Raw genomic sequence first — 115,343 nt, 5'->3', positions numbered from 1 at the left:
GGTTTCTTCCCGGTACAACTGTTCGATTTTTGCGAAAACACTTTTGTTATACCATTCCTTAAGAATGGGGTTGGCTATCATACCTTCCAAATTAAGCGCCATCATCTGCCGTATTACTGCCAGTGGGCTTTGGCTCATATCGAGCGATTGCATACAGCTTTTTTTGAGCTTTTCATTTTCCTCTAAAAAAATATCCATAAAAAGCTTTTCCTTAGAGGGATAATAGTTGTAAAAACTTCCTACAGCTATTCCAGCCATTTTAGTAATGCCAGAAACATTAGTATCTTTAAAGCCTTTATTGCTAAATAGCTCTTTCGCGCATTCGTATATCTTTGTTTTTTTGTCTTCCACTTTTCGCCTCTCCGTGAATGAATAATTATTTTTTCATTCATATCATAGTGTTAACAGCTTGGTATGTCAATGCAAAAATAGATCACCAAAAGCATTAACATCTATAGCATCACCCAAATTAGGTTGGAGTGCCCTCTTATTGCGCAAGAATTAGAAAAATTCTGACTAATCATTCTAATCTTTGCCAAAATGCTTAATTACAACATTATTAAAAATCGCGGTGCCACCTTCAGAAAACAAGGTAATGCCTTGATCATTTATTTCCGGGAAAATTTCATTAGAAAATACAATTTCACCATCATCTATAAAAACTTCAATACTTGTTCTATCCACAAGGATCTTCAGATGCACTTTTTTCTTGTTCACATCAAAGGGGGCCTTGCTTTCAAGATATCTGTCACTCTTATCAGGTTGTCCAGTAAAGGCTCTGTTAACATAAGAATATTGTCCTTCAACAAACACTCCTACATCCACATGGCGCGTCTTATCTGCGGATTCACGAAGTCTTAAGCCTACATTGGTAATCTCTGACCAAGATAGATCTGCATCGAGCTGGTAATTTTCACCTGTGATATCAAGTGTTGACGAGCCGTTCACTTTTATTTTTTGCAAGGAATCCGTTGAAGTTACCATTTGATCTAATGCTTCGATGGGCTGTGATACTAACTGATACGATTGCTCTTCATCTCGTGTTAATTTTATTTGACGCACGATTGAATCCATTCCGTTAAAACCTTCGTTAAGATTGGGGGTAACATGAGGGTAATCCCAATTATTCATCCAGGCCAAAGCATATCGATGATTGTATTGATCCTTATCCTTTCCCTCTTCAAACGTTACAGCGCCATACCAATCAAATCCATAATCTAGCCACTGTGGTTCATGATAATCCGTGATAAATTCATTCCCATTAAAATCTCCAGTCCAGTAGGCATACGTGTTGGGTTTACCTATCGACTTACCATTTGCACTGACCCCAAGAACCCATTTATAAGTGCCATCATTCGCCCGCATCATATAGAAGTCAGGACACTCCACAATTCCGATATTTTCTGTTTCGAAGCCGCTTGTGTAGTGCCAATCCTTTAAATTGTCAGACTCGTAAAAGCCTACTTTCGTACCTTCGGCTAGTGTCATCACCCATTTATGAGAATGTTGATCCCATATTATCTTCGGATCTCTGAAATCTTCTGTGCCCGGATTTGGCAAAATAGGATCATCACTATAAGATTTAAACGTCAGCCCACGATCCGTACTGAACCATAAATATTGTTCTTGCTTCCCCGCCTCTGCAGAGGGCTGTGTTAAAATCGCCACAATTGCCCCTTCGCCAAAACCTGCTGTATTGCTATCGTCAACAACAACAGATCCTGACCAGGGATCACCATTGGGTGTTGTATATTTTGGAATCGCAACGCCTTCATCTGTCCAGCTCACCAAATCCGTTGATGTGGCATGTCTCCATTCTGTACCATTTCCATCCGGGTAATCAGCATTATAGAGATAATAGTAATGATATTTACCATCAAAATAAATGGGTTTTTGCGGATCGTTTTTCCAATGCTCAGGTACAGTGAAATGATAGCTAGCCCGAGTGGTAGGTTTATGATCAGGAACGTCGGTCCCCGGCTTATTCTTCTCTCCAGCGCCATAAGTTACTAATACTATTGTCACAATACAAATTAAACAAAGGATTAATATAGTGATTCCTATCATTTTTTTCTTATTCAAAATATACCTCGCTTTTTTCACATTGCTAATCTTAGCTTATAAAAAGAAAAGTAAACGCCAACTACATTGGCATTTACTTTGTAAATAATTAATACGGTTTGTTACCTTTAAGTGTCAATTGCCCTTGTTCCAAAATGCTGTTCGGTACAACTGAAGTCTTGGAGCCTTTAATATTCAGCACAAAGCTTGGAGCAAAAGTGGAATGATGATCCCCAAAGTACCCTCTATTCGTCATGTAACTTGTGATGACTACATTATTCCCTTTCACTTGCGGAATCGCAAAGTGAGCATAAGTCCAGGTAATATCATAAGGATTAAGATCTTGATGGAGGACAAGTCCTGTACCATTTAATGGTTTATACGGTCCGTTTAAAGAATTAGATACGTACCCGAGCATGTAGATGTCTTCATCATCAATGCCATCAATGAACATTTTAGAACCTCTTGAGCTTGTGAACAGATACCACTTGCCATTCAATTTAAATATGTTCGCACGTTCAATTTCATCTGTCACGGTATTGGAGGCAAGTAGCGGCTTCATTTCTTTTTTGAATGTATAATCATTATTTAATTCAATGATACCGAGCGCACCATTCGCGGTTTCCGCAGATGTTTTGTCAGCACTGCTTAGTAATTTCTTTTTCTCCGCTTGGAAGAAGGCATTGCTATTACCATAATAAGCTTTGTTAAAGAGAGATTCTTCACCCTGGTAACCCGTAGTTGTCCCTGTATTTGCTTCAAACACAAGATACTTGTGGCCTTTATCCTCCACATAGTGAGGATCTCTTAAGGTATGATTATCGTCGTAATCGCCTTTGCTGAAACCGGTGATATCAAGACTTTGATAAATTTCACCTTGATTACCGTCATAGATGGATTTCATATCTTCTACGCCATCAATCTTAAGGGTATCCCCATCCGGGGCAGAGACATTAATTTGAGCTGTAGTTAAAGTTTGTTTCCCGTAAAATCCGCGATCTGGATCCCAAGGATGACGATTGGTGTAGAACAAGCGAACTTTGCCATCAGATGTCATGGTTGCTGAACCGGACCATTCTTCGGCTTGATTGTTTAAAACATAATCATCAGGTACAAGTTTGTCACTATCCTTAAACACCCGGCCGGCATTCTTCCAGCTGCTGATAGAGTTGTCTCCTTCTTTCTTATAGAACAAATAAATAAATGTGTCTGATCCATTATTAGGGTCGCCCGCCAGACCAAAAACAATTTGATACCCCTTATAACTTGCTACAGTTCCATCTGCATTTTGCAGCGGCCAAGTATCCCAAACATCCATTTCAATTTTGTTTCCATTCTCATCGAACTTAACGGCTGCAGGAATGTTCTTAATCGTTGAAGCATCAAATTTTGGGACTTGGAATTGATTACTATTTTGTTGTTTGGGTAATTTCAACATGTCAGCGCGAGTGATATGAGAGAAACCGTAGTCATTGTACTCCGGCTTGTTCGGCTTGTTATTTCCTTTCGCAAAGGTTTGAGTAGCTCCACCTAACATTAAAGCAGCTGTAAAGGTTAGGATTGTTGTTTGTTTAATCATTTTCTTGAAATTCATCATCTAACTCCTCTTATACTTTAAATTTGGGTTTCGATCTTCCTTTGTGCTGTTCCCCTTTTAAATTCTAATGAAGAGTAGACGTTATGAGTATGTCGTGAATTGATGCATTTACAGGGCTATATTGATTTGGTTTTATTGCTTCACATAGGTATCCCACGATTTTTGAAGCTCCTGAAGCAATTGATCCCGATTGATTTGCTCTCCTACATATGCTTGCATAAGATAGCCAAACTCCTCTCTTGCTCTGGAAGGGAATTTGAACCAATTCCAAGATAAAGTTTTCTGTTCATCGACGTATCGCATAAGATCTTTTACTAGCGCTCCCGAACGGTCCGTCTCTATATTTTTAAAAGCTGAAATAAAATGAAAGCGATCCTTCATGAACTTTTTCCCTGTTTCCGAGGAAACCATCCAGTTCAAAAACTTTTTGGCTTCCTTTTTCTTTTCTGGCGAAGATTCTTTATTAACAGCCCAATTATTAGATATCCCTACTGGCAACGCATTGTTTTCGGCACCATCATTAATAGGCATGGGTAAAAAACCGATATTCATATTCGGCGATATTTGATCAATTTTAGACTGAACCCAATTCCCTTGTTTAAGAATCGCCGTTCTCCCTGTTGCAAATAACTCAACTTCCGAATTATAATCTGTTGTCAAAAAATTTTCGTTACCATATTGTACGGTCAAATCCAGCATCCGAATGACATCTTTAACTTCCTTATTCTCTCGAAAAGATTGTGTTCCGTTGTTTAACCCTTGAATAAAAGCATCCGGCTCCTCCTGTTGGGCAATAGCAATATTCAACAGGAGTACAAAAAACCAATGATCTGAATACCCAACAGAAAAAGGAGTCACACCTATAGCCTTCAGCTTTTTCGCCGCCTCTTTTAATTCCGTAAACGTTGTCGGGAGAGGAGTAACCCCAGCCTTTGCGAATAAATCCTTATTATAAATAAAACCGTAGCCTTCAAAATTGATCGGCATCCCGTATATTTTCCCGTCCATCTTCATCGGTTCTAGCGCCTCGTCATAAGCCTGTTCCACCCAGGGTTGATCCGATAAATCTTCAAGATATCTACTCCATGCCCTCGCTTCTTCATAACCGCCATTTGGAAAAATATCCGGACCAACATTGGCCGCAAACCTCGCCTTTAGCTCATCAAGGTAGTTAGCTCCTCCGCCAAAGGTTAGAATTTCTACGTTAATATTCGGGTTTTCCTTTTCATATTCCTTAACCATCTGCTCGAATTCTATAGAAATTTCCACTTTAGGATTCAGTACCTCCAAAGTGACTGTCTTATCCGCTACCTTCAAATCCGCTTCCTTCAGTGGACGTGTATGCGCACCACATGAAGAAAGCGTTAGCGTAATCAACCCCACGATAATCATTTGAACCCTTTTTATTTTCATAATTCCCCCAGATGCATTCAACAATGAACTTATGTATTGGCTATCCTGACTTCCGCGTCTATTTCTCTTGCTCCCTGTGAATTACGATATTCAGCAGGCGTCATACCGACGTTTTTTTTGAACAGCTTAGAGAAATAAATCTCATCTTGATACCCTAGCTTTAAGGCAATCGAGTACATCTTTTCATCCGATTCCAGTAACCACTGTTTCGCTTGATTTATTCGTAAATGAATGACGTAGTTAGTAAGAGTCATCCCTACTTCTTGCTTAAATCTCCGCGAGATATGTTCTCGGCTCAGAAAAAAACGGGTGGATAATTTGTCCAAACTTAACTCTTCCATATAATGCTCATCAACAAATGCGACAATATCATTCATACGCCTAACATCATCTAAATCCGCCAAACGATGGATTGCTCTAAAATTTTGTTCAGCCATAGACCTTTGTGCAGATTGAAAAGATAAGGATATCTCTGCGAGCGATTGAATGGAAGGGCCGCTAACCAAACGAACAGGTATATCAAAATGCTGGGTAATCCATTCCTCTATCGGGAAAAACTGTCCATGAAGGGACAGAATCACACAGACATTAGGATCATTTTGAAGCGTAAATGCATTTCCCCACTCCCGTGTAGCCAGTTCTTCGGTCAAAAGCTGAATGTATGGCTCCGAATAGTGAGATTGGTAAAAATACATCATGGTGAAGTCGTATACGTCTGCCTGTGGGAGAGCTGAGGCAATTTCGCCTGCATCAAAAGCTTCACCGTTACAAGCAGCAGTAATCTCCCTGTTTAAGCGAAACATTTTTACCTCTTCATAAAATCCGGACTCCATATTGCGACGGTCTCCCTCTTCTTGTTCCCAGGCTCTCAACGCCCCTTCTATAGTTTCATTCAGCATTTTCTCTTCAATTGGCTTCATCAAATAATCAAAGCATCCCAGCTTAAACGCTTTACGCATGAAACAATAATCGTCAAACCCTGAAATCATAATCACTTTTCCCGGATAGTCTTTAGCAGCCAACCACTCGATTAACTCCATCCCGCTATTTTTGGGCATTTTGACATCTGTCATTATGATCTCTGGAGATTTCTGCTCAATCAACGCCTTAGCCTCGAGACCATTTCTGGCTTCCAGCACTTCGGTAATCCCGTATTGTTCCCACCGTCCCAAAAAACGGATGATTTTTCTAACATTAGACTCATCATCTACAATAAGAGCTTTCATAAACGTTACTTCTCCTTTAGGTAGAGTGGAATTACTAGCCGTACAGTGAACCCTTGTCCCTGCATCGAATCCAGTTTGATTCCCGCTGTGTGATCGAAATGAAGAACCAAGCGATCATGAATGTTTTTTAACCCGATATGTGCAAAAGAAGGATTGCCTTCGTTAACCGGTGTGTAGAGATTATTTTTTAATGCCTCAAGTTCATCATCCGTCACGCTGTTTCCGTTATTTTCTACGACTAGATTCAAATATTCACCTTGTATTTCACCATAAATATGGATGTAAGCTTGTTCATAGCCCTCGTCATAACAGTGCTTAAAAAAGTTCTCAACGAGCGGCTGCAGGATCATACTAGGAACCGGAATATCAAAAATATCTTTAGGTATATCAATGGAATAGCTAAAATCAGTCTGAAAACGTTCCGCTTGAAGATTCAAATAAGCCTGTACATAATCCACTTCGCTTTGAACCGTCGCCTTCTGATCCACACGAATCGAGTACCGCATCATTTTGGATAAAGAGGTAATCAGTTGATATACTTTTGGAGATTCAGAGAGTAGGGCAACAGCTGCAATGGATTGTAAAGAATTAAATAAAAAGTGCGGATTGATCTGCGACTTTAGCGCCCTATGCTGATTTTTCCTGTTCTCTATCTCAAGCTTATACTCCCGGTCAATGTGACGGTTGATCCGATTCATCATCTCCTTGATATGTCTTTCTAGAATACCGATTTCGTCCTCCCGCATATCGTCGAATGGGGCATTCATATTCCTCCCCTCGATGCGCTGGACTTTTTGACTAAGCAATTTTATCGGCCGTGTAAATCCATATGAAATGATTGTTATCATTATCAAGCCCAGTCCACCTACAACCACACCTACAATGATGTTTGTATAGGCGGTTTTCCTTACATCTTCAAATAAAAAAGAGCTCGGGGTTACCTTAGCAAAATGCCACTCTTTTATCGGTTCCTGCAATGTTCTAGTAAACACAATATCTCCTTCTGGAGATTTAGTATCTGCCTGTGCCGGACTTATTTTCCTTTGCAGTTCATCAGGAACGGTTTTGCCTATCCATGTTTCATCACTGGCGTAAATGACATGATCCTCCGCATCGGAAAGCCACACGCTCTCTTTATTTTTCTGTAGAAAATGATTAGCGATATGAGCAATCTTGTCCAAATCAATATCTATAGTGATGACGCCCAGAAATTCCTGCGTTAGGACATCCACAATTTTGTGATGAACCGTCAAGACCATCGTTTTATCCGAAGGAGGCATAATGGAGGTATCGTTATAGTTCTCAATCAGATGCGGAGCTTCAATAAGATAATTGCTATTAGAGCTCATCAGCTTCTGAATGGAAGCTTGCTGTAATAAATCCGGATTCCTTTTACGGGAACTTAACATGGCATTATAAACTGTAAATGAGCTTTTCCCTTCGTTTATGAATAAACGGATCTGACGAATTTCACTCCTCATGAGATAGAAGTTAGTCATACCCTTATTAATTTCAAGCTGCTTAAAATAAAAATCTTCTTCTAACCCTTCTTCAAACACCCTGAATAAGTCTGGATTTCGGTATAAAATATATGGAAGATTAATGATTTCATCAAAATATTGCTCTAGATCGGCTGACGCCTGCTGAATTTGCTCTTGGCTGTTCTCAAGTTCATGTCGTTCCACATTCTCTTTCGTCTGCCGATAGATCAACAACACGGATAAAAAATACGGTAGAATTATAAACACAAGCAGCAAGAATAATAAGCGCTTATGAATGCTTTTCAAATAAATACTCCTCTGTAAAAATTTCGGTTTTCAGCAAAAAATCTAATATCAGGTTTTATATTTTCACAAATATCCAACACAAAATCAAAATACTTGTTGCTGAGCAACAAGTATTTTTGCCGGATCCATATATGACAAACGCCAATCGTTTATTACCCAAATTATATCCATATGAAACAACCGTTAAGAAATTTCCGCAAATTAATCAGCTATTTGAAGATTGAAATAATTCCCTGCACAATGGGCTTCCAAAGATGTGGATATTCTTGCTGAATTAACTTTCTTACCTCCTCCCCCTTGATGTCGTTGAAATTATTATCTTGAGTAATAAAGGTATAAGCACCTTTTACGGTATCCCCTATAGCTATATGCCCGCTTGCATATCCACCCATTGCAATATGGGAAGCGATAGAGAGACCACCCAAGGAGAACATACCTACAGCTAAACCTCCAACAGCAAATATCCCCAATGCTATTCCACCAACGGCCATTGTACCCGCCGCAATGCCCCCAACGGCTAACAAAAGCCCTAGAGCCAGACCTGCAAAACTGATGAGTCCTAAAGCAAGCGCACCTAAACATAATCCGCCCAAAGCAACAATACCAATAGATACAGCACCAATCGCAATATTACCTATGGCAATAACCCCTTTGGCAACGTATAGCCCCCGTCCGATATGGATATGAACCAGAGGAATTCCAAAGCATGTTCTCTTACTTTTGTACTCATAATGAAACAAGGAATTCAGATCTACATATACGGGGCTTGCGACATGCTCTGCTTTGGTATCGCTTGAAGCATCCTTCACCAGATGATCCAAACTTACGTGAAATAATTCACTTAAACTAATCATCTTATCCATTTCGGGATAGGATTGACCTGATTCCCACTTAGACACGGCTTGCCGCGAAACACCAATCACCTCCGCCAAGTTCTCCTGGGACATTCCTCTCTGTTTCCTATAGCTTTGCAATTTATTTGCAAAGTCCATTCGCCATCACCTCATGCTCATCATATTATAACGTTCTGTAATTGACTACCTATCTACCCTTACATACTGTCAACCACTGGTTGCACAGCTGATTTTGCGGGCTTTTATCCTCATTAAACGTTCTTGATTCCCCATTCTCCCTATTTCCGGGCAAGATGATAGCGTATAATATACGATATAGAATATTCATCAGAGGAGACTATAAAACCATGAAATTGAGTATGAATTGGATTACGCTTCGGGTCCGCGATCTGGAGGCTTCCCTTCATTTTTATAACCGGATACTGGGGCTACCCATTGAGCGTAGATTTGAAAGCAGTGGAAAACAGATCGTCATGTTAGGTCTGGAGGGGCAACCCAAGATCGAGCTTATTCAGGGAAGTGACCCGGCTTTGAAACCGGAATGTGGCGTTTCTGTGGGTTTCGAAGTGGAGTCACTTGATGAAGCGATGGAGAGTTTAAAGAGCCAAGGTATCCCAGTAGCGCGCGGACCAATCGCCCCCAATCCCCACCTGCGGTTCTTTTATATCCTGGACCCGGACGGGTTTGAGGTGCAGTTAGCGGAGCATAACTAACGTTTATCAAGCGCGTTATTACCTCAAAAAGAAATAGACCGCCCTAACCAAAGGTAGCGGTCTATTCTGCCGTTTAAAACCTAACCCCCACTCTTAAAGCAAGGCTTTATTCAACAGCTTTAGTTGATCTTTTTTCAGTGAAAAAGTAAACCAAAGCCAATAGCGGCAGGATCACTCCGATGAGTGAGGCGAAGGTCCATCCCCCATAGGCATAAGCCCAACCACCCAAAGATGATCCAACGGCTCCGCCCACGAAGAAAATCGCCATAAAGATCCCATTAAGACGCCCCCTCGCTTCACTACCCAATGAATAAATCACACGCTGTCCGAGTACAAGATTTCCGGATACGGCCATATCCAATGTAATCGCGGAAATAAAGAGCAGAATGAGAGCAAAAGTTGAGTGGCTATGGAAAAGATGAATTAGTAAAAAAGACAAGGTGGCAATGATCATGGCCAGCCCGGTTAACCATTTGCTCCAACCTTTATCTGCCAGTCTTCCAGCAATCGGCGCGGCTACAGCCCCACCAACACCTACTAAAGCAAACCATGCGATACCTTGCTGCGACATTCCAAAATCATCCGCCAACCGCAACGGAACCACCGTCCAAAAGAGACTAAAAGCTCCAAATAAACAGGCTTGATATAAGGCACGTCGGCGCAATATAGGCGTTTGTTTTAAAAGGGTGCCTAAAGAGACAATTAATTTACCATAGCTTACCGAAGGTGCAGGTTTACGTTCAGGAAGAAATCGCGACAGAAGAATGGCTAACAACGTGATGACGACCGCTGAAAAAATAAAAACGGCTTGCCATCCCCAGATGCTGGTGATAAAGCTTGCCACGGGCCGGGCAAACATAATACCTAGTAAGAGTCCACTCATAACATTACCAACCACACGCCCACGCTGCTCTTCAGACGCTAAATAGGTGGCATAAGGTACCAGGATTTGGGCTACCACTGAACCGGTTCCTATAAACAAAGATGCTGTCAGGAACAAAGGCGCATTAGCTGCGAAAGCTGCAACCAGCAATGCACCCACTGCAACCATTAACGTGATTATCGTGAGGCGCCGATTCTCAACAATGTCACTCAGCGGCACGATAAATAACAAACCTACAACATAACCGATTTGAGTTAAAGTGACGATCAAGCCTGCGGCTGTAGAAGAAAGTCCTGTCGAGACACTGATAGGTCCAACAAGGGTTTGAGCATAATAAAGATTGGCTACGATAAGCCCGCATGCGGCTGCTAACATAAACATCATCCAACTTGAAATGTGGTTCTCTTTCACCGCTTGTTCTTTTTGCATGTGAATCCTCCTCAGATTATCTTAATAATTTAAATACTGTACGTTCAGTTCACTAATTCATGTTTAAATAATATACTGAACGTATCGTTTTGTAAATAGGTGATAGTCATTTATTTTTTTAGGTTTTTTTAGTATACTGAACGTATAGTTTATATTTTGATTGGAAACAGATTAATGAAAGGGTGATTTCAGATGGAGAGTAAACGAGGGCGTCCGCGTAATGTTGAGACGGAGAAGTCTATTCTTACCGCATCCTATGATTTGTTATTGGAAAATGGTTTTGGAGCAGTTACGGTGGAAAAAATAGCGGATCGTGCCAAGGTCAGCAAAGCTACGATATATAAATGGTGGCCTAACAAGGCTGCCGTGGTGATGGATGGATTCCTATCCTCCGCTGCGGACAGACTGCCCGTACCTGACACAGGTTCAGTATTTGATGATATTCTCATGCATGCAACGAACTTATCCCGGTTCCTGATTAGTCGAGAGGGTAAAATCATTACGGAGATCATTGGCGAAGGACAGATGGATTCAGGCTTGGCGGAAGCTTATCGGACCCGATATTTCCAGCCTCGTCGGCTTGAGGCACGGCTGCTTATGGAACGGGGTGTTCAGCGCGGGGAATTGAAGGATAATCTCGATATTGAAGTAGTTACCGATCTTATTTACGGGCCGATATTCTACCGCTTGCTGGTGACCGGCCAACCCATAGACGATGCTTATGTGCAGCAGTTGGTGAGGTACGCTTTTCAAGGAATACGTAACTAACGGGAACGGTAATGGAAAAATAGACCGCCCTCTCTCACCAGAGATGCGGTCTATTTCTGCTCGTAGTACTATAAAAGGTCGGCCTGGCGGAAGGTTGAGATACAAAGGACCAAGGTGCTCTTATTTTCTCATTATGGGGCGTTTTCCCAAGCTATCGGACTCCTACGCACTTATCTAGTCTTTTCAAAACAAAATACTGCTACTGGAGAGGAAATAAGTGCGCTACGGTCCGATCACTCGACTAATTGCACCGAATAAAGAAAATAAGAGCCATACAGTCCGCAGGATCAAAAGTAGGTGATTCGAACGGAAATGAGGTCAGTTTCACTAATCACATCAGTTTCCAACGAAACCTTTCTGCTGCACAATGTCTCTCGTATCGTTCCATAATTTATTTTCCATTACCTTATCTCCTCCCGGTTGTACGGGTACAATGGGATTGCCTGTCCCAACGTTAAAATATCCCCCGGTGCTCACTTGATACTTAGGATCGGTCATTAAACGAATAATGATCTCAGCTCCTTTACGAGGATCGCCAATACGAGAGAAATTCAATAAGTGCTTAAGCATCGAAGAAAACCAAAGTTCACGCCCGAGACCTGTAACGTTAAAACCCGGATTCAATGCATGAACGCTAATTCCCGTTTCCGCCCATCGACGTGCAAGCTCACTGGTAAACATAATATTTAACAGTTTGGTTTTCCCATAAATCTCAGATGATCCTCTGGAAGTAAAAGAAGCTGTATTGAGCAAATCTTCTGGCAACTTTAGCACTCCATGCCGGCGTGAAGCTTCCGAAGCAACATTTATAATTTTTGCATTTCCTGCTGCTCTCAAAGAACGTTCTAAAGTATGCGTCAATAACCAAGGTGCAAAATAGTTCACAGCCATCATTTCTGAGAATCCATCTGCAGTTATCCGCTGTTCAAACCCATGAAGCCCTGCGTTATTTATTAACACGTCGATCTTCGGAAAAACATTAGATATTTCTTGTCCTAACCTAGTGACATCCTTCATTGAGGATAAGTCTCCGTAAAAAAAACTAATTTCGACTGCTGGTACGCTCTCCTTTATCATTTTTTCAGTTGCTTCCGAACGGGTTTTACTCCTTGCTGTCAGAACAAGATGGTCACCCTGCTTTGCCATTTCAAGTGCAACGAGTTGTCCCAAACCGCTTGTAGCTCCAGTAATTACAATAATCGGCTTTGTCATCCTCTACATTCTCCTTTATATCAGGAATTCATCAGGAGCAATTTCATTTTGACAGCGTATACTCCAAAATATATAGTTGATATATATCAACTATATGATGATGGTTGATATATGTCAACTATATAGATGTATAATGACTTTTAAAAATACTAGGTTAGGTGGTTAAAATAATATGAATGCCGAGCGTAAAGACACGTTGAGAGGGCAATTAGAACTGAAGCTAGGTGGACAAATTAGCGCCCTCATTAGCGCTTCGCATGCCCTAAATGTCAGAACTGCTGCCGCTTTCGATTCATCTATACAGCCTGCTGCTTTCCATATAGTCCGTTGGTTGTACTCTTATGGACCAACAAGCGCCTCTGTGTTGGCAGAATCAACGGCTATGGATCGTAGTTCAGTCAGCCGTCTCATCAAGCAACTCGAGAATTTGGGTTATATCAAAAGGGAAGACTCCCCTAACGATCGTCGAGCGATCCTTCTTACTCTCACTGATCTTGGGCGGCAAAAAACCTTTGACGCGTTACAGGATAAGGAGTTCATATTTTATGAGCGCATAGCCCAATGGGATAATCAACAGCTTGAGACATTTATCGAAATGCTTCAGGAGTTTAATGGATTTAATGATAATTAATAAATGGAAATCGAGTAGGAGGGGGCGGCTAGCCCCCGACCTCTCACACCACCGTACGTACCGTTCGATATACGGCGGTTCATGAAATATTCCGTAAGGAGTTGTATCTGTCCAATACACTCTTTAATCCATTGGCTTCCCAATATTGGTTATTCAATACATGTTGTAGAATTGGACTCCCTGCAATTCGCCAATACCCTTTTCGGGTATTTCCCCACTCATAGGCTTTATCCTTAGGTACCCCTAAGGATATAAGTCTTTTGACTTTGGTTCTAGGGGTCTTCCACTGCTTCCAGAGGCACATTCGTAGCCTTCTTCGTATCCATTTATCCATATCTCGAAAGGTACTTGGGGTATCCGCCAGCGAGAAATAACCGCACCATCCCATGAGGTAGTGGTTTAGTTCCTTGATTCGCTCTTCCATCTTCATCGATCTCTTTCGAGAGGATATCTCCTGTATTCGAACCTTGACTCTCTGTAAGGATTGCTTCGCAATTCTCACCTTTGGTTCTTTGTCCACACTAAAACTAAATCCTAGAAACTTTCGTTTCCAGGGACGGTCTACCGCGCTCTTTACTTGGTTCACCTTCAGCTTTAGCCTCGTCTCGATGAATCGGGTGACCGTTGTCTTGACTCTCTCTCCTGCTCTTAGCGTTTTCACGTAAATATTGCAATCATCCGCATAACGAACGAAGCGGTGCCCACGTTTCTCGAGTTCTTTGTCGAGCTCATCCAAGACAATGTTAGATAATAACGGACTCAGTGGACCGCCTTGCGGGGCACCTTCCGTTGTCGGGGTTACTAACCCGTTCTCCATCACACCTGACTGAAGATATTTGCGGATAAGCAGGAGAACTTTCTTGTCCTCCACTTTCTCCGAAATCTTCATCATCAGTCGGTCATGGTTGACGCGATCAAAGAATTTCTCCAAGTCTAGGTCGACTACGAATCGATAGCCTTCTTTCATAAAGGTTCGAGCTTTCCTCACCGCATCATGCCCTCGTCTTTTCGGACGGAATCCATAGCTATGGTCGGAAAACTCTGGATCAAACAATGGAGTTAACACCTGCGCGATTGCTTGTTGGATCATTCGATCTGTCACGGTAGGTATTCCTAGTAACCTAACACCTCCGCCACCGGGTTTCGGGATTTCGACTCGGCGCACGGGGCTCGGTTCATAGGTTCCTTCTTCTATGGCATGCCGCAAGGTCTGCCAGTTTTGTACGATGTGTTCTCGTAAGGATTTTACGGACATCCCATCTACGCCATGACTTCCTTTATTCGCTTCAACACGCTTTAAGGCTTGCAGAAGATTTTCCCGTGATAGCAGTTGCTCCAACATTTTTTTTAACCTCTCTTTACGTGATTTATACCTTCCATTTGTGCCAAAGATGAACTCCGCCCTGCTGAAGTCCCCCACGGGATTCACCGTTTCCTTCTTCAGTCAGGTCCTTTCGGATTTTTTTCTGCATTCATCGCTCATCTTGAACGCCTGGATGTATAAATCCTATTCCATGTTCAGCCCTTCCGCAGCTGTTGCAACAGCTTGCGTACTATGGCGTCTGCTGACTTCTGTGCACTCAGCCTACTCTCACAAGTAGGGTTACGAAGTATACTCGCCTATCACACAGATCTCCCCAGGTAAGAACGCTATCTTCCCCTCCATCTATCTGCTTCATTTACTCTCGTACGCCTTTGGCAGTATGGACTTTGGTTTGTTGTGCAACCTCATCCAGCCTACGTTAGCCTTGTATGAAGTTCGTATTCCTCAGACCGGAGATTTGCCGCTGGCTTCCTTCAGATTCCACCTCGCGGTGGACACCCTTGCCTTAAGCTAATGGCTACTACTGCCTTCGCCATTCGGGACTTCAACCCTATAGATAGCGCCCATGCTGGGCGCACACAAAAAAAGAAACAGCATCTTGCTGTTTCTTTAGATATGGATTGTCTTTAATTAGAGCCAACAATTGTCACTGATGTTCATCTTCGGCATGTTCATTATTGCATTGCTCAACTACCTCAAAAAGAAATAGACCGCCCTCTCGCAAAGGAATGCGGTCTATTTCCTGACTAAACTTCCGAAGCCGCCGCCCTTAAAAGCGGCTATTGCACTGGGAGTCGTGTTTCCGCACGACTCTCTTTGCATTGTACGTTTTATCTACCCAAACTATACCACGATCAAAACCAAATAAAAAGTCACTCTTCCCCAAACAACAAAAAAACGGCATTTCTGCCGTTTCTTTAGGATGGACTCTCAGGGGCTCGAACCCTGGACAAATAGATTAAGAGTCTACTGCTCTACCAACTGAGCTAAGAGTCCATGATATAAAGTTTTGGTGGAGCCAAGGGGGATCGAACCCCTGACCTCATCGCTGCCAGCGATGCGCTCTCCCAGCTGAGCTATGGCCCCAAACTGAAATTTCAGATGTATGTAATCACACATTTTTAAATTTTAGTTTGGTCGTAATTGAGTTGTTCCGATAAACTCAAGCGTCGTAGGCGACTTCTATATAATATAAAAAATCGCCCTCTATGTCAACACTTTTTTTAAAATTCATTTTTCCACTCAAATTCCCCGCTGAGAACTTAGAGGAAACAAACCAGTAGAAGCACTCCTAGCAGACCCTAGGACTGGCTGTAACGCCCTAACTGGGCAAAACCCTATAATCCCTCTAATTCTCCCGTACTCTTGGACAGCAGCCCCTTGAGTTCCTTCATGAACATGTTAATATCCTTGAACTGGCGATATACGGACGCAAAACGAACGTAAGCCACTTCATCTACTGGGTAGAGCTGCTCCATTACGAATTCACCAATCTGTTGGCTTTCCACTTCAGCCACGGCGATGCCGCGCAAAGATTTCTCAACCTCGGACACGATCTTTTCTAGACGTTCCACAGAAACCGGCCGTTTCTCACAAGCACGGATAAGACCGCGGAGTATTTTATCACGACTGAATTCCTCACGGCTGCCGTCTTTTTTAATTACAATCAGTGGCGTCTCTTCAATCATTTCAAAAGTAGTGAAACGTTTGCTGCAACGCTCACATTCACGCCTACGACGGATTGACTTATTTTCATTCGCTGGTCGCGAGTCCAGCACTTTAGTATTTGTGTGATCGCAGTAAGGGCATTTCATAAGCTTCATCACTTCCTATTACATAATGGTATTGGTCCCGGAATGTTATAAATCCGGCTTTTGAACGGCTTTTTTATTATTTCCAGAAATCACCGTTTTTTTCTTGTAATGATAATGGCAAGTCCGGCACATAATACAGTTACCAACAGAGGAGGTGAACAGCAATGAGCCAAAGCAACAACTCCAATAACCTTGTAGCTCCAAATTCCCGCGGTGCCTTGGAACAACTTAAATACGAAGTTGCCCAAGAACTAGGAATCACGCTTTCCCCAGATGGTTACCAAGGCAATAAAACTTCTTATGAAAATGGTTCGATCGGTGGTTACATCACTAAACGTCTTGTAACCCTGGCAGAACAACAACTGGCAGGTCAATACAAATAACCTGACCAACATAAGCTTTTTGAAGAAGTATTAAACGACCTACAAGTCGTTTAATACTTCTTTTTATACATAACACGGCAGAAATTAAAATTCTTTGTAAATGTCCGTGTACTGATCATAGTAATAATTAACGCGCTGTACATAATGCCTGGTTTCACCAATGGGAATATCTTTAATGGTTGCATCTGTCCCATCCCAGATCCCTTCGTCCAACCAGCGTTGAACTTTTCCGGGTCCAGCATTATAAGCTGCGATAATTGCTGTACGTTTACCTTCGAACTGACGGGATAAAGTTGAAAGATACCATGTACCCAGTTCAATATTAGCCGAAGGCTCATGCTTGAGTTCTTCCATAGATACGTTTGGAAGCTTGGCCTTTTCCAGCGCCCACTTCGCGGTATCCGGCATAAGCTGCATCAGCCCTAGTGCGCCTTTTTTGGATTCTCGTCCAGTTTTAAAGTTCGTTTCTACACGAATAATCGCGGTTACAAGAAACGGGTCTATCTCATAAGTGATGCTGTGCTTGCGAATCTCGTCTTTAAAATGGATGGGATAAAACCACGACATCCAGTTTGTACTCAGAAACAATATTGCCGTAAAACCAACAAATAGCAGAAGCAGTACTCTTTTTTTACGTAACCATTTCATGATAAACCCAGCCTGTCCCAAAAAACAGCAACCTGTTGCTCAGTGTACGCAAGATCGCCACTGTTGTCGATGATGTAGTCCGCTTTATTACGTTTCTGTTCAATATCCATCTGTGCATTCAATCGCGCTTCTGCTTCTTCTAAAGAGAGCCTGTTACGTTCCATTAATCGAGTAATTTGCACTTCACGGGGAACGTAGACTACTACAATCTCATGGAACAGGGTCTCAAGCCCTGATTCAAAAAGAAGCGGAATATCCACAATAATAAGCCGCTTCGGCTCTTCCTGCTCCATGCTGTACATACGATTTTTGATTTCCTGCCGGATGGCAGGATGCGTCAAATTGTTCAAGGTTTGCAGGGCCACCGGATCTTGAAAGACGATTTCACCTAATTTGGCCCTATTCAGTGTTCCATCCGAAAAAAGGATCTCTTTTCCAAATTGCTTAGCAGCAGCAGCCAACACTTTATGCCCGGGAAGCATAACTTCTCTGGCGATCACATCGGCATCAACCAGCCTCGCTCCCTTGTTCACAAGCAGTGCAGACACTGTGCTTTTTCCGGATGCGATTCCTCCGGTTAAGCCTATAATCATGTACTCACCTCATAATAGCTTCAGTATTCCCATTGCAATTAATAATAACGCTGGTAATGCGGCAGCATGCTTCATCCAGTAGTTCCCGGCAAATCTAAGTCCAGTCTTCATACCCAGTAATAGAAATGTACCACTAAATAAAGCTATTGTAAGTGATGTCCATATCGGATTGAAGCCAAGCAGCGCTGCGCCAAGTCCAGCCCCAAAAGCATCCAGAGAGAGCGCAATCCCAAGTATCATCGCCTCCATCGAAGAGATGCTTCCTGAGGCATCCATATCCGCAGAAGACGGGGTACGCAAGATCTGCACTACAATCCCCAAACGGCGTAGCTCAAGCGAAAAAACAGCTGATTTCAACGGTTCATCATTCATAACAGGTTCTGTACCCGCTTCAGAATCAGCAGCTACCTCTGCCCAAGCCTGCTCGGAAAATGAGCCCTCATCTACCGTTTCAGCTTTACGTCCGCCATCTGCATCTTTCTCTTTTTGCATCAGCATCTGAACAAGTGACCAGCACCCCATTAGCACAAGTATAACCGCACCAACCATAGAAGCTGCATTCGGAGACACTACCTTGGCAAGCAAAACCCCAACCTGCATAGATACACAGATAACTACCCCCGAACAGAGCGAGATAATCAGAACGGAGAGCAGTGGTATTTTCATTTTACGCAGCCCATATGTAATTCCTACACCAAAACCGTCCAAACTCAAGGCAAACGCTAGCAATAGCAGTGAAAATAATGGGCTGAGCACCCGCAATCCCTCCTGTGAAGAACCGGCAAACTGAAAAGTTTATCGTTTCAGCTTCCGTTCTCTATTAAGCATTCTTCACACAGTATATGGGCGGGACAAGTAGTGGGTGCCAACCTTATTATTTCAACAAATTCAGTTAACAGTCGGGCGCTGGCAATTTGGACAATAATGCGTGCCACGACCGCCTACAACCGTCTTCTCAATCATCGTTCCACAGTTACTACACGGCTGATCCTTACGACCGTAAATCAATAGCTGCTGCTGATACGTACCGCTCTCACCTTGGCCATTAACATATGACTTAACAGATGAACCTCCGGCGTTAACCGCTTCGGCCAGCGTGCTTACAATGGCATGATGCAGCTTGTCCAATTGATTGTCCGTGAGCGATTTGGCGCTGTCTTCAGGATGGATGCCCGCACGGTGCAACGACTCATCTACATAAATATTGCCGATGCCGACGATATATTCCTGATTAAGCAGCAGCGATTTAATTTTGGTGCTTTTACCTGACACGATCTGCTTAAACCTCTCCGGTGTAAAAGAAGGCTCCAGCGGCTCCTGCCCCAGCTTGTTTAAAGGCGGCAGCTGAAGATCTTCTCCCATCTGAAAAAGATGCATCGTACCGAACTGGCGAACATCCGTGTAACGCAGCTCAGTTCCATCCGTAAAATGAAAAATCACATGTGTATGCTTGTCCAGTGGGTCATCATTTGAAAAAAGTCCGTAACGGCCTTCCATCCGCAAATGTGACACAAGCACCAGACCATCCAGCACAATACGCAAAAACTTTCCTCTTCGTTCAACTTTAACAATGCTATGACCTGCCAGCAGGTGGGCAAAAGCCTGAATATCATCCGGACGCTGAATAATCCGCGCCAACCGGACGGTTACATTCTCTATCTGCTTTCCATTAACTAACTCATTAAGTGTTCTCTTGACTGTCTCTACTTCCGGTAATTCCGGCATGATGTCTTCACCTCAACTACATTATAGCTGATATGCACACCTTAAAGGGAGTCTATTTCGCCTCGTACCAGTTACTTCCAAAGCTGACCTCTGCCTTAAGTGGCACAGATAACTTCAGGGCTCCACCCATTACTTCCGGCAAAAGCGTCTTCATAAGCTCCATTTCATCCTCTGGCACCTCGAATACAAGCTCATCGTGTACTTGAAGCAGCATACGGCTCTTAAGCCCACGATCAAATAATGCCTTGTCCATATGCACCATCGCCAGCTTGATAATATCCGCTGCTGTTCCCTGTATAGGTGTATTCATTGCTGTCCGCTCCGCAAAAGAGCGCAGATTAAAGTTTTTCGCATTAATCTCCGGCAGATAACGGCGACGTTCGAGCAACGTGGTCACATAACCATACTTCCGCGCCTCTACTACGATATCGTCCATATAGCGGCGCACACCCTGATATACCTCGAAATACTGCTCAATAAATTGAGCGGCTTCCTTACGCGGAATATTCAAATTCTGCGAGAGGCCGTAATCACTGATCCCGTAGACGATCCCGAAGTTTACGGCTTTTGCGGCACGGCGCATATTGCTGTCCACCTGTTCCGCGGTCACACCGAACACATCCATCGCTGTCTTCGTGTGAATATCCATATCATGCAGAAAAGCTTCCTTCATCCGCTCATCACCTGAAATATGCGCAAGCACACGCAGTTCGATCTGCGAATAGTCGGCTGCCAGGATGGACCAGCCCGGTTCGGACGGAACGAATACCTTGCGGATTTTGCGTCCTTCCTCTAGACGAATCGGGATATTCTGCAAGTTCGGGAATTGGCTGCTAAGCCGTCCTGTAGCGGCAATCGTCTGCCGGTAGAATGTATGCACCTTCCCTGTGTTCGGGGAAATTTCTTTAAGCAGCCCCTCTACGTAGGTAGATTGAAGCTTCGCAATTGTGCGATATTGCAAAATCAAACGCACCACATCGTGGTATGGCGCAAGTTTCTCAAGCACTTCGGCATCCGTGGAATAACCCGTCTTCGTCTTCTTGACGACAGGCAGACCTAGCTTTACAAACAAGATTTCACCCAGCTGCTTTGGTGAGTTCAAATTAAACTCAGTGCCACAAATCTCGTATATTTCACTGACCAATTTGGAAATTTGCGCCTCGAATTCTTTTCCAAGCTCTTTAAGATCACCAGCATTGACTGCAATCCCCTGTTTCTCCATATCCGCCAAAATCCGTGACAAAGGCATTTCCAGATCCTCGAATAGCCCTGTCATCGCGGTCTCCACCAGCTCCTGCTGTTGCTTCTGTGCGATTCCAAGAACCGTTGCACTCTTTCGTGCAACGTGATTTCCTAAGACTTCAAGCTCAGGGATTTTGTATTTGGCACCTTTACCAAATACCTCTTCATCAGGAGAGAGCCGCGGCAAGCCGTATTTAGCAGTGAGATCGTTTAGATTCTGATTAGCCTCCGTAGGATCAAGCAAATAAGCCGCCAGCTGCACATCATGGGCTGCACCTGCAAAAGCAATTCCCTGCCAGTGTAGAGCCAAATCAGCGCGGTGAAGATCATATCCACTTTTCGGAGCCTTTTCATCTCCTAGCCAATCACGCAGCTTCGCAGCAGCCGGTTTATGCAGTAATTCAAACGGCACATAGTAATGCCGCTCCAGAGAGGACAATCCTATTCCGATTACCTCGGCACGATGCGGATTATCTCCATTCGATTCCACATGCAGCGCCGAAATGCCAGCCAGGGCTTCACTTAGCCCCTTAAGTTCTTCTTCACTTACGATCGTAATATCAAGTGCAGCTGCTTCTACTTCAGCAGCACTTTCCTCTCCCTCGGCAACAGGAGCATAAGCACTAAGAGACAAACGTTCCAACAGTGATTTAAATTCCAGCTTGGCAAGCGCTGGGCCGGCTGTATCCGCTAAAATTCCATTAAAGACCATGTCTTCCCACGAATGCTCAAGCGGCACTTCGCGATAGATGGTCGCTAATTTTTTACTCATTACCGCATCTTCCGCATGGGTTTCCAGTTTTTCTTTCATTTTACCCTTTAGCTCACCGGTTCCAGCTAAGACACCTTCCACCGATCCAAATTGATGCAGCAGCTTCAAAGCTGTCTTCTCACCTACGCCGGGTACTCCCGGGATGTTGTCACTCGCATCGCCCATCAGCCCTTTAAGATCAATGATCTGCTCTGGGGTTAGGTCATATTTCTCCCGGATTTGTTCCGGCCCATAAAGCTCAACTTCAGTGACCCCTTTGCGGATTAAAGCAACGGTCGTATGCTCAGAGGCCAGCTGCAACATATCCTTGTCTCCCGACACGATCATAACCTGCCGTCCCGCTTCATCCGCCTGGCGCGAAATGGTGCCAATAATATCATCAGCCTCATAATTGCCAATTTCAAACTGCGGTACACCTAAATTAGTCAGCAATTCCTTCAGCAATGGGAACTGCTCGGAGAGCTCGGGCGGTGTTTTTTGCCGGCCGCCCTTATAATCCTGATAACCTTCATGCCGAAAAGTAACTTTCCCTGCATCGAAAGCGACAATCATATGTGTCGGTTTATGTTCTTCGATTAAACGAAGCAGCATCGTTGTAAATCCGTACACCGCATTTGTCTGTTGCCCTGCTGTATTCGTCAGCGGGGGCATCGCAAAAAAAGCACGGTAAATAATATTGTTTCCATCTATAAGTATCAACTTGTCCATAGTGCACCTCGCCTTTTTCATGCTTACTCCTTACATCTTACCATATGCCCTGTACAAGTAGAAACGGCTTTACCAACCTAAACAGTGGGATAAGCTGATATGTTAAGGATATACAACAAGTAGCCGCCCTTTTAAAAGGGCGGCTACTTAGTTTAACTAAAGATATAACAAAAGATGTGTGAGTACAAATTACTGATTCAAGTCCGGACGGCTGCCTGTGACCAGATAAACAACACTCTCACCAATGTTAGTCGCATGATCGGCAATCCGTTCAATATAACGGCCTACCAGCGTTAATAACATAGCTTGGGACACAGAATCCGGTTTTGCCACCATATAACTATATAGCTCATTGATCATCGAACCATATAATTGATCGACCTGATCATCATCTTGTGCCATTCTATAAGCCAGATCAGTGTTCTCATCCAGATAAGACTGGATAGCCTCATCAATCATGGTCGTCACAATTTCCGCCATACGCGGAATGTCTACAAGCGGCTTGATCAGCTGCTGTCCATGGATGCGCATAGTTGCTTTCGCAACATCAATAGCCAAGTCACCCATACGTTCCAAATCGCTAGATATTTTGAAAGCAACGATAATGCGGCGCAAATCTTTTGCTACAGGCTGCTGCGTAATAATTAGCCGTGAGCCAATTTCCATGATTTTATCTTCCATGGCATTCAGCTGCAAATCTGCTTTAATGATTTCCTGAGCGCGTACAGTATCAAGATTCTGTAAAGCAACAATTGCTCCACCAAGAGCATCTATTACATGTTCACCCATCTGCTGCAGCAGACTGCGCAGCTCTTCCAAATCTTTATCAAATTCTTTTCTGCGAATCATAGTAAGAGCGATCCTCCTCATTAATGTATGGTCAGCTTGCCATTTCCAAGGACGAGCGCCCTTGTAGCCCGTATCAGCCGAAACGTCCAGAAATATAATCTTCGGTGCGGGAATCCTTAGGAGTCGAGAACAACACCTCTGTATCCGCCGCCTCTACAATTACACCATTCAAGAAAAACACGGTTCGACCAGATACACGTGCCGCCTGATGCATGTTATGAGTAACCATAACGATTGTATACTTACTTCTTAATTCCTGTACAAGCTCCTCTATCTTGAGCGTAGACACAGGATCCAGTGCAGACGTTGCTTCATCCATGAGCAGGATATCCGGCTGAACTGCCAAAGCTCGGGCAATACACAGCCGTTGCTGCTGTCCGCCGGACAAGCTAAGGGCAGATTTTTTCAGAAAATCTTTAACTTCCTCCCACAGCGCGGAATGACGCAGACTTTGCTCTACAATCTCATCCAGTTCGCTCTTTGAACGAATGCCATGCAGGCGAGGACCGTAAGCTACATTGTCGTAAATCGACTTTGGAAAAGGATTTGGCTGTTGGAATACCATGCCGACCTGTTTACGCAGGCTTTCTACCTCTACCTCGTCACTATAAATATTTTTGCCACCGATGTTTACAGTTCCTTCAATACGTGTACCAGGAATCATATCATTCATACGATTCAGCGTGCGCAACAGAGTGGATTTTCCGCAACCGGAAGGTCCGATAAAAGCAGTAACCTGTTTCTCCGGAATTTGCAGATTCACATTCTTCAGTGCGTGAAATGACTCATAGTAGAGATCAAGTTTCTCTATGTCAATGATGGATTTCATTAGTATTTACGTCTCCTTCTCATCATCTTCGTTCTCCATAATAAGCTTTTAATGTAAATACAGTTGGAGAGAAATGTTAACGCAATGTAAAATTGGTGAAGATGAATTAGTCCACGTGATAGTATTCCCTACAATTCGGCGTGTAATCTCACCTGAATCTTGTTTATGAACGGGATAAAGAAGAAAACTCCAGTCATGCTAAATGACCGGAGCTCTCTTTTTGTTAACAACTAATTTATAACCTACACCTCGAATGGAATCGATATGAACGGATTCTGGATCTAGCTCAAGCTTTTTACGGAGTGAACTTACATGCACATCAACTGTACGCTGTCCACCAATATAATCAAAGCCCCAAACAGCGTTCATAAGATCATCTCTTGTCAGCACTACCCCGGGTTTACGGGCCAAATATAACAATACCTCGAACTCTTTAGGTCGAAGGTTGATGCTATGTCCTCCTAAGGAAACTTCATACCGCTCAGGATAGATTTCTAGTTGTCCTAGAATGATCGTTGAAGCAGATATAGGTGTCTCTTGTGGAGCCTCCTCAGCAAGGCCGGAAATCCGCCGTAATACAGCGCTCACTCTTGCAAGCAATTCGGATACTCCAAAAGGTTTGGTTATATAATCATCAGCACCGGATTTCAGCCCTCTAACCACATCTTCTTCAGCATTTTTAGCAGTCAATACGATAATAGGTGTGCGGATACCTTGTCCACGCAATTTATCAAGGATGTCAATGCCATTCATTCCTGGCAGCATCAGATCCAATACGATCAAGTCAAAAGGTTCCCTCGTCGCACGATCATATCCTGCCGTTCCATGATCCTCTACCGTCACCTCGTAACCTTCCTGCGTTAAGTTATAGGACAGCAGCCGGGCTAGTGTCGGTTCGTCTTCAATGACAAGCAATCGTTGAGCCATAGGTTCCCCCGTCTTCCATATAGTTTGATTTTTACAAAACAGCAACAAAACCATCATATCACCGTAATGTTAACTTAGTGTAAAATTGAAAAAGTGAATTTACAAAAATCTAATCGGTCTTTTCTTCCTGCAGCAAAGGCAATTCAATCACAAAGGAACTGCCGATTCCCAGATCACTTTCAACTGAAATCACTCCATGGTGCATATCTACCAAATGCTTCACAATAGACAGCCCCAATCCCGTTCCACCGGAGCTTCTGGATCTTGCCTTATCCACACGGTAAAAACGTTCAAAAATACGCGGCAGATCTTTTTTAGGAATCCCCATACCCGTATCGCTAACAGTAAATTGAACATTTTCGGAGCCATCTGGTTTCAGTAGACTCTTAACGTAGACCTTTACGTTTCCGCCTTCATGTGTGTAATTAATCGCATTAGAGAAAAGATTCATAAAGATTTGACGCAGCTTATCCTCATCCGCCTCAATGAATAGCTCCTCAGGAACCTCTACATTAAGACTAATGTTTTTCTTCTCAGCGACTTTACTGATGGTTCCCAGCACGGAATCAAAGAATTCAATGATATGAACCGGTGAGCAATCGAGCTGCACCCGTTTAGATTCGATTTTAGATAATTCCAGAATATCTCCAATCAAGCGATTTAAACGCTCATTCTCATCATATATAATTTGCAGGAAGGATCTCGCCGTCTTCTCATCTTTAACTCCGCCTCCCAGTAAGGTCTCGGCAAACCCTTTGACCGCTGCAACCGGAGTCTTTAGTTCATGCGATACGTTAGCGACAAATTCACTGCGCATCCGCTCCAAACGGCGAATTTCCGTAACCTCTTGCAATAGGAAAAGCATACCTCTGTACGTACCATCCTGGATCATCGGAACCGCGTCCATCCGTACAATTCGCTCTCTTGGGTTATAAATACTTCGCTCTTCATGAATCGGCTCCCGGCTTAATACCCCTTCTTCAAGCAGACGGGTTAGCTCATAATGCCGTTTTAACTCTTTGTACGAATGACCCGCCATTTCACTGTTGCTGACATCAAGCATTCGCTCTGAAGCCCGATTGAGCAGCGCAATCTCTTCTTCCGCATTGATCATTATGATGCCGCCAGTCATATTATCCAGCACGCTTTGCAGCAGATCCTCATTATCACGAATCGTCTTGAGCTGGTCTTGAAGACTGTCTGCCATCGCATTAATCGCTGTAGCCAGCTGTCCAACTTCATCTTTACGCTTCAAATGAACTCTGGCATCATAATCCAGATCGGTAATCCGCCGGGCGACTCTTGTGATTTGCTCCAACGGGGAAGTCATGCTTGAAGCTACTTTATAGCTCACAATCGTTGCTGACAAGAACAAGATAATAAGACCTGCAGCCATGATCATCCAAGCATGCTTAAGACCTTGAGTAACAGCATCAAGTCCCATTGAGACCCGAATATAGCCGTCAAACCCCTGATCTGAAGTTACCTTTCCAGCCACATATAACATCTCATGCTTTAGAGTTTCGCTGTAACGGATTGCCCGTCCAGTTCCCTCTTTCGCAGCCCCTATCTCTTCTTCACGATTGGAGTGGTTGTCCATTTCCAAGGGGTTTTTCTCAGAATCGCCAATTACTTTACCCGACTTTGTAATAAACGTTATCCGAGAATCTAAAAGTTTAGAAATATGCTCCGCCTGTTCAGTGTAATACGGGATCGCATTTGAAGAATTCATATCTACAAATTCCAGTGTGCCTGAGAGCAAGCTTATTTCCCGGGACATATTCTCTTCCAGAGCAGTTATATGGGAGCTCTTAAACAGATGAGCCATCGTAAATCCAGTACCAATCATGGAAATACCGATTAAGGCCATAAGTATAAACGTAAGACGAGCGCGAAACGGTTTCATCTGAAATGTGCCTCTCCCTTTATCATTGTATCTTTTATCCTAACTTCATTTTCTCCAAAATACCAGTACGACTATGACCGTGACATAAGCCCCCCAGAGTAGATTATATAAAAATAACAGCCCGAGTTGATTAACTCTGGACTGTTACTTTGTATTACTTTTGTAAAAACACATGAGTTTATTCTGTACGGGTGGCAAGAAACCACTGATTACCCTGACGGTCTCTAACCCCTGCTCCTCTTTCTCCATAGGACTTATCCAGTGGTTCTTCAATAATAGAGGCCCCGGCATTCAGGCACTTGCGGTAGGTCTCATCAACATTTCTTACATAAAGATGAATGGCAAGCTGTACCGGTAAATACTTTTCATTCGCTTCGGAAACCTCAATGATGGAATCACCGATTCTGACCTCGGCATGCCTAATCCTACCCTCATCGTTTCGCAGCATATCAATAATTTTGGCATCAAAGCAGTGCACAACAAAATCTATCAATTGCTCTGCATCTTCCGCAATAAAATACGGCGTAACGTTAAGAAACCCATTTCTAATATAATGTGGTGCCATTCGTTGTCCTCCTTTAGACAGGCAAAAACGCCTTCGGCGTTCCTTAAGGATAATTTATAGTCTGGACATATAAATCCTTATAATTTGATTAAAACCCATGGAAAAGCCATTCAGAGAATAATCTGCCCTCCTCATGACTTATCCACCGGTTGTAACCCCATTTATTTAAACACTGGCTCCTTGAATTGAGTCAATTTAGCTGCAGAATCTTTTTCCACATCCGCATGCAGACTGTTGCCGTGAGCATCCATCGTCACAATCGCTGCAAAACCCTCCACATCGAGATGCCACATCGCCTCAGGAATACCAAATTCCATAAAATCAACAGCGTTGACCTTCTTGATGCACTCTGCATAATACTGGGCGGCTCCACCAATCGCATTGAGGTATACCCCGCCGTGCTCCTGTAAGGCTTTTAACGTTTTTGGACCCATACCACCTTTTCCGATGACTGCACGGATTCCAAATTTTTTGATGATATCGCCTTGATAAGGCTCTTCACGAATGCTCGTAGTTGGGCCCGCAGCTTTTACATGCCAGCCTTCCTCATCTTTCATCATCACAGGACCGCAATGATAAATCACAGCCCCTTCCAGATCTACCGGAGACTCATGATCCATTAAATATTTGTGCAGAGCATCACGGCCTGTATGCATTTCACCGGATAAAATAACCACGTCTCCAACACGCAGACTACGGATATCCTCTTCACTTACCGGCGTTGTAAGACGTACTTCCCGCGACTCAGAGGCTGGGCTGTTAGCTCCCTCAGCAATTACCGCTTCAGATTCATGTGCTCCTTCATCATCTACAGATATCCCTGTGCCGCTCTCATATAACCAATCCTCTATATTGCCAGTTGATGGATCAACCAGCACCCCTTGGCGGCGGAAGGCCCAACAGTTATAAGCAACGGATACGAAAAAGCTAGCTGGCAGACGATTCATAACGCCAACCTTACAGCCCAGCAGCGATACCTCACCACCAAAACCCATCGTGCCAATTCCAAGCTTGTTAGCATTCTCCATAATATAGTCTTCCAGCTTGCTAAGGTCTTCTATCGGATTAACATCCTCCACTTTGCGGAACAACTGCTTCTTAGCCAGCTCGTAGCCAGTCGTACGGTCACCGCCGATACCCACGCCAATAAAACCGGCACTACAGCCTTGTCCCTGCGCCTGATATACCGCGTGTAAAATACATTTACGGATTCCGTCCAGATCCCGACCCGCTTTGCCGAGTCCTTCTAATTCTGCCGGGAGACTGTATTGAATATTTTTATTCTCGCAGCCTCCACCCTTCAGAATAAGTCTAACGTCTATTTTATCCTCTTCCCATTGTTCGAAATGAATGACTGGTGTGCCTGCACCCAAGTTATCTCCGCTATTCTCACCTGTTAATGAATCTACAGAATTGGGACGAAGTTTACCATTCTTGGTCGCTCGTACAATGGCATTATGAATATCTTTTTTCATCTCAATCTGATTGATTCCCACAGGGGTGTGAATGATAAATGTAGGCATTCCCGTATCCTGACAGATCGGAGACACTTGCTGCTCAGCCATTCCGATATTTTGCGCAATCGTGGTTAAAGCAAGACCGGACCGGGTAGCCCTGTCTTCCAGCGCACGACCTTTTGCAACTGCCCGGCGTACATCTCCCGGCAAATTCGTGGAAGTTTCTACGATAAGGTTATAAATACTGTCTTCAAAATGCTGCATCTTCATTCAAGCTCCTCTCGGCAGTTCCAGGTTATCTAAAGTTTGATACAATTAGTATAATAATATCATACCTAGCACCGCATGAAAGGGGTTACTTTAAAATTGAGCTACCATTTTTCTGCCTATCTATATCGTCTTCAGTATATTCAGCGCTGGAGCTTGATGCGCAGCACCGCACCGGAGAACGTCGCTGAGCATTCTTTTCATGTTGCATTGCTCACACATATGCTCTGTTCCATTGGTAATGTACATTTCGGGCGTTCATTAAACGCGGAACGAGCAGCAACCATAGCTCTTTTCCATGATGCCAGCGAAGTATTCACAGGCGACATTGCCACGCCGGTAAAATACAACAATCCTCGCTTGCTCACTAGCTTCCGCGAAATGGAAAAGGTTGCGGCTGATCGCTTAACTGGAATGATTCCATCAGAGCTAAAAAGCATCTACACTCAGCTCATACGACCGGAAGACAGCCCTCCCGATTCGGAGGACATTCTGCTGCACAGCTATGTGAAAGCCGCTGATCGGCTGGATGCTTATTTGAAATGCGTATGGGAGGTTGCTGCAGGCAACCGAGAATTTGCCGCCGCGAAGGAGCAGACAGCAGCAAAACTTCGTGGGCTTGGCCTGCAGGAAGTGGATTATTTTCTGACTCATATGGCACCGAGCTTCGAAATGTCTCTCGATGAGCTCTCTGCCGGAAACTAAACACCATCTACACAATAGAAAAAAGGACCTCCGCATGAATCTCGCAGGGGTCCCTTTAGTGATTAATAATAAAAATACAAGCGTTACGTTACTGATTCAGTCAGGATATCCCAGTCTTTAAAAATCGGCTGCAAACCCTTCGTATATAGCATTTCCGTAATCTCCTGCACACTGCGGCTATCGGATATTTCGAATTGCGGAGTTCCCCCTGCATTAGTGTGACCGCCCACCTCAGTTGTGACCCCGGCTGACATCTTAGTTATTCCTAGATGAATTAAATGATCGCGTAGAGAGGCAGGCTCTCTTGTAGATAAAGTAATGCCCGAACGGGGTAAAAATAACCGGTATGCCAAAATAATCTGCACTAGTGATCGATCGGTAACATCGCACTCTGGGTTAAATTCCCCTAAATAAGGCCGAAACCGTGGGGGTGACAGGCTGATCTCGCAATCTGGATACCGATCCTGTAGATAGCGGGCATGCATGGCACTTTGGAATGCCTCTTGCCGCCAATCGTACATCCCGAGCAACGTACCAATATTCACAGAACGAAAACCTGCCTGACAGCCGCGTTCAGGTGCATCCAGGCGATTCCGGTAGTTTCTTTTAGGCCCTTTAACATGCAGCTTTTTGTAAGTCTCCTGGTGGTAAACCTCTTGGTATAGTGTTAATCCATCCACGCCTGCTTGAAGAAGCTCTTTATATTCGGCAGTCGATAGAGGATTTATCTCAATACTGACGGAGGAAAAAAATTCTCTAAGTACAACTACACAATCCTTAATATATGAGACAGGATTCTCCCGGCGCGATTCACCAGTCAAAATGAGGATATGCCGCAGACCTGTAGCTGCAATCTTCTCAGCCTCCCTGCGAACCTCCTCCAAGGACAGCTTTTTACGCGGAAAATCATAAATGGAGCTGAAGCTGCAGTAGGTACAATGATTCACACAAAAATCGGCAAGATACATCGGTGTGAACAGCTGCATCGAATAACCAAAATGTGCACGGGTCAGTCGCTGAGCAGCTTGCGCCATCTCCTCTAGCAGCGGCGTTGCTGCCGGAGAGAGCAATGCCAGCAAATCATTTTCGTTCAGCTTGTCTTTTCCAAGCGCCCGCTTAACGTCATCCTCCCGGAACTCCTTCCACAGCTGCTCATATGGATACTGCTCCAAGCGGGCCAGTGTGTCAAAAAAGCTCATGCTAATCCTCCCTCCTTTGGTGAACCTATCAAATTCAGTTCAGAAATCCAGTCAACGGTGACGAAGCAAAAGCAACTTCTTCTACAGGACCGAGTCCTGCCAAATAAGCTTTGCGGCCAGCGGATATCGCCTCGCGGAACGCTTCCGCCATGACGAGCGGATTACGTGCCGTTGCGACAGCCGTATTAAGCAGAACAGCAGCGGCCCCCATCTCCATTGCTTCCGCCGCTTCCGAGGGCTTGCCAATTCCGGCATCTACAATAATCGGCAAATTCACTTCTTCAATAAGAATACGCACAAGCTCCTTGGTGCGCAGGCCGCGATTCGTCCCGATCGGCGCACCAAGCGGCATCACAGCAGCAGCACCGGCATCTCTCAGACGTAAAGCAGCCGAAAGGTCCGGACTCATATATGGCAGTACTACAAAACCCTCCGCCGCTAGAATCTCTGTAGCTCGTATGGTCTCCAGATTATCTGGAAGCAGGTATTTCTGATCATTGATCACTTCGATCTTCACCCAGTTCCCCAGTCCCGCAGCTCTTGCTAATCTCGCAATACGGACTGCCTCCTCCGCTGTACGCGCTCCTGAGGTATTAGGCAGAAGAGTCATGTGGCCGGGAATGTGGTTCATGATATTTTCTGCTCCACCTTCCGGGTCCACTCGGCGAAGCGCTACAGTAATCACCTGAGAACCAGAGCTTGCGATCACTTCGGGGATCAGAGCATTCCGGCTATATTTTCCGGTTCCGATAAATAATCTACTAGTTAATTCGATGCCTCCAATATGTAACGGGTCATGCATGAAATTACCTCCCTTTGGTTCTTATAAATTTCTCAAAATTCTATACCGCTCCATCTCAACCCCCACCAACAAAGTGCACCAGTTCCAAACGATCATCCTCGCTCAGAGCAGTACTTTCATAATTCTCCTTACTGACAATTTCTCCATTCAGCTCAATGATCATCAGACGACCCGACCACTCAGGAAGACTGATCAAATCAGCTATAGTTTGAATACCACCAGAACACTCTGCGGATTTCCCGTTAATCAACAGTCTCATTCTGAATCACCCCCTTCGCCTATGCTTTTACCTCCCGGCTATGAATGAACCGCCTTATGAATAGCTTTGGCGGCCTCATAAGGATCATCCGCTCCGCAAATTCCGGACATCACAGCAATTCCTGCCGCGCCTTGCCTAATGATCTGCGCCGCATTAGCGGGACCAATTCCGCCAATCGCAATTACAGGAATAGAGCTAGTCTTCACCGTTTCTGCAAGCAGCTCTAACCCACGTGCGGGCAGCCCTAGCTTGCTCGCCGAGGGAAATACATGGCCAAACAAGCAATAATCAGCTCCCTGCTCTGAAGCATTCGCCGCTTCTTCCGGAGAATGAACCGATCTCCCCAGCCAAAGCTGAGGTGCAATTCGCCGGGCTGTAAGCGGGCTCAGACTGTGCCCAGCCAACTGAACACCCGCGGCACCAGCTGCCAATGCTACATCGATCCGGTCATTGATTATCAGTTTGGTAGCGGGTATACCGGCAGCCAACAGCTCCTGTGCCGCAGAGAGCAGTTCGCGTGCTGGACATTGCTTCTCTCTTAAGTGAATATAATCGACCCATGTCTGCACCGTGACAGCCAGTTCAACAAATTGTCTCAACAGCTGCTTGCCGTCTGATATTAGATGGATCTCAGCTTGTACCACTCGCGATCTCCTCTCTCTCACTTCCCTGTAGGCCAGTAAAAAACAAAAAAACTGCCCCCGTAAGGAAGGCAGTCAGAATCTGTATATAGACGGTACTACAAATAGCCCGACAACAGAAATTCGTTCTCCACTTCCCTACGCTGGTCTTAACCAGATCAGGTTCAAAGGGTCCGGAAATCCATTCCGTCTCAGCCAATCGGCACCCCTAGTGACATAAATATACAATTTTAAAATGCTAACGTGGTTTATAGTAACATATTTTTTTATTGAAATACACCCATTTATTCACATTAGCTGTACTAATCTAACCGTTTACTACCTCGCCACCATTTACATGAATAACCTGTCCAGTCACATAACTGGAATCGTCAGAGGCAAGATATACATAGGCTGGCGCCAGCTCCTCTGGTTGTCCAGGCCGTTTCATAGGCTGCGTGCCTCCAAACTCGCTAACCTGCTTCGCATCAAAGGTAGAGGGAATTAGCGGTGTCCAGATTGGACCTGGTGCTACACCGTTTACCCGTATGCCCTTCTCCGCCAGATTCGTGGACAAAGATCGTGTGAAACTCAGGATAGCTCCTTTAGTTGATGAATAGTCCAGCAGCTGCGGGCTTCCGCGATAAGCGGTAATTGAAGTTGTATTTATAATTGTAGATCCTGCTTTTAAATGAGGCATAGCTGCTTTTGTTAAATAGAACATCGCAAATATATTCGTACGGAAAGTACGCTCTAGCTGCTCGGAAGTAATATCCTCGATCTTAGCTTGCGGATGTTGCTCCGCCGCGTTATTGATGAGAATATCAAGCTTTCCTAAGCCCTCTACCGTCTGTTTAATAAGATCCTTACAGAATTTCTCGTCACCGATATCACCTGGAATTAGGATACATTTGCGGCCTTCCTGCTCGACCTGACGTTTAGTTTCCTCTGCATCTGAGTGTTCATTAAGATATGAAATGACCACATCAGCACCTTCTTTAGCAAAAAGCACAGCAACTGCACGCCCAATTCCGCTGTCTCCACCGGTAATCAACGCCGCCTTGTCTTGCAGTTTACCTGCTGCTTTATAATTTGCCGGCTCGTATTTGGGCAGCGGCGTCATTTCACTCTCAATCCCTGGCTGATGATGCTGCTCCTGTGGGGGTAAGGTTTTTGTAGCTTGTTTATTATTGCCTGACATCTTCCCTATCTCCTCTCGTTAAGTAAATTGATAGTTAACTGATCATCTTAGGATGGCACAACAATGCACGTTTATACGCTGGGTTTGTCATTTTCTTAAATCGCTTTACGAATCTTACTTACCACAATGCAAGTAGAAATAAACAACCGTGGATGTAAACTGCTGTAAGTGGAGAGGACTTCACTGCATACAAAAAGGCACAGCATCGCTGCTGTGCCTTGAATTGTTCACCCTAACTATTTCAAAGAAGAAACATGATTTTCTGCATTCACTCCATGTTCCAGTACCCACATAAAATAAAGAGCTTTAGCTGCTTTCTCCCGGGTCACTATGGCTTTAGGTTCTAGTTCTGTCCCATTGACCATTTGGCCTCTAGCAATCCCCACTTCAGATCTAATAAGCCCTAATTCATAAGCACTTTTCACTTTTGAAATTAAAAAAGGAGAAATGTCCGCCGTATCAACCAGCTGCTGCCAGGATACAAGTGGATAGTACATCGCTCCTCTAGCTCCTGGATCCAGATTGAAATCATAACCAGGATCTCCTGGCACTACTGCTGTGCCGTTATAATCAGTCATGTACTTAGGTTTATTAGCAAACTTTACTTGGTAAACATCATAGAGAATAGCACCCATCGTTTCACGTGACAGCTTACCTTTCGGATAATAGGCAAGATCTGATCTTTCCACTTTCATTAACTTAGAAATACTGCGTGTGAATTCAGCAACTGTCATCTCCGTATCTGGCTTAAAATTCCCTTGGCGGTCTTTGCCCATTACTCCCAGCTGGATTAATTTTTCAATTTGATTGCGGTAATAAGCAGCTTCCCCGGTCGTCGTATCATTAGTTATTTCCGGAAAAACCTTATCCCAGTTGCCTGTTAGTGCCGCATGCTTAACGTTCCCTTTAAGATAAGCAGTAATGGAGGCAGCAGTAGAATCGCCAGTAGCACCTTTCTCTACAAGCTCCGTAACAATCATCCGCGAAAATTGTTTGGCGAGCGCTTCTTTAAAATGAGTCCCATCGATTTTCTTTGAAGGATGCCCGTTAGCGTAACTTCCGTCATTTGTTTTGCCTGGCGTTTCTCCGGCTTCAATTGACATGAAGAGGGCTGTTATCGCTTCTACTCCGATCTCGTTATAATATTTCAGACTTTCCGAGTTAAGGTCAATAAGTGTAACTCCAGATTCATCTGCAACCCGTTTAAGAATATCTACAAACTTTCTTGATTTAAAAGAATTCTCATAGATATATCCCGGACTTGCATTCCCTTTAATTCTGGACATTGGCGTTACCAGTACTGGTATCATGCCCCGGGCTTGGATCGCAGGGAGATAAACTTCTTTAAGGTAGTTTTCATACATTGCCTCAGTCGAACCTCTGCCGTAACGTCTGAACTCATCTGCACTCTCATCATTGTGTCCGAATTGAATAAACACATAATCCCCAATGCTGCCACTCAGTAAAATGTCGTTAAGTCGACCTTCTGTATAGGCATTTTTAAACGAGCGTCCTCCCATGGAATAGTTAGTTACACTCACTTTATGTTGATTAAACATACTGCCAATAATCTGGCCCCAACCACTCATTGGCGCTTCGTCGAAGGTGTAGGACTTGACCGTGGAATCTCCAAGTATAAATAAATTCGGAAGAGCTCCAGCTGCTCTATGCTGTGGCAAAATCGGTTCCAGTATGATCTCCTCAATCCCTACAGCTGTGTTCACTTTGTTCGGTTCAATCTCAATATCTATATGGTCACGGCCGTTTACATACGTATAAGTCCACTCTTTCCCTTTGGCTACAGCCGTATGCTTGACGGGTACAAGCTTTGCCGCGTCCCAATGTCCACTTTTCAACAAGCGGCTGGTCTGCATCCCTGATACTGACACGATCCCATCCTCTGCGTCAGAAGTCGTTTTTACATATACGTTGTAGGTTCCAGGAGAAGCATCCATTCGAAACGCCATGCCGTAGTTATTATAATTATCCTTTTCAGATTTAGGTTCAGCAAAAAAATAAGATTCTGTGATGAAAAAACCTGTTCCATCGGATGTAATTGAATCGGTATGCACTTCTCTAGCGGGTAAAGCGTTGGTCTCTTGGACAAAACCATAACCTAATGATGAGTCATACAATTGCGCACCGCGATTAGGATCATACCTAACGGATTGATACCCTGTTTTAACTTGGTTTGTAAAATTGAGCTTGTATGCGTTTGCAATTCGGATTGGAGGTTGCCCCTCTACCCCATCTTTAATAAGGGCTGCCTCTGTTATACCGTGAGTAAGAGTCAATGAAGCCATAAGTAAAGAAGATAAGATTAGTATATCCCTACACAGCTTTCTCACTTCATTACACTTCCTTCCGTTTCTCGAAGTACTTCCCTAGGTTCCTCCATTATCCCTTTTCTCTAAAGTGATTCAAATGATGATTTCATTCTTTTTTTTGACCTTTTGTAACGTAAAACTTGGAATTGATCAACGGCTCACACTGCAAAACGGTCATATGTATAGGTATCCTTGATATAATTAAGAACATCCCTATTGATCCTAAGGAGGAGAACTCCTATCGCTTACAAAGTCAGCTTTCCGAACATTATAAGTACACTGCAGCTGATCGGTGTTCATTATCGTGTAGCAGAACCTGGGTGGGCATACCCTGATCATCATCACAAAATCTTCGAACTATTGTATTGCTACGACGGCAACTCCCATCAATATGTAGAAGGAAGCTCCATTGCCTTTGGTAAAGGAGATTGGTTAATTATTCCGCCTGGCTTACGTCATTATGTAGTTAATTCTGGCCTGAGCAACTATATCTACCTCTCCTTTCATTTCGATATTGACGATTTAAAGTTTCGTGAATGGTTTCAGTCTCTGGCTGTACAGAAATGGAATAACCAGCAAATGCAGCGTTCAGGATTAAATCAGCAGCTGGAACATTTGGATGAATTTATTAAGAATAATATTCTTGCCACGACGGCATCCACTGGATTTCCCGAGGAAATTGAAGAAATGATCCTTGTAAAAGAAAGGCTTCGTCTGCAAGCGATCATCCTGATGATTTTGACTGAACTCATTGATGTACAGCTCTCGAATTCAGAGAATTCCAACACAGCGAGACAAGCAAACTCTTTGTACGAGGTGGAAACTGCTCATCAGATCGAAAAATATATTGCAGCCAATATTCATTTACCGGAGCTCACGGTTAATTTGATTGCTGAGCAGCTTTGCTTAAGTCGGGTGCAGTGCCATAAGTTGTTTACAAAGGTGTATAAGATATCTCCTAGGCAGTACATAACTAACCTAAGATTAAAGAAGTCAAAACATTTACTGCTTCATACCGATTTAAAAATACAGATGATTTCTGAACAACTCGGGTTTGCTTCCCAGAGCCACTTCAGCCGACAATTCAAGCGATGGACGGGTGTTTCTCCCTTAAACTACCGGCCGAAATCTTATACTAATCCTATCAGGGATTAACGTTTATGAAGATAAATTACCGGTACATACGAAAAACCCGCTCTCCATTAAGGAGGCGGGTATAATTCGCTGTAAATTAAACTATGTCGTTAAACACCATGAAGAATACCATCAATAGCAATGACACCGTAAGCAGTGCACTAAGTGTGCGCAATTTGCCAGTCTCTGCGCTAACGTCGCGGTTCTCACGAATTCCAGCTGCTGCAAGACGCAAAGGCTTGCTCATAATACCGCCAAGCGCAAACATCGCTAGCAGTAACACAACAACAATAATCATCCACGCTACTGAATAATCACCTTTGGTCATCATGTAACCGCCTGTAAGGAGTTGGATCACCAATCCATACTGCGCAAAACGATTAAATCCGGTTACTGCACTTAACGTTCCTTCTTTAGCCCCAGACGACAGTTTCTCTGCACGTCCTAGGATGAAGGGTAGCACAAGGTAGAAGCCAAGTGCCAAGGTTCCGATCATATGTAAGAAAAACAAAACGTTCCAATCCATAACATATCTCCTCCATTTTAACTGTGATAATAGTTACATTTAATTATACCCATTATTGCTTGAGAAGAAAAGGAAACCCCCATTTTAAGTGAACAAAATGGGGGTTTCTTCATACCTCTGTCACAATCTATACAGTTAGCACAGCTGTTACGCTACGCACGGATTCAGCAGACTTATCTAAAGCCGCTTTTTCCTCAGCTGTAAGCTCCAGTTCAAAAATCTTCTCGATACCATTGGCACCAAGTAACGCCGGAACACCCATGAACAGGTTATCATAGCCATATTCTCCTTCGAGCAAGGCGATAACCGGAATGATCCGTTTTTTGTCCTTCAAGATAGCTTCCGCCATCTGAACTAAAGAAGCCGCTGGTGCATAATAAGCACTACCATTTCCTAAGAGGTTAACAATCTCTCCGCCACCCACACGTGTACGTTGCACAATCTCATCAATACGCTCCGCAGATATCAATGTATCAATTGGGATGCCACCGACACTGGAATACCTTACGAGCGGTACCATATCGTCGCCATGTCCGCCTAATACGAAACCACGTACATCTTCAACGGATACCTTCAGCTCTTGTGCAATAAACGTGTTATAACGGGCTGTATCCAGCACTCCGGATTGTCCAATTACGCGACTCTTCGGAAAACCCAGCGCATTAAATGCCGCATAGGTCATAGCGTCAACTGGATTGCTCAGAATGATTACAATGGAATCTGGTGCTACACGTTTTATGTTCTCGCATACCGACTTCACAATACCTGCATTGGTGTTCACGAGATCATCGCGACTCATTCCAGGTTTACGGGCAATCCCTGCAGTGATGATTACAATATCTGAATCCGCAGCATCTTCATAGCTTGAGGTTCCTGTAATTTGACTGTCAAATTTCTGTACAGGACCTGCTTCCAGCATATCTAGTGCCTTCCCCTTGGTAGTGTTCTCCATTTGTGGGATATCAAGCAGCACAACGTCACCAAGCTCCTTTTGAGCAAGCATAAGAGCTGTAGTAGAACCAGTAAAACCGGCACCTACAACTGTAATTTTATAACGTTTGATTGCCAAGGATTCTCCTCCTAGAACGGTGTCGGTATAGCTTGTATTAGCTAAACTTCAATATATTCAGTTGGTTGAGCCAGTCTCTTAGAGGTGATTAATAATCTCGTCGGCAAATGCAGAGCATTTCAGTTCAGTTGCGCCTTCCATCAGGCGGGCAAAGTCATAAGTCACGGTCTTGTTATTAATAGCTGTTTCCATACCTTTATAAATCAGATCTGCTGCTTCCTGCCAGCCCAGATGCTCCAGCAACATTACACCGGACAGAATCACGGAACCAGGGTTCACAACATCTTTGTCTGCATATTTAGGTGCGGTGCCATGAGTGGCTTCAAAAATCGCATGTCCAGAAATATAGTTAATGTTCGCTCCAGGAGCGATACCGATACCGCCGATTTGCGCAGCAAGCGCGTCAGACAGGTAGTCCCCGTTCAGGTTCAAGGTAGCAATAACATCAAAATCAGTCGGACGAGTCAGAACTTGTTGCAATGCGATATCCGCAATGGCATCCTTGATGATGATTTTGCCTGCAGCTTCAGCATCCTTCTGAGCAGCATTGGCAGCAGCTTCACCTTCACGTTCTTTAATCACATCATATTGATTCCAAGTGAAGACCTTATCTCCGAACTCTTGCTCAGCAACTTCATAACCCCAGTTTTTGAAGGCACCTTCAGTGAACTTCATGATGTTTCCTTTGTGCACAAGCGTTACGCTCTTGCGTCCGTGTTTGATCGCATATTCAATCGCAGCGCGCACCAAACGTTTCGAACCTTCGGAGGATACTGGTTTGATACCAATACCAGAAGTTTCAGGGAAACGGATTTTATTAACTCCCATCTCTTTTTGCAGGAATTCGATGACTTTCTTCACTTCAGCAGAACCTTCTTGATATTCAATCCCTGCATAAATATCCTCCGTATTCTCACGGAAAATAACCATATCCACCAGCTCAGGACGTTTAACAGGAGAAGGAACCCCTTCGAAATAACGAACTGGACGCAGACATACGTACAAATCCAACTCTTGACGCAAAGCTACGTTCAATGAACGAATACCGCCTCCGATTGGAGTCGTAAGCGGACCTTTAATAGCTACAAAATATTCACGGATTGCCTCCAATGTATCATTTGGCAGCCATTCGCCATATGTATTGAAGGCTTTTTCGCCAGCAAAAACTTCGTACCAAGCGATTTGCTTTGTGCCGCCATAAGCTTTAGTTACTGCTGCATCAAGTACGCGTTTGGAAGCCTTCCAAATATCACGGCCTGTGCCGTCACCCTCGATAAAAGGAATGATTGGATGATTAGGAACCTGCAGTTTACCATCTTTAATTGTGATTTGTTCGCCTTCTGTTGGCAGATCGAATTTTTCTAGTTTCAACATTTGAGTGTATTCCTCCTAAAGTTTTGTGGGATTTAATTTCTCATGGACAAGCCTCGAACAAAACTCTCTACGTATGAATATGCATTATTGCATATATTCTAGGGTTCATTCTACTAAACTTTAGGAGCAGCCTGCAAGGCTGCCCTTTTATCTTTCGTCTACTGGAACGTATTTCTGTTCAATCATACCTGTGTATTCTGCACGTGGCCGGATAATACGGTTATCTGTATATTGCTCCAGAATATGCGCAGTCCAGCCTGAAGTCCGGCTAATTGCAAAGATAGGAGTGAACAGCTCACGTTCAATACCCAGCTGTGTATAAACTGATGCCGAATAGAAATCAACATTTGGTTTAAGTCCCTTTTGTCCGGTAATCAATTCCTCGATATTTACGGACATATCATACAGCGTAGTATCATTCTTCATTGTGCCAAGTTCAAGTGACATTTTCATCAGATGTTTAGCACGTGGATCACCATTCTTGTATACTCTATGGCCGAAGCCCATGATCTTCTCACGGTTATCCAGCTTCTTACGAATATAAGGTTCAACCGCTTCCAAACTTCCGATCTCTTCAAGCATCTTCATAACGGCTTCATTCGCCCCACCGTGAAGTGGACCCTTGAGTGCACCGATAGCAGAGGTTACGCCTGAATAAATATCGGACAAGGTTGCAACCGTAACCCGGCCTGCAAAGGTTGAAGCATTCAGCTCATGGTCCGCATGAAGCACAAGTGCGGTATCAAGCGCTTTAACAGATACACTGTCAGGCTCTTTTCCCCATAGCATATACAGGAAGTTCTCGGCAATCGAGACGCCTTCTTTAGGAGCCACAGGTTCCAGACCTTTGCGAATACGCGATAGGGCTGCCACAACCGTCGGGAGCTGTGCCTGTAGTTTTACTGCTTTAATCTCGTTAGCTTCTCTACTCATATCGTCAGCCGCTTCATCATAGAGAGCAAGGCTTGATACAGCAGTCCGCAATGCTGCCATGGTGTTGGTGTCTTTTGGATAGAGCTTCATTTGCTCGATAACTGGCTCAGGAATCCGTGCGAAAGCACTGAAATCCCGTTTGAGCGCTTCCAGCTCTGGTGTTGTTGGTAGACTGCCAAACCACAATAAATAAGCGGTTTCTTCGAAGGTAGCATTTTCTGCGAGATCATCAATATCATAACCACGGTAAGTGAGTACCCCATCCACAATAGAGCTAATGGATGAAGTTGTTGCAACGATACCTTCCAAGCCTTTGGTAGCTGTCATAGCATATCTCTCCTTTGCCAACAAGGTATAAAAAGCATTCTCGGTTTCATGAAAACATTTCCAATTTAAAGCATTGAAAAATCTAATAAGTGCAGTTCAAGGACATATCCGGCGAGGATGTTGTCTGACTTTCGTAATCGAATCTTTATTCATCATACTGGATTTTGTCGGTTATGTGAACAATGTGGAAGCTTTGCAGCGCATCAAATGATTTTATCACAGAGATAGAAAAAAACTTCTAAACCCTTGATTCACAGTTGAGATTTTAGTTTATAGCATCCGGTTCAGCCCAATATTTATCCCGTTTCCTAGTCTTTAAATACGTTCTATGAATATATATGAAGACGAGCTTTTATTCCCCTGCATCAGCAGGAATGAAGGAGGTGTAGATCTTCGTATGGACCGATTAGCATTAAAAAGACTGCTGCGCGGCCTGTGGGTCGTTCTGGCTACCTCTATCCTCCTGCTGGCAATCTATTTATTGCTTCCGCTGTTATACCCCCTCCTGCTCGCTTGGTTGCTCGCTTATATCATGCATCCACTAGTGTTGATTCTTAAAGGTCTTAAGCTCCCAGCGTGGCTCGCAGTGTCGCTCTCGCTGCTATTTTACATAGGCGGAACCGCACTAGTACTGACCGCGATGATTACAAGGCTAGTGAAAGAATTGATCGTGCTGCTGCAGACCTTTAATCTTCATACGGACCAATGGAGAGATCTTCTGCTGTCTTTGAGCCAGAATGCAAGCATACAGAATATCATTAACCAGATAAATCAGTTCTACCGCGACAATCCTGACTATCACGCCACCATTGACAGCAATATCAGCAGAACAACGGAAACAGTTGGTTACGCAGTTACGCAAGTGGTGACCGGATTTTTTAATGTGATCTTAAAGCTGATCTCTGCTCTACCCAGTATGGGTACAATTCTTATCGTGGTCGTTCTCGCTGCCTTTTTTATTAGTACTAGCTGGGAAAGACATAATGCCAAACTCACAAGCTGGCTGCCAGCACCGTTCTTAAAGCCTGTATCGGATATCTGGCGGGATCTGCGAAAAGCTCTCTTCGGCTATCTCCGGGCTCAGCTAATCCTCATCTCGATTACAGCGGTCATTGTCGTGATCGGGTTGCTGCTCTTGGGTGTAAAATCTGCTTTCGCTATTGGCTTAATGATTGGTTTTGTGGATCTGCTGCCTTATTTAGGGGTTGGAATCGTAATGATTCCCTGGGCTTTATACTCTTACATGACAGACAATCTGGCACTGGGGATCGGACTTACTATCCTATATGCCGTTATCCTTATAACCCGCCAAGTGCTTGAGCCGAAAGTGCTCGCCAGCAGCATTGGGCTTGATCCCCTTGCTATGCTGGTCGGTATGTTTGCAGGTTTGCAGCTGTTCGGCATGCTTGGGCTGATCATCGGTCCCGTTATTCTAGTTATCCTTGTAGCCTTTAACCGAGCAGGTGTATTTCACGCGTTACACAGCTATATTGTCAGCGGAAGACTAAGATAATAAACAATACCCTACAATTCCTAGAATAGCAAAACAGAGCGGATCCCTATCAATGACCGGGATCCGCTCTGTTTTTGTTTTGATTATAACTAGCGGCGGTAAAAAGTGAAGGTGCCGTTTTTCATCTTTTTCTCAATCCACTTCAGCAAAAATATACGATACAAAGGCCGAGTCAACGGAAACACCAAGGAGAAACCTACAATATCCGTTACGAAACCAGGTAAGATCAGCAGTAAGCCCCCGAAAAAAATGCATAGGCCATCCAGCATCGTCCGGCCAGGAACGCGTCCCTCCTGCATATGTGTTCTGCTGTCTTGCAGCACCTTATTCCCTTCGAAACGCATCATCAATAAACCGATAACCGAGGTGGTCAACATAAGCAGCAGCGTTTTGAATGCTCCAAGCTGATCTGCTACAAAGATAAAGCCGAATAATTCCACGGCAGGAATGATAAATAATGCAGCCCACAACCATTTGCTTCTAATCATACAGAACCCCTTTCTTCCCGCAGCGCTCCTTTAATCGCGTGAAACAGCTCCGGAAGGGCTCTATCCAGCCTGGCAGGCTTCCATTCTCGATTCACCCAAACATGATTTGTCGAGCCGGTAACCAGCAGTTCCCCGGGGAGGTCCATCGACCGCAATTGTCCCAAAGTAGCCGCTGAACCCTCTAAATTCCTACCTTCTGCTTCCGAGAGCCTCCGCACCTGATACTCAAATGCGACTCTTAACGCCGAAAAGGTAGTCATTCGCGCATACACGGAGATAAGATCATCATATCGCGCCGGACTTTTAAATTGCAAATCGGCTGAGGTAACAGGAAGCAGCACTCCCTGATTCTCAAGCTCACGATAAGTAAAGCCAAGCTGACGTAACAACTCCGTACGGCCAGACTCAAACCAGTTCAAATAATTCGCATGATACACAACGCCCATCTGATCACTTTCCTGGTATCGAACACGCAGGGTCGATTCATACCACCGGCTTCGCAAGCCGTCTTGCTGTAATTCCATTTATAAATACTCCTTTCGGCATAGGCAGCAGGGAGAGCTTTATGCCCTGGCCCCGTCTGAAGATAGCTTTGTCGTTGATAGTTTGCTTCGGGAGCTTCTGGCGACATAAAATAGCAGCATCGCTCCTGCGATTGAACTCAACATACAAGACAGGTTCATCACTTCTACACCGCCTTGATTGAGCAAGAATCCATTTAATAAATTGCCAACAACACCGGCAAAACCCGAGAACACTATATTAAAAACACTTTGCCCAGTCGCCTGCATCTCGTTAGAGGTGATCTGAGATACATATTCAACGGCAGCAATATAAAAGAACCCGAATGACAGACCATGCAGTACCTGCACTCCAATCATTACGGATGGATAAGGGAATGCCACCTGAATGCCCCACCGCAAGACATAAATAAGTGCACCAAGGAGCAGCGTCCGCTCGCGACCCAGCTTTTTGATTACCTTGGAAGCAAACAGCATGGAGGGCACGTTCGTTACAGATGCGAGAAAAAGCGCAATTCCTGCATAACGAGTTGAACCTCCAACCGACTGAAACGCGATAACGAAGTAGGTTCCAAAAGCAGTCATCGTCTGGTTCACAAGAAAACTGCCACCCAAAAACGCTAGGAACACCCGATTCCCCAGCAGCTTTTTAACCCCCTGAGAAAACGATTGCCGCATCATATGATTCTCTTCTGCCTGCTTCGGCAGCGTCAATGCAATAAGAACCGCAATTAGATTAAACATAAGAAAGGGCAGCCATATCGTGGATACAGAGAAGGACGATACATACAATCCGCCTAAATAGGCTCCCACAGCCGCTCCAATGCTCATCATAAGCCTTATACTACCATAAGTAGCCCCAGCCTTCTTCGCCGCTGAAATCGCGTAAGAATCGGCTATAGGCGCCTGTGTTGAGGAAAAGATTGTTGAGAGGGTATACACCAGCAGTAACACTATAAAATATTCCGAACGGTAAAAGACCGCTAATAAAGCCGGTATCGCCACACTTAGGATTAGTACCAAACGTGTCTGATTATACCGATCCGAGACAATTCCCCATATTGGCTGAATCGTGATCGCAATTAGCGTGCCTGTTGCCATTAGTATACCTATTTGCCCGCTATCAAGTCCATTGTGTACAAGCAGCAGCGTTAGATATGAGCCAAATGAACCACCGGCCAATCCTAAAAACAGATAAAAGCCACGCAGCTTCGATAATTTTTCCATTTTAAGCTACAAATCCTCTCCAGCTTCTTAATCAAGCATTGCACTCTCTTATATTTTAGCAGAACACCCGTACTTCCTATGTAATCACCGCATTTAATATAGCAGTACTATAAAGGCGGTGGACAAGTTGAATGATAAACAAAATTCTATTCGGGTCAATCATCCATGTCTAAAAGACAAATCTAATGCGAACAAATTTCAAAGCTCCGGCTTCGGCTGGTCTTCAACAAACTGGAGCGGGTATACAATCACTGGAAAAAAGGGGACCTTTAACCGCATTGCCGGCGAATGGATCGTTCCCTCCGTAAAACCAACCTCTAAACCTTCCTATTCCTCTGCTTGGATTGGAATCGACGGTTTCAAGAACAGCAGCCTGATCCAAACGGGAACAGGCCATGAATTCGTAAATGGTCGTGCCCGGTATTACGCTTGGTGGGAAATCCTACCTGATGTTGAAACGGTAATTCCCCTTCCAGTGAGCCCTGGAGACCATATAAAAGCTAACATCACGAAGGTAGGCCGCAACAAATGGACGATTACGCTCCGCAATTTGAGCCGAAATTGGATTTTTCGAACATTGCAGCGATACAACGGACCACAAACCTCTGGTGAATGGATTATGGAGGCTCCCGAGGTAGACGGCTCGATCGCAAAGCTGGCGCGCGTCTCCCCTACTTGCTTCTATTGCTGTCGAATTAATGGCAAAAGTCCGAGGCTTACCCTAAATATGGGAGGAATCATGGTGCAAAATAACGCTACTATCGCCGTTCCTTCTTGTCCAAACCATCGTGGGGATTCTTTTACTGTCAAACGAACATACCCCAAATAAAAATTCTCGAACCTGTCATTCAAGATTTGTTACTAACAGCATAAATGGATTTAACATAATCTTCAATCGAATATGTTGATAAACACGAAAAAAGGGCTGCCTCGCTTGTAGATTTACACTACAGTTGAGACAACCCTTTAATTAAGCTCTATGGAACCTGTTAAACAGGTGAAGCCAGTCGAAAACTACTCGATTGTGCTTACTTTTACCAAGTTAGTGGAACCAGAACGTCCAAGTGGAATTCCTGCAGTAATCACAACTAGGTCACCAGTTTGAACCAGACCGGAATCCTTACCACCTTTGATTGCTGTTTCCAGCAGCTCATCTGTGGAAGATGCAACTTGTCCGAACACTGGCGTTACGCCCCAAACGAGGGACAATTGACGCATAGTTCTTTCTTGTGTTGTAACGGCAATGATTGGTGCTTTAGGACGGTATTTGGAAACAACGCGTGCAGTATGACCTGTTACAGTCGAAGAAATGATAGCCTTAGCGTTCAGATCCAAAGCAGAAATTGCAACGGATTGGCTGATTGCTTCTGTAACTGTAGTTTCTTGTGCAGTTTGTTGTTTCATGAAGATTTCATGGTGGTTCAGAGCGGATTCCGCTTTCTCAGCAATGCGGGACATTGTAAGTACGGATTCTACTGGATATTTACCAGCAGCAGTTTCTCCGGAAAGCATGATTGCATCTGTTCCATCTAAAATAGCGTTTGCTACGTCACTTGCTTCAGCGCGAGTAGGACGTGGGTTGCGTTGCATGGAATCCAACATTTGTGTAGCTGTGATAACTGGTTTACCAGCAACGTTACATTTTTGAATCATCAATTTTTGAGCCAAAGGTACATCTTCAGCTGGGATTTCAACACCAAGGTCACCACGAGCAACCATCAGGCCGTCAGAAGCTTCTAAAATTTCATCAAGGTTGTCAACACCTTGTTGGTTTTCGATTTTGGAAATGATTTGGATGTGAGAAGCGTTGTTTTTCTCAAGCAGCTCACGAATTTCCTGAACGTCGCTAGCTTTGCGAACGAAGGAAGCGGCGATAAAATCGATGTCCTGTTCGATACCAAAAAGAATATCGTTGGTGTCTTTTTCCGTAATACCCGGCAAGGAGATGTTTACTCCTGGTACGTTAACGCCCTTCTTGCTCTTAATCGTACCACCGTTTACAATACGGGTCTTGATTTCTGTACCTTGAATGTCGACAACTGTCAAACCAATCAGACCGTCATCAATAAGGATTGTGGATCCTACTTGAACATCGTTAGGAAGTTCGCTGTACGTGATGGAAATACGATCTTGATTACCAAGGATCTCTTCCGTAGTCAGTGTCAGGTACTCGTCCTGAACAAGTTCAATCGGTTCTACTTCCAGCTTGCCTGTGCGAATCTCCGGTCCTTTAGTATCGAGCAGGATAGCAACTGTTTTGTTCAGTTCCTTAGATGCTTGACGGATCGTATTGATCCGAGCACCGTGCTCTTCGAAATCGCCGTGGGAGAAATTCAGACGGGCCACATTCATACCAGCCAAAATCAATTTTTTGATATTCTCCAACGATTCACTCGCAGGTCCGATCGTACATACAATTTTACTTTTCCGCATTAGGTTTTCCTCCGTTTTTTCGTTCTCTCTGTCTCACTTTTTCCAACTACAAAATCTACTACAAGGCTAACTAATAAAATAGGAACTTTGTCACATGTGCCTTTAAGTACGCCCTTATGAATATTACTGCAAACCAGACACAAAATCAATGTTGTAGGCACTTTTGGGTGTAACTTTAAGTCGAATTTTCTGTAAACATAAAAAAAATTAAAATAATCCCGTTAGTGGATCGAGATTATTTTAATTCCAATAAATTGTATATTTTACACTATATCCAAAAGACCCACTAAGTATAGCTATATGTCTTAAAGTGCAAATGATTTTGCACTTTTACACTTCTGACTTCACTTCTTCTTCAATGAAAATTTGTTCCTGCTGAGCCTCTGCAAACTCACCAATTTTACGGAATTTACGGTATCGATCATCCTTCAATTCCACTGAGTTCATCTGGGTTAGCTCCTGCAGATGCCGCCATAATGCATCCTTAATCGCCGCTGCCGTTGCTTCGTAATCCCGATGAGCGCCGCCTTTAGGCTCTGGTACGATCTCTTCTATAACTTCCATCTCAAGCAGATCAGCAGCCGTTATCTTCATGGCTTCTGCCGCTTGATCAGCCTTCGAAGCATCCTTCCACAGAATAGAGGCCGCTCCGTTTGGAGATATCGCCGAATAAATGGCATGTTCCAGCATGAGCACTCTATTTCCAACCGCCAATGCCAGGGCGCCACCGCTTCCGCCTTCACCGATGACCACACAGATTACAGGGACACCAAACTGAGACATCTCGCGTAAATTACGGGCAATCGCTTCGGATTGACCTCTTTCCTCGGCTGTGTTGCCTGGGTATGCACCTTTCGTATCCACGAAGGTAATAATGGGACGTTTGAACTTGTCCGCTTGCTGCATCAGACGCAGCGCTTTACGGAAGCCCTCAGGGTGTGCACTGCCGAAGAATCGTAAAATATTCTCTTTGGTGTCTTTACCGCGCTGCTGGCCAATAACTGTAACCGGCAACCCATTTAGTTTACCGATGCCGCCTACAATAGCAAGATCATCCCCAAACATCCGATCACCGTGGAGCTCAATAAAATCTGTGAAGATCTGCCCCATAAGATCAAGGGAAGTCGGACGTCCTTGATGTCTAGCCAAATGCATTTTTTGCGAAGGAGAGATATTAGAATATATTTCTTCCTCCAGCACACGGTATCGCTCTTCCAGCCTAGCTACCTCGTCCGTAAAATCAATACCCTTCTCTTCGCCAAACTGTTTCAGTTCAGCAATCTTCTTGCGCATTTCTACCAGAGGCATTTCAAAAGGCAACTCTCCTGCCAACCTAAAATCCCCCTTTCACGTCATGCAGCTCCAAAATTTTAGTCAATGTAGCGCGCATTTCTTTGCGGTGCACGACCATATCAAGCAACCCATGCTGAAGATTAAATTCAGCGGTCTGGAAATCATCCGGAAGCTTCTGGCGAATGGTCTGCTCAATGACTATACGTCCTGCGAAACCAAATACCGCTCCAGGCTCTGCAATAATTATATCACCAAGGCTGGCAAAACTCGCAGATACTCCACCGGTAGTAGGATCCGTAATTATCGAGATGTAAAGACCTCCAACCTCGTTAAAACGAGCCAGCGCAGCGCTGGTCTTCGCCATTTGCATTAGACTAAGAATACTCTCCTGCATTCTCGCTCCACCTGAAGTAGAGAAAATAAGGAGTGGAAGCTGTTGCTCCGTGGCCTCTTCTATCGCACGGGTGATCTTCTCACCTACTACAGAGCCCATACTGCCTGAGAAAAATTCAAAATTCATCACAGCTACGATGACTGGATGGCCACCAATGGAACCCTGACCCGTAATTACGGCTTCAGTTTGTCCAGATTTCAGCTGCTGTTGCTCCACTTTGGAAGCGTAACCCGGAAATTTCAGCGGGTCGATAGAATACATTTCACTGTCAAACTCAATAAAGCCCTCAGGGTCTAATGTCATCGCAATGCGCTCCACAGCATTTAGGCGCATGTGGTGACCACAAGTAGGACATACCTTTAGGTTCTTCTCTAATTCCTTACTATACTGGATCGTTCCGCATTTATTACATTTGCTCATTAATCCTTCAGGGATTTCACGTTTGGGGCGTTCGCCTTCCGCAGGCCCGCCGCTCCGCTCCAGACGTTCTGAAGGAATAGTCGCGTACTTCCGTTTCTTCTGAAATAAATCTTTGAACACACCCGCACCTCTTCAGCCGTTTATTTGCGTTATGCAGCTTGCCGCTGTCATGACTTTTGTCTTGTAAGAAACTCAGGGATGCAGAATAAGATTAAGGACTTCCTGTACTTCCTCCAGTTCACCTGAAGGAACCAATATCTCAAACTGCTGCTTGGACATATTGATTGGACGGCATTCTACCAAAAAACCTTCTTCTGTTAGCTTACTCTTAATCATATCCGCCACTCTGGCGGTCGGCGCGATATATATTACCGTCCACATGCCCTGCAAGGCCTCCCCAATCTTAATTCCCAGCCGTATCCCGTATAATGGAATTATGATAACACAGTTTTCTTTTTTCCCGCAACAGGAGTAGGGCATAGGAAGCAAGACTGAGGAACTTGTTCAAACGAAATAAAGGGGCTCAATTATTCCTTGTCCGTGCCTAAAGGATATACTTTTGCCCCTTCATGCCGATGAGCAATTCTGGCGGAAGCGGCGGCAGCAATGCCGGCAACAAGGTCATCCAAGAATACATGAATCCTACCTTTATCATCGTTCAGTTCACCAATGATTCCAAGCTTTATTTTGTCCAAATACCCAAAACCTGTCAGTCCGATCATCCCATATACCCCTGTAATACCAAGCGCCAGAGTCTCGTCCGCTCCGTAGAGGGATTCATCAGCCTCCATTACCGCCTGCAGCGGCTGTGGAAGCAGTTTTTTCTCGGCTAATTCATCAAGAGCAACACCTGTCATTAAAGTATACTGCACTTCTCTTTTGCCCAAAACAGACTTGACGCTGGACAGACATTCATCCTTGGTTAAACCAGGATAATAAACCGATTGTAAAATATATACGATTTCAGCAATGGAGGAAAGTGATACACCTCTGCGTTCCAACAGATCTACTGCCATTTGATAGGACATGCTGCGACTCCCCTTTCCGTACAGGGATGTGCCCTGTGGTTTCCTAATGTATGCGGAAAAGGGGAGAATTGTTCTTATTTTATTCTTACCGTACCTGCACCCAGCATAACCTCGATCGCCGCGAAAAGTTCCTCGGACGGCTTAATTCGATAATTATCGCTAAGAGCTAGGAGCTTCTGATCCTGTTCATAGAACAGAAGCGTCGCAGCTGGACCGGGATGATTCTGCAGTAGCTCTTTCAGGCGCGACAGCAACGCTGCATTCTCTGAGGCCGGCGTGATCTTGATAAAGACACGCTGGCCTGAGGTCGCCGCTGTTGTTGGCGCGGCCTGTGCAGTTGTTGCAGGCGGCGTTGTGCCGCCTGCTGGTCTGGCAGCCGGACCAGTGGCGGCACCGCTGGTCCGGGAAGCAGGAGCTGCGCCGCGTGGCGGCGCTCCTGCCGAGGCCGAGCGTCCCGCGCTGTACGAGCGGGACGCGGCGGCACTACGGCGCTGCAATAGCCCGCGGAGAGCCTCCGCAGACAGCAGCGCCACTTCCTCGGCCAGCAGCTTGAAGCCTTCGTCTTCCTGCTGCACCTTGGCGCGCAAGGCCAGCAGCGCGCCCTTGGCAATCAAGCTGCGGCTTCGCTTCCACACCTCAGGGAAGAGCACGACCTCGCAGCGCTCGATCTGATCTTCCCATTCGACGAAGGCCATCGATTTTCCTTGCTTCGTCGTAATTTCCTTAACGGATACGACCATTCCGGCCGTAACCGTCTGGCTCTCATCCGCGGCTTCACCAAGATCCATCAGCCGCTGCATACCGGGCTCCTCAAGCAGCTCCGCGCTATCATCAAGCGGATGGCCCGAAAGATATAACCCCAGCAGCTCACGTTCCATCTCCAGCTGCTGGCCAATGGTGAACTTAGGGATATCCGGATAGCGGATTTCCCAGTTCGGTGTCTCCACCAAATCGTCGAACAGCTGGATTTGCAGCTCATCCCGCTCCTTGCGCCACTTCAATGCAGCGTCAACCGTCTCGTCCAGCATAGCCAGCAGCTGGGCGCGGTGACCCGGCAGACAGTCAAAAGCTCCCGCCTGCAGCAATGATTCCACTACCCGCTTATTGCAGACCCGCAGGTCCACACGTCGACAGAAATCTAGCAGACTGTCGAACGGACGCTCCTTGCGGACCGCCATAATGTTCTCCACTGCCAGCGTGCCGACGTTCTTAATGGCTGCGAGTCCAAAGCGGATATGCCCGGTTCCGGTTCCTTCGCCTGGAACCGGAGTAAACAATACGCCGCTCTCGTTCACATCCGGCGGCAACACGCCGATGCCCGTGCGGCGGCAGTCCAGCACATACTCCGCTACCTTGCGGTGAGTGCCCATTACAGCGGTCAACATAGACGCCATAAACTGCACCGGATAATGTGCCTTGAGATAAGCTGTCTGGAAAGCCAACACTCCGTAAGCCGCGGCATGAGCACGCGGGAAGCCGTAATCGGCAAAGCGCACGATCATATCATAAACAGCATTCGCATCCGTTTCATTATACCCCTGCTGCAAGCTGCCTTGAACAAAATGGCTCCGTTCCTTATCCAGAGTCTCACGTTTTTTCTTAGAGACCGCTCGACGGAGCAGATCCGCTTCTCCTAACGAGAAGCCCGCCATCAGAGAAGCAATCTGCATGATCTGTTCCTGATACACAATGATCCCATAGGTGTCCGCTAAAATAGCCTTCAAATCAGAATGTGGATACTCTACTTCAATCTCACCGTGTTTGCCTGCTATATATTTCGGGATAAATTCCATCGGACCCGGACGATACAGCGCTAGAACCGATACAATATCTTCAAAGCCGTTAGGCTTCAGATCTTTAAGTACTCGTCTAACGCCCGCCGACTCCAGCTGGAAGACCCCTGTTGTCTCACCAGCACCAAGCATTTCATACGTAGCTGGATCATGATCTGGGATGACACGGAAATCTGGAACACTTCCGCTCATTTCTTTAATCGAATTCATGCAGCGTTCGATAATCGACAACGTGCGCAAACCCAGAAAATCCATTTTCAGCAGCCCGACGCTCTCCAAATGCTCCATAGAGTATTGGGTTAACGCCGTACTTTCGTTACCTTCCTGAAGTGGGACTGCATCGGTCAACGGACCTTTCGAGATAACAACCCCAGCGGCATGTGTCGAAGCATGGCGGGGCATGCCCTCGACCTTCATAGCCATATCCAGCAACCCTTTAATCTTTGGATTGCTATCATACAGTGCTTTAAGATCTGGTGTACTCTCCAGCGCCCTGGCAAGGCTGATCCCTAGTTGTCCAGGTATAAGCTTGGCAGCTTTGTCTACCTCGTTATAAGGCAAATTCAGCACCCTGCCTACATCACGAACGGCAGCCCGTGCAGCCATAGTTCCGAAAGTAATAATTTGCGCCACATGTTCTTTGCCGTATTTCTCCACTACATAACCAATAACCTCATCACGCCGTTCATCGCTAAAATCGATATCAATATCCGGCATGGTGATCCGTTCTGGATTTAGAAAACGTTCAAAGAGCAAGTTATATTTCAATGGGTCCACGTCAGTTATTCGCAAAGCGTATGCGGTGAGACTACCCGCGGAAGATCCCCGTCCGGGTCCCGTAGCAATTCCCTGACGATGACAATAAGCAATAAAATCCCACACAATTAGAAAATAATCGCTGAAGCCCATACTCTCGATAACGCCCAGCTCATAGGTGAGACGCTTCTCAGCCGTCTCTCTTTGCTCAGGTGTAGCCCATTGCGGTGTATCTATATATCGTTCCTCCATCCCCTTCCAGCACAGCTCACGCAAATAAGCAGCGGAATCCATGCCTTCAGGGAGCGGAGAATAGGCAGGCAGAATATGATTGCCAAAGGTAAGCTCCAAATTACATTTTTCTGCGATCAATAAGGTATTGGCGATAGCCTGCGGCACATGCGGAAACAATGCCGCCATTTGCTCGCTGCTTTTTAGAAACAGCTGATCTGTTCCGATCTTGAGACGTTCCTCATCATCCACCGTTTTGCCTGTTCCGATGCAGATCAGCACATCCTGAACCTCAGCATCTTCCTTCGCCAAATAATGGACATCATTCGTCACCACAAGTGGAATTTCACATTCCCCGGCAAGGGCGATCAGCTTGGGATTCACTCTCTTTTGCTCAGAGATCCCGTGGTCTTGCAGCTCCAGATAGAAATCTTCGCCAAAAATCGCCTTATATCGCAGCGCAGCCTTTCGCGCCTCCTCATCACGACCATGCAGCAGATGCTGCGGCACTTCTCCGCCCAGACAAGCACTAAGGCAGATAATCCCCTCTGAATGAGCTGCCAACACTTCCATATCGATCCGGGGTTTATAATGATGGCCTTCCAGATGGCCGATAGAGATCAGCTTCATCAGGTTCTTGTAGCCGGTTTCATTCTTGACGAGCAGAATCAAGTGGTAGATCGGTTGATCTTTTCGACTGCCCCGCTCACGGCGTGAACCCGCGGTTAAATAAGCTTCACAGCCAATAATCGGCTTGATTCCATTCTCTTTACACGCTTTATAAAAAGGGATGGCCCCGTACATCACTCCATGATCCGTAAGCGCCAGCGACTTCATGCCGTATTCGCCGGCCCGGCGCACGAGATCGGTAATGCGCGCCGCCCCGTCCAGTAAACTGTATTCGCTGTGCACATGCAAATGCACGAAAGGGCTCATAACCCCACTTCCTCTCTACTGCAAAAATCAAACATAAGATGAAACTATTTTATCATATTAAAGGGGGACCCGCCCATACAATGGATTAAGAGCATAAGGACAGGCAAAGCTTGTAAATGCCTCGTCCGGGAAGGGGCCTGTATGAGCATTTTTATGAGCAAAGCTATCCTCGACTTCTTTATCGCCTTCGGCATCGTGCTTGGCGGAGCTATGCTCGGCGGAATCGGCGCCGTTGTATCCCTGCAACCGCCGACGCAAACGATGCTGGATGTGGCAGATCGGATTAAAATATGGGCACTAGCAGCCGCTGTAGGAGGTACTATGGATCCCTTACGGGTCATTGAAAGTAACATGATTGGAGGCAACCTCTCCCCCGCCATCAAACAAATCATGTATCTTGCCTTCGCTTTTCTAGGAGCCCATATGGGCAGTGAGCTAGTAAAATGGGTGTGCGGCAGGGGGTAACGCCAGTGAGAGTTCCACCATTCAGTCGTTTTCGCAGATTCACCCAGATCTCCGCTATATTCATGCTAGGGATCGTCGTAGGAGCTGTCATATACAATGCTATTTACCATGTAGGATATAACGTATTATGGCTTCATAATCAAGATCTGCGTGTACAGATCGAGCAATATCAAAAAGATATTCAGACACTCAAAAAATACAATAATACCTCAACCGTGATCAGAGAAATCAAAATTCGATCGGAGGAAAGCAAATCCAAAGAAGATACCCCACTTGACCCCGTAACTGTAAAATTAATCATAAGCCAAATGGGCTCAGATCTGGAACCGATGCGCGGCCGCAGCATGTTCGATATTGATACTGACAGCAAACTGGTTAGACTGCTGTTGGATGGCAAGCTATACATTGTGCGTGACAAGGAATACTCTGTCAAAATCCGAACCATGCTCGTCATGGAAGGTGTCCTGCAAATCTGGGTAGAAATCAGTCCTTTTAAGCGCAGCTGACAGCCATCGTGTGATACAATAATGGACAGACGTGGAAATTACTTCTTGGCTACTGCAAGACACGATAAAGGAGCTGGCTGTCCATGGTTTTATTTATCAAGTATTTATTGTTTATCCTGCTGGTGATCTTTGTAATCGGTGCCGCTGTGTTCAGCATATCCTCCCGCCGTGCCTTAAATCCCCAAGATAAAGGGCTGAAACGCTCCGTCATGAATGTGATGCTCGGTGCTATGCTCGTAACGCTGTCCTTGATATCCATGTTTTTGTTTCGCGGCTCTACCGTTAATATCATTGTTGAAGCTGTCTTTCTGCTGATTGGTGCGTTCAACATCTTCTCGGGTCTACGCAGCTATAGTTTTACAGCCGTAGCCGCAGCCAGGAACAACACCAGTCAAAAGCCTAGCTGCTGCTCTGACGGAATAGGAAAAGAATAAAATAGACTCCCCTCTCAATCAATGATGAGGGCAGTCTATTTAGCATGTATACGATCCTATTTACCGGATGCTATCCAGCTAGCAAACCATTCTTTAGCCATGATCAATGGATTGCAGCATCAGAACAGCTTTGGCTACCAGAGTATCCGAGTGGCTGATCTCAATCTCAAGCTTACAGGTACGGCGGCTGATTTCGAGCAGTCTCGGCATTACAATGATCGCGTGTTCGATCTGTACCGGTCGGATAAAATAAGTGGACATATTATCTAGTACATAATCATTTCCTGTGATGTCCTTAGCTGCTTTAAATGCCGAAAGCGTCATAAGCGTAGACAATATCCCCTCAGAAATCGTCCCAAGATCCGTGGCCATCTGCGGCGTAATAAAGCCATGGAAGAACAATCGTCCCTCTTCGTCCCGCTCATCCGCAAAACCATTCCAAATGAGATGATCAAAAGTCTCTCCCAGCTGAGGTTGGTTCCGAACATCGCGTAAGCTTTGCAGCACTTCTTTACGGGTTAGGGAGCCTACCAGTTTGCGGTTACGGTCCACTATGGGCAGAAAATCCACGCCTTCCCACATCATGATCTGGGCCGCGGAGGCTAGTGAGGTTTGCAGTGCAGCCGTAACCGGACTGCGAATCATCGCTTTTTCAATGATCTGCCCTTCCGTCAATTCCTCTACATCACGGCGACCGATAATGCCAATGACTCGGTTCCATTCATCCGTAACGGGAAAGCGCTGCTCTCCAGTTTCCTCAGAAACCTGTCGTAGCTCGCCGACGGTGCTAGAGATTTTTAACGTATTCAGGCGCGGTTTGCTGTCGATAATATCCTCTACCAGCATAATTTTTTTCTTTATCAATCTATCAAAAATAGCACGGTTAATCATTGAAGCGACGGTAAACGTGTCATGTCTCGAAGAAATAATGGGAAGATCCAGCTCGTCTGCCAATGCCTTCACTTCACGGCTCGTCCCGAAGCCCCCTGTCACCAGAACCCCTGCACCCTGCTCCAGCGCCAGAGAGTGAACATCATCACGGTTACCCACAATCAACAGACTGTCAGCGTCTATATAACGGATCATCGCATCGACCTTCATCGCCCCGATCACGTATTTATGCAGATGTTTATTTAGTCCACTTGCCCCGCCAAGCACATGCCCTTCAACAATATCAACTACATCGCCAAACGTCAGCTGCTCTGAAATGTTCCGAGGTTTCTTTTCTACACGAACTGTACCAATCCGTTCCTTCGTGATGACTATCCCGAGATTCTCAGCTTCCTTCACTGCACGGTAAGCAGTCCCTTCGCTGACTAACATTTCTTTGGCGAGCTTGCGAACAGATATTTTGGTGCCTACCTTAAGACTTTCAATATGCTGCAGCAGTTGCTCGTGTTTAGTAATCGCATCGCCTTGACCTTCCAACTGTTACACCCCCATGCTCCGATCTGTACTATACTGTACCTATTATACAACGATAGAATGGCTCAGTACAACCGATTCATAAGCTTCGGATTCGAATTTCACTCTCCTTACACAATCTACGATTAAGGTAGGTATTGCCACATAGCAGGTTTGAAATCCACCTGAAAATCCCATTTTTCGAAACTGAATATCTCTGATGCGTTTTAAGCTGACCTTAAAAATTCGCTGCCTTTATTTAGCAACCTTTTCCTCTTTTTTATAGTCTGAGAATTAATGAATGTGTAAAGGAGCATTGAAGATATGAACAAGACCGCTTTATTACTACTTACCCTTACTTTGCTTTTCATAGGACTGGTCAGCTGTGGAAATACGGGAAACGAAATAAAACAAGCAGACCAGATAGAGCTGGATGCAAATAATATAGTTTCTATTAACTTAATTGAAAGAAAACAGCCAATGGCCACTATTTCGGATACATCCTCCTTTGAACGTTTCGTTCAAGCCATAACTACTGCTGAATATGATAGAGGACAACTAGATATTGCTCCCAGCGATTACAGAACCACTCTGAACATGAAGGATGGCATAAGTTATGAATTGTCTTTTTGGATCGTCGGAAGTAACAATGGGTTACTCATTAAATCAGGACAAATGGGCCACTATCGCCTGTCAGATACCAGCAAAAAGGATCTATTGGACTTGTTTCAATCAACTTTTAATGAAGATAAGAATTCATCAGAAGACACTGTTAACCCACAGCCCCCAAGCGTTCAAGTTACTGTTGGCGGTGAACAGTTCGAGGCTATTCAAGGCTCTTATTGCTGGAACGACAATGGCAAAGGCGTATGCGTGGATATAGCTTCTAACGTTGAGCTGGTTTCCATACAGAAGGTACATCCCAAAGCCATCAGCGGTGATCAGGTAGAACTCGAATTCTCATATGCACCCAAGGAGATGGAGGTTATGGCTTCATTTCCTGGTGAGGAACGACCGGACGAAGCCCTTTCCGTGGACAAAAACAGTTTTCAACTCGCAGCAGGTAGCGGCAGACACCTATATATCATCCATGCAAGATGGCCTCAGGGAAGCGCCAGTTATGTATTTGAAGTTCAATGCTCGGTCAGTAAAAAGTAATCGGATTGTTTTTGCTTAACACGTGGATGGGATGGTCGGATGATGGTCGGATGATGGTAGGATGGTAGGATTATGTCCATCCTCTCTACGATCAGGAAAAAAGTTTATACTATCGACGTGAAAGGAGCTGAGCTTATGCAATTTCTTTTTATACTCGCGGTCCTCGTTCCTGCAGTGTGGTATTACGCGGCTCTTGGTAAACGGATATCTGCCGAAGAAAAGAAGGCTGGAAGAGATCTCACCAATGAGAAAATAACATTTAACCCCCTGCAAGCAATACAGGGGGCATATTAAAGCCCACTGGCTTAGGCTAGTGGGCTTTTTCGTATGAGTGTGTCTTTTTTGTATGCCTCTTTGTGTGACTTTTGCGCTTGGCTCGGCATTCTGAGGTATTTATACTTCTCTTTTGGCTACTTTGGTGTTTTGCCCGGCATTCTACGGTATTTATACTTCTCTTTTGGCTACTTTTACGATTTGCGCGGCATTCTACGGTATTTATACCTCTCTTTTGGCTACTTTTGCGTTTTGCCCGGCATTCTACGGTATTTATACCTTTCTTTTGGCTACTTTGGTATTTTGCGCGGCATTCTACGGTATTTATACCTTTCTTTTGGCTACTTTGGTGTTTTGCCCGGCATTCTACGGTATTTATACCTCTCTTTTGGCTACTTGTGCGATTTCCGCGGCATTCTACGGTATTTATACTTCTCTTTTAGCTACTTTTACGATTTGCGCGGCATTCTACGGGATTTATACCTCTCTTTTGGCTACTTGTGCGATTTCCGCGGCATTCTACGGGATTTATACCTCTCTTTTGGCTACTTTTACGATTTGCGCGGCATTCTACGGTATTTATACCTCTCTTTTGGCTACTTGTGCGATTTCCGCGGCATTCTACGGTATTTATACCTTTCTTTTGTGTACTTGTGCGTTTTGTGCGGCATTCTACGGTATTTATACTTCTCTTTTAGCTACTTCTACGCTTTCCGCGGCATTCTACGGTATTTATGCCTCTATTTTCGCCACTCCTACGCTTTCTACAACATTCTAAGGCATTTTTGCCTCTCTTTCGCCACTTCTGCACTTTCCGCAGCATTCTGAGGCACTTATGCCTCTCTTTCGCCACTTCTGCGCTTTCCGCAACATTCTAAGGCACTTATGCCTCTCTTTGCACGACTGCCGTGCTTTTCGAGAGACCTGAAGCTAATCTAGCTTTTTTAGTAATCGACCCCAACTCTATTATCTTTGCGAAACTCTAGTTTCTTCATTCCACTTTGTCTGCCATTGCTCCAGCTTTTCTTTTCGCACAGCTTCCAAACGTTTGGTCTTTTCCTCATCAACCCCGATAATAAAATGCAGATGTGCCGCAATGACCATAAACGCAAAAAGTGACCAGACGACTCCAAAACCAAACACCCAACTCGGTCCATTCGCAAGCGAAAGCTTCGGCAGTGCATACAAAAGCATGGCCAACGCCAGCAAGAGATAGACACCGTGTTTGAACTTGTTTCTTTTTCTCATTAATAACAGCTCCTTCGTAGACAGGATATTCGATTGAATCTATATCTCTACTCTATGAACATGAGGCCCGTAATATGAGACAAGTCCATTAAAAAATATAACCTTTTCAAAATTATGTATAAAAGGTTAGCATTTATATAGCAAGAGACGCTTATATATGAGATGATGATTTCATTTAGGGGAGGCGTTTTTGAATTGAATGCAGCTTATAATCATACCGAATACATAATTCGCAAAAAGGTATTTTCGATCATGGGTGCGAAACTTCATATTTTTGACAGCTCTGAGCAGCTTGTGCTCTATTCACAAATGAAAGCGTTCAAGCTTAAAGAAGACATTGCACTTTATACGGATGAATCTATGCAGAAGGAGCTTCTGCGCATAAAAGCCCGTAGCGTCGTCGATTTTAGCGCTACTTATGATGTACACGATACAGAGTCCGGTGAGCATATTGGTGCTTTTCGCCGTAAGGGTCTCAAATCTATTTTGAAGGATGAATGGATTATTCTTGACCGTCATGATCAGGAAATCGGAAAAATCAAGGAAGACAGCACCGCGATGGCTTTACTGCGCCGCTTCATCGCTATTATTCCGCAGAAATATAATATCGAGATGGATGATACTACGATCCCTGCCTTCAAGCAAAATTTCAATCCATTTGTCACCAAAATTATGGCTGACTTCTCGGAGGATCGAAAAGGCAAGCTTGATCGCCGCTTAGGTTTGGCAGCTGGTATTCTTCTCTGCGCAGTCGAAGGTAAACAAGATTAGTTGAGGTTGAGGTTGAGGTTGAGGTCGAGCTTGAGCTTAGGCTAGCCATATAGTCACAGCCACAAGAAAGAGGGTGCTTCCAGAGCCATCGGCTTCGGGAACACCCTCTTTTGATTTTCATTGCTGAAATTTATTCACCGTACAATTGGGACAAACTCTCGGTGATAATTTTATTTACATCCTCGATTACAACGCTCAGACGGCGTTCCGCATCGAACAGACGACGAATGCCAAGATTCAAATTAAGCACCTCGAACAGCTTCTCCATCTTTTCCATTTCTTCTTGTGGAGGCATTTCTCCGCTCATCATCCGTTGTTGCAGCTCCATCTGACCTTGGCGGAAATTGTCCAGCATCGCTTTCGCTTCAGGATCCGTTTCTACGACCTTCATGGCATTTCTGATGTCCGATACCTCGCTGCTCTCTTTAATGGCTTTCGCCAGTTCATGTGCTTTGTCGTGAATGCTCATTATGATTCCTCCTAAAAGTTTTGTTAGCGTACACTCCTCAGATCGTCTTCGTGCAAAACTCACTTCGGAAGCTTACGCTTAGGTTTTGTAACAGCTGCTTCCTGAATCTACTCTGCTCTAAAAACTCACTCCGAAAACATACGCTTAAGTTTTGTTAGCAGCCGCTTCCTGAATCCACGCTGCTTTAGTTTCCAATATTCGCTCATTCCATACTTGTTTCGCTTCTTGGGCCGAGCTTATGAAATGACTGGGCAAGGTTTTTAGCGATTAGGTCAATCACCAAGGGTCATCTGTCTCCATATGATGAATGATATGTAACCCTTAGCTACCAAATTGCCGGCATCATGCTGCCTACCGGAAGGAGATCCACGATGTCCCAATTCAAGATCCCGGTCCATACGGTCAACTCGGGCATCCTGCAGGAAAACGCTATAATGCTTGGCGAAAAATCCATGAAAAGACTCAAAATCCCGTCTCACGGAACACTCCAGCTGGCATTCGGCTCTTTCCGGCAGGAGGTTACCATTATCTCGGCTCCCAAATCCGACATCCTGCGTGTAAGCGAAGGACTGGCGCGGCGGACCGGATGGAAACACCGACAAACCCTCAACGTTTCTTACAGCTCTGTAAGCCGCACCTTGCGGCTTGGACCGTTGATCGGCGTGCTCGTCAGTCGTGACCATCCAGATAATCTCGACAGGTTGTTTGGACCCATTACCATGTTCTGCCGGGAATTGACAAATGCCTGCCACACACAAGGCGCCTATGTATATTTCTTTACCCCGGAAGCGCTGGAAACACGCAGTTCTTCCATTCAGGGCTGGGTATACAACGAGGGTTGGAGAAAAATGAGTCTGCCCATTGCCGATGTAATCAACAATCGGTTAACGACGCGAAAGGTGGAGAATAAACCTAGCGTACAGCATTTTTTGGCGGATGTAAAATCGCGATATGGAACGCATTTCTTCAACGAAAAATTTCTTGACAAGACAGAGGTATTTGAAGCTTTAGCGCAAGACCCTTCCCTGCAGCGGTATTTACCTGAATCGCATGCGTTGAACGGCTTTGCCGTAATGAAGAAGATGTGCAGCCATTACCCAAGTGTATTTTTGAAACCTGTACGAGGCAGTCTCGGCAAAGGCATACTTCGTATCTCTAAAGAAGAAGGCGGAGGTTACCGTCTATTGTCTACTACCTCCATAGGTACACGCAAGCAAAGCTACACCACTCTCGCTAAATTGTACCAGTCCATCGCTCCCAAAATGAAGACCACTCGATACCAGATTCAGCAGGGATTGCCTTTGATGGAGCTAGGAAGGCGACCTGTAGATTTCCGGGCACTTGTTCAGAAGAATGGCAGCGGAAAATGGGGAGTTACCTCCATTGTCGCCCGCACCGCCGGAAGCAATCACTTCGTGTCTAATTTAGCTAGAGGTGGCAGTCTCAGCACAGTGAAAGAAGCGATTAGCAAGAGCAGTCTTCCTCCGGGCGCAAAAGAAAACGTTCAGCTTCAGCTGCCCAGAGCAGCACTTGCCATTGCAAGAGGGGTCGAAACCTTTATCCCCGCTCATTTCGGAGAGCTCGGAATCGATCTGGCACTGGATCAATCAGGACGAATATGGCTCTTAGAGGTTAACTCCAAGCCCTCCAAGAACGATAATACACCGTTAAACGACCAAAAAATAAGACCGTCCGTCAAGCAAATGATTTTATATTGCCGCTACTTGGCCGGTTTATAAGGAGGACACGATGACTGAAAAAGAAGTGGGGTTCCTCGGCATTATGACAGGCCGCCGCAACGGGAATCCACCGATCGCCGAGCCAGAGTTTTGCAGTCATTTATGCCGGGCAGCTCCTCTATACAGCCTAAAAGTCCTCGTATTTCATCCAGACGGAGTAGCGGCAGACGGTTCCTCCATTACCGGCTATACCTGGAAAGATGGAAGCTGGCAGAATACCACTTCTTCACCGCCAGATATTGTCTATAATCGCTGTTTTCACGAAGGTCCGAAAGAAAGAAAAGAAGCTTCCGCTGCACTTTCTTCTCTTCATCGTTCTCTACCTTGGTCTCGAGGTTTGCCAGATAAATGGGGTGTACATGAGATATTGAAGCGCGACCGGAGAGCAGCGGCAATACTGCCGGAAACTGTACTCTATACCGGTACCCGCAGGTTAAGTACAATGCTTGCTGAAAGAGAATATGGAGTTTTTCTAAAGCCCAAGGCCGGCACCCATGGCAAACGTACATTACATTCCATACTGCAGAACAGAGGCATGAGAGTACGAGGGCGTGACGGAACAAATACACCATTTCAATATGTTTTCGACTCACAGGCTGAAGGACTGAACTGGATTCATGAATTTATCGGCTCACGCCGCTATATTATACAGCCTTTCCTGCACCTAACTAATAGTAAGGGGCAACCGTTCGATGTGCGTGTATTGATGCAAAAGAATGGCCTTGGCCGCTGGACTCTTACCGGCATGGCCGTACGGCTGGGTAACCAAGGTTCGCTGACTTCGAACCTGCATGGCGGCGGAACAGCTGTTTCTCCCCTGCCTTTTTTGCTTGCAGAATATGGTCAGGGTGGAAAAGACATCATGCGTGAGCTTGCTGCAGAAGCTGCATACTTGCCTCCACTACTGGAGGCTGCATGCGGCAGGCTTGGAGAACTCGGCCTTGATTTCGGTATTGATTCGAGCGGTCGGATTCATTTACTAGAAGCAAATTCCAAGCCAGGGCGCACGGTATTCCGGCTGACGGGCGACCGCCGGGCTGCTAAGCTCGCCGCCGAGAATCCACTGTCTTATGCGCGCCATCTACTGCTCACACAACGACGGATACCATCCCTATCTACGGACAGCTCCGTTACAAACGGGAGAATGATAACAATGGTTCCTAAGGAGGATTCATAAATGAGTCTCACTTTTTGCAATGTGCATTTCACTAAGCAGCCCCAAAGAGTTGTATATGTATCAGGTGCACTGATGAAAAGCTTGAAGTTAACCGGGAAAAAAAATATACGCTTAAGGCTCGGTAAAGATGCCACCCCGACCATGATCAAGCCCATCAAGCGCGCCGGAAATCACCTATATCTCGCCTCAGGCGTAAAAAGCGCTATCAAGGTTCCGAAATCAGGCGGTGTCTATTTACGCAATCTACAGAATGACGAGGTGCAGCTAGGACCTTTAGTTGGCATATTGTCCGATGGTCCTGCTTCCTCGTCTCAGCCTTTCGGTTCTCGCACAGGGTTCATCAAGCAATTACTGCGGGAAGGCAGCAACAAATGTTATATATTTGCCTTTATGCCGCGTGACATCAACTGGCAACAGGAACAGGTCTATGGATATTTTTTGACTTCAAGCGGTAAGTTTGAACGAAAAATGGTCCCTCTGCCTGATGTTGTCTATAATCGATTGCCCAGTCGGAGAGCTGAGACCTCACCCTATATCAACCAACTTCGCGAACGATTTATGCGGAAAAGAATTCCATACTTTAACTGGAGCTTTTTCAATAAATCCGATATCTATAAGCTTTTAGAAAATGATGGGGCGGCAAATCGTTACGTACCTGAAACCCACAGCAATCCGTCCACGGAAAAAATGAGAGAAATGCTGGATCACCATCATTTTGTATACTATAAACCTTCTGCGGGAAGTCTGGGTCACGGAATTTATCGGCTTACCTATCTCCCGAAAAAGGGGTATTTTGCCCGCTACCGCCGCGGTGGAAAAAACGTTCTTTTACGCTTTACCACCTTTGAAGCCCTTATGCGTATGCTTCGTTCGCGTCACGGTCAAAATCTGCAAAATTATATAGTTCAGCAGGGAATACGCCTCATTGAAATAGATGGCTGCCCGATTGATTTCCGGTTCCATATGCATAAAAACGGCAGTAATCAGTGGATTGTAGTCGGCATAGGCGCTAAAAAAGCCGGCCGTGGCAGTGTCACCACTCACCTTAAAAATGGAGGAGCATTGCTTACACCTCAGCAAGCACTCGGACGTGTATTCGGCGCAAGAGCTGACGAAGTACTGCAGCGTGCAAAGACTACAGCCATCAAGCTGGCAGAATCACTAGAAGTCCAGCATCGTCATTTGCTCGGTGAAATTGGCTTTGATCTCGGAATTGATCAGGATGAAGACATCTGGATGTTCGAGGCCAACGCCAAACCAGGTCGTTCCATCTTCCGTCACCCTTCCCTGCGCGCTGAGGGCAAAGCTTCCATCGAGCACATTCTGGAGCATTGTCTATACCTCAGCAAATTCCGCAGGAGGGATGAGATGTGAGCACCCATAATCCGGAAGATACAAAACCTGTTATTGCCATACTGACCACCAGCGATAAAGTACGGCAATTTAATGGCAACCGCAGCAACTTCCGGGACATTATTCGCACAGGCAAAGAAATGGGATTTCTTGTCTACGTCGTCACTGTCCGTGACCTCAAGCTTGAGGAACGGATGGTGAACGGATATGTCCCATCGTCCAGCGGTAAAATCTGGTACAGCATTCCTGTACCTCTTCCACAAATCATTTATAACCGAATTCCCACCCGTGAGGATGAGGAAAAACCTGCTGTGGTACGTAAAATAGCTCAATGCCTGGAACATCCAGGCATTAAGCTATATAATCCATATTTTTTCAATAAATGGAGTCTATTCGAATGGTTAAGGGGTTCGCACTCCACCTCAAAGCATGTTCCAAAAACGAGACGATTACGCAGTGCAAACACCCTTACTGCCATGCTGAACCAGCATACCAGCCTCTACCTTAAACCAGAGAACGGCAAAGCAGGAAAAGGAATTATGCGCCTGAAATATCGTGCAGATACCGCTTTGCCTTACCGGCTTCAAATTCAAAGCGGCAAAAAAAATGTGACGTACAAAGCAGCTTCCATGGACCGGCTCTGGGCAAGAATCGGAAAAGAAAAAGGAATCTCTCGTTATATTGTGCAGCAGGCTATTGAACTGGCGACTCATCGGGGAAGACCGTTTGATCTGCGGGTGCTGCTGCAAAAAAACAGCAGAGGCGGCTGGGGAGTGACCGGCATAGGCGCACGCCTCGCCGGTGCCCGAAGTATAACGACACATGTACCACGCGGCGGTAGTATTGAAGAGCCTGCCAGCATGCTGGAAAGTACATTTGGAACCGAAAGAGCAGCCATGATCCTGAAGAGCGTGCCTACAACCGCCCTTCTTATCGCTAGACAAATCGAAAGAGCTTCTGACTCTATGCTCGGAGAGATGTCGATGGATCTGGGTGTAGATGAGAACGGGGGACTCTGGTTCTTTGAGGCCAACTCCCGGCCGATGAAATTTGATGAACCCGCGATCCGCAAGCTGTCCCTAGAGCGAATCTTTCACTACGGCCAGCACTTAGCGCGCCAGTTTAAATAGAAATCATTAAAAGGATGTGACACAGCATGCAGATATCCTCCATCTATGACACAAATGCCAAACAGTGGAAATCACGGCTGGCTGGACTGCTTGAGTTTATAAGAGCGCATGGGGAGAAGCGAATCACAAACCAAGCTTGCAAAGTACTGGCCCGTTTAACACCGGATCAGTTGTCAGAGCCGGGTATCTCGCTGCTTGTCGCCACCGTACGCGGTCAGAATGGGCGCCAGCTCGCAGGAGTCAGCTTCGTATCCGGTTTCGGTGCAGAAGCCTGTCTTGTCGCTGTGCACCCCTTCTACCGGAATAGACACACCGGCACTGCCTTAATGGCTGCCCAGCTGAAACGCCTCGGGCATCTGCAATGCAGTGTTGCCTGTGACAATACAGCTAGCCTAAAGATGTGCTTCAATATCGGCCTTGCTGCCGACACACTTACCACTGGTCCTACCGGCAAGCCAACATTACTGCTCCGGTCACCCCATCATACCGGCAGCACTACTAATTCTCCACAAGAAGGTGAACTCCTGTGCCAGAGCCCGTCTTAGGCATTCTTACTTTATATATTAACGAAGCCAAGCAGCTTGAAGAAAAGGCCGTGTACCGGAGAATGATCGTCGAGGGCAAACGAATTGGCTTGGATGTCTTTGTTTTCACCCCCATGGATGTTCATCCCAGTAAAGAGCAGATCCATGCCCTTGTCTTTGATCCCAAGAGCGGAAAATGGTCACGCAAATGGCGTTCTTTTCCGAACATGATTTATGACCGTTGCCGTATTCAGCGCAGCTCACGCTTTCAGCAACTGCTTCGTTTCCGAGAACGCTACAATCATCTGTTATTTCTGAATCGTCCACTGCGCAACAAATGGACCATTCACCAAACATTCTCACAAAAAAGCCGTTTCCGGCAACATATGCCAGAAACTTTACTCTATCAGTCCTCTGCCGACCTGCGCCGGATGCTGAAAACCAATTCAGTAGTCTATATCAAGCCGGCAAACGGCACAGGTGGACGTGGCATCCTCAGAATTGAGAGAATGAAGAATGGGCGTGGGGTATATGATATTCAAGGCCGTCGCCAGGATCGCCGAATCATTCCCACACGTAAAGTCTCTTCTACTCGGCTGGATTCCATCGTACGGCAATGGTGCATCGGCGGACGTTTCCTTATCCAACAAGGGATTCCATTACGTCTGCCGGGCGGACGTTTCCATGATTACCGGATGCTCGTTCAAAAGAATGGGCAAGGTGTCTGGGAACTCACAGGTATGGCAGCACGGGTCGGTGCAGCGCGGAGTGTAACCTCCAATCTTCATGGCGGTGGTCATGCCGTTCGAGCGGAAACACTGCTGAAGGAATGGCTGGGTAGTCAGGATAAAACCGATAAGGTCATGAAGACTGCCGAGAGGTTAGGCCTTGATGCCGCAGCCTTCCTGGAAGAAAGTTACGGAGCCTTATGTGAGCTTGCATTGGACCTCGCCATTGATCGCGAAGGGAAAATTTACGTGCTGGAGGTTAATCCAAAGCCCGCCCGTGAAGTGTTCGCAAGATCAGGTGACGGAACCACATACCGCAAAGCCCTTATTCGCCCTCTGGAATACGCGCTGTGGCTCTACAATAACAAAGGAACCCCCAGCACAGCTAAAACGACTGAGGAATAAAAATTATCTTAATAGTCATCAAAAAAAGACGCCCCTAGCTCGTATTAATACGAAGCCGAAGGGGCGTCTTTTCGATTTATTTGGCCAATGATCCCTGCAGGGAACCTGCATCGAAGTCCGGCTGTGCTTCGATATCGGTGTCACCTGCGGCTTTGGCTTTTTCAAGTGCCGCATTATAGCGAGTATTCAAGTCCTGAAGCTCTTTATCTAAATCTCCACCACCAAAAATGTATCTATTGAAGACATCAACCTTCTTTAGTCCTTCCAGACGTCCCTCACTAATGACCATCGGAGTCGCTGGATAAATCCCGTCTAACTTTGTAGGCAGAAAATCTTCAATCCCTGCAATGTCTGGTGCCTTGGCAACAGTAGCAACCGATGGAATAACCGAAACCCCGTACCCTGCTTCCTGATAAGCAATCTGCACATCATCACTGTACATCCATTCAATAAACTTCCAAGCTTCTTCCTTATGCTTAGAATCCTTGCTCATAGCCAAATAACTTCCTGCAATAACTTGGCTGACACCCTTCTGCTCCCCGTCAATAGTTGGAGGAATCGCAGCTGCCCAGCGAATTTCAGTTGGGAATTGGGTTTTGTAGACCGTCGGCTCAACGGAATGGTTGAAATACATACCGATCTTGCCTTGAGCAAATTGCGCACGCAGCGGGTCGATATCAAGCGATTCCGATCCTGGCATCATGCTTCCATCCACCTTAATCTGCCGCAGCGCCTCAGCAACCTCTTTATACACGCTAAAATCAAATTGCCCGGTCTGGAAGTCGAAGCCCTCTGTGCCCTTAGTCTTGCTAAGTGTTGTTATTGGATAAGCGATACGCTCAAATCCGCTGGTACTTTTGAAATTACCCGCGAAGCCGTAAGCGCCTATATCTTTTCCCGCTGCCGTAATTTTCTTGGCATCCTCGACCATCTCTGCGAGTGTGGTAGGCGGCTCTGTAATGCCAGCCTTCTCGAACAAATCTACGTTATAGATGAGGCGCCAGAACTGACCAATATTGGGAAGGCTATATATTTTGCCGTCAACGGTATTTTTCTCGTTGATAAGTACGTTCTCGAACCGGCTCTTCATCTCTGGTGAAATGTAGCTATCAAAAGATTCCAGATACCCTCTTTTGACCCAGGTTGGCACGTTATAAGTATCCACCCGGAGAATATCAGGCGCCTGCATGCTGGAGAAGGCAATATCCACCGACTGGGTATAGTTCTCTGCCATAACCTTCATTTCAATCTCAATATTGGGATTAAGACCTTCATACTCACTGATTTTTTGTTCAATAAAATCAGAATCGTGACGATCAATGGTCCAGTAGACCAATTTTGTTTTTTCGGAGTTTGTATTGCTGCTGCTTACCTCCGTATTAGATTCGGATGATGAACAGGCGGCCAACGAGCCAGCCAGCATCAGCGAAACTCCAGCTAATATCCATTTGTTTCTTTTCATCTAAAATGCCTCCCTTTTCTTTTGAAATCGCATTCATTTCTTAAGAAAATTATAATTCCACTGCCCTTTTATCAGTGAAGGAGAAAACAACTGTCAATGGGAGACGAAATCACTGTTTCCCTCCACTTTGGGTAAGGTATATTTTGCACGAAAGTCAGTCGGCGTCATTCCGGTATATTTTTTGAACTGCTCTGTAAAATAGGGACGATCCTCATAGCCCAAAGAGATGGCAATATCCTGAACCTGTATGCCTTCCAGCACTAGCTCCTTGGCTTTGTCCATTCGTCTCCCGATAATATATTGGGCGAGTGTCATCCCCGTCTCCTTTTTAAAAAGATTGGAGAAGTAGCTAGGACTAAGATGCACCTCCCGTGCACAGTCGGCGACGGATAGATTTCGATGCAGATTGCCATTGATATGAGTGATGGCCCGATCCACAAGCATACGCGCGTCGCTGCATTGGCGTTGTTGCAAATACGTACAGCCCAAACGGCAAAATTCCCGAATCTGGCGGCTAAGATCTTCAAATGAAACTGCACTGCTCATGTCTGCAAGTTTGTTTTCCAGAGTTTTAACTTCCGAATCTGTTGCTTTTTCCGAAAAAATCCGATGGATAGAATGAGCCAGTTCAAGACAGAGTGTCTTAACGATGGACGGGTTAGGCGTTGCCGGTGCAGTAATCCAATCATGCCAAATGTTATCCAGCTGCTCCTCTGCTTTGGACAAATTTGCCGAACGCAGACAATAAAGCAATTCTTTCTCCTTGTCATATGAGTATCTGGGTAGCGCGGCATTCACGACTGCATCTTCAACATAGGTGTACACGCTGTTCCCACCATTTAGAAAGGTGTTCGCAAGTGCAGACAGTGCCTGCGCATAAGAAGCAGAAAGCTGCCCTACCTCTTCTACCTCTCCACCCAGTCCAATGGACACCGTCTGGTACGTATACCGATGTACATTTTCCCGGCATTTCTCTGCAAGTTGCTCCATATTCGGCTCCGCCAGAGGGTTCATCACAATAACGAATTGATTCACATTTTCCCGGAACACAATGCCCCGAGTGTATTCAGATATTGTATTTTCCAAAATATTCTGTACGGCAAAGCGGATTAACTCCACCTCGGAAACCGTAAGTTCTGATGTACGTTCCACAAAAAAATCCACTTCCGCTACCATCACGCAAAAGTTATGGTTATTCATCTCGATATTGTAAAAATCCCACTGCTGGCTCAAATGCTGCTGTCTAGTTCCGTAACGGATGAGCAGACGCATATATTCCTGACGCAAATAGGGTAAGCTCTCGCGCAGCTTTTGTTCCATGCCCATCATCTGCTCAGCTTGACTGCGTTCCCGTTCCAACACTTCCTTGGCCTTCAACACGGATTCAAGCACTTGAACCTTGGTGTACGGTTTTACAATCAGATCAAAGGCACCCAGCTTAACAGCTTCCTGGGCATAAGTGAAATCAGAATAACCCGTCAAAAAAATCAGTTTGATGCCTGGCTGCTCCGCTTGAAGGCTTCGCATCATCTCTAAACCATCCTTAAAAGGCATTCGGATATCCGTCAATACGATGTCAGGACGATGCTTGCGGATCTGCTCCAGACCTTCTTCCCCGTCTGCCGCGGTGGCCGCGATCACAATCCCATGTTCCTCCCAAGGAATCCGCTGCGACAATCCGCGGACCACTGCAGGAATATCATCAACAATACATATTTTAATTGAATGGGCGCTCAGGATTTATTCCCCCTTCCACAGGAATGGATAGAACAGCTTCGGTTTCAACACGCGGACTGCTTCGAAAGACCAATCCGGCTTCTTTGCCGTAGTACAGCTGCAGTCGGCTACATATATTAGACAGAGCGTACCCTCCACTGCCGTTCGGCTCCTTCAGCCAGGCATTGAGTTTCTCCGCATTCATGCCGGTTCCGTTATCGGTAACCCGGATGAGCAGTGTGTTTTTGGCTACTTCTACAGAGATCCGGATCACTCCCCCTCCCCTTAATTCCTTAAGACCGTGCAGGATAGAGTTCTCTACCAAGGGCTGAATAATAATTTTCAACACAGGAAGCTCCAGCAGTTCCACTCCGGCATCAATTGTATAGTCAAACAACCCTTCATAACATTGCTGCTGAAGGTTTAGATACTGGCGGACATGTTCCAGTTCCTTGCCTAAGGTCGTAATTTCATACCCGTTGTTCAGTCCCAGCTGAAACAGCGCAGACAGCGAAATGACCATCTGTTTCACGTCCTCATATTCATCCATCTCACATTTCCAGAAAATCGTGTTTAATGTGTTATATAAAAAATGAGGCTCGATCTGCGCCTGAAGCGCCTTGATCTCCGCTTTTCTCTTTTCTTTTTCTGTATCCTTGACTTCAACAATCAACTCGCCGATCCGGTCTAACATCTGGTTAAATTTGCGTCCTGCCTCCCCAATCTCATCCTGGAAAGGACTCTGGAAGCGAGCACTGAGATCCTCCTGCTCTACACGAGACATCGTCCGTTGCAGTTTCAGCAGCGGTCCCAGTAGCAAAGCGGACAGATACCTTGCAAGAAAAAGCGCGATGACGATACATGCCGCCATGATCATCAACACCAGCCATTGAATACTCCGAACAGGTTGCAGCAGTTCCTTTTTGGACAGGTAGCTGACCAACACCCAGTCTTTTGCATACCCTGAACTGGCATAGCTGAGCAGCATTGTCCCGTCACCAGCGGAATATTCAAAATTACCCCGGTCCGCCTCCCTCAGTTTGTCTAAAAACACAGAGTCCCGAGACCATTCCGGGCGTTCCCCGTCTCCGAAGACGCTTGTTCCCTCTTTATTGATCAGTAAAAAACGCGCGGAGCCAAGGCTCCCGCCTCCACTTACAGTATCTTCAAGAATGTCCTCTTTTACATTAACGATCAAAAATAGATCAGGGACATAATTGTCTGTAAGCGGCTGCAAGACTAGGGAAATAACATGATGTTTCCCGGCAAATAGCTCGTCCCGATGGCTCTCCACCCAATTGGATTCAGGTTTCTCCTTAACCCGTTGGTACAGCGAAGATTCTAGAAATGGGGTCAAGGTTCTGCGCTGATTGCTGGTAGAGTAGAAATCCCCGTCCGGCGTACTGATCAAGATAGATTCAATAGAGTTTTCCGTCAACTCTACCTGCGTGAAGGGCGCTTGCAGCATAGAAAAATTGGCAAAAAAACGTTCCATATTATGAGCTTTAATATCCCGGATGGTCTGCTGATAAGCTTCGCTCAACATCATCGTGGAGGAAGCCACAATGATTTGCTTTAACTTCTGGTCTAGGACATTGATTGACTGATTCAGCACATTTTGATTTAACTCGACAGAGTTACGCTCCATCGCCCGAGAAGCAATGGAGTAAGCCAATAAACCAGTGACAGAAATACAGAATACCGTCAGTGCGGTAAAAGACAGCCATATTCTTTTCTTCAAAGAGGTACGATAAACCCAGGCCTTCAGCATGTATTCACATCCTTCTTGAATAGCTGTCCGAAGCCCGCCCCGAATCTAGCCCTTTACAGAGCCAGCTGTCATCTGCATGAACGATTTATTAGCGAAGATATAGACAACAATCATTGGCAACATGGACAGACATGCACCCGCGAGCATCAATTGAGGTTGCGCCGCATCGCCGATACCATATTTTAGCCCCGCCAATCCTACGGTGAGTGTCTGTAATTTGGGCTGAGTCATGGTAAAAACCAGCGGCAGAATATATTCGTTCCATGCTCCGCGGAAGGTCCAGAGCGCCGTGACTCCAAGGGCGGGCGTCAGAAGCGGTAAGATAACTCGAAAGTATACGCTATAGAAATTACAGCCGTCAATAAAAGCAGCCTCATCCAGATCCTTCGGAATCGCTCGTACAAAACCAATCAACATAAAAAATACCGTAGCATGCGCACTAATCAGAATAATAATGACTCCCCATAACGATTTCTGTAGATTAAGCGCTACCATAAGGTCAAATTGCGGCCGAAGCACCACAGCACCGATCGAGATGAATAGCGTGCAGGACTGAATTACAACATATATACGTTTCCCGTAAAAATCGACTCTCGCTACCGCATATGCGGCCATCGTTCCAATTAATAGAGTGCCTAAGGTGGTAAAGATACTGATAAACACACTGTTCCATGTAAAGCGGGCAAAGTTAGCCGAATTCCAAGCCTGCGCGTAGTTTCCAATCTGCCATGACTTAGGCAGCAAGGTGGTTCCCGTCGTCAACTCCAGATTGGTCTTAAGGGATCCGAAAAAAGCCAGAATAATCGGAAACAACGCAAAAGCCGCCACTATAAGTAGAAAAATCCACAGCAAGGTCCGGGACAGCACCGCTCGGGTCTTGAAGGATCGGACAGGCTGGACCGAAGTATTCTTCGTCTCCGCATGTAATGTACTCACTGTTCATTCTCCTCTCTTTTAATAGATATCATTTAGCTTTTTAGATACATAAAAGTAGACTAAGGTAATCAGACCTACAATAACTGCTGTGGCAAAACCAACCGCACTACCGTAGCCAAATTGCTGAATGCTTGTACCTCCACTGGATACAGGGAAGAACAGCTTATACAGGTACAGGTACATAACTTCCGTCTTGCCATAAGGACCGCCTTCGGTAAGCACCATAATACTCTCATAGCCTTTTAGGGAGGCGGTAATAGCGAGCATAATGATCATTTGCAATACAGGTCCGAGCATGGGAACGGTGATGTTCCACATTTTTCTGAAGGGTCCAGCTCCATCTATAGATGCCGCCTCATAGAGATCCTCAGGAATGTTCTGTAAACCAGCGATAAAGAGCAGCATATAGTTACCGATAGCCCCCCATATCGCAATCATAATAGCTGTTAGTAAGGCATATTTCGGCCCTAGCCAATCTATCGGAGCGGAAATAATTCCAGAGCCGACCAATAGCTGGTTAACCATCCCATTGTATGAATTAAAGATAACGTAGAATACGATGGCCATAACCGAAGCACTGATTACGGTCGGCATAAAGTAAATCGCTCTTAGCAGCTGCCGCCCTTTCAAAGCACGGTTAAGGACAACCGCCAGTAAAAATGATAATGGCAAGGTGATGAGCAGCTTGCCTCCAGCGTAGATAAAGGTGTTGACCACTGACTTCCAGAATTCCTGATCCCTTAATAAGCGCTCGAAATTCTCCAGTCCGATAAACAGGGGTTCGCCGAAGCCCTGGTAATCATAGAACATGTACTTCAGAGCCCAAAAGATCGGATATACTCCAAAAACCAGCGTCAGAATCAAACTGGGAGCAACGAAGGTCCAGGCGTTAATTTGACGTTTTGATAAATTCATTTATTGTTCCTCCTGTCCATTGGACTAAGCTTATGTCCTTAATGATAATTCTATCCGTTCGTAACGGTTAGGGAGAAAGCGACTGCGCTTGGGGGAGAATTTCACTTTTTCAGTTGCTTTGTCCCCTTTCCTTCATTTGTTTATCTATCCCGCCCTTCGTAAAGCCACGTTTATACTAATTAAGAGAAAGCTCACCCACGAAATATGACAACTTTACAAGGAGGTTAGAACTACCGATGATTTCAGCATATGGTGGCGGTACACGCCCCTTCGGGTGTTATACGGAAGGAGAGCTGGAGGGCATACGCCTTAGAATCGAACAGCTTCCCAAGGTCCGGCAAGAGTACGAAAGACAACGGCAGCTATCTGAACAATTTGCCAGCCGAGAAGCTGCTGCGCCACTCCATAAACTCGGCGTGTTCCGGGTAGAACCCTTTGTTTTTAAAACCCCTCCCAGTACGGCCTTCCTGAAGCTTTCTGTACAGATTCGGGGAAAGGGCACGGCACGCATCGGGGGCTTGCGTCTGACTCATTCGCAGCTTGGCTTGCCGGTTGAACTAGCGAATGGCGGTCTAGAATCTGGGATGCTGGGGTGGAGTCAGGACCGAGAAAACGGAAGCAAAGTATATCTAGAGAAATTGGCCAGCTGGCAGCAGGGTCTTCAGCCATCTGGTGTGACTCCATCTGGCGCCACTCTGGCAGACGATTTGCAATGTATCTGCATCAGTAATGAGGAAGTGAAGGGATTGACAATCCTTCATTATGGAGAGACCATACCTGTATACGAAGGTGATCATTACAGCATGCAGACAGCACTCAGTCTGGAAGCTCCTCTAGACGAAGGAATCTGCATCGGGGTCCATTTTCTAAATGCTGCGGGGCAGCCGTTGGGAACCGAGCAGCTCTCCCCGCTTTTTAATCGGCCGACGCTTACCAATTGGGCCTACCTGCTGGAGGCTACGGGAACGGACGCCAATATGTATATGATCACGGGTGAAAGTGAATTTGCGGTTCGAGCCAAGCAAAAGCTCCAGTACATGCTTGCCGATATGCGGGTAGGCATGGATATTTTCCGTAGAGACGGCTGGCATGACGATGATACTTACGGCGCGGTGCATATCGGGAGGGGGCTCGCTGCTGCTTCGGTAATCTACGATCAGATTGCTGGCAGCAGTGTATTCCTCACTGGAGAAGAAACCGAACTTCTCGCTCATTTCCGGTATATCGCAGACATGATGATGGATACCCACTACTACCGGTTTGATCTGGAGACCTTCCCAGATGAAAAGGGAGGAAAACGCAGTAATTGGAATGCCGACCGGGCAACCGGACTGGGTGTATATGCCCTCCTCTTTCCCAATGAAAAACAAAGTGAGGCATATCTTGATCATGCCCTCTCTGTCATCAACTGGCAGCTGGCAGAAGTGGTGGATTCAGACGGCGCATGGCCAGAAAATATTCGCTACCATGGCGCAGTATTGCATCGCTATTTTCTCTTCTTCGTCCTATTAAAGCGTTTGAAGGGCATTGATTATTTCAAGCATGAAAAGGTTAAGGGCATGTACCGTTTCCTAATCGGCACAGTGACTGTACCCGATATTATTCAAGGAGGCTCTTCTGGCTCCCCCATCCTGCTTACACCAGCGGTCGGCGATGCCAATGTGCAGGAACAATGGTTTCGCCTGCTTGGATACGCTGCCCCATTCTATATGGACGAAGACCCCCAGCTTGCCGGGGAAATGCTCTGGACGTGGAAGCACGGCGGAGAACCGATTGAGGATAGTGGCGCATTTCCTCTGCCTCTGGTCGCGCTGTTATATCCACAGCCCGATTTAGCAGAACAAAGGCCTGCACTCGACTCCGTACATTATCCCGATATCGGTTATGTCATCTTCCGCAACGGAGAACAGAACCTTCAGCATTATGCAATCTACGAGGCTTCACCGCTGACTTATCACGCTCATCACGATGAAGGGCACTTCTCCATCTGGGCAGATGGTGTTCCAGTAACCCTTGATTCTGGAACGGGAGGTTATTATAACGGGGATCGGCATTGGTATGTATCCAGCGCAGCTCATAATGTTGTCCAATTTACCGATTCATTCGGAAATTTTGCCAATGGCCCACTGCAAAGCACTTGCAAGGAAGTACGCTTCTCAGAAGAGTTAGATCATGCCAGCAGTCTTATTCCAGATGCTAACGCCAGGGAATATGAGCGGAATTTCTTATTCATTAAAGCAGGCTTTAACGTCTACTTGATATGGGATCGAATCGAGGGAGCATCGAACAGCGTCTGGAATCTGCATACACTCAGTACTGATGCAAGTATCATGGAGCAATCCATTGATGCAGCTTGCCTGAACGGCAAGCACCTAAGCGCTTATATCGCCGAGCCAGAACTTCCAGTGATTACAATGGGAGAAGGCGCTGTAGCCGGGAATTATCCGCTGGCAGAGCAGCAACATTTCCGTGTTTATGGTGGTACAAGCGACTACGTCATTCTGCTTCATCCCCGGACAGAAGATGCTCCTTCACTACAGCTTGAACAGCTTGATTATGAAGAGGCTGTCGAAGGAGTACGCTTGTACAGGATATCCCGTACGGATGGAAAATGGTTTATCGCCGCCATCAACGGCACCAAGGAGGAACGCCTTGTTACTATTCCGGGTCTCGGACCGCTTAGGCTTCTCGGAGAACCTGAGTCAACGTCCGGGCAACCTGAACCAACCCAATTAAGAATTGAGGCAGGCAAAATTCATATCGCCATGCCCCGATAACTATATAGAAGGAGGAAGATTAGAACATGAGCAATCTTGGAGTATGGGAACCAGCAGAACCGGGAGTTAAACGCTGTATCTTGAATGCTGCAGCCAGTCTGATGATGATGGAGGTTCATTTCGAAAAGGGAGCCGAGGGCTATGAGCATAGCCATCCTCACGAGCAGATGAGCTACTGTCTGCGTGGAAGCTTTGAATTTCGTATTGACGGCGAGAAGCATAAGGTAACCGCGGGGCAAAGTATTGCCATACCGCCAGATGCAAAGCACGGTGTAACCGCATTGGAAGCAGACTCCGCGCTGCTCGATGTCTTTACACCAATCCGCGAGGATCTGCTGAAACGCTAATAAATATATATCTGGCAGCAAAAAAAGGCCCAATCATTCCATTTCTTAGGGAATGATTGGGCTTCTGTTATTTTTCAGCTTGGTACCGTTCCACTTCAAGTGATGCTAATAACAATGGAGCGACGCCCATAGGCACATCCGACAGTACGTCCTCAGAGATATAGTAATCGTATGAGCCATTACGGTCTTTGCTCAGACCCGCTCCATGACAAATCTGGTGCAAGTGAACACCTTGTTCATCCTCTTCAGTCAAATGCGTCAGAATGCCTTCATATCCTTGCAACATCGCCTCTATAAAAGAGGGTTCCAGATAACCTAATCTTAGTCCCTTAGCCATCGCATAAACAAACATGCACGAGCCGGAAGCTTCAAGATAATTGCCTTTTCTCCCCGCTTGATCTAACACCTGGTACCAGAGGCCAGTCTCCTTGTCTTGAACCTCCAGAAGCGCGCCGCACATCCGCTGGAAAATGCCAATGATCGTCCCCCGCTGCGGATGAGTGAGCGGAAAATGCTCCAGGCAATCAACCACAGCCATCGCATACCAACCCATCGCCCGGCTCCAGAAATGAGAGGACAATCCGGTAGACGAGTCAGCCCATTCTTGCTCTTTGGACTCATCCCAGCCATGATAGAGCAGGCCGGTCCGTGGATCGCGGGTCCGTCGCTCGACCAGCAGCAGCTGATGCGCCGCTTCGTCAATCAGTTCAGGTCGTTGAAAGACCTTGCCGTATTCCGCTAGGAATGGCGATGCCATGTACAGCCCGTCCAGCCACATCTGGAAAGGGTATACCTTCTTATGCCAGAATCCCCCTTCGGAGGTGCGGGGATGTCCAATAAGCTGTGCGGCCAGCAAATGGGCTGCTTCAGCATACCGTTTTTCTCCGGTTTTCTGGTATAGCAGGAACAGGTTTTTCCCCTCGTTAATCTGGTCCAGATTATATTCTTCCAGCCTGTAGGTACGGATGGAACCATCTTCTCCAATAAATGTGTCCATATGCCGCTCCATAAAGGAGATATACTCAGGCTGGTCGAGCTGAACACCCGCCCGGGCCATTGCCATCAGCAACATGCCCGGAACATACGCCCATCTTTCCAGCACATATTCATGCTCTCCCTGCTTGTTGCACCCTCCAAGAATCGTATTCGCAATTTTACTGGACAAGCGAACGGTTGTTGCTTCAGTTATAGACATCCTTATTCCTCCTTCGTTTGTCATCCATATGAAGTCTAATCTTATGCTCAGGTGAGCTGCTTGCGCAGCCAGGCAAAGGCTGGTTCACCATGAATCTCATGACCTCCGGTGAAGAAGTCCGCTTCTACCTGTCCGATATGATTCGCCGACCTGTAAATCGTCTGCAACTGGGTTAAAGCAGATTTTGTTCCGCGCGGGCCAAACAGATGATCGGCATCTCCCGATTCGAGGAACAGGCCACGTGGGGCAATGAGGCCCAGTAGATCAGGCATCTCCGCTTCCAGCAAAATCCCTGGAATATAATTGTCAAGGCAATGATTGCGTGTCAGAATACTGTCCACGAAAGTATTGGCATACCCGCTTACGACCGCACAAGCGATTCGTTCGTCAAGTGCAGCTGTGAAGCCAGCTACCAGTCCTCCACCGGAAATACCCATAATTCCAATCCGTTCGCTCTCAACCTCTTTTCTTGTCTGCAAATAATCCAGTGCCCGCATGGTTTCGTAGATACGGTAGCCGGCCATCGTCTTCCCAACCATCAACAATGCTGATGACAGGCGGAAGCAGGAATTACGTCCAGGCTCCCCGCTTGTTAGGTCTTCTTCCAGTCGTCTGTCGCCAAAGCCGAACAGCTCCGGAGCCGCCACTACAAAACCCTGTTTTACCAGTGAAACAGCGAAGTCCTTGTGCAGCCCGGGATCTCCCTGCCGATCCGATCCGTCCGGATTCAAGCCTACGATCTCCCGGCTTCCATAGCCATGTCCATGAATGGCAAGAACGGCAGGGGCAGGGGTAGAGAACGGCTGATCCGGGATCAAAAGATACAGCGGCATGCGCAACCCTTCATAGGTAGTTATCTCTATACGTTCACGGGTATACCCGGAGCAGACTGTACGTTCCAGCAGAACCGGTTGCAGCTCCTCAGCTATTTCTGGAAAGCCACCTAATCGCTCCGTAAATGCTGCGGTAAGCTCATCGCGCCATTGCTGAAAGGGTATATCTTTGCTGAAAGCCGAGTTGCGTTGAGCTGAACCAGATAGTTCTTTCATGTATTGTTCCAGAGGCTCCATCCGAAGTGCTCCTTCCCTTAATATCCTTCAGGATGCCAGCCATCAAGCACGGACAGCACCCTATACTCCGCAGCTTCCTGTGGAATCAGCTGCCGCGACCATGCAGCTCTGGCTTCGGGATTAGCTCCCGGTCCACTGCTGCCATATTCTTCATAGCGGCTAGTTTCCTCCCTGTCCGGCTGCCCCCAATTATGCCAGCCTTCGCCGATAATCGAACTGTCCATGACCGTGCGGATAAAAGCAACATGTGCATAAGGGCGCCAAGGTCTGCCAAGATACACTTCACTTACACCTTGACCGCCAGTAATTTCACAATCGAGGAATACATAACCAAACGATGCGTCTTCAGGCGTTGATGCGGCTGTAATATATCCTCTGGAACGTTTGTTATGCAGCCGGCAACGTTCAAACAAAGCCGTAGCCGCGCCAAAAATATAATCCACATCGCCTTCAATGTAGCATTCGTTATAATATTGCTTCCCTTGCCCTGTATACAAAGTATCCTGATCACCCAGCAGGCGTACACGCCGGAATACAGCATGACCAGCATCAACAAAAGCAGCCACCGCCTGGCCAGTGCCGGGACCTGATGCATTTCGAATGGTCAGATTTTCAGCCGTGAAATGCTCAGCGAATACATTCAAGGTGCCGGATTTGAACGTGCCAAGCGGCTCTCCGTCCGGACCTAAAGTATGGGCGTTGTCTGACCAGGTAATGATGGTGGAATTCGTGTCTTCCCCCAATAGCAGAACCGGAGGCGTTCCCTGTTTCACTGTAATTTTTTCCTCGTAAATGCCGGGTTTGATACGAATCGTCACTTCTTCCTTGTGTTCCTGTGGAATTGAATCCAACGCTGCCTGTAGACTACTGAATCCTTCGTCGACACTCTTAGAGACTGTAATTAACATCTGCGGCTCCTTTCCTATCAACCTGAGTTTATTCTATAATAACCGTAACGCTTCGTAAGAGAAGAGGAGAATTATGACTAGCCTGACTAGCCCCAATCACAAATATCATATTGAAGAAGACCGCTACAGCATCCAACATATGAAACGTAAAGGCATCACTGCTATGCCACGTCCCCACAGCCATAACTTAGCCGAGCTGTACTATCTGATACAAGGGGAGCGGGTATACTTTGTGGACGACCGAGTCATTACGGTTCATAAGGGTGAGCTTATTCTTATCTCCGGCCGGGAGCTTCATTCCACAGCAAGCTCGGAAGTAGCCGAGTTCGAGCGGATTCTGATCAACTATGATCCTGCTCTTCTACCGCCTTCCCTGCAGAGTGAAGCCATCTGGTTTCATGACCGCGGGTACCGCTTGTTCAAGCTGACCCTGCGCGAGCAGGACGAAGCGGAAATCCTAATGAACCGGATGCTGGAAGAATGCCGGTTGCAGCGGCCGTATTACGAAACCAGCGTAATCGCTTTATTCTCCGAGCTGATGATTCTCCTTCAGCGTTCAGAGAGTATCTCACAAGCTGGAGGGACGAAACATCCGCTCCATCATCTAGTAACTGATGTAGCCACCTATATCCGCGATCACTACCGTGAGGCCCTTACTCTGGAAGAGACTGCAAGTAATTTTTACATTAGTCCTTCATACTTGAGCCGGGTATTTCACCGATTGACGGGTTTTCACTTTCGGGAATACATCGTTCATGTCCGCGTAAGGGAAGCCGAACGCCTGCTTGTCGGATCTACAGGCAAAATCCAGGAGATCGCCTCCGCTGTCGGATTTGAACATCTTTCCCATTTCAATAAAACATTCAAAAAATCAACCGGTCTGACCCCGCTCCAATACCGAAAAGAAGCAAGGTCACACCCACGGAAGTTCAAGACGGATTTCCATCATCCATAGAATTTTTTATCTCTCTGTGATCGTCAAATCTTCGGAATTAGTGAGCGTGACGTGGCTGCATCTATGCGCTGTTATCTTCGGCATTTCCGAAGTCTGCAACCGGATACGATCCAGCTTAAGCCCCGTAGCATGCCGCAGCACAATTCCCCGGTCACTCACTGCGTGGAATTTTTCAATGGTTAGATCAGCAAGCGGCATCTCCGGCAGCCCGTTAACCAGTAGAGCGGTTGCCGCACCATGGCACACAATGTTCTTCAGGGTAATCTTCCGAAATTGCGGAGTTTCCTCTGTAACCGAAAATAACTGCTCGTCATACCCTTCCGATCCTTCAACCCCTGCATAGAACATATGAAAGGATACAGCCTCGTGGATGATGCCGGTCATGTTGATATTCTCCATTACAATATCCTCCACCACACCGCCTCTTCCCCGGGTGCTTTTGAACCGCAGGCCGATGTCCGTGCCGATGAACAGGCAGTCACTAACTCGAACTGCATGTACACCTCCGGACATCTCGCTGCCGATCACAACGCCTCCATGTCCATGATATACCGTGCAATTCCGGATGGTAATATACTGGCAGGGCATTCCCCACTTACGGCCTTCCTCATCCTTGCCTGACTTGAGACAGATGGCGTCATCACCCACATCAAAGCTGCTGTGCTCAACTAGAGCATGCGTGCAGGATTCCAAATCAAGGCCATCCCCGTTCTGCGAATACCAAGGATTACGTACCTGAACATTTCGTACGGTAATCTGTTCGCAACCAATGGGATGAAGACACCAAGCAGGTGAATTCTGGAAGGTCGGCCCTTCCAGCAGCACCCGCCGGCAGTTGCGCAGGCTAAGTAACGTCGGACGCAGATACGTACGAGCAGGCAGATAAGCCTCCATACTAGTTTCTCCCTTGTCCCACAGCTTCCGGCAGAAGTCCTCACCTTCCATGGCTTCCCGGGAAGGCCACCATACTTCGCCCTGGGGATCAAGTACTCCTCCAGATTCGATCAAACGCTCCCATTGCTTCTCGGTCATCTTAAACCGCTTCACTGGACGCCAGCCTTCACCGCTGCCGTCGAATATTCCCTCACCGGTTATTGCCACATCGCTTAAGCCTTCTCCATCGAGCGGAGCCTGACAGCGCCAGCCGGCATTCCCCTCATAATGGGAAGAAAGTAGCGGATACAAGGTATGATCAGGATCAAACTGCACCAATGCTCCCTTGTCTACATACAGATTAATTCGACTATGCAAAGTAAGAGGTCCTGTGCGCCAGATACCAGCGGGAATAACAACCTTTCCGCCTCCCGCTGCAGCGCAGGCGTCCAGTGCAGCCTGAATAGCAGAGGTACATAGCGTTAATCCACCCTCTTCCGCCCCATAATCCGTGATTGTAAAAGTCCGCTCGGGAATCTGGGGAAGCTCGGGAATCGGATACGTATTGGTTACAAGATTGCTGCTCATTGAATTTCACCTCCTCCTATTACTCAAGTCCTTCATAGCTAAACCAGTCGAAATCAGCATAGCTTTCGCTCTTTGCACCTTGAGAGCTTGTGTACATCCCGAGGTATGCTCCTGTGAACCCTCCGGCCAGATCGGTGCTGAGCACTCTGCCATCCGTCCGTTCGCAGAAGGCTGTCCACTTGGCGGCTTCAGAAGGTCTGTAATAGAAGCTGTACTCTTGTCCTCTGGCTTCCACCTTAAGCTGTACCTGATCCTGTGGATATGGCACTGACGCCAGCAGCTGCTCGCTGCCCCCCATCCGATGAATCAGCTGTAATACACGTTCGCCTGCCTCCAGCCCCAGTTCATAACGGAAGTGGTGATCCGCATTTTGGAGGAGAACAAGACCAGCCACTTCCCCTTCTGCAGCGGGACTAAACGTCATATCAGTCGCCGCCCTGAAGCTCAAATGCTGCTGGCGTCTACCGATATAAGATGGATTGGCAATCTCCGAGAGCCGTTCTGGCTTCAGGCGAAGCCGCAGAACTCCGGGCTTGTCGGTGAGACTCCAGAATTCACCCCGCGGTGTCCGCAGGAAATTCCAGATCGGTGCCAGCTCATAACCTATAAACTCATCGCGCGCAGGCAATTCCGGCCATTTTGTCTCCGGCAAATCCGGAGCCTCCGTCTCAAATTCCAGCACCCCTTTGCCGGGATTGACCACAGGCCATTCGTTCTCCCAGATTACCGGTGTCAGGAAGGTTTCACGTCCCAGATTGCGGTAATAACCACCGCTGGTTCGTGAAGCCAAGCAGAACATCCACCAGTCACCATGCTGAGTCTCCACTAGCTCTCCATGACCCACATTAACAATAGGATACGCTCTGCCAAGATGGCGATGCGTCAGAATCGGATTGGCTTTATGGCCCTCATAAGGACCTGTCACACTCTTGCTTCTGGCAATCGTAATCGCATGAGTATGCCCGGTTCCGCCCTCGGCAATCAGCACGTAATACCAAGCGCCGATCTTATAAATATGCGGTCCCTCTTGCGCATGAGCTACCTTGAGTGCGCCTTGCCAAATACTATGCTTCGGACCGATTAGCTTCCCTTGGCTGAGATCAATCTCCTGCAGCCAGATATCCATATGCTTCGGATAATCCTGCCCTTCCGGCGGAACACGGTTGCCGGTATAATACACCTTGCCGTCTTCATCGAAGAACAAAGAGGAGTCAATACCGGGTGCATCCTCCAGCCATACAGGGTCAGACCAGTCTCCGGCCGGATCGGTTGTTGTTACATAGAAATTATGCTGGTTCTTGTCATTGTCAATAAAAGTAGTAATCATATAGAAAACTCCCTCATGATAGCGGAGCGTCGGTGCCCAAATGCCCATGGAGGGAATCGAGTGATCCAGATTGAGCTGGGACGGGCGGTCCAGTACATGGCCAAGCTGGCGCCAATTGACCAGATCCTTGCTGTGGAAGATAGGAACGCCTGGGAAAAATTCAAAGCTTGAAGTCACAAGATAATAATCTTCACCAACACGGATAGCGGAAGGGTCAGGATAAAATCCCGGCAGCACTGGATTGCGGAATGTTCTCATTAAAAGTAATCCTCCTCAAAACAATTCAAATGTAAGCACCACCAATTATAGTTCGTATAAGTTTAACTTTCTTGTATTTTCTATGTTCTATTTCTTCATTTTTATACTTTCATGCTATATTGCCCATATTTCACTCCTTGTCAGCGAATAGCCTTTCCCTCTAGAATGGGTGTAATAGGATTTACCTGAAGGGGTGAGCAGCTTGGGAAAAAGAAAGAAATTGTACTCCCGCTTTTTTATGAGCCTAACCGCGATTTCAGTTTGCTGTATTCTAGTACTGGCTGTAGTGATCTTTTATTGGTACCGGAATATTACGATAGATAATGTCAACAAGGCGAACCAAAATGTACTGGTGAATACTGAAACCGTTTTTACAAACTATGAAGAGATCGTCCAGAATTACGCTATGGACTTCTATAGGAATCCAAACATCAACGCGCTCATGATGAATGGCGATACCAGCTGGAGCGATCAGTTGTACAGTGCCCTAAGCCAAATCCGCGGAGCATTGGTTGTGAACCAATATATGGAGAATGCCTACATCATGGGAGTGGATGAGCCTGTTGCCATGTTCGAAAACCTTCCGCTAAGCCCTGAATCCAAGCTGGAGCTGTTCTCGAGAATGCGGGATAACATTATTGTTGAATCACCGTTTCTGTGGGAGGCAACCTTGAATAACGGTGCCCCCATTACCCTGCTCACCGTGTTCTATAATGACCGGGCATTTGCGGATAGCGAATATAATGGTGCGGTAGCGCTGACCGTCAATTTGGGAAAGCTGCAGAATAATCTGTTTACGCAAAAAGAAGGCGAAGCCACCCGTTACGCTGTGCTTGACGGAAAAGCATCGGTGCTCATGCACAGTGCATTATCTGACATCTCTCTGGAAGAGGGCATGTTAAAGCAGGTGGTGTCCTCCACCTCTGAGAGAGGCTCTTTTGTCTATAGGGGAGGTGAAGAGCCGCAGCTGATTACTTATGTATATTCTGCAGCGGACAAGCTGTGGTTTGTGTCGGAGACTTCCTACAAGGATAGCATCCGTGATATCTCCAATGCCCGCAATCTGATGACTGGCCTATGCTTGGCCTTGATTGCCGCCGCATCTATAACCGCCAACCTGATCTCGCGGCGGATGTATAAGCCAATCGGCCGGCTGTTCGGCAATATCGCTCATCTATCTGGCAATGAAGAAGCGCTGAAAACCGGTGGCGATTTCGATACCGTAAGCCAGGAGCTCGAACAGATTGGCGTTAAGCTGGAGCAGCTAAAAAAAGAAAGCGATGATAGCGCCTTGATGCGGTGGCTGCTTTCCCCGCAGAGAACACCGGAGAACAGCAGGACACCCCTGATGAGTATAGCCGCTGCTGGGGGAGCATATTGTGTATGCGTGCTGGCCGCTCTGGAGCCCGAACAACCTGAAGACTCCGACTTCCGGCATACCTTTGAGGAAAACATACAGCAGATTGAACATGCCTTCTGTGAACTTGCAGCCATTCAATCCTTCCGCCCGCATCAGGGCACTGCTGTGCTGATTCTGAGCGAGCTTCACAGCGGCAGCTTCGGCGATTACGCTTTGTACCGCGGCAAATGGGAAGAAGTCGCCGCTCAGCTGCAGCTTTCCGGAGCCTGCTGCGCCTTCGGAATCAGCGGGCTGACGGATGATTTAAACCTACTGAGGGCTAAATACAATGAAGCTGCGGACTGTCTGCAATATAATAAATTTCATGTGCAGCAGAACATCATCTTTGCCGATGATACGATCCATCTGAACAGCAGCCCAATGCCCGACAGTGCCCTTGAACCGGTACTGCAAGCCGTTAAGCAGACGGAACTCTCTAACCATATTCCGCAGGCAGTGGAGAGATTGCTGGCAGTAGCCTGCAGTTACCGTGTCGAGCCTGCCACCATCGCTTTATCGAGACTGGTCTTTGAGCTCAGTCGCACGGCTGAGCTTAATGCAGACGTCCAGCATTCCGGCTTTCTAGATAATTACCAGCATATCTGGCAGATCCAAAGCTATGACAAGCTATGGAATTGGATTGTAGACAGCTGTTATACCGCCCACGAGCGCATTGCCAGCATGAGTGCTGTACAGACCAAGAGCATTGCTGGTGAAGCCATTTGTTATATCAGAGATCATTATGATGACTCCAGGCTCTCCCTTAATGCCCTTGCCGACAAGCTATCGCTAAGTCCCGCTTATCTCAGTAGACTTATTGCCGACGAAGTAAACTGCAGCTTTCCCGATTTCGTTAACCTGCTGCGTCTGGAGCAGGCGCAGATGTTATTAGTCACAGAGCTTGGCTTGGATATCCGGGAAATTGCCGAGAAAGTGGGCTACAACAGCAGCACCTATTTTACAACCCAGTTCAAAAAGCGTTATGGGGTTACACCTTCCAAATGGAGAATGAATCATATTCTGCAAAAACAGAATCTTCCTGATTGACCCGCTAAAAGTAAGGAACAAAGGGGATGTCCCGGCAGCATTTTCATAGCCGGAGACATTCCCTTTTTGACTTTCTATGAATAATCCCTCGCGTCGCATATACTATGAGATTTCCCTTTAAATCAGGCTTTTTAGCACCTAAAAAACAAAAAAGTTCTGTTTTTTTCGTTTTTTTAAGCCGTCCTTTTCCGCTTTTTTTAACTTTTTTCCGTTTATTATGATAGCGTTTACATTCCGGGTGGATTTATGATTTTCATGTAAAGCGTTCTCCTAAAACAAGGGACGGAAATGACAACGCTAGTATAAAGGAGTGGACTGTTAATGATGCAAGAGGCTACATCGGAGACACAAGGAATGCCAAGTCCGGGAATCAGGACGGCCAAAGCCAAGAGCTTCCGTAAATCCCTAAGGAAGGACAGCTCGCTTTATTTGCTCGCTCTTCCGGGAATCGTCATTCTAATTCTTTTTGCTTATCTGCCGATGAGTGGTCTGATTCTCGTCTTTAAAAATTACAACTTCAACGACGGAATCTTCGGCAGCCCGTGGGCCGGCTTCTCTAATTTCGAGTTTTTCTTCTCTAGTATGGAAGATTCTCTTAGGGCTACACGCAACACGGTGATGTTAAATGCGCTGTATATGCTAACCGGCACGTTTTTTTCAGTGGCCATCGCCATTATTCTAAATGAGCTGCGCAGCAAATGGTTTATCAAAATCACGCAGAGCGTCATGTTTTTCCCGTATTTTATTTCCTGGATTATTATCGGAGCCATTCTGTTCTCCCTGCTGGATTACGACAAAGGCATTATGAACCAGTTGCTCCAGACATTCGGCTTCTCTCAGGTTGACTGGTATTCCAGCCCTTGGCTGTTCGTAATCATTCTCGTGCTAGCGAATATCTGGAAAAGCGCTGGTTACGGCGCCATCATCTATTATGCGGTGCTGCAAGGCATCGACACTTCCTATTATGAAGCTGCAAGAATCGATGGTGCCTCCAGATGGCAGATTATCACCAAAATTACGGTGCCAATGCTGATTCCGTCGATCATTCTGATGACGCTGCTGGGCATCGGGGGCATGCTGAAAGGCGATCTCAGTATGATTATGGGGGTAACGTTCCTGAATCCGTTGCTTCTGCCGACTACCGACATTATCGATGTGTATGTATACCGCACAGCCATCCGTTCCGGTGAATTCGGCTTTGCTTCAGCCATTACGCTCTATCAATCCGTCTTTGGTTTCATTCTGGTGCTGGTGGCCAACAAATTAGCCGGCTGGTATGACAAAGACAGCAAACTATTTTAGGAGACTGATAAGATGCAAACTACCGAAAACAAAGGCCTGCTCATTTTCTTTTACATCTGTATTGCCGTATTTTCAGTAATCTGTCTAGCGCCGTTTATTCTGGCAGTATCCGGCTCATTATCTACCGAATCCAGAATCGCCGCGGAAGGATATTCGTTCTGGCCCAGAGGCTTCACCTTTGAAACCTATGAATTCCTGTTTGGCTCCAAGGCGCAGCAGATTCTGCGGGCGTATTCCATGTCGGTGATCGTTACGGTGCTGGGTACCGTGTCGGCCGTATTGGTGACCACCGCTTATGCTTATGTCATATCCGTTAAAGGCTTCCGGCTCAAAAATTTCTTCGCCTTTTTCGCCTATTTTACAATGCTGTTCAGCGGAGGAACGCTGCCATGGTATCTGCTTAGCACCAAATATTATCATTTGGGCGATACGCTCATCGGCCTGTTCATCCCTTATGTGCTAAGCGTCTTTCTGATGTTTCTCATGGCTAACTATTTCCGCAGCATCCCGCATGAAATTGTGGAATCTGCGCAAATCGATGGTGCCGGACATCTGCGTATCTTCTTCAGCATTATGATTCCGCTGGGCCGCGTCGGACTGGTCACCATCTCGCTCTTTTACGCACTGCAATTCTGGAATGACTTCTATTTGCCACTAATGCTGGTATCCGATCAGGATCTCTATACGATTCAATATTTGATGTACAACATGATGGCGAACATTCAGTTCCTGGCTTCCGGCAACGCTGCTCAAATTGGTGGAGCTATCATCGCACCGCCACTGGAGACAGCCAAAATGGCAATGACCTGTCTGACCGTTTTGCCAATCGCCATATTATATCCTTTTCTCCAGCGCTTTTTTGTCAAAGGCATTATCGTAGGTTCAGTCAAAGGCTAATTTCCAGCAAAGATACCAAATTATGTTCGGTTGCACCGGGTTTATGCTCCCCTACTTCTTGATGTACAATGGGACTTAAGGGAGCTCGACCTTTGCAATAGATGCCTCAAACATTATGATTCTATTTCAGGAGGGTTCATCATGAAAAAGAAAAAAGGTTGGTTAAGTTTGCTCCTAGCTGCGGTGTTCTTGGTAAGTGGCTGTGCTCAGGGCAACAATGAAAGCGCTCCCCCTAGTTCTGGGACTGGAAATGAAGGTACCTCTTCCTCTACGGATAGCGGTAGTAATGACGGCAGCGCCTTGACTCCTGCCAAATTGAAAATTGTGCTGTACGGGGATGAGTCCAACCGGATGAAGGAACTAGCGAAGACATCGTTCTACGACACTATTAAGAAAGAAATCAATGCTGAGGTTGAATTTCAGTTTCTTCCTTGGACCGAATATGGCGGCGGCAAAACTGACTTAATGCTGTCTACGGGAGAAGACTTCGCAACCTATACAGATGCCAATTACATGGTAAAATCTGTGGCAAAGGGGCTTTATGCCGACCTCACTCCGTATGCCGATGCAGCAGCTGATTTGAGTAAAAATGTGGACGAGGCCTCCTTCAAAGCCTTTCAGCTGGAAGGCAAGCAGTATGCGATCCCCGTCGGCAACAAACCGAATTCTGCGGAATTCTACAGTGCGCTAGTTAGACAGGATTTGCTTGAAGAAGCCGGCATGACACAGGTCACTTCACTGGGGGAACTAGAGCAGTTCTATGATAAGGTCCATGCCATTCATCCCGAACTGATCGGGTACGCCAACACCGATGCGCGCAGACTCCTACAATATGATTACACGGACAAAAACCTCTATTGGCAAAATGATTTTATTGCCCTGGATGAGTCTGTGAAGGATGATCAAATTATTAGCTGGTTTGAAACCGAAGAGTTCAAGAGTTATGCGAGCCTTATGCACGGCTGGTATGAAAAAGGAATCATTCCGAAATATGCCGCCACCAATGTTCCGCAGCTGCAGTCTGACTGGAACTCCGGTAAAGCGATGTTCTGGGCCGGCACAGCAGCACGCCCATTCGAAGGTGCGGCAACCATCTCACAAGCAGTGCCTGATGCCAAACTGGTCAACTATTTCCTCGGCAGCGGCCGTCCAAAAATCAGCCGCGGCACTTACAGCACCGCCTTTTTCGTCTCCACCGCAGCTAAAGACCCTGAACGTTACGTCATGTTCTTCAATCTGCTGCAAAAAAACCAGGAGCTGTACGACTTGTTCGCCTACGGGATAGAAGGAACAGACTATACGCTGGATGAAAACGGGCGTTTGACTAAAATAACCACTGATTCGCTGATCCCTGACTGGCTGCTGATGAACAAAAACTTCATGCGTTTCGATAACACGGTACCGGACGAATTCATTGCAGAATATAAAGCTTGGGACGATGGAGCTATCATTTCCAAAGGTGCCGGCTTCAACTTTGACAATACACCCGTCAAGAATGAAGAAACGAAGCTGAACGGCGTATTCACTGAATACCTCGCTCCGATCGGCAGCGGCTTCAGCGATTATGACACCGCCTTCCCCAAAGCGCTGGACAGACTAAAAGCAGCGGGAATAGACAAATATATCGCTGAATACCAGAAACAATTTTCCGAATGGTACGCTAAGCAGCAGTAAGCACCGCCGCGGCAATTATCATACAGCTCAAGAAGCGTGTCTCCATTAAAGAGCACGCTTCTTTTGGCCTTCGAACGACGTAGCTAACAGGCAGAAAAGCGTAATAGCATGTCCGATATTATGGTACAATTTGTAATACTAAGGCGGGGTGAAAAACTTTGAGGAATATTGTTAATGATACTCAGTTTCTCAGTGAAAGAGCTACGATGATGTACTATTTTCAAGATGAATTTTACAATCCTGAGAAAACTGAAATTTTTTATTCACCATCAGGGAAGTTTAAACTTGAAATCCATCACTATAACCATGTAGAAGGTATTATTAGATATAATTATACAAAAGGAATTATTACGGATAGTGAGCATAAAACCATCGACATAATATATAGAAACTTCGGCACATTTCTATTCAGTTGGTTAGAGATAAATGGCATAGAATATCTTTTAGGTGGGTTAGATTATCAAGGGTATTCAATTGTTAATTTATCAAATAAACAAACCAAACATTATGTTCCTGAAGAGGCATATAAAGGTCATGGATTTTGCTGGGGGGAAATAATATATTTTCAACAAAAAAAATTAATAGTGATTGATGGATGCTATTGGGCATGTCCTTATGAACTTGTTTTTTATGATTTTTCTAATCCGATGAATATGCCATATAATGAATTATTTCGCGTGGAAGTTGACAGTATAACAAATTGGGATAATTGGAAAGATTACTGTAGGGTTAGATATCTTGATGGGGAAAACAACGAGAAAGAATTTGTATTTTAGAGACTACACTAACGGAAAACGATAGTGGGGGAGCTTCCTATAAGGTAGCTCTTCTTTTCTATTAAACAAACCGGTAACAACTAAGGGAATATTGGAGGAATACTTTTATTGTAATTAATGATCGAGTGTTGCCATTTATAGGTAAATACTATAAATATTATCCCTATTATATATTAGACCAATAAACGCCTATAGCGCTATTATGTTATTTATAATAATAACGTGGAGGGATGATCTGATGTCTATTTATGATTTTCAAGCAAAGTCAATTCATGGTGAGCCTGTTGAATTGTCCATTTATCGTGGAAAAGTTCTGCTTATTCTGAACACTGCCAGTAGGTGCAGCTATTCTCGCCAATTACCTGATCTTCAAAAACTTTACGAAATTCACCATGAGCAAGGGTTTGAAATACTTGGTTTTCCTTGTAACCAATTCAACGAGAAGGAGCCAGAAAGCAACTCGGATGTACATGAATATTGTGAGAGCAACTTTGGAGTTAAGTTTCCTTTATTTGAGAAAGTTGAGGTTAGGGGACCGTCTGCCCATCCTTTATTTCAATATCTAACACAGCAAGCACCATTTCAAGGATTCGATACTGAGACATCAGGCGGTAAATGGATGCAGGATTTTCTGCAGGAAAAGTATCCGGACATATATGCCGGAGATGGGGTTAAGTGGAATTTTTCGAAGTTTTTAATCGATAGAAACGGTCATGTATACGGTAGATACGAAACAATGACTGAACCCTTTGACATAGAGCCATTTATTGAATCACTTCTTTTAAAGTAAATGAATCCGATTGGTAATTTAACCAACAGAGAACGATAGTTTAACATAAAGGGGTTACATATTAGGCATGCAAAACATATATAGACCCTCTCCATTTTTTATCGGATTACTTCCTTTATTTATGTATATATCTTTGCTGCCTGACGACGATACCGATTTCTTTCAACTGAAGCACCATCTTTTTGACTTCAATAAAAAGACAACCTTCTTCAAGAAGGTTGTCTTTTATGTGATCAAGCGCTTGCTTGTAAGCTAGCAAACTCCCCATCGTAAGTTCTTATTCACTAATCGCTGCGTTGTCGTATAAATCAACCAATTCGGCGAAGGAGGTAATAATGACATCAGAGCCCTTCAGCTCATCCTGACGTCCGAAGCCTGCATAGGCGCAGCCGATTACGGTCTGGCCATTTCCTTTACCTGCCTGAACATCAGAAGAACGATCCCCAACCATCCAGGCACTGCTGATCCCATGATTATCCAAAAGAATGCGTAGCAACTCGGTCTTAGTCGCAGTGCCTTGACCTCCCGCACTATACAATCCTTCGAACAACTCCTTAAGCTCATGTACCACAACGATGCTGTGAATGTAATCCTCCAGTCCGTTGCTAGCCACAAACAGCTTCACTCCGCGCTCTTTAAGCGCTGTCAGTGTCTCAACCACCTGTGGATACAGTAGTGTGCCTCCGGCTTCAAGCCCTTCAATCTCCAGCTGCAGGAGCAATTCATCCGCCCGGCGGTGCACGGCTTCATCTGCTTCAGGCATAACATTCTTCCAAATGTCTGCCAGCAACATTCCTAAGCAGCCTAGAATACGTTCTTCTGGTGGTGTAGGTCCTACGTATAGTCCCTCTTCCCGCAAAATATCGAACATTTTATGATATGCAGGCAATAAAAGACTTTCAGTCTGGAACAATGTTCCATCCATATCAAATACAATCGCTTCTGGCTTGTTCAGTTTCGCATGAACCACGTTTTGTTCCGTTCCTTGTACTTCGTTACTCATCTGTTGTTCCTCCCCATTCTGTTCTACTTCAGGTAAGACATTCATCTGTGCGATATTTCCAGTACAAGCCCTATGATATATGAAATCGCTTTGTAATGTCCATGCTCTTAACTTTTTCTGTTGCAGTTTATATTTCGTTGTGCTATATTTCAATATGTAATATTACAACTTGAAATATAAAGGAGAAATAACCATGTCAAATCCATTAATCATACGCTTCCTCAAGCAGCCTGCTACCATCATTGGAATTATAACTGCACTGTTGTTCCAAGTTTTTTTCAGCTTAATTTGGATTACAGGGTACGATCATGTAACGGATCGGGTAGATCAGTTGCCCATTGCTATTGTTAATGAGGATGGTACAAATGCCCAGCCTATAGTCGATGGGATTGCAGGATCACTTCAGTTCGTAACCAGACAGGATCTCCAACTAGAAAATGCAAAAGAAGCACTTGAGCATAGAGAAATCCGCATGATTATCAATATTCCCCAAGGGTTCACTGGACAGATCAGTAATCCATCTGCAAAGACTGAACTCCACTACTTCTTAAATGAATCTAATCCGCAGATGGTCAGCAATGTCATGCAGACGGTAGCACTTAAAGTCACGGCTGCAATGAACACTCAAAGCAGTAATTCAGCACTAAGCCACACCTTGGATGCTATGAATCTGCCGCAGGCACAAGCGGAGATCATCAAAAGTGCTGCAAGCAGCCGCATTTCCGCCAACGTCGAAATCATTAACCCTACAACTAATTTTGCACAAACTATGGTTCCCTTAATGATCGTTACCGCCTCATTTACCGGTGCTATGTTACTCGCGATGAATCTCCATAAAGCTTCCTCCAACTTGTCTGGACAATTTAGTAAATGGAATCGCTTTGCAGCCCGATTTGTCATAATGGGTGGAACGGCTGTGCTTATCTCACTAGTGGGAACTATCATGGTTAACTCACTCGGTATCCACTCTAATCGTGGCTTTCTGCTTATGTGGCTGTTCGAGTTCACGGTAATTCTCTCCTGTATGATCCTTGCTCAGTTTAGTCTGCTGCTCCTCGGGGATGCTGGCGGCTGGCTAAATATTGCCCTTCTCTCCATGCAAATGCTAGCGTCCGGAGCAACTATTCCACGCGATGTGCTTTCACCTTTTTATAACTGGATCGGTCCCTTTTCGCCCGCTTACTATGCAGTTAATGGTATGCTCGACCTGGTTATCGGGGGTAACGGGGTATGGAAAGATATGTTCTATTTACTCTGTATTGGGGCAACAATTGCTGTATTAAGCGTACTTGTCACTTTCCTTCGTAAAGAAACTCGGATCTCACGAGAACAAGAGCCCGTGTCAGTAAATGCGTAATTATACAGTTTGCCACTCCGGCTATGCCATTTCAAATTGAGAGCGATATGCAGTTGTGATATGGTAGGAAGTGAAAGAAAGGAGCGGCAATGATTTATGAACATACAAGATGTTATTCTGGGGATTTTAAGCGAAAACCCTCATTCTGGTTACGAGATAAAACGACATTTCGAGGAATACTTCTCATTTTTCTTCGATGCCAGCTATGGCACGATCTATCCTACCCTAAGCAAGATGGAAAAGCTGAATCTGATCACTAAAGAATCTGTGCGACAGGAAGGCAAACCCGACAAAAATGTATTCACCATTACCTCTGCCGGCTTGGATCAGTTCCACACTTATCTACAATCACCAGCCGAAAAAGATGTTCTGCGTTCTGACTTTTTTATGCACCTGTATTTTGGGGAAAAGACGGACAAAGAGAACATAGATAATCTGCTTCGGCAAGCATTGATAGAAAAGCAGGCAATGTACGACGATCTGGAACAGAAGTTGAACCAGCTAGATTACAAGTTATCTTCCTACCAGAAGTTGTGCATGGAGCTAGGCCTCGTACAATATGATGCTTTTATCAAAAAAATCCAAAGTGTGCTAGAGTCTAAATAAAACCCGCCTTCGAAAGTACACCATAAAAAAAAGAACCGGTATTACAGGCACATCTTGTGCTTGTAATACCGGTTCTTTTTTTTGGAATCATATGTGGTATATGGATTATGCTCTATCAAAGCTTGCAATAAGTTCATCAAGAACATCTTTGCTTACCATTTTACCTTTGAAATTGATCAGGTTTTCTGAGCTTCCGGAGAAGATACAAGTTGGCTCATATTTTCTAAGGATAATCTTTTCAGCGTCTACAAAAATTTCGAGCGGGTCTTTTATGTCGATTCCCATTGTTCTACGCAGTTCAATAGGAATTACGATACGTCCCAATTCATCCACTTTTCTTACTATGCCTGTTGCTTTCATCATCGTACATCCTCCCTTGAAGTCACATTTATAATCATTCTTGCTAAAAGCTATGTACGCTTCTATATGATAGTAATGATTACGCTACTACCTAATTCTAAAGTTCTATTCATTTCCTGTCAATTATTTTTCTACATTATATGATATTATTCGACAAAATTTCGACAATGTATGATATCTGTTGAGCACCAAGATATGAAGCCGTGTCAGAACACAAAAAAATAGGGGGCTTCTCTGGAATGTCGAAATCCACCCAGAATGTAACCCTACTTGATGACAATTCTACCCTAAAATACCTTCGTTAATCTATTTGTAAATCTTGTCACTCCGCTTATCCGCAATCACAAGTAGGAAATTGTCGAAAACTAGCAAGAACGCTACTCCGTCATTTACCCAGATGTTTAGTAAGTCAAACTTAAATAGGATCTATCATTGGAATAATAATTTCGCTATGAGTAGTGTGTGTATCGAATCCTCATGTAAATACAAGGCTGATGATATCACTGTAGTGTAAATACGATGAATCCGGAAGTCGACTAACGAGGGGCTATCAAAGAAGTTATTAATGGAGGGTATTCTAAGTGTTTGATGATTTTTGTCCCCCATTAAGAGAGTAAATAAACTATAGAATTATAAAGTTCTCCGATAAAGGTTTCATCAATCTGTTTAATATTGATAATACGTTCCTGGCATAAGCCATTTACAGCAAAAGTTGCTTGAAAGTAACCGTTTAATGGTTCAATGTCTATTTCAATATCCGTTTCTATTTTATCCGAAATATCATAGCCATATAAGACATATATCGCGATATCGTAAGATTTCTTATTCAGAATTAAGGAAAAATAGGAAGATGTCTGCGCTGAGTTTGTCTCAGGAACATAGTCTATTCCGTATAAAACTCCGATAGGGTGATTCGATGCAAAATAACTGTTATAGTTATTATTTTTAAATTGCCCTTTTAACCAGAGAATAACTTCAAAGTCAGTGTCAGCAGGGATGTAAATAGAAACCATTGGCTCTTCGATCAGCAACGGGGTGCTGTTAAGTGTGTAAATGTTGTGTATTTTGAATAAGCTATGCCATAACTTAATGTTAGTACACTGATTGTTAACTATCTTGTTCATATCTTTTCCTTGATAATTGTCAATAAACACTACATTTTTATTGTATTTCGAAGCAATCCACTGTAATTCAACATAAGCATCAGGGTAAAGATCTCTGCTGATCACAACGAGAGTCTCAATATTTTCATTGTAAGCCAATAGGGCTGCATCAACAGCATCATAAGCCGACTCAGCGGGAACGACAATTTCACCGTGTATGTTAACGCAAAGATTCCGATTGTCCAATTTGCATTTTCCGTTCACATAGCATACTAATATATCACTTATCCAATCAGGGTCAGCATAGCAAATAAACAAGTGTTTATCGTCCCTATAGTTATTTGCCATTTTCGACAACATGAGTTTTATTTGCTGCAAGTTAGTTAGGTGAGATTTACCAATGAGTTCACATACTTTGGCTGTAATCATGGGCGCGGCAAAGCTGTTCGAGTTGCTGCACTCTTTACCATTCAAATGATGTCTAGCAAAAGCCGTAAATTCTATACCGTCGATGATATTATCATTGAGATAAAACTCCCCTTCGTGCAGCGTGTTGCTTACCTCTCTCTTAACACCTATAACGTTTGAAAAAGAAGCTGGATATGTAATATAATCATGATTACTTGCGGCACTTACAATAACTAAGCCTTGACCAGCAACCTTGTTTATAACTCTCTGCGTTTCTAATAAATCCGCTGAGCAATGGCTTCCCAAGCTGATATTTACAACTTGGATATCATTTTGAACGCACCATTCTAGTGCACTATACAACTTCTGGATATTTCCCCTTAAGGTATCAGACAATATCTTCAAGCTATACATATAGATTTCCGGATAATAGTGCTTAATTATGCCTGCGCAGATGGTGCCGTGAGTTATTCTTTCGGGACTGTCTATTGTATAAGCGTCTATTGTGAAATCTTCATTGAAGATCAACTGTTGAACAACCGGTTCACCTAGCAAATATTCGTTGATACCATCATCAATCACGGCAATTTTCACTTTAGCTTCGATGTTCATCATCTCCTTTTACAGATCGACAAAAATAAAACCGCCTCATTGGTCACAAATCCATTGACCCAGGCGGTAGTCATGATTAAAAAAGTGATTAATCATTTAATTAAACAGGTTCTTTTTCCGCAGCATCGAATCCAGACTAGCTTGTAGCACACTATTTAAATACATGCTATCTTCTTCACCATTATTGGAGTTGTCAATAAATAACCCGAATTGTGATAGGCTAGAGCTGCTACTTAATTTACTCAACGAGTCTAACTGCTCCGCCTTTCTTTTTTTTTCTGCCTCTACTTCTTTATTAATCTTCTCCCGCTCGGCAGGTGTTAAATAATCACCAATCACCCAAAAAGTAGCTGTTCCATCCGGATGTATAATGACGCCACTGGCATCACCGGGTTTATCATTAGCGCTGGAAGCAAAATGATCCTGAATAATTGCTTCTACCCTTTTTTGCATTTGTGGATCTGTTGCCGACTGATTCAGTATATTTGGAGCAATGGTTACATTCCCTTTGCCAACACTACCAGAGTATACACTTTTCACTGCTTCATTGTTCTTTGGTATGGCTTGAACGTTGATTTTAATGTCGAATTTTTTTTCCAATTCCGTCAAAACCGCTTCCGAACTCGATGTCGATAGCGCGTCTTGAAATGAAATCTCTGAACTCTTATTTTTCTGGATTACCATTGCAGCCCCCGCACGATTCAGGCTACTGAGTGAAGCTACATTCAACAACTTAAACCAACTCCCTTATTCTTTTTTCCTGTAGAATGCGGCAAACTGTATTATTAATTCGATCTAGGCTGTTGAAGCATCCATTTAATATATCGGTTTCCGGAATTTGTATTTTTAGTTTTTCCTCAATATGTACAAATAGAACCAACAAATCCCGTGGTGAGAACTGCATCGCCTCGCCCAATAAATCTTCATAGAAGTAGTTTTCATTAAGCTTGATCTTGTCCATTCCCATTACGTCGAATAATATTTCGTTTATCTGTTCACGCACTTGATCCAGATCCATAAATATCACCCTTCTTTTATACGATTTGCATATTTTCCTGTAACAATAGAGCTTCACAGCATTCTGCTAATTTCAAAGTGTCTGTCCCATTTAACGAATTAAACAGAGGAACCTTTGACTCTAGCGATATTTGTGCAATTTTTTCATCAACCAACTTAGAATCAACCGTAAAAAACTTCAATTCTTTATCCTGTTTGCTTCTGCCCGTATCAAATTTATGATTTGACATATTAAAACAATCAATATCAAAACCTAATTTATGCTTTGTTGACACACATATCTTATCGAGAAACTCTCCATTAAAATCATCATAGGTCAAGTTCATAATACCGACATCCGGATGGATTGCACTAGCCGCCTCGAATGCAGTAATACCAAATCTATTGGTAAACAGATTATTATATACCATTGTCCCGCCTGGAATTCCGATAATCATTACATCAGGTCGTTCGTTCAATTCAATATATTTACAGAAGTGATTAAAAAGAAATATTTTATCTATCTCCGCTTCTTTATGATTAAACATAAAATCAGGAAAAGAATGAAATCCCATAATCTCACAATAAGATTTTGTCCCAATTTGACTTACTTTGTACCCTTCTTTCAAGAAATAATCCCTTAGGCTAAGCTGAACATCAAATTTATTGGATTTTTCCATAAGACTCGCCACGCAGATTATCGGAACATTAATATCCAGCAGTATTTTCTCAACGAGTTCTACTTTCGTTCTGTCAATGTCAATTCCAAAAAAACTTGTGAGTTCCACATTATTTTTCAGGCATACCTTCTTTACCATTTCAACTTCATGATCAGCACATCTGTTAAGCAGAACAATATCTTTCCCCATCTCTGCGGCTTTGATAATTGTCGGGAACACCACTTTTTCAAAACTGCATTCAAATTCACAAATCATTAACACATCAAATTCATCATCTGAAAAAGAATCTTTAACTTTTATACCCACATCCTCACCATAATAGCTGTACGCTGCATCTTTTTCATTCAGTCCAAAACCTAAAGGTGCCATTAATGAAACAAGCTCAAAGTTGCCCAGTAAATTGGAGAATCTGACGACCGGACCGAAATCTGCATGATATGGATAAACAATTGCTCTTTTTTTCACCATTGTCTCCCCCATTACACTTTTTCTTTATCAAAGTCGTAGCCTAACTCTCTTAGTACGCAATAATCTTTAAACAAACTCTCAGTGTTTTCTTTAACTTTATTGCAGATACTTAATTTTTTGGCAGCAGAAAACTCACTGATATCATCGGCGGCCATTGCACAAGAAGTGCAATATCTAAAGGCCCAGCACTCTTTGCATTCTTTCTCCGTTATTGTTCCAATGTTTAGTATGTTCCGGATATTATCCAATTCAAAGCCTGTATCTATATGCCCAATCCTCATTACACTAGATGCTTCACTAACTCTTTCACAGGGATACAGAGCACCGTCAGCATTCACAAACAATCGTTGTACTCCTGGAACACACGGTCCGGAATGATGGTCTTTTTTTACATCATAGAAAGAGATTCTAAGCCTGTTATGGACATTCTCCTGGATTTGATCAAAGCTTTCCATCACCAGCTTGGATACATCATTTTTCTTAAGCCTATCAAATTTATAAAGAAATAATTTGAAAACTTCGTAATTATACATCTTGATAAAACTGTCATTGATTAAGGACTCACTTTTTTTGTAGCTACTTGCTATATCACTTGCCATAACAGCAAAGTCTTTTACGGTCTCATAGTTTGAAAAAAAGTTTGTGGAACAGCTAAAATCTGAATTTGGATCAATTACTGCATTGAACATCACTTTATCAACATAGTCTGGTGTTTTGTTTTTGATATTTTCAATATTATCCATAATAGTCTGAAAACTGCCTTTATTATTTACCGCAAAAACTCGGTTTCTATCATGCGCGACTTCATCGCCGTCCAGGCTGATCGTTAAATTAAAATCATTAGAAGATAAGAACTCTAAGGTTTCGTCGGTAATTAAAGTTGCGTTTGTAGTAAGGTTAAACGTTAGTTCTTTGCCCGCACTTTGTTCTCTGGCATAAGCAACACAAGCTTTTATTAAGTCCATTTCCAGTAAGGGCTCTCCTCCATAAAATCCAATATTAATAATTGGAGAATCTACGGAGTGCTCAATCAAAAACTTAATTGCTTTCAAAGCAACCTCTTTTTTCATTCTCTTATTGGTATGTACTCTGTGTAAGTAGCTCCCTGAATACGCGCAATAGCTGCATCTTAAATTACAGTTTTGCGTGACCTGCAAAGTTATCGAGCCAACGCTTCTGCTTAAATTGTGCTGCAAAGAGTCGCTCATGGGATGAATCATCTCAAAATCCTGTTTCTCCGCCAAAAAACCGGAATCAAATAAGTTTTGAATCTCCGGTTCCACTTGTTCAAAGTTTGAATTTCTATAGTTCAACAAAGCCTGATAAGATCTTTCATTTAATTTAAGAAATGTATTTGCATTCGCATCGAACATATATTTTCCCGTTACCGTGTCAAATAAATGAAATACTGGCACCTGAACTCCCCCCACTCTAAAAGTGAAGCAGGACAGCTTTTTTAATAAAGCCATTTAGCCATCCTGCTCTTAGCTATACTTAAGATTGCACTTACTACCCGATTCCAATAGCAGTCATCTTCATGGAGTTACCAGTATAGGTTACTTGTTTCATGGCTGCTTTGTTTGATCCGCTGGCATTGCATGTACATGCATAACAAGGACATGCACTGCAAGCTGCATATGCCTCCAACGTTTCATAATTTGCATTTGTTCTTTTTACAAGTTGTTTCATATGCCTATTCCTCCTTTCAAATCGTATTTATCTAAATATCAATATTTGATATTTAAATCACTCGAAGGGTAAACCCATTAAACGAATTGATGCTGTTGTGTGATGAGCCGATACCTTTCATTTGTATAAGACAACTTCTCATGAAGTCCAATAGCGGAGACCTGGCCTTTTTCTAAAAAGATTACTCTATCCACATGCTTCAGAATTTCCGGCCTATGACTGACTATAATCACTGTATTGTTACTGAGTGCTGTATCTAATAGATGGTTGATGGCTTGTTCAGAGTGAAGATCAAGGTTGGAGGTCGCTTCATCAAAAATCACCATAGGCCTGCTTTTTACTAATGCTCTGGCTATCGCGATTTTTTGTTTTTGTCCACCGGACAACTTGTTCCCATTAGAACCTACGACATAATCCTCAAACCGGCTTGTATCCTTCTCTAATAATTGGGTAGCCTCAATAGCCTGTCTATACTGCTCCTCATGGTTTTCACTGTAAAGTTTTATGTTATTTTCGATGGTTGTGTCAAAAAGATATATCTCTTGACTAACAGTCGAAATTAATTCCCGATATTCATTCAAATTAATAGCCTTAATATCCACTCCGTCAAATAAAATTTTTCCTGCAAGTGGTTCGTAAAACCTCTGGATTAAATTTAGGATTGTAGACTTCCCCGAACCATTCATTCCTACAATGGCCACTTTCTCATGGCTGCCAATCGTGAAATTCACATTTGACAAGATCAGTTCAGTATCATAAGCAAAGCTTACATTTTCAAACTGAATGCTCCCAAAAGGGTTGAGTCGCTTCATACCAATGTTGGCGGATTCTACATCACAAGCTTCGATTTCTTCCTCGAGCAATGAATAATACCTTCGGGCAGAAGGCATTATTCCCGACAATAAGTATCCAATATTCAACATCGATGAGATAGGAGTGGTCACATAAGCGCTATAGGTAATAAATGCAAATATACTTCCTACCGAAAGCTTTGAATCTAATATCATCGTCGATCCAGAAGCATATATTAGAAGAACTAGTCCTCCAATTAGAAATCTCTCCACAGTAATCCGCCAATTATCCAATAAACTGATTCCCATATGGGAGGTTATTACTTGATTCTGCTTGTCTGCAAATTCTTTTTCTTTGAAAATGAATAAATTAAAAAGCCTTGTTTCCTTCACACCATTCAAGCTATCCTCAAACCAATGCGAATATTCTCCATCCTTCGTGATGTATTTTTCCGCAAGAGACTTTCTTTTTTTAGCAAACGATTTCAAAATTAAATATTCTATAGGGATTAAAATAAGCACAATAAGTGTAAGTTCCCAACTTATGATAAAAAGTCCAATAACTCCTCCTACCAAACTAAAACACTGACTAACAATAAAAAGCATGCTACCATCCGTTATTTGCGAAATATTCGATATATCGGTGCTAACGCGATTTAAAATTTCACTGCAGTTTTTATCAGTGAAATATTTCACTTTCACTTTCATAAGTCGATCAAATGCAGCTTTATGCAAGGAGTAGATAATATTTGAAGCTATTTTTATTCTTCGTTTTTCTTTGAGCAAATCTAAAAAGCTACTGAACATAGACAAAAGAAAGATGTAGATTGCCGTTAAAATAATGGTTCTAACATCTGATTTCATAAATCCTTCATCAATAATAATTTTGTTGAACATCGGCAAAATGGAACTAATCAAAGTAGAAAATATTAAGAGCAGAAAAATAATACATAAATTCTTTTTATGCGCTTTAAATAATCCGATAAGTTTTTCAAGGGTATCCTTATCATTCATAGAATATATCCTCTTCTACTTTCAAGCTTTGGTTTGACATTGATAACGCTATCAATATATCATATAAAAGAATATTTGGGGTAATTTGGTAGCTAATGGTTGGAATAGGAGGCTGAATGACGTTTCGTGTCAGGTTTTGGTATCTCTGAAGATTAACAAATTTAATTATGGGGGGGATGGCTTTGTTACGCATAGCCGTATGCGATGACGAGAAAAAGGAACACGATTTGCTAAAGGAATATCTCCCAAGACTTATGAAAAGCACGGCTTACTCTTTCGAGACTCAATATTTTACCTCCGGTGAGGAATTGCTTCACTATTATAATCAACAGAGTAGTTATCCTTTTCATATACTTCTAATGGATATTGAACTGAGAGGATTAAATGGAATCGAGGTTGCAAAAAAAATCCGTGCACTTCCGGATCGGGAGGTTCAAATTATATTCTTGACAAACTATCCGCAGTACGTAATGAGCAGCTTTGATGTGCAACCCTACCATTATTTGATTAAACCAGTAAACTATGAGTGTTTTGAGGCAAAGATAATAAAGCTATGTAACTATATCATTTCTTCTGTAAATAGGTTTCTAATGATTAAAACTGAAGATGGACATATGGTGATCAAAAATTCTGACATTATTGCGATTGTTAAAATCAAACATTCCTTGGCTAAAAACCGACTAAAGATCATTACCTCTACGCAGCATTACATAATTCCAGGTACAATTTCAGAATATATAAGTAAACTAAACCGTCCATTTATGCTTATTCATCGTTCCGTTATTGTTAATCTGGAACATGTCCATAAGTTTACAGCTACTTCCGTAGTCATGCACAATCAAGAGCAGTTTCCTATTGGCCGTACTCAGGCAAAAGAGGTTAAAGAAGCCTACGCCTATTATATGATTGCACAATTCAAAGAACGAGGATGACTCTTTATCTATCAATGGTCATCATGATGTTGCTTATTCTGCTAATCAGAGAAACCATCCTTTTATTCGGTAAAATTAATGAAAACACCAAACTGACTAAAGAAAATCTGCAATTACATAAACAGATGGATTATCAACACATCAGCTATGAAAAAACCACACATTCCCTTACAAGCATCAAACAAGTTATCCATGATACGAACAAGCATTTGGTATATGTCCGGAATTGTATTCAGAACAATGAGATTCAGGAATCTATCCATCATATCAATTCAATGCTCGGTCAAATTCATCAGCCTTCTCTCAAACTATCAACAGGTAATTTGGTAATTGATTCTTTAATTGGCAACGCGCTAAATATTGCTTGTGAACACAAAATTGCTATTAAGTATGATATTCATATACACGCCGAAGCTATTGATATTGATCGGTTTGACTTATGTACCGTGATCGGGAATGTGCTGGATAATGCTCTAAACGCCGCTGCAAGAGTTCCAAAAAAAGAAGATAGATTTATTCAGCTGCTAATTTTCACTACCGATACTTCATTGTTTATCCAAGTCACCAACTCACGGAACAATTCTAGCACTATAGTGCAGCATAATTTTAAAGAGAATCCCGCTTTTCACGGATTCGGCTTAACAAATATTCAAAGTGTCACCGAAAAATACGGAGGTCATCTAGTTACTAACGCTCAAAATAATGAATTCGAAACAATCATTGTACTACCTTTTCTAAACATACTTTCAGCAGCTAAGCCAAACCTGACCGAATTAGAAAGGCAGTGAAAAAAACTATTTCCCTAGCAAGTACAGCGGCCGCTCCCCAACAGCAGACTGAAGGGGAGCAGGCCCGCCGCAAGCTTTACGAAGTAATCTCAAACAATCTCGCTGTTTTTCCTGGTGGGAGTGCCACCGTCAAAACCCCTGCCGATTGATCCCAATTCCAAGTTGAACTATGCTGCTGAGGATAGGCACAGGCGATCACTGGTTCAAATCCCTTCAGCTCTTCTATCGGCAATTGGACATTTGCAGCTTCTCCGTCAATCCGCCATACCGCGACATACCGTCGTTCGCCGCGCCGCAGGCCAAGGCTGACCCATTCGCCCTCACTGTCCGGCAGGCCGAGCGGCCAGAAAGGTGTGGCGTGTGGGATATCACTGCGAATGGTTTTGTAATAATCCAGCGCTTCTTTAACTAGACTTCTGCGGTGAGGTTCAAGCTCCGCCAAATGACCGCTCTGGTGTACACGAAGCAACAGCGCATTAACCATATTGAAGATGACTTCCTCATCGTCACCCTCGCGCAGCGGATAAGACCAAACTGCGGACTGCTCCGGTGTCAGTGCTGCCGGAGAACCTGCGGCAATGGCCGCATACTGTACATAATCCTCCTGGTCGCTAGTAGACTGGATGCTGTGTCGGCTGAGCATCGCATAATCCATGCGCATTCCCCCGCTGGAACAGTTCTCGATGACAAGGTTCGGATAACGAACAAAGATGCTGTCCAACCAAGCCAGATAAGCGCGGTTATGCTGTAGCAACCCATCTCCGAAGCTGTCCGCATCCGTTTCTGTCCCAATGCCTGCATTGATGTTGTAATCCATTTTAATGTATCCTACACCGTACTGCTTAACCAGACGCGCAATAACACCGTTTGCATGATCAATGACTTTCGGGTTGCGGTAATCTAGCTGATAGCGGCTACGGTCCTTAACCCTTTTACCATGCCGCATGAAAAACCAGCTGTCATCAGTCTCCGCAAGCTTCGGGCTGTTGATGCCCATAACCTCCAGCTCAAGCCATAGTCCGGGAATCATCCCTTTGCTGCGGATATAGTCGAGCACATATTTAATCCCTTCCGGAAACCGATCGCTGGAAGGCTCCCACTGGCCTACGCCATCCCACCACTCTCCGGGTGCATACCAGCCAGCATCAATACAGAAATATTCACAACCTACTTCTGCGGCAGCATCAATTAAAGGCAGTAGTTTCTCAGTCGTTGGGCTTCCCCATAAGCAATTCATATAGTCATTAAAAATAATCCGCAGCAGCTCATTATCCTCATTAGGTCTGCGGATCATCCGGCGATATACCGTAAGCTGTTCTGCCGCGCCCTGAAATCCTCCCTGCACAGCACCTACAGCTGCTGGCACCGAAGTAAACTCTTCACCGGGAGCTAGGTTCAGCCACCAATGGTTGTCATGTTCTGTAGGTCCGCTGACCAGCAGTGTAAGCTGATCGTATTGATCCGTCAGCTCCCAATGCCAAGAGCCGTTATGCTCAATCTGCCAGAACAAGCTTGTCCCGCTCTCCTTATTATGCAAAACCGCCATCGGTAGAAGTTCCGCTGCTGACCAAGAGCCTGTATTGCTTGCGGCAATTCGTTTGGAGCCACGGTCTGCCAAATGATACATCCCAAGCTCAGGCAGGCGGTAGGTCCGCCACTGAAGTTCACTCTGCCATCCACTGTGGGCAAGGGTTACTTCAATCTTATCATTGCGCTCCCCGCTCCCCTCTTTGTCTACACCTGTAAGAGCAAAGGAGGAGATGTATTCCACTGCCACCTCAGCTTCTCCAGCATTCTTTAGCACTGTCCAGCTTCGAACGATTTGCACGCCCTTGTAGAACTGAAAATGCTGCACTGCCTGGATTCCTGTAATCGGATCAGCCAAGCTAAGCTCCAATTTACGCCCGAGTGCATTCACTGTATCGCTGTGTCCCACATATACCATCCGAAGACCCGGAAAGGATGCTCGGTGTGTGCGCCCGTGATATTCGGCGCGGTCTTCGCCCGATAATTGCAGCTCCAGCAGCCGGAAGCCTTGCTTGTTCTTATCCGCTATGGCTGCTTCCAAAGGTGCCGCGCCAAAATGCAATAGCCGAACATCTTGATCTTCCGTAACTTCAATCGTAAGATATAGTCCATTTTCAATGATTTCAATCATTTTGCTATTCACAATAATGTACCTCCTGACTTTGTCTCAGTATCTTCTTATGATTATATAACATATAAAAAAGGGACGGTTCTCCAGTAAGTGAATCTTACCTTGGAGCCCGCCCCCTGATCTCAACCTAGTTATTCTGCCGATCCGAATTGAATCCAAGCTTTTTGAATTTCATCGATGGCTTGATCCTTAGTTTTGCTTCCGCCGATGTAAGCCTGCATGAGCTCACCAAATTTTTGGTGGAAGGTATCCAGAGAGTAGTTCACGGACAGGTCGCCGGATTTCTCTGTTTTGAGGATCTCTTCCATTTCTTTTGGCATTTGCAGGTCAGGCATTGGAGCATCCTTAATTGGAGGAATAACCTTAGCTACTGTAGAGAACCAGTTCTTACCGTATTCAGAAGTATACAGCCAGTTGAAGAATTCAATAGTCTCACCAGCTACAGCAGAATCCTTATTGATACGCAGGGCCTGATCCGCACCAGTAATGATCTGGGACTGTTCAGCCTTGTCGCTGACTGGGTAACCCATAATGCCCAGGTCGAAGTCAGGTGTGATTTTCTTAATGGCTTCTTCATCCCATGCGCCTTTACCAGTCATGAACGCTGTTTTGCCGGATGCAAAGTCGCTGACTTCAGCATTGCTGTCCCGTTCAAGCGGTTTGTCTGTGCCATGTTTAACAGTGGTATCAACGAAGCTGAAGAAGTTATTGTACAGCACCGGGTGATCCTTGATCGTGGTTTTTCCGGCAATAAAATCATTTACTAGTGTCTTAGCATCCGTACCTGCATCTTGGGCTGCCGCATCTACGAAGTGTTGGAAGATGTGTTTCCATACCCACCACTCTTTATAGGCGTTGGCAAAAGGAGTAATGCCTTTAGCTTCAAGCTTAGTAATCGCATCGTCCATTTGGGCTGTTGTCTTAGGAACTTCCGTAATCCCAGCATCAGCCAACAGTTTCTTATTGTACATCAGGACAAATAGATTCCCTTTTACCGGAAGACCGAGCACTTTACCGTCCGTAGAACTCATGTTAGAACGCACTGCATCGGTCATCGCCGCAGCCAGTGGCTCATTAGTTAGGTCAGCACTATACTCCGCAAAGGTATCAATATCTCCACCCGCTGTGGTCTGGAATACGTCAGGTGTACTTCCCGCAGCAATCTTCGATTTGAGCACCGTATTGTAGTCAGCCTGCATAATCTCCAGATTAATCGTCACATTCGGTTTAACTTTCTTGTACTCGGCAATATAAGCGTTAAAAGCATCAGTGTACTCGGGTGATGCGGTGAACATATTAATCGTGACCGGCTTGCCAGAATCTGTGGCAGGAGTATTCCCTGTTCCGCTATTGTCAGCGGCATTGTTGTTTCCGCCGCAACCCGCCAGTAATCCGCCGACGAGCAGCAGACTCGCAGATAAAGCCATAAATCTTTTTAACATGATGTTGCCCCCTTTTCCTCATGCATCTAGTGGTCTTGAGACAATTCTAAAGAAAAAGAAAAAGGATAAGAATGTACATAAGTGAACTTATTAGGGTAAAAAAGTGTGTTCATGTAACCGCTTCACTCATCCCCGTTCAATAGCAGAACCCGATATTCAGAAGGTGAACAGTCATAATAATTCCGGAACGCCTTGCTGAAATAATTATTGTCCTTGTACCCCAACATCTCGGAAATGTCTTGGATTTTCAAGTCGGGGGTGGATAGCAGCTCCTTTGCCTTGTCCATTCTTACCTTTTGTACATACTCATGTATGCCATAACCATATTGCCCCTTAAAAAGTTTCATCAAGTATTCTCTGCTCAGGAAATATTTATCCGTGAACATCGATATTTTAATATTCTCAAAATAGTGATTATCAATGTATGCTTTAATATTTTCCAATACGCTGGGGCGATTGCCAGCAAGGCTTTTGCTGATTTCATTGCCATAGCAATCTAGAATCCCGCTCAGCACCCGCTCAAATTCGCCAAAGGAAGCAAAATCGCTCCCGATGCCTAGCCCACGCAATCCTTTATCTTTACCGCCACGGATACGTTCGGGGATTGCATCCAGCTCCGTCGCAATATCGTTCAGTAAAATAATAAATTCCTCTATCTGCCGGTCAGCCTCGCCCAGATTAAAACGTCCGGAAGCCTCCCATTTCTTCGTGAATTCGCTTAAAATACTTTTGGCATGATTGATGTTCCCGCTCTCCAGTGCGTTGCGAATCAAGGGCATACGTCCCGTCAAGGAAGGATTATCTTTCCCCTGGGAAGTATCGTTGCTGCTATTTGTGACAATCGCTCCCTTCAGCGTCAGGAGGTCAATCCCGTCGAGAGAGGCTTTGGCAGTCTCATAGGATTGAGCAAGCGCCATGATGTCACCATAGGGCTGTCCAATTCCTCCGGCAACAACAATTCCGAATAGCTCTTTCAGCGTCGAGACTAACTTCTTCATATGATGTAAAGAGCGGAAAGTTGCGTCCTCCTCATAGCCGCCTTTCATCGTGAAGATGGCGATAAACTCGCGTTCTCCCTTATGGCTGGCGAAGCTGAAGGCCTGAAAATGCTCATCGCTATTCTCATTAATCACATTTGTGACGGCAAAATGCAGCAAATCCCGGTCCTCATGGAAGCGATTACGACGCACTTGTTCCAAATTGAGCACCCGCAGTACACCCGCAGCAAAATAGTTTCCGGCCGTATCCGCGCCGATCAACGGCAGAAAAGCCTCGTTGGACTGATTTTTGAAGCTGCGCTCAATGATCGACAGATAGATTTTCTCCTTTAGCTTCGGCAGAGACATGTTGAGCGTAATGTTCCTGTTGATGAACTCACTTTCTTTCTTGCGTTTGGCCTCCAGCACATCTATAGCTTTACGCAAGGCCGCATTCAAATCCGCCCGGTTGACCGGCTTCAGTAAATAATCAACTACCTTAGAACGGATAGCCTGGCGGGTATATTCAAAATCATTGTAGCCGCTGATTACAATCGTCAGCAGTTCCGGGAACTCCTTCTCCACGATCTGCAGCAGCTCACTTCCGTTCAGCTCCGGCATCTTCATGTCAACCAGTACAAGGTCGATCTTTTGCTCACGCAGCATGGCTAGACCCATATTTCCATCCGTAGCCTCCAGTACCTGATCGACACCTAGTCCTTTCCAGTCTCCCAGGATGTTGATCGCCTCACGCAACGGTTCCTCATCATCTATAATCAGTACTTTATACATGGTTAATCCCTCCCCGCGGTAACCGCATGTCCATCTTTGTTCCGCCAGCATCACTGGTAATGGCCAAACCCGCAGCCTCACCATACAAAAGCTTCAGCCGCGTGTTCAAATTTTTCAGTCCAATGCTTTCCGTGTCACTTTCGGCAGCGTTTTCTCCGCCCTGATCCTCCCACTGGATTTGAAGAGAATTTCTCACTTGCTCCAGCCGCTCCCCGCTAAAACCCGGCCCATCATCCGTCACTGAAATAACAGTATGGCTGGGCGTCACATGCGCTTCAATAGTAATTGTGATCGTTGTGGATACTTTTTCCAGCGCATGCTTGATGCAATTTTCTACCAAGGTCTGAATGGACAGCTTCGGAATTTCCAGCTCTAGCAAATGGTCTTCCCACTGGTAGGCCACCTGCATTCTGTTTCCGAAACGGGCCTTCTGCAGCGCTAAATAACGTTCAATATGCTTTAATTCCTCTCTGGCATGGACCACATCTTTACCGCTAATGCAGTATCTCAACGTCATAGCAAGATTATCGACCATATCGACAATATCATCATTGTTGTTTTTCAGCGCCTTGGTGGAAATGGCTTGCAGGGCATTATATAAGAAATGCGGATTGATCTCAGCTTCCAGTGCTTTGAGTACAGCATTTTTCTCGACAATTTTCATTTTGTACCGTTCATTGATCAGCTCATTCGTCTTTTCCACCATCTTATTGAAGTGGCGAGACAGATAGGCAATTTCATCCTTTCCCTCAACCTGTGCTTCAGCGTCAAAGCTGCCTGTACTGAACCGCTTCATCTGCAGCGACAGATTCTTTAGCGGGCTCGTTATTTTGTTCGAAATAAAGCTGACCAAGATGACCGAAACGATTAAAAATAACAGTCCTATGAAATAGTTCAATTTGCGTGTTGTCGTGGCCGCTTCATAAATTTCTTTGTAGGGAATCGGCTTAATCAGCTTCCAGCCTTCTTTTTTGCTGATGTCATAAATCACTAGATACTTCTCTTCTTTATCCGACCACGTCACGCGTCCTCCTGAGGCTGGTGTCAGCTCCTTAAGCAGTCCCTCTTGTTCGCCCTGTTGATAAAACCCGGGGTCATCCACCACAAAAGGTTCATTATCGGGACTGACGTACATTAGGTGCTGCCCTTTACTGAAGGGAATATCCTTCATAATCTCGTCCGTAACCGAGGAGTTGAAATAAAGGGAGAGCACCGCCTGTGGCTCTCTGGAAACTATGGAGCGCAGCAATCGATGGTAGCCCATGAAGCTTTTATCCTTATTTATAGGGTAGTCGGAGCTATTGATCATCGAGGATTGGTTTTTTACAAAAGACTGGTAAGAACGGTTAAACGGGCTGGCCAGCGCTTTTTTATACCAGGAAAGATTCTCAATCGACGGATGCTCGGCGACCCGCACGGTAATATTGTAGTTCTCTTTGGTGACATAATAATACTTGTGCTCCTTGATCACATACAGGTAGATAGCTTCCAGATCATTGCGGGAGAAGTACAGGTTCTTCAAGTAGTCCTCCACATACATCTTCGAGGCATAATCCTCCGATTCATGCAAAATCGCATAGGTGATCTCGTCATACGATATTTGCGGCAGGGATAATTGCTCGATGCCGTCCAAATAACTCTCCAGATTCCGGCCGACAAGCAACAGATTGTTGCTCGTACTGGCGATGCTGTTATCCACCGATTCTTTTCGCAGCATGCCGTATGAAATGAACGTCAGTGAGGTCACCACCAAAACAATGATGATTGTAAACAGCAAAATAAGCTTGTTCGCCAACCTGCGTGAGACAAGCTCCAGCACGGGTTCAAACCGCTTTATGATCCATTTTTTAATAATGACCGGCAACCTCCCCCACGATTTACAGGCTTAATTATAAATATTTCAGTTCACCTTTTTACCCCTAACTGTACTCTTAAATCCATTTTTGAGTATAGGGCACTGCTCTATAATACACAATATAGACTAACCGGAATGGTTATGTGTGGCAAGCCTAGTCGATATTACCACCCAACAAATCAAGAAGAGGTGCATCCATGTTAAAATCACTCGGCAAAAGATGGCGCGAGAAAACAGAATTCGGATTATTCACTCTCCCAGTCCTAATCTGTATCGCTGTAGCATTCTACATTCCGTTTGCCATGACTATCCGCTATTCGATGACCAAATGGAACGGAATTTCGAAACACCCTAAGTTTGTCGGACTTGATAATTTCAAACAAATCTTTATGGGCGACACCAACTTCGCCAATTCAGCCTGGTTCACCATAAAGTATGCGATTCTGTACATTGTTCTCGTTAACGTGCTGGCCATCTTGCTCGCATTAGTTCTGGACATGAAGCTGAAGAGCACCCCTTGGCTGAGAGCCGCTTTCTTTATTCCTTATATCCTCAGTCTTGTCATTGTCGGTTTTATCTGGAAATTTATCTTTATGCAAGGTTTCAACTCACTCGGAGAAAGTACAGGCTGGTCCATATTTGGTCTAAGCTGGCTAGGGACGCCAGGACTTGCTTTCGTCTCCATACTGGCCGTCTCCATCTGGCAGTCGATTGGTTTTTATCTGGTCATTTATATTGCCGGTCTGCAATCTGTACCTGAGGATCTCAAAGAAGCAGCCACAGTTGATGGCGCTGGTCCCATGAGAAAATTCTTCAGTATTACGCTGCCACTGCTCGCTCCATCCATTACGATTTCTGTGTTCATGGCACTGACCAATTCGATCAAGGTTTTCGATGTCATCCTGTCCTTAACCGGGGGCGGACCTGGCGGAACTACCTACAGTATCGCTTACGATATCTACCGTGATACCTTCCAGAACAATCTGTATGGATACGGTACAGCGAAAGCGCTTATCCTGTTCCTGGCCGTCTTGGTGGTAACCATTCTCCAGTTAGCATTCTTCAAACGAAGAGAGGTTGAGGCATAATGAATACAAACCGCAAAGCAGGACGAATCATTCTAGAGGTTGTTATGGTCATCCTCTCTCTTCTGTTTCTATATCCGCTATTTCTGACAATTATCAACTCGTTAAAAAGCTTTAGCGAAGTCATGACAGATGTCATCGCCCTGCCAAAACATCTGGTATTCGGCAACTATTCCTACGTGTGGAAGTTTATCAACTATCCGAAGCTGTTCCTGAACAACTTTGTCATTACCGGTGTAGGTCTTCTGGGTATTGTGTTCATTTCATCCATAGCAGCCTACAAGCTGGCACGGACGAAATCCAGACTGAGCGGGGTGATTTATTTCCTCTGCATTATGCCGATGCTGATTCCGTTCCAATCGATCATG

The 115,343-nt window shown here is 45.1% G+C and carries 104 protein-coding genes, 2 tRNA genes and 1 riboswitch (2 of these 107 running past the window's edge); of the genes, 37 read left to right on the top strand and 69 right to left on the bottom strand.

The window, feature by feature from the left end; translation table 11 throughout:
• From NSQ66_RS09650 to NSQ66_RS09620, 7 genes are all read right to left on the bottom strand, one after another.
• Positions 1-351, bottom strand: partial view of a TetR/AcrR family transcriptional regulator gene (locus NSQ66_RS09650; RefSeq protein ID WP_038569710.1) — the 5' portion only. It extends 228 nt beyond the left edge of the window; only the first 351 of its 579 coding nucleotides appear in the window; its start codon is at positions 349-351; its stop codon lies beyond the left edge, outside the window.
• Positions 352-525: 174 nt separating this feature from the next.
• Positions 526-2,067: a glycoside hydrolase family 32 protein gene (locus NSQ66_RS09645; RefSeq protein ID WP_038574312.1), complete on the bottom strand. Its 1,542-nt coding sequence runs from the start codon at positions 2,065-2,067 to the stop codon at positions 526-528.
• Between the two features lie 103 nt (positions 2,068-2,170).
• Complete coding sequence (locus tag NSQ66_RS09640) at positions 2,171-3,655, bottom strand: glycoside hydrolase family 68 protein (protein ID WP_036679414.1); 1,485 nt, start codon at positions 3,653-3,655, stop codon at positions 2,171-2,173.
• A gap of 135 nt (positions 3,656-3,790) precedes the next feature.
• Positions 3,791-5,071: an ABC transporter substrate-binding protein gene (locus NSQ66_RS09635; protein ID WP_076213858.1), complete on the bottom strand. Its 1,281-nt coding sequence runs from the start codon at positions 5,069-5,071 to the stop codon at positions 3,791-3,793.
• Positions 5,072-5,100: 29 nt separating this feature from the next.
• The gene (locus tag NSQ66_RS09630) at positions 5,101-6,297 is read right to left on the bottom strand and encodes a helix-turn-helix domain-containing protein (protein WP_076098502.1); all 1,197 of its coding nucleotides are present in this window, start codon (positions 6,295-6,297) and stop codon (positions 5,101-5,103) included.
• 5 nt (positions 6,298-6,302) lie between these two features.
• Positions 6,303-8,084 carry a sensor histidine kinase gene (locus NSQ66_RS09625; RefSeq protein WP_076107542.1) on the bottom strand — a complete coding sequence of 594 codons (1,782 nt, stop codon included), beginning with the start codon at positions 8,082-8,084 and terminating at the stop codon, positions 6,303-6,305.
• 209 nt (positions 8,085-8,293) lie between these two features.
• Positions 8,294-9,076 carry a helix-turn-helix transcriptional regulator gene (locus NSQ66_RS09620; protein ID WP_038569704.1) on the bottom strand — a complete coding sequence of 261 codons (783 nt, stop codon included), beginning with the start codon at positions 9,074-9,076 and terminating at the stop codon, positions 8,294-8,296.
• A 209-nt stretch (positions 9,077-9,285) separates the two neighbouring features.
• On the opposite strand from NSQ66_RS09620, the gene NSQ66_RS09615 reads away from it, so the two are divergent.
• Positions 9,286-9,651 carry a VOC family protein gene (locus NSQ66_RS09615; RefSeq protein ID WP_051491055.1) on the top strand — a complete coding sequence of 122 codons (366 nt, stop codon included), beginning with the start codon at positions 9,286-9,288 and terminating at the stop codon, positions 9,649-9,651.
• A 106-nt stretch (positions 9,652-9,757) separates the two neighbouring features.
• On the opposite strand, the gene NSQ66_RS09610 is transcribed toward NSQ66_RS09615, so the two are convergent.
• Positions 9,758-10,963, bottom strand: a complete 1,206-nt coding sequence (locus NSQ66_RS09610; protein WP_076098505.1) for an MFS transporter — start codon at positions 10,961-10,963, stop codon at positions 9,758-9,760.
• 192 nt (positions 10,964-11,155) lie between these two features.
• Between NSQ66_RS09610 and NSQ66_RS09605 the strand changes: the two genes are divergently transcribed.
• Positions 11,156-11,731 carry a TetR/AcrR family transcriptional regulator gene (locus tag NSQ66_RS09605; protein ID WP_076098506.1) on the top strand — a complete coding sequence of 192 codons (576 nt, stop codon included), beginning with the start codon at positions 11,156-11,158 and terminating at the stop codon, positions 11,729-11,731.
• Positions 11,732-12,067: 336 nt separating this feature from the next.
• On the opposite strand, the gene NSQ66_RS09600 is transcribed toward NSQ66_RS09605, so the two are convergent.
• A complete protein-coding gene (locus NSQ66_RS09600) occupies positions 12,068-12,943 on the bottom strand; it encodes an SDR family NAD(P)-dependent oxidoreductase (RefSeq protein ID WP_339279666.1) in 876 nt (291 codons plus the stop codon).
• Between the two features lie 172 nt (positions 12,944-13,115).
• Between NSQ66_RS09600 and NSQ66_RS09595 the strand changes: the two genes are divergently transcribed.
• Positions 13,116-13,574, top strand: coding sequence for a MarR family transcriptional regulator (locus NSQ66_RS09595; protein ID WP_076213864.1), 459 nt, complete (start codon positions 13,116-13,118; stop codon positions 13,572-13,574).
• A 79-nt stretch (positions 13,575-13,653) separates the two neighbouring features.
• On the opposite strand, the gene ltrA is transcribed toward NSQ66_RS09595, so the two are convergent.
• Positions 13,654-14,916 carry a group II intron reverse transcriptase/maturase gene (ltrA, locus tag NSQ66_RS09590; protein WP_076317345.1) on the bottom strand — a complete coding sequence of 421 codons (1,263 nt, stop codon included), beginning with the start codon at positions 14,914-14,916 and terminating at the stop codon, positions 13,654-13,656.
• Between the two features lie 361 nt (positions 14,917-15,277).
• Here ltrA and NSQ66_RS09585 point away from each other — a divergent pair, with 361 nt between their 5' ends.
• A complete protein-coding gene (locus NSQ66_RS09585; RefSeq protein WP_256720279.1) occupies positions 15,278-15,412 on the top strand; it encodes a hypothetical protein in 135 nt (44 codons plus the stop codon).
• Positions 15,413-15,821: 409 nt separating this feature from the next.
• Here the strand turns inward: NSQ66_RS09585 and NSQ66_RS09580 are convergent.
• The 3 genes from NSQ66_RS09580 to nrdR form a co-directional block, all read right to left on the bottom strand.
• A tRNA-Lys gene (locus NSQ66_RS09580) sits at positions 15,822-15,894 on the bottom strand.
• 14 nt (positions 15,895-15,908) lie between these two features.
• Positions 15,909-15,984: transfer RNA gene (locus NSQ66_RS09575), tRNA-Ala, on the bottom strand.
• Positions 15,985-16,235: 251 nt separating this feature from the next.
• Positions 16,236-16,712: a transcriptional regulator NrdR gene (gene nrdR / locus NSQ66_RS09570; RefSeq protein WP_036678976.1), complete on the bottom strand. Its 477-nt coding sequence runs from the start codon at positions 16,710-16,712 to the stop codon at positions 16,236-16,238.
• 164 nt (positions 16,713-16,876) lie between these two features.
• On the opposite strand from nrdR, the gene NSQ66_RS09565 reads away from it, so the two are divergent.
• On the top strand, positions 16,877-17,095 hold the full coding sequence (locus NSQ66_RS09565) for an alpha/beta-type small acid-soluble spore protein (RefSeq protein WP_036678974.1): 219 nt from the start codon (positions 16,877-16,879) through the stop codon (positions 17,093-17,095).
• 84 nt (positions 17,096-17,179) lie between these two features.
• Here the strand turns inward: NSQ66_RS09565 and NSQ66_RS09560 are convergent, their stop codons facing one another.
• The 11 genes from NSQ66_RS09560 to NSQ66_RS09510 form a co-directional block, all read right to left on the bottom strand.
• Positions 17,180-17,743, bottom strand: a complete 564-nt coding sequence (locus tag NSQ66_RS09560) for a lytic transglycosylase domain-containing protein (protein ID WP_036678971.1) — start codon at positions 17,741-17,743, stop codon at positions 17,180-17,182.
• On the bottom strand, positions 17,740-18,336 hold the full coding sequence (gene coaE, locus NSQ66_RS09555) for a dephospho-CoA kinase (RefSeq protein WP_076213868.1): 597 nt from the start codon (positions 18,334-18,336) through the stop codon (positions 17,740-17,742). The genes NSQ66_RS09560 and coaE overlap by 4 nt, the downstream gene beginning before the upstream one ends.
• A 9-nt stretch (positions 18,337-18,345) precedes the next feature.
• On the bottom strand, positions 18,346-19,092 hold the full coding sequence (locus tag NSQ66_RS09550; protein ID WP_036678965.1) for a manganese efflux pump: 747 nt from the start codon (positions 19,090-19,092) through the stop codon (positions 18,346-18,348).
• A gap of 132 nt (positions 19,093-19,224) precedes the next feature.
• On the bottom strand, positions 19,225-20,061 hold the full coding sequence (gene mutM / locus NSQ66_RS09545) for a DNA-formamidopyrimidine glycosylase (RefSeq protein WP_036678963.1): 837 nt from the start codon (positions 20,059-20,061) through the stop codon (positions 19,225-19,227).
• Positions 20,062-20,113: 52 nt separating this feature from the next.
• Positions 20,114-22,783: a DNA polymerase I gene (polA, locus tag NSQ66_RS09540; protein ID WP_036678960.1), complete on the bottom strand. Its 2,670-nt coding sequence runs from the start codon at positions 22,781-22,783 to the stop codon at positions 20,114-20,116.
• Between the two features lie 189 nt (positions 22,784-22,972).
• On the bottom strand, positions 22,973-23,632 hold the full coding sequence (phoU, locus tag NSQ66_RS09535; protein ID WP_036678957.1) for a phosphate signaling complex protein PhoU: 660 nt from the start codon (positions 23,630-23,632) through the stop codon (positions 22,973-22,975).
• Positions 23,633-23,705: 73 nt separating this feature from the next.
• Complete coding sequence (gene pstB, locus NSQ66_RS09530) at positions 23,706-24,461, bottom strand: phosphate ABC transporter ATP-binding protein PstB (protein ID WP_036678954.1); 756 nt, start codon at positions 24,459-24,461, stop codon at positions 23,706-23,708.
• Positions 24,462-24,659: 198 nt separating this feature from the next.
• The gene (locus NSQ66_RS09525) at positions 24,660-25,388 is read right to left on the bottom strand and encodes a response regulator transcription factor (protein ID WP_036678951.1); all 729 of its coding nucleotides are present in this window, start codon (positions 25,386-25,388) and stop codon (positions 24,660-24,662) included.
• A 109-nt stretch (positions 25,389-25,497) separates the two neighbouring features.
• A complete protein-coding gene (locus NSQ66_RS09520) occupies positions 25,498-27,294 on the bottom strand; it encodes an ATP-binding protein (RefSeq protein WP_036678948.1) in 1,797 nt (598 codons plus the stop codon).
• Positions 27,295-27,472: 178 nt separating this feature from the next.
• Positions 27,473-27,859, bottom strand: coding sequence for a VOC family protein (locus tag NSQ66_RS09515; protein WP_076100110.1), 387 nt, complete (start codon positions 27,857-27,859; stop codon positions 27,473-27,475).
• Between the two features lie 161 nt (positions 27,860-28,020).
• Positions 28,021-29,580 (bottom strand): fumarate hydratase, encoded by a 1,560-nt coding sequence (locus NSQ66_RS09510; protein ID WP_076100116.1) that lies wholly within the window; start codon positions 29,578-29,580, stop codon positions 28,021-28,023.
• Between the two features lie 102 nt (positions 29,581-29,682).
• Here NSQ66_RS09510 and yfbR point away from each other — a divergent pair, with 102 nt between their 5' ends.
• Positions 29,683-30,288, top strand: a complete 606-nt coding sequence (gene yfbR / locus NSQ66_RS09505; protein ID WP_094901415.1) for a 5'-deoxynucleotidase — start codon at positions 29,683-29,685, stop codon at positions 30,286-30,288.
• An 83-nt stretch (positions 30,289-30,371) separates the two neighbouring features.
• Here yfbR and thiH read toward each other — a convergent pair whose 3' ends face one another.
• From thiH to NSQ66_RS09475, 6 genes are all read right to left on the bottom strand, one after another.
• Complete coding sequence (gene thiH / locus NSQ66_RS09500; RefSeq protein ID WP_076100108.1) at positions 30,372-31,487, bottom strand: 2-iminoacetate synthase ThiH; 1,116 nt, start codon at positions 31,485-31,487, stop codon at positions 30,372-30,374.
• 34 nt (positions 31,488-31,521) lie between these two features.
• Positions 31,522-32,289, bottom strand: a complete 768-nt coding sequence (locus NSQ66_RS09495) for a thiazole synthase (RefSeq protein ID WP_076100107.1) — start codon at positions 32,287-32,289, stop codon at positions 31,522-31,524.
• Between the two features lie 55 nt (positions 32,290-32,344).
• Positions 32,345-32,548, bottom strand: a complete 204-nt coding sequence (gene thiS, locus NSQ66_RS09490; protein ID WP_076100105.1) for a sulfur carrier protein ThiS — start codon at positions 32,546-32,548, stop codon at positions 32,345-32,347.
• A gap of 38 nt (positions 32,549-32,586) precedes the next feature.
• A complete protein-coding gene (locus NSQ66_RS09485) occupies positions 32,587-33,192 on the bottom strand; it encodes a thiamine phosphate synthase (RefSeq protein ID WP_076100104.1) in 606 nt (201 codons plus the stop codon).
• A gap of 115 nt (positions 33,193-33,307) precedes the next feature.
• Positions 33,308-33,409: riboswitch (TPP riboswitch) on the bottom strand.
• An 87-nt stretch (positions 33,410-33,496) separates the two neighbouring features.
• The gene (locus NSQ66_RS09480; protein ID WP_038569678.1) at positions 33,497-34,369 is read right to left on the bottom strand and encodes an SDR family oxidoreductase; all 873 of its coding nucleotides are present in this window, start codon (positions 34,367-34,369) and stop codon (positions 33,497-33,499) included.
• 236 nt (positions 34,370-34,605) lie between these two features.
• Positions 34,606-36,672 carry a GDSL-type esterase/lipase family protein gene (locus NSQ66_RS09475; protein WP_249267660.1) on the bottom strand — a complete coding sequence of 689 codons (2,067 nt, stop codon included), beginning with the start codon at positions 36,670-36,672 and terminating at the stop codon, positions 34,606-34,608.
• Positions 36,673-36,912: 240 nt separating this feature from the next.
• On the opposite strand from NSQ66_RS09475, the gene NSQ66_RS09470 reads away from it, so the two are divergent.
• On the top strand, positions 36,913-37,851 hold the full coding sequence (locus NSQ66_RS09470; protein WP_076140880.1) for an AraC family transcriptional regulator: 939 nt from the start codon (positions 36,913-36,915) through the stop codon (positions 37,849-37,851).
• Positions 37,852-37,927: 76 nt separating this feature from the next.
• Here the strand turns inward: NSQ66_RS09470 and NSQ66_RS09465 are convergent, their stop codons facing one another.
• The 4 genes from NSQ66_RS09465 to citZ form a co-directional block, all read right to left on the bottom strand.
• Positions 37,928-38,356, bottom strand: coding sequence for a hypothetical protein (locus tag NSQ66_RS09465; protein WP_036678923.1), 429 nt, complete (start codon positions 38,354-38,356; stop codon positions 37,928-37,930).
• A 127-nt stretch (positions 38,357-38,483) separates the two neighbouring features.
• Positions 38,484-39,425: a malate dehydrogenase gene (gene mdh / locus NSQ66_RS09460; RefSeq protein WP_076140878.1), complete on the bottom strand. Its 942-nt coding sequence runs from the start codon at positions 39,423-39,425 to the stop codon at positions 38,484-38,486.
• Positions 39,426-39,503: 78 nt separating this feature from the next.
• Positions 39,504-40,799 (bottom strand): NADP-dependent isocitrate dehydrogenase, encoded by a 1,296-nt coding sequence (gene icd / locus NSQ66_RS09455; RefSeq protein ID WP_036678918.1) that lies wholly within the window; start codon positions 40,797-40,799, stop codon positions 39,504-39,506.
• Between the two features lie 147 nt (positions 40,800-40,946).
• Entirely contained in the window at positions 40,947-42,059 is a 1,113-nt protein-coding gene (gene citZ, locus NSQ66_RS09450; protein ID WP_036678915.1) for a citrate synthase, read from the bottom strand.
• A 397-nt stretch (positions 42,060-42,456) separates the two neighbouring features.
• Between citZ and ytvI the strand changes: the two genes are divergently transcribed.
• Positions 42,457-43,572, top strand: coding sequence for a sporulation integral membrane protein YtvI (ytvI, locus tag NSQ66_RS09445; protein WP_076140876.1), 1,116 nt, complete (start codon positions 42,457-42,459; stop codon positions 43,570-43,572).
• Positions 43,573-43,661: 89 nt separating this feature from the next.
• On the opposite strand, the gene NSQ66_RS09440 is transcribed toward ytvI, so the two are convergent.
• Genes NSQ66_RS09440 through NSQ66_RS09430 form a run of 3 tightly spaced genes read right to left on the bottom strand, consistent with a single transcriptional unit; the run spans position 43,662 to position 45,808 of the window.
• A complete protein-coding gene (locus NSQ66_RS09440) occupies positions 43,662-44,060 on the bottom strand; it encodes an FxsA family protein (RefSeq protein WP_036678910.1) in 399 nt (132 codons plus the stop codon).
• On the bottom strand, positions 44,057-44,584 hold the full coding sequence (locus tag NSQ66_RS09435) for a thioesterase family protein (protein WP_038569667.1): 528 nt from the start codon (positions 44,582-44,584) through the stop codon (positions 44,057-44,059). Before NSQ66_RS09435 ends, NSQ66_RS09440 begins: the two co-directional genes overlap by 4 nt.
• Before the next feature lie 39 nt (positions 44,585-44,623).
• A complete protein-coding gene (locus NSQ66_RS09430; protein ID WP_339279664.1) occupies positions 44,624-45,808 on the bottom strand; it encodes an MFS transporter in 1,185 nt (394 codons plus the stop codon).
• A gap of 127 nt (positions 45,809-45,935) precedes the next feature.
• Here NSQ66_RS09430 and NSQ66_RS09425 point away from each other — a divergent pair, with 127 nt between their 5' ends.
• The gene (locus tag NSQ66_RS09425) at positions 45,936-46,637 is read left to right on the top strand and encodes a G1 family glutamic endopeptidase (protein ID WP_244886450.1); all 702 of its coding nucleotides are present in this window, start codon (positions 45,936-45,938) and stop codon (positions 46,635-46,637) included.
• Between the two features lie 185 nt (positions 46,638-46,822).
• Here the strand turns inward: NSQ66_RS09425 and pyk are convergent, their stop codons facing one another.
• From pyk to NSQ66_RS09395, 6 genes are all read right to left on the bottom strand, one after another.
• Positions 46,823-48,241 carry a pyruvate kinase gene (gene pyk / locus NSQ66_RS09420; protein ID WP_038569666.1) on the bottom strand — a complete coding sequence of 473 codons (1,419 nt, stop codon included), beginning with the start codon at positions 48,239-48,241 and terminating at the stop codon, positions 46,823-46,825.
• Positions 48,242-48,571: 330 nt separating this feature from the next.
• Complete coding sequence (locus NSQ66_RS09415; protein WP_036678900.1) at positions 48,572-49,573, bottom strand: acetyl-CoA carboxylase carboxyltransferase subunit alpha; 1,002 nt, start codon at positions 49,571-49,573, stop codon at positions 48,572-48,574.
• 1 nt (position 49,574) lies between these two features.
• Positions 49,575-50,468 carry an acetyl-CoA carboxylase, carboxyltransferase subunit beta gene (gene accD, locus NSQ66_RS09410; RefSeq protein WP_036678897.1) on the bottom strand — a complete coding sequence of 298 codons (894 nt, stop codon included), beginning with the start codon at positions 50,466-50,468 and terminating at the stop codon, positions 49,575-49,577.
• Between the two features lie 72 nt (positions 50,469-50,540).
• Positions 50,541-50,729: a hypothetical protein gene (locus NSQ66_RS09405; protein WP_036678895.1), complete on the bottom strand. Its 189-nt coding sequence runs from the start codon at positions 50,727-50,729 to the stop codon at positions 50,541-50,543.
• Between the two features lie 146 nt (positions 50,730-50,875).
• Positions 50,876-51,376, bottom strand: a complete 501-nt coding sequence (locus NSQ66_RS09400; RefSeq protein ID WP_036678892.1) for a phosphatidylglycerophosphatase A — start codon at positions 51,374-51,376, stop codon at positions 50,876-50,878.
• A gap of 74 nt (positions 51,377-51,450) precedes the next feature.
• Positions 51,451-55,092: a DNA polymerase III subunit alpha gene (locus NSQ66_RS09395; protein ID WP_076100094.1), complete on the bottom strand. Its 3,642-nt coding sequence runs from the start codon at positions 55,090-55,092 to the stop codon at positions 51,451-51,453.
• Between the two features lie 141 nt (positions 55,093-55,233).
• Between NSQ66_RS09395 and NSQ66_RS09390 the strand changes: the two genes are divergently transcribed.
• From NSQ66_RS09390 to NSQ66_RS09380, 3 genes are all read left to right on the top strand, one after another.
• Positions 55,234-55,557, top strand: a complete 324-nt coding sequence (locus tag NSQ66_RS09390; RefSeq protein ID WP_036678886.1) for a YtrH family sporulation protein — start codon at positions 55,234-55,236, stop codon at positions 55,555-55,557.
• Positions 55,558-55,562: 5 nt separating this feature from the next.
• Entirely contained in the window at positions 55,563-56,063 is a 501-nt protein-coding gene (locus NSQ66_RS09385) for a DUF4044 domain-containing protein (RefSeq protein WP_038569663.1), read from the top strand.
• An 83-nt stretch (positions 56,064-56,146) separates the two neighbouring features.
• On the top strand, positions 56,147-56,497 hold the full coding sequence (locus NSQ66_RS09380) for a YtpI family protein (RefSeq protein ID WP_076140872.1): 351 nt from the start codon (positions 56,147-56,149) through the stop codon (positions 56,495-56,497).
• Positions 56,498-56,590: 93 nt separating this feature from the next.
• Here the strand turns inward: NSQ66_RS09380 and NSQ66_RS09375 are convergent, their stop codons facing one another.
• Positions 56,591-57,925, bottom strand: a complete 1,335-nt coding sequence (locus NSQ66_RS09375; protein WP_036678878.1) for a DRTGG domain-containing protein — start codon at positions 57,923-57,925, stop codon at positions 56,591-56,593.
• 300 nt (positions 57,926-58,225) lie between these two features.
• On the opposite strand from NSQ66_RS09375, the gene NSQ66_RS09370 reads away from it, so the two are divergent.
• From NSQ66_RS09370 to NSQ66_RS09360, 3 genes are all read left to right on the top strand, one after another.
• A complete protein-coding gene (locus NSQ66_RS09370) occupies positions 58,226-59,059 on the top strand; it encodes a hypothetical protein (RefSeq protein WP_076140870.1) in 834 nt (277 codons plus the stop codon).
• 72 nt (positions 59,060-59,131) lie between these two features.
• Positions 59,132-59,353 (top strand): hypothetical protein, encoded by a 222-nt coding sequence (locus NSQ66_RS09365; protein WP_076140868.1) that lies wholly within the window; start codon positions 59,132-59,134, stop codon positions 59,351-59,353.
• Between the two features lie 112 nt (positions 59,354-59,465).
• Complete coding sequence (locus NSQ66_RS09360) at positions 59,466-60,110, top strand: hypothetical protein (RefSeq protein WP_141118444.1); 645 nt, start codon at positions 59,466-59,468, stop codon at positions 60,108-60,110.
• A gap of 188 nt (positions 60,111-60,298) precedes the next feature.
• Here the strand turns inward: NSQ66_RS09360 and NSQ66_RS09355 are convergent, their stop codons facing one another.
• The gene (locus tag NSQ66_RS09355; protein WP_038569660.1) at positions 60,299-60,580 is read right to left on the bottom strand and encodes a hypothetical protein; all 282 of its coding nucleotides are present in this window, start codon (positions 60,578-60,580) and stop codon (positions 60,299-60,301) included.
• Positions 60,581-60,775: 195 nt separating this feature from the next.
• Between NSQ66_RS09355 and NSQ66_RS09350 the strand changes: the two genes are divergently transcribed.
• Entirely contained in the window at positions 60,776-61,351 is a 576-nt protein-coding gene (locus tag NSQ66_RS09350) for a hypothetical protein (protein WP_036683971.1), read from the top strand.
• Positions 61,352-61,481: 130 nt separating this feature from the next.
• Here the strand turns inward: NSQ66_RS09350 and NSQ66_RS09345 are convergent, their stop codons facing one another.
• A complete protein-coding gene (locus tag NSQ66_RS09345; protein WP_036683973.1) occupies positions 61,482-61,820 on the bottom strand; it encodes a YlbF family regulator in 339 nt (112 codons plus the stop codon).
• Positions 61,821-62,191: 371 nt separating this feature from the next.
• Here NSQ66_RS09345 and NSQ66_RS09340 point away from each other — a divergent pair, with 371 nt between their 5' ends.
• From NSQ66_RS09340 to NSQ66_RS09315, 6 genes are read left to right on the top strand one after another with little or no spacing between them, the layout of a single operon-like run.
• Positions 62,192-63,559, top strand: coding sequence for a YheC/YheD family protein (locus tag NSQ66_RS09340; RefSeq protein WP_038569658.1), 1,368 nt, complete (start codon positions 62,192-62,194; stop codon positions 63,557-63,559).
• Positions 63,560-63,569: 10 nt separating this feature from the next.
• Entirely contained in the window at positions 63,570-64,736 is a 1,167-nt protein-coding gene (locus NSQ66_RS09335) for a YheC/YheD family protein (RefSeq protein ID WP_052096916.1), read from the top strand.
• The gene (locus tag NSQ66_RS09330) at positions 64,737-66,110 is read left to right on the top strand and encodes a YheC/YheD family protein (RefSeq protein ID WP_036683976.1); all 1,374 of its coding nucleotides are present in this window, start codon (positions 64,737-64,739) and stop codon (positions 66,108-66,110) included.
• On the top strand, positions 66,107-67,219 hold the full coding sequence (locus tag NSQ66_RS09325) for a YheC/YheD family protein (protein ID WP_036683979.1): 1,113 nt from the start codon (positions 66,107-66,109) through the stop codon (positions 67,217-67,219). Before NSQ66_RS09330 ends, NSQ66_RS09325 begins: the two co-directional genes overlap by 4 nt.
• A 26-nt stretch (positions 67,220-67,245) precedes the next feature.
• The gene (locus NSQ66_RS09320; protein ID WP_036683981.1) at positions 67,246-67,764 is read left to right on the top strand and encodes a GNAT family N-acetyltransferase; all 519 of its coding nucleotides are present in this window, start codon (positions 67,246-67,248) and stop codon (positions 67,762-67,764) included.
• A complete protein-coding gene (locus NSQ66_RS09315; protein ID WP_036683982.1) occupies positions 67,746-68,876 on the top strand; it encodes a YheC/YheD family protein in 1,131 nt (376 codons plus the stop codon). Before NSQ66_RS09320 ends, NSQ66_RS09315 begins: the two co-directional genes overlap by 19 nt.
• A gap of 76 nt (positions 68,877-68,952) precedes the next feature.
• On the opposite strand, the gene NSQ66_RS09310 is transcribed toward NSQ66_RS09315, so the two are convergent.
• The 5 genes from NSQ66_RS09310 to NSQ66_RS09290 all read right to left on the bottom strand — a co-directional run bounded on the left by NSQ66_RS09310 (position 68,953) and on the right by NSQ66_RS09290 (position 75,676).
• Positions 68,953-70,338 (bottom strand): sugar ABC transporter substrate-binding protein, encoded by a 1,386-nt coding sequence (locus NSQ66_RS09310; RefSeq protein WP_038569657.1) that lies wholly within the window; start codon positions 70,336-70,338, stop codon positions 68,953-68,955.
• 93 nt (positions 70,339-70,431) lie between these two features.
• Complete coding sequence (locus NSQ66_RS09305) at positions 70,432-72,048, bottom strand: response regulator (protein WP_254924594.1); 1,617 nt, start codon at positions 72,046-72,048, stop codon at positions 70,432-70,434.
• A gap of 7 nt (positions 72,049-72,055) precedes the next feature.
• Positions 72,056-73,825 (bottom strand): sensor histidine kinase, encoded by a 1,770-nt coding sequence (locus NSQ66_RS09300; protein WP_076140864.1) that lies wholly within the window; start codon positions 73,823-73,825, stop codon positions 72,056-72,058.
• A gap of 45 nt (positions 73,826-73,870) precedes the next feature.
• Positions 73,871-74,692 (bottom strand): carbohydrate ABC transporter permease, encoded by an 822-nt coding sequence (locus NSQ66_RS09295; RefSeq protein WP_339279730.1) that lies wholly within the window; start codon positions 74,690-74,692, stop codon positions 73,871-73,873.
• An 87-nt stretch (positions 74,693-74,779) separates the two neighbouring features.
• Entirely contained in the window at positions 74,780-75,676 is an 897-nt protein-coding gene (locus tag NSQ66_RS09290) for a sugar ABC transporter permease (protein WP_038569654.1), read from the bottom strand.
• Positions 75,677-75,912: 236 nt separating this feature from the next.
• Between NSQ66_RS09290 and NSQ66_RS09285 the strand changes: the two genes are divergently transcribed.
• Positions 75,913-78,453, top strand: coding sequence for a heparinase II/III family protein (locus NSQ66_RS09285; RefSeq protein WP_076140862.1), 2,541 nt, complete (start codon positions 75,913-75,915; stop codon positions 78,451-78,453).
• A gap of 26 nt (positions 78,454-78,479) precedes the next feature.
• On the top strand, positions 78,480-78,800 hold the full coding sequence (locus NSQ66_RS09280) for a cupin domain-containing protein (protein WP_036683993.1): 321 nt from the start codon (positions 78,480-78,482) through the stop codon (positions 78,798-78,800).
• Positions 78,801-78,867: 67 nt separating this feature from the next.
• Here the strand turns inward: NSQ66_RS09280 and NSQ66_RS09275 are convergent, their stop codons facing one another.
• The 3 genes from NSQ66_RS09275 to NSQ66_RS09265 are packed head-to-tail and all read right to left on the bottom strand — an operon-like array spanning position 78,868 to position 81,973.
• Positions 78,868-79,995, bottom strand: coding sequence for a glycoside hydrolase family 88 protein (locus NSQ66_RS09275; RefSeq protein WP_036683994.1), 1,128 nt, complete (start codon positions 79,993-79,995; stop codon positions 78,868-78,870).
• 47 nt (positions 79,996-80,042) lie between these two features.
• The gene (locus tag NSQ66_RS09270) at positions 80,043-81,065 is read right to left on the bottom strand and encodes an alpha/beta hydrolase family protein (RefSeq protein WP_036683996.1); all 1,023 of its coding nucleotides are present in this window, start codon (positions 81,063-81,065) and stop codon (positions 80,043-80,045) included.
• A gap of 17 nt (positions 81,066-81,082) precedes the next feature.
• Positions 81,083-81,973 (bottom strand): pectinesterase family protein, encoded by an 891-nt coding sequence (locus NSQ66_RS09265; protein WP_036683998.1) that lies wholly within the window; start codon positions 81,971-81,973, stop codon positions 81,083-81,085.
• A gap of 73 nt (positions 81,974-82,046) precedes the next feature.
• On the opposite strand from NSQ66_RS09265, the gene NSQ66_RS09260 reads away from it, so the two are divergent.
• The gene (locus tag NSQ66_RS09260) at positions 82,047-82,928 is read left to right on the top strand and encodes an AraC family transcriptional regulator (RefSeq protein WP_076140860.1); all 882 of its coding nucleotides are present in this window, start codon (positions 82,047-82,049) and stop codon (positions 82,926-82,928) included.
• 6 nt (positions 82,929-82,934) lie between these two features.
• Here the strand turns inward: NSQ66_RS09260 and NSQ66_RS09255 are convergent, their stop codons facing one another.
• Positions 82,935-84,389: a glycoside hydrolase family 28 protein gene (locus NSQ66_RS09255; RefSeq protein ID WP_038569644.1), complete on the bottom strand. Its 1,455-nt coding sequence runs from the start codon at positions 84,387-84,389 to the stop codon at positions 82,935-82,937.
• Between the two features lie 19 nt (positions 84,390-84,408).
• Complete coding sequence (locus NSQ66_RS09250) at positions 84,409-85,974, bottom strand: glycoside hydrolase family 43 protein (RefSeq protein WP_076140858.1); 1,566 nt, start codon at positions 85,972-85,974, stop codon at positions 84,409-84,411.
• A 202-nt stretch (positions 85,975-86,176) separates the two neighbouring features.
• Between NSQ66_RS09250 and NSQ66_RS09245 the strand changes: the two genes are divergently transcribed.
• The 6 genes from NSQ66_RS09245 to NSQ66_RS09220 all read left to right on the top strand — a co-directional run bounded on the left by NSQ66_RS09245 (position 86,177) and on the right by NSQ66_RS09220 (position 93,859).
• Entirely contained in the window at positions 86,177-88,420 is a 2,244-nt protein-coding gene (locus NSQ66_RS09245) for a helix-turn-helix domain-containing protein (RefSeq protein ID WP_076140857.1), read from the top strand.
• Positions 88,421-88,741: 321 nt separating this feature from the next.
• Positions 88,742-89,722 (top strand): ABC transporter permease subunit, encoded by a 981-nt coding sequence (locus tag NSQ66_RS09240; protein WP_051491306.1) that lies wholly within the window; start codon positions 88,742-88,744, stop codon positions 89,720-89,722.
• 12 nt (positions 89,723-89,734) lie between these two features.
• Entirely contained in the window at positions 89,735-90,619 is an 885-nt protein-coding gene (locus NSQ66_RS09235; RefSeq protein ID WP_036684008.1) for a carbohydrate ABC transporter permease, read from the top strand.
• A gap of 141 nt (positions 90,620-90,760) precedes the next feature.
• The gene (locus NSQ66_RS09230) at positions 90,761-92,293 is read left to right on the top strand and encodes a DUF3502 domain-containing protein (protein WP_076140855.1); all 1,533 of its coding nucleotides are present in this window, start codon (positions 90,761-90,763) and stop codon (positions 92,291-92,293) included.
• A 158-nt stretch (positions 92,294-92,451) separates the two neighbouring features.
• Positions 92,452-93,069, top strand: coding sequence for a hypothetical protein (locus NSQ66_RS09225; protein ID WP_094902492.1), 618 nt, complete (start codon positions 92,452-92,454; stop codon positions 93,067-93,069).
• A gap of 238 nt (positions 93,070-93,307) precedes the next feature.
• Entirely contained in the window at positions 93,308-93,859 is a 552-nt protein-coding gene (locus tag NSQ66_RS09220; RefSeq protein WP_076140853.1) for a glutathione peroxidase, read from the top strand.
• Positions 93,860-94,136: 277 nt separating this feature from the next.
• On the opposite strand, the gene NSQ66_RS09215 is transcribed toward NSQ66_RS09220, so the two are convergent.
• On the bottom strand, positions 94,137-94,862 hold the full coding sequence (locus tag NSQ66_RS09215; RefSeq protein ID WP_076140852.1) for an HAD hydrolase-like protein: 726 nt from the start codon (positions 94,860-94,862) through the stop codon (positions 94,137-94,139).
• 193 nt (positions 94,863-95,055) lie between these two features.
• On the opposite strand from NSQ66_RS09215, the gene NSQ66_RS09210 reads away from it, so the two are divergent.
• Together NSQ66_RS09210 and NSQ66_RS09205 are read left to right on the top strand one after the other, a co-directional pair.
• Positions 95,056-96,219 (top strand): ABC transporter permease, encoded by a 1,164-nt coding sequence (locus NSQ66_RS09210; protein WP_051491309.1) that lies wholly within the window; start codon positions 95,056-95,058, stop codon positions 96,217-96,219.
• A gap of 96 nt (positions 96,220-96,315) precedes the next feature.
• A complete protein-coding gene (locus NSQ66_RS09205) occupies positions 96,316-96,825 on the top strand; it encodes a PadR family transcriptional regulator (protein ID WP_076140850.1) in 510 nt (169 codons plus the stop codon).
• A 105-nt stretch (positions 96,826-96,930) separates the two neighbouring features.
• Here the strand turns inward: NSQ66_RS09205 and NSQ66_RS09200 are convergent, their stop codons facing one another.
• The 8 genes from NSQ66_RS09200 to NSQ66_RS09165 form a co-directional block, all read right to left on the bottom strand.
• Positions 96,931-97,188 carry an AbrB/MazE/SpoVT family DNA-binding domain-containing protein gene (locus NSQ66_RS09200; RefSeq protein WP_036684015.1) on the bottom strand — a complete coding sequence of 86 codons (258 nt, stop codon included), beginning with the start codon at positions 97,186-97,188 and terminating at the stop codon, positions 96,931-96,933.
• Between the two features lie 602 nt (positions 97,189-97,790).
• Positions 97,791-99,311 (bottom strand): S8 family serine peptidase, encoded by a 1,521-nt coding sequence (locus NSQ66_RS09195; RefSeq protein ID WP_080742448.1) that lies wholly within the window; start codon positions 99,309-99,311, stop codon positions 97,791-97,793.
• A 93-nt stretch (positions 99,312-99,404) separates the two neighbouring features.
• A complete protein-coding gene (locus tag NSQ66_RS09190; protein WP_036684019.1) occupies positions 99,405-100,040 on the bottom strand; it encodes a DUF6033 family protein in 636 nt (211 codons plus the stop codon).
• A gap of 1 nt (position 100,041) precedes the next feature.
• A complete protein-coding gene (locus tag NSQ66_RS09185) occupies positions 100,042-100,326 on the bottom strand; it encodes a hypothetical protein (protein ID WP_036684022.1) in 285 nt (94 codons plus the stop codon).
• Positions 100,327-100,342: 16 nt separating this feature from the next.
• Positions 100,343-101,452: a TIGR04066 family peptide maturation system protein gene (locus tag NSQ66_RS09180; RefSeq protein WP_179087771.1), complete on the bottom strand. Its 1,110-nt coding sequence runs from the start codon at positions 101,450-101,452 to the stop codon at positions 100,343-100,345.
• An 11-nt stretch (positions 101,453-101,463) separates the two neighbouring features.
• On the bottom strand, positions 101,464-102,921 hold the full coding sequence (gene ccpM / locus NSQ66_RS09175) for a Cys-rich peptide radical SAM maturase CcpM (RefSeq protein WP_212592198.1): 1,458 nt from the start codon (positions 102,919-102,921) through the stop codon (positions 101,464-101,466).
• A gap of 40 nt (positions 102,922-102,961) precedes the next feature.
• Positions 102,962-103,141, bottom strand: a complete 180-nt coding sequence (locus tag NSQ66_RS09170) for a CLI_3235 family bacteriocin precursor (RefSeq protein ID WP_036684027.1) — start codon at positions 103,139-103,141, stop codon at positions 102,962-102,964.
• Positions 103,142-103,218: 77 nt separating this feature from the next.
• Positions 103,219-104,946 (bottom strand): ABC transporter ATP-binding protein, encoded by a 1,728-nt coding sequence (locus NSQ66_RS09165; protein ID WP_036684028.1) that lies wholly within the window; start codon positions 104,944-104,946, stop codon positions 103,219-103,221.
• 176 nt (positions 104,947-105,122) lie between these two features.
• On the opposite strand from NSQ66_RS09165, the gene NSQ66_RS09160 reads away from it, so the two are divergent.
• On the top strand, positions 105,123-105,878 hold the full coding sequence (locus NSQ66_RS09160) for a LytTR family DNA-binding domain-containing protein (protein WP_179089046.1): 756 nt from the start codon (positions 105,123-105,125) through the stop codon (positions 105,876-105,878).
• A 23-nt stretch (positions 105,879-105,901) separates the two neighbouring features.
• Complete coding sequence (locus NSQ66_RS09155) at positions 105,902-106,666, top strand: GHKL domain-containing protein (RefSeq protein WP_169744752.1); 765 nt, start codon at positions 105,902-105,904, stop codon at positions 106,664-106,666.
• Positions 106,667-106,742: 76 nt separating this feature from the next.
• Here NSQ66_RS09155 and NSQ66_RS09150 read toward each other — a convergent pair whose 3' ends face one another.
• The 4 genes from NSQ66_RS09150 to NSQ66_RS09135 all read right to left on the bottom strand — a co-directional run bounded on the left by NSQ66_RS09150 (position 106,743) and on the right by NSQ66_RS09135 (position 113,890).
• Complete coding sequence (locus tag NSQ66_RS09150) at positions 106,743-108,824, bottom strand: glycoside hydrolase family 36 protein (RefSeq protein WP_076315809.1); 2,082 nt, start codon at positions 108,822-108,824, stop codon at positions 106,743-106,745.
• 131 nt (positions 108,825-108,955) lie between these two features.
• Positions 108,956-110,266 carry an extracellular solute-binding protein gene (locus NSQ66_RS09145; protein WP_036684033.1) on the bottom strand — a complete coding sequence of 437 codons (1,311 nt, stop codon included), beginning with the start codon at positions 110,264-110,266 and terminating at the stop codon, positions 108,956-108,958.
• Positions 110,267-110,388: 122 nt separating this feature from the next.
• Positions 110,389-112,035, bottom strand: coding sequence for a response regulator (locus tag NSQ66_RS09140; RefSeq protein WP_076140848.1), 1,647 nt, complete (start codon positions 112,033-112,035; stop codon positions 110,389-110,391).
• Positions 112,028-113,890, bottom strand: coding sequence for a histidine kinase (locus tag NSQ66_RS09135; protein ID WP_076140973.1), 1,863 nt, complete (start codon positions 113,888-113,890; stop codon positions 112,028-112,030). Before NSQ66_RS09135 ends, NSQ66_RS09140 begins: the two co-directional genes overlap by 8 nt.
• Before the next feature lie 197 nt (positions 113,891-114,087).
• On the opposite strand from NSQ66_RS09135, the gene NSQ66_RS09130 reads away from it, so the two are divergent.
• A complete protein-coding gene (locus tag NSQ66_RS09130) occupies positions 114,088-114,978 on the top strand; it encodes a sugar ABC transporter permease (RefSeq protein WP_036684044.1) in 891 nt (296 codons plus the stop codon).
• A protein-coding gene (locus tag NSQ66_RS09125; protein WP_036684045.1) for a carbohydrate ABC transporter permease crosses the window boundary here: on the top strand, positions 114,978-115,343 show its 5' portion. It continues 468 nt past the right edge of the window; 366 of the gene's 834 nt are visible here — the first part of the coding sequence; its start codon is at positions 114,978-114,980; its stop codon lies beyond the right edge, outside the window. Before NSQ66_RS09130 ends, NSQ66_RS09125 begins: the two co-directional genes overlap by 1 nt.

The organism is Paenibacillus sp. FSL H3-0329 (assembly GCF_037963285.1).
Classification (GTDB): domain Bacteria; phylum Bacillota; class Bacilli; order Paenibacillales; family Paenibacillaceae; genus Paenibacillus_AQ; species Paenibacillus_AQ odorifer.
Note: the sequence above shows the minus strand (reverse complement) of the source record. Positions and strands in the feature narration are given on the sequence as shown.

Coding starts and splice junctions, on each gene's coding strand:
- NSQ66_RS09645 (WP_038574312.1), bottom strand. CDS start 2,067: ATGATAGGAATCACTATATTAATCCTTTGTTTAATTTGTATTGTGACA.
- NSQ66_RS09640 (WP_036679414.1), bottom strand. CDS start 3,655: ATGAATTTCAAGAAAATGATTAAACAAACAACAATCCTAACCTTTACA.
- NSQ66_RS09635 (WP_076213858.1), bottom strand. CDS start 5,071: ATGAAAATAAAAAGGGTTCAAATGATTATCGTGGGGTTGATTACGCTA.
- NSQ66_RS09630 (WP_076098502.1), bottom strand. CDS start 6,297: ATGAAAGCTCTTATTGTAGATGATGAGTCTAATGTTAGAAAAATCATC.
- NSQ66_RS09620 (WP_038569704.1), bottom strand. CDS start 9,076: ATGGACTTTGCAAATAAATTGCAAAGCTATAGGAAACAGAGAGGAATG.
- NSQ66_RS09615 (WP_051491055.1), top strand. CDS start 9,286: ATGAAATTGAGTATGAATTGGATTACGCTTCGGGTCCGCGATCTGGAG.
- NSQ66_RS09610 (WP_076098505.1), bottom strand. CDS start 10,963: ATGCAAAAAGAACAAGCGGTGAAAGAGAACCACATTTCAAGTTGGATG.
- NSQ66_RS09605 (WP_076098506.1), top strand. CDS start 11,156: ATGGAGAGTAAACGAGGGCGTCCGCGTAATGTTGAGACGGAGAAGTCT.
- NSQ66_RS09600 (WP_339279666.1), bottom strand. CDS start 12,943: ATGACAAAGCCGATTATTGTAATTACTGGAGCTACAAGCGGTTTGGGA.
- NSQ66_RS09595 (WP_076213864.1), top strand. CDS start 13,116: ATGAATGCCGAGCGTAAAGACACGTTGAGAGGGCAATTAGAACTGAAG.
- ltrA (WP_076317345.1), bottom strand. CDS start 14,916: ATGTTGGAGCAACTGCTATCACGGGAAAATCTTCTGCAAGCCTTAAAG.
- NSQ66_RS09585 (WP_256720279.1), top strand. CDS start 15,278: ATGGACTTTGGTTTGTTGTGCAACCTCATCCAGCCTACGTTAGCCTTG.
- nrdR (WP_036678976.1), bottom strand. CDS start 16,712: ATGAAATGCCCTTACTGCGATCACACAAATACTAAAGTGCTGGACTCG.
- NSQ66_RS09565 (WP_036678974.1), top strand. CDS start 16,877: ATGAGCCAAAGCAACAACTCCAATAACCTTGTAGCTCCAAATTCCCGC.
- NSQ66_RS09560 (WP_036678971.1), bottom strand. CDS start 17,743: ATGAAATGGTTACGTAAAAAAAGAGTACTGCTTCTGCTATTTGTTGGT.
- coaE (WP_076213868.1), bottom strand. CDS start 18,336: ATGATTATAGGCTTAACCGGAGGAATCGCATCCGGAAAAAGCACAGTG.
- mutM (WP_036678963.1), bottom strand. CDS start 20,061: ATGCCGGAATTACCGGAAGTAGAGACAGTCAAGAGAACACTTAATGAG.
- polA (WP_036678960.1), bottom strand. CDS start 22,783: ATGGACAAGTTGATACTTATAGATGGAAACAATATTATTTACCGTGCT.
- phoU (WP_036678957.1), bottom strand. CDS start 23,632: ATGATTCGCAGAAAAGAATTTGATAAAGATTTGGAAGAGCTGCGCAGT.
- pstB (WP_036678954.1), bottom strand. CDS start 24,461: ATGAAATCCATCATTGACATAGAGAAACTTGATCTCTACTATGAGTCA.
- NSQ66_RS09525 (WP_036678951.1), bottom strand. CDS start 25,388: ATGGCTCAACGATTGCTTGTCATTGAAGACGAACCGACACTAGCCCGG.
- NSQ66_RS09520 (WP_036678948.1), bottom strand. CDS start 27,294: ATGAAACCGTTTCGCGCTCGTCTTACGTTTATACTTATGGCCTTAATC.
- NSQ66_RS09515 (WP_076100110.1), bottom strand. CDS start 27,859: ATGGCACCACATTATATTAGAAATGGGTTTCTTAACGTTACGCCGTAT.
- NSQ66_RS09510 (WP_076100116.1), bottom strand. CDS start 29,580: ATGCAGCATTTTGAAGACAGTATTTATAACCTTATCGTAGAAACTTCC.
- thiH (WP_076100108.1), bottom strand. CDS start 31,487: ATGAGCTTTTTTGACACACTGGCCCGCTTGGAGCAGTATCCATATGAG.
- NSQ66_RS09495 (WP_076100107.1), bottom strand. CDS start 32,289: ATGCATGACCCGTTACATATTGGAGGCATCGAATTAACTAGTAGATTA.
- thiS (WP_076100105.1), bottom strand. CDS start 32,548: ATGAGACTGTTGATTAACGGGAAATCCGCAGAGTGTTCTGGTGGTATT.
- NSQ66_RS09480 (WP_038569678.1), bottom strand. CDS start 34,369: ATGTCAGGCAATAATAAACAAGCTACAAAAACCTTACCCCCACAGGAG.
- NSQ66_RS09475 (WP_249267660.1), bottom strand. CDS start 36,672: ATGGCTTCATTGACTCTTACTCACGGTATAACAGAGGCAGCCCTTATT.
- NSQ66_RS09465 (WP_036678923.1), bottom strand. CDS start 38,356: ATGGATTGGAACGTTTTGTTTTTCTTACATATGATCGGAACCTTGGCA.
- icd (WP_036678918.1), bottom strand. CDS start 40,799: ATGTTGAAACTAGAAAAATTCGATCTGCCAACAGAAGGCGAACAAATC.
- citZ (WP_036678915.1), bottom strand. CDS start 42,059: ATGACAGCTACCAAAGGCTTGGAAGGTATCGTTGCAACAACTTCATCC.
- ytvI (WP_076140876.1), top strand. CDS start 42,457: ATGGACCGATTAGCATTAAAAAGACTGCTGCGCGGCCTGTGGGTCGTT.
- NSQ66_RS09440 (WP_036678910.1), bottom strand. CDS start 44,060: ATGATTAGAAGCAAATGGTTGTGGGCTGCATTATTTATCATTCCTGCC.
- NSQ66_RS09435 (WP_038569667.1), bottom strand. CDS start 44,584: ATGGAATTACAGCAAGACGGCTTGCGAAGCCGGTGGTATGAATCGACC.
- NSQ66_RS09430 (WP_339279664.1), bottom strand. CDS start 45,808: ATGGAAAAATTATCGAAGCTGCGTGGCTTTTATCTGTTTTTAGGATTG.
- pyk (WP_038569666.1), bottom strand. CDS start 48,241: ATGCGGAAAAGTAAAATTGTATGTACGATCGGACCTGCGAGTGAATCG.
- NSQ66_RS09405 (WP_036678895.1), bottom strand. CDS start 50,729: ATGTGGACGGTAATATATATCGCGCCGACCGCCAGAGTGGCGGATATG.
- NSQ66_RS09400 (WP_036678892.1), bottom strand. CDS start 51,376: ATGTCCTATCAAATGGCAGTAGATCTGTTGGAACGCAGAGGTGTATCA.
- NSQ66_RS09395 (WP_076100094.1), bottom strand. CDS start 55,092: ATGAGCCCTTTCGTGCATTTGCATGTGCACAGCGAATACAGTTTACTG.
- NSQ66_RS09390 (WP_036678886.1), top strand. CDS start 55,234: ATGAGCATTTTTATGAGCAAAGCTATCCTCGACTTCTTTATCGCCTTC.
- NSQ66_RS09380 (WP_076140872.1), top strand. CDS start 56,147: ATGGTTTTATTTATCAAGTATTTATTGTTTATCCTGCTGGTGATCTTT.
- NSQ66_RS09370 (WP_076140870.1), top strand. CDS start 58,226: ATGAACAAGACCGCTTTATTACTACTTACCCTTACTTTGCTTTTCATA.
- NSQ66_RS09365 (WP_076140868.1), top strand. CDS start 59,132: ATGTCCATCCTCTCTACGATCAGGAAAAAAGTTTATACTATCGACGTG.
- NSQ66_RS09355 (WP_038569660.1), bottom strand. CDS start 60,580: ATGAGAAAAAGAAACAAGTTCAAACACGGTGTCTATCTCTTGCTGGCG.
- NSQ66_RS09345 (WP_036683973.1), bottom strand. CDS start 61,820: ATGAGCATTCACGACAAAGCACATGAACTGGCGAAAGCCATTAAAGAG.
- NSQ66_RS09340 (WP_038569658.1), top strand. CDS start 62,192: ATGTCCCAATTCAAGATCCCGGTCCATACGGTCAACTCGGGCATCCTG.
- NSQ66_RS09335 (WP_052096916.1), top strand. CDS start 63,570: ATGACTGAAAAAGAAGTGGGGTTCCTCGGCATTATGACAGGCCGCCGC.
- NSQ66_RS09330 (WP_036683976.1), top strand. CDS start 64,737: ATGAGTCTCACTTTTTGCAATGTGCATTTCACTAAGCAGCCCCAAAGA.
- NSQ66_RS09320 (WP_036683981.1), top strand. CDS start 67,246: ATGCAGATATCCTCCATCTATGACACAAATGCCAAACAGTGGAAATCA.
- NSQ66_RS09310 (WP_038569657.1), bottom strand. CDS start 70,338: ATGAAAAGAAACAAATGGATATTAGCTGGAGTTTCGCTGATGCTGGCT.
- NSQ66_RS09300 (WP_076140864.1), bottom strand. CDS start 73,825: ATGCTGAAGGCCTGGGTTTATCGTACCTCTTTGAAGAAAAGAATATGG.
- NSQ66_RS09290 (WP_038569654.1), bottom strand. CDS start 75,676: ATGAATTTATCAAAACGTCAAATTAACGCCTGGACCTTCGTTGCTCCC.
- NSQ66_RS09285 (WP_076140862.1), top strand. CDS start 75,913: ATGATTTCAGCATATGGTGGCGGTACACGCCCCTTCGGGTGTTATACG.
- NSQ66_RS09280 (WP_036683993.1), top strand. CDS start 78,480: ATGAGCAATCTTGGAGTATGGGAACCAGCAGAACCGGGAGTTAAACGC.
- NSQ66_RS09275 (WP_036683994.1), bottom strand. CDS start 79,995: ATGTCTATAACTGAAGCAACAACCGTTCGCTTGTCCAGTAAAATTGCG.
- NSQ66_RS09270 (WP_036683996.1), bottom strand. CDS start 81,065: ATGGAGCCTCTGGAACAATACATGAAAGAACTATCTGGTTCAGCTCAA.
- NSQ66_RS09265 (WP_036683998.1), bottom strand. CDS start 81,973: ATGTTAATTACAGTCTCTAAGAGTGTCGACGAAGGATTCAGTAGTCTA.
- NSQ66_RS09260 (WP_076140860.1), top strand. CDS start 82,047: ATGACTAGCCTGACTAGCCCCAATCACAAATATCATATTGAAGAAGAC.
- NSQ66_RS09255 (WP_038569644.1), bottom strand. CDS start 84,389: ATGAGCAGCAATCTTGTAACCAATACGTATCCGATTCCCGAGCTTCCC.
- NSQ66_RS09250 (WP_076140858.1), bottom strand. CDS start 85,974: ATGAGAACATTCCGCAATCCAGTGCTGCCGGGATTTTATCCTGACCCT.
- NSQ66_RS09240 (WP_051491306.1), top strand. CDS start 88,742: ATGATGCAAGAGGCTACATCGGAGACACAAGGAATGCCAAGTCCGGGA.
- NSQ66_RS09235 (WP_036684008.1), top strand. CDS start 89,735: ATGCAAACTACCGAAAACAAAGGCCTGCTCATTTTCTTTTACATCTGT.
- NSQ66_RS09230 (WP_076140855.1), top strand. CDS start 90,761: ATGAAAAAGAAAAAAGGTTGGTTAAGTTTGCTCCTAGCTGCGGTGTTC.
- NSQ66_RS09220 (WP_076140853.1), top strand. CDS start 93,308: ATGTCTATTTATGATTTTCAAGCAAAGTCAATTCATGGTGAGCCTGTT.
- NSQ66_RS09215 (WP_076140852.1), bottom strand. CDS start 94,862: ATGAGTAACGAAGTACAAGGAACGGAACAAAACGTGGTTCATGCGAAA.
- NSQ66_RS09210 (WP_051491309.1), top strand. CDS start 95,056: ATGTCAAATCCATTAATCATACGCTTCCTCAAGCAGCCTGCTACCATC.
- NSQ66_RS09205 (WP_076140850.1), top strand. CDS start 96,316: ATGAACATACAAGATGTTATTCTGGGGATTTTAAGCGAAAACCCTCAT.
- NSQ66_RS09200 (WP_036684015.1), bottom strand. CDS start 97,188: ATGATGAAAGCAACAGGCATAGTAAGAAAAGTGGATGAATTGGGACGT.
- NSQ66_RS09195 (WP_080742448.1), bottom strand. CDS start 99,311: ATGATGAACATCGAAGCTAAAGTGAAAATTGCCGTGATTGATGATGGT.
- NSQ66_RS09185 (WP_036684022.1), bottom strand. CDS start 100,326: ATGGATCTGGATCAAGTGCGTGAACAGATAAACGAAATATTATTCGAC.
- NSQ66_RS09180 (WP_179087771.1), bottom strand. CDS start 101,452: ATGGTGAAAAAAAGAGCAATTGTTTATCCATATCATGCAGATTTCGGT.
- ccpM (WP_212592198.1), bottom strand. CDS start 102,921: ATGGCTTTATTAAAAAAGCTGTCCTGCTTCACTTTTAGAGTGGGGGGA.
- NSQ66_RS09170 (WP_036684027.1), bottom strand. CDS start 103,141: ATGAAACAACTTGTAAAAAGAACAAATGCAAATTATGAAACGTTGGAG.
- NSQ66_RS09165 (WP_036684028.1), bottom strand. CDS start 104,946: ATGAATGATAAGGATACCCTTGAAAAACTTATCGGATTATTTAAAGCG.
- NSQ66_RS09160 (WP_179089046.1), top strand. CDS start 105,123: ATGGCTTTGTTACGCATAGCCGTATGCGATGACGAGAAAAAGGAACAC.
- NSQ66_RS09155 (WP_169744752.1), top strand. CDS start 105,902: ATGATGTTGCTTATTCTGCTAATCAGAGAAACCATCCTTTTATTCGGT.
- NSQ66_RS09150 (WP_076315809.1), bottom strand. CDS start 108,824: ATGATTGAAATCATTGAAAATGGACTATATCTTACGATTGAAGTTACG.
- NSQ66_RS09145 (WP_036684033.1), bottom strand. CDS start 110,266: ATGTTAAAAAGATTTATGGCTTTATCTGCGAGTCTGCTGCTCGTCGGC.
- NSQ66_RS09140 (WP_076140848.1), bottom strand. CDS start 112,035: ATGTATAAAGTACTGATTATAGATGATGAGGAACCGTTGCGTGAGGCG.
- NSQ66_RS09130 (WP_036684044.1), top strand. CDS start 114,088: ATGTTAAAATCACTCGGCAAAAGATGGCGCGAGAAAACAGAATTCGGA.